The organism is Nocardia sp. NPDC047648 (assembly GCF_040642815.1).
Lineage (GTDB): Bacteria > Actinomycetota > Actinomycetes > Mycobacteriales > Mycobacteriaceae > Nocardia > Nocardia gamkensis.
This window is the reverse complement of record NZ_JBEYSX010000013.1, coordinates 56,468-168,119: the sequence shown is the minus strand read 5'-3', so window position 1 is coordinate 168,119 and position 111,652 is coordinate 56,468. Positions and strand designations below refer to the sequence as shown.

The 111,652-nt window shown below is 69.3% G+C and carries 109 protein-coding genes, 3 tRNA genes and 2 pseudogenes (2 of these 114 cut by a window edge); 55 read left to right on the top strand and 59 right to left on the bottom strand.

Translation table 11 applies throughout. From position 1 onward, the window contains the following. Both ABZ803_RS25775 and ABZ803_RS25770 read right to left on the bottom strand, forming a co-directional pair. Nucleotides 1-1,002, bottom strand: partial view of a hypothetical protein gene (locus ABZ803_RS25775; RefSeq protein WP_357043012.1) — the 5' portion only. The gene continues 312 nt to the left of window position 1, outside the view; the window shows 1,002 of its 1,314 coding nt (coding positions 1-1,002); it begins with the start codon at nt 1,000-1,002; the stop codon falls past the left edge of the window. Next, the gene (locus ABZ803_RS25770; protein WP_040865232.1) at nt 999-1,322 is read right to left on the bottom strand and encodes a hypothetical protein; all 324 of its coding nucleotides are present in this window, start codon (nt 1,320-1,322) and stop codon (nt 999-1,001) included. The genes ABZ803_RS25775 and ABZ803_RS25770 overlap by 4 nt, the downstream gene beginning before the upstream one ends. Before the next feature lie 378 nt (nt 1,323-1,700). Between ABZ803_RS25770 and ABZ803_RS25765 the strand changes: the two genes are divergently transcribed. From ABZ803_RS25765 to ABZ803_RS25750, 4 genes are all read left to right on the top strand, one after another. Beyond that, nucleotides 1,701-2,795: a substrate-binding domain-containing protein gene (locus ABZ803_RS25765; protein WP_357043009.1), complete on the top strand. Its 1,095-nt coding sequence runs from the start codon at nt 1,701-1,703 to the stop codon at nt 2,793-2,795. A gap of 71 nt (nt 2,796-2,866) precedes the next feature. Beyond that, nucleotides 2,867-3,640, top strand: a complete 774-nt coding sequence (locus tag ABZ803_RS25760) for an ATP-binding cassette domain-containing protein (protein WP_357043007.1) — start codon at nt 2,867-2,869, stop codon at nt 3,638-3,640. Continuing rightward, a complete protein-coding gene (locus tag ABZ803_RS25755; protein WP_357043006.1) occupies nt 3,637-4,875 on the top strand; it encodes an ABC transporter permease in 1,239 nt (412 codons plus the stop codon). The genes ABZ803_RS25760 and ABZ803_RS25755 overlap by 4 nt, the downstream gene beginning before the upstream one ends. Before the next feature lie 31 nt (nt 4,876-4,906). After that, entirely contained in the window at nt 4,907-6,115 is a 1,209-nt protein-coding gene (locus tag ABZ803_RS25750; protein WP_357043004.1) for an ROK family transcriptional regulator, read from the top strand. Nucleotides 6,116-6,130: 15 nt separating this feature from the next. Here ABZ803_RS25750 and ABZ803_RS25745 read toward each other — a convergent pair whose 3' ends face one another. Next, nucleotides 6,131-7,378 (bottom strand): hypothetical protein, encoded by a 1,248-nt coding sequence (locus ABZ803_RS25745; protein ID WP_357043002.1) that lies wholly within the window; start codon nt 7,376-7,378, stop codon nt 6,131-6,133. A 227-nt stretch (nt 7,379-7,605) separates the two neighbouring features. Between ABZ803_RS25745 and ABZ803_RS25740 the strand changes: the two genes are divergently transcribed. The 7 genes from ABZ803_RS25740 (at nt 7,606) to ABZ803_RS25710 (ending at nt 13,056) form a co-directional block, all read left to right on the top strand. Next, a complete protein-coding gene (locus ABZ803_RS25740; protein WP_357043000.1) occupies nt 7,606-8,292 on the top strand; it encodes a crotonase/enoyl-CoA hydratase family protein in 687 nt (228 codons plus the stop codon). Nucleotides 8,293-8,298: 6 nt separating this feature from the next. Continuing rightward, on the top strand, nt 8,299-8,880 hold the full coding sequence (locus ABZ803_RS25735) for a TetR/AcrR family transcriptional regulator (RefSeq protein ID WP_357042998.1): 582 nt from the start codon (nt 8,299-8,301) through the stop codon (nt 8,878-8,880). A 258-nt stretch (nt 8,881-9,138) separates the two neighbouring features. Then, entirely contained in the window at nt 9,139-10,491 is a 1,353-nt protein-coding gene (locus tag ABZ803_RS25730; protein ID WP_357042996.1) for a flavin monoamine oxidase family protein, read from the top strand. Nucleotides 10,492-10,549: 58 nt separating this feature from the next. Then, nucleotides 10,550-10,999: a universal stress protein gene (locus ABZ803_RS25725; RefSeq protein ID WP_357042994.1), complete on the top strand. Its 450-nt coding sequence runs from the start codon at nt 10,550-10,552 to the stop codon at nt 10,997-10,999. Between the two features lie 57 nt (nt 11,000-11,056). After that, complete coding sequence (locus tag ABZ803_RS25720) at nt 11,057-11,551, top strand: CrcB family protein (RefSeq protein ID WP_357042992.1); 495 nt, start codon at nt 11,057-11,059, stop codon at nt 11,549-11,551. Then, nucleotides 11,548-11,916: a fluoride efflux transporter CrcB gene (gene crcB, locus ABZ803_RS25715; protein ID WP_357042990.1), complete on the top strand. Its 369-nt coding sequence runs from the start codon at nt 11,548-11,550 to the stop codon at nt 11,914-11,916. Before ABZ803_RS25720 ends, crcB begins: the two co-directional genes overlap by 4 nt. A gap of 135 nt (nt 11,917-12,051) precedes the next feature. Next, on the top strand, nt 12,052-13,056 hold the full coding sequence (locus ABZ803_RS25710) for a cation diffusion facilitator family transporter (RefSeq protein WP_357042988.1): 1,005 nt from the start codon (nt 12,052-12,054) through the stop codon (nt 13,054-13,056). Between the two features lie 175 nt (nt 13,057-13,231). Here the strand turns inward: ABZ803_RS25710 and ABZ803_RS25705 are convergent, their stop codons facing one another. After that, nucleotides 13,232-14,650 (bottom strand): amidase, encoded by a 1,419-nt coding sequence (locus ABZ803_RS25705; protein ID WP_357042986.1) that lies wholly within the window; start codon nt 14,648-14,650, stop codon nt 13,232-13,234. A gap of 229 nt (nt 14,651-14,879) precedes the next feature. Between ABZ803_RS25705 and ABZ803_RS25700 the strand changes: the two are divergent. The 3 genes and pseudogenes from ABZ803_RS25700 to ABZ803_RS25690 form a co-directional block, all read left to right on the top strand. Next, nucleotides 14,880-15,989 (top strand): annotated as a pseudogene (locus ABZ803_RS25700) (FUSC family protein); the annotation flags it as partial. Between the two features lie 399 nt (nt 15,990-16,388). Further along, complete coding sequence (locus ABZ803_RS25695) at nt 16,389-16,841, top strand: SRPBCC family protein (RefSeq protein WP_357043124.1); 453 nt, start codon at nt 16,389-16,391, stop codon at nt 16,839-16,841. Further along, on the top strand, nt 16,838-17,527 hold the full coding sequence (locus ABZ803_RS25690) for an SDR family NAD(P)-dependent oxidoreductase (protein ID WP_357042984.1): 690 nt from the start codon (nt 16,838-16,840) through the stop codon (nt 17,525-17,527). Before ABZ803_RS25695 ends, ABZ803_RS25690 begins: the two co-directional genes overlap by 4 nt. Here the strand turns inward: ABZ803_RS25690 and ABZ803_RS25685 are convergent, their stop codons facing one another. Continuing rightward, complete coding sequence (locus ABZ803_RS25685) at nt 17,528-18,781, bottom strand: cytochrome P450 (RefSeq protein WP_357042982.1); 1,254 nt, start codon at nt 18,779-18,781, stop codon at nt 17,528-17,530. Nucleotides 18,782-18,886: 105 nt separating this feature from the next. On the opposite strand from ABZ803_RS25685, the gene ABZ803_RS25680 reads away from it, so the two are divergent. Further along, nucleotides 18,887-19,357 carry a helix-turn-helix domain-containing protein gene (locus ABZ803_RS25680; protein ID WP_062971618.1) on the top strand — a complete coding sequence of 157 codons (471 nt, stop codon included), beginning with the start codon at nt 18,887-18,889 and terminating at the stop codon, nt 19,355-19,357. Nucleotides 19,358-19,611: 254 nt separating this feature from the next. Here ABZ803_RS25680 and ABZ803_RS25675 read toward each other — a convergent pair whose 3' ends face one another. Then, nucleotides 19,612-20,784 carry an Ig-like domain-containing protein gene (locus tag ABZ803_RS25675; protein ID WP_357043122.1) on the bottom strand — a complete coding sequence of 391 codons (1,173 nt, stop codon included), beginning with the start codon at nt 20,782-20,784 and terminating at the stop codon, nt 19,612-19,614. Nucleotides 20,785-21,087: 303 nt separating this feature from the next. Here ABZ803_RS25675 and ABZ803_RS25670 point away from each other — a divergent pair, with 303 nt between their 5' ends. Genes ABZ803_RS25670 through ABZ803_RS25660 form a run of 3 tightly spaced genes read left to right on the top strand, consistent with a single transcriptional unit; the run spans nt 21,088 to nt 23,648 of the window. Continuing rightward, nucleotides 21,088-21,384, top strand: a complete 297-nt coding sequence (locus tag ABZ803_RS25670; RefSeq protein ID WP_063910361.1) for a DUF6285 domain-containing protein — start codon at nt 21,088-21,090, stop codon at nt 21,382-21,384. Next, nucleotides 21,381-22,379 carry a phosphotransferase family protein gene (locus tag ABZ803_RS25665; RefSeq protein WP_357042979.1) on the top strand — a complete coding sequence of 333 codons (999 nt, stop codon included), beginning with the start codon at nt 21,381-21,383 and terminating at the stop codon, nt 22,377-22,379. Before ABZ803_RS25670 ends, ABZ803_RS25665 begins: the two co-directional genes overlap by 4 nt. Nucleotides 22,380-22,385: 6 nt before the next feature. After that, entirely contained in the window at nt 22,386-23,648 is a 1,263-nt protein-coding gene (locus tag ABZ803_RS25660) for an acyl-CoA dehydrogenase family protein (RefSeq protein ID WP_357042977.1), read from the top strand. Between the two features lies 1 nt (nt 23,649). Here ABZ803_RS25660 and ABZ803_RS25655 read toward each other — a convergent pair whose 3' ends face one another. Beyond that, nucleotides 23,650-24,324, bottom strand: coding sequence for a class I SAM-dependent methyltransferase (locus ABZ803_RS25655; RefSeq protein ID WP_357042976.1), 675 nt, complete (start codon nt 24,322-24,324; stop codon nt 23,650-23,652). A gap of 118 nt (nt 24,325-24,442) precedes the next feature. On the opposite strand from ABZ803_RS25655, the gene ABZ803_RS25650 reads away from it, so the two are divergent. After that, a complete protein-coding gene (locus ABZ803_RS25650; protein ID WP_357042974.1) occupies nt 24,443-24,607 on the top strand; it encodes a hypothetical protein in 165 nt (54 codons plus the stop codon). Nucleotides 24,608-24,644: 37 nt separating this feature from the next. Here ABZ803_RS25650 and glpD read toward each other — a convergent pair whose 3' ends face one another. After that, nucleotides 24,645-26,324, bottom strand: coding sequence for a glycerol-3-phosphate dehydrogenase (gene glpD / locus ABZ803_RS25645; protein ID WP_357042972.1), 1,680 nt, complete (start codon nt 26,322-26,324; stop codon nt 24,645-24,647). A gap of 50 nt (nt 26,325-26,374) precedes the next feature. After that, nucleotides 26,375-27,907 carry a glycerol kinase GlpK gene (gene glpK, locus ABZ803_RS25640; protein WP_357042970.1) on the bottom strand — a complete coding sequence of 511 codons (1,533 nt, stop codon included), beginning with the start codon at nt 27,905-27,907 and terminating at the stop codon, nt 26,375-26,377. A 238-nt stretch (nt 27,908-28,145) separates the two neighbouring features. Between glpK (ABZ803_RS25640) and ABZ803_RS25635 the strand changes: the two genes are divergently transcribed. The 3 genes from ABZ803_RS25635 to ABZ803_RS25625 all read left to right on the top strand — a co-directional run bounded on the left by ABZ803_RS25635 (nt 28,146) and on the right by ABZ803_RS25625 (nt 31,375). Beyond that, the gene (locus tag ABZ803_RS25635) at nt 28,146-28,928 is read left to right on the top strand and encodes an IclR family transcriptional regulator (protein ID WP_062971602.1); all 783 of its coding nucleotides are present in this window, start codon (nt 28,146-28,148) and stop codon (nt 28,926-28,928) included. Nucleotides 28,929-28,953: 25 nt separating this feature from the next. Continuing rightward, the gene (gene glpK, locus ABZ803_RS25630) at nt 28,954-30,471 is read left to right on the top strand and encodes a glycerol kinase GlpK (protein ID WP_357042968.1); all 1,518 of its coding nucleotides are present in this window, start codon (nt 28,954-28,956) and stop codon (nt 30,469-30,471) included. 64 nt (nt 30,472-30,535) lie between these two features. Then, on the top strand, nt 30,536-31,375 hold the full coding sequence (locus tag ABZ803_RS25625) for a DUF72 domain-containing protein (protein WP_357042966.1): 840 nt from the start codon (nt 30,536-30,538) through the stop codon (nt 31,373-31,375). A gap of 49 nt (nt 31,376-31,424) precedes the next feature. Here ABZ803_RS25625 and ABZ803_RS25620 read toward each other — a convergent pair whose 3' ends face one another. From ABZ803_RS25620 to ABZ803_RS25605, 4 genes are all read right to left on the bottom strand, one after another. Beyond that, nucleotides 31,425-31,973 (bottom strand): YceI family protein, encoded by a 549-nt coding sequence (locus ABZ803_RS25620; protein ID WP_357042964.1) that lies wholly within the window; start codon nt 31,971-31,973, stop codon nt 31,425-31,427. Between the two features lie 68 nt (nt 31,974-32,041). Next, on the bottom strand, nt 32,042-32,647 hold the full coding sequence (locus ABZ803_RS25615; RefSeq protein WP_357042962.1) for an FMN reductase: 606 nt from the start codon (nt 32,645-32,647) through the stop codon (nt 32,042-32,044). Next, nucleotides 32,644-33,738 carry an LLM class flavin-dependent oxidoreductase gene (locus tag ABZ803_RS25610; RefSeq protein WP_357042960.1) on the bottom strand — a complete coding sequence of 365 codons (1,095 nt, stop codon included), beginning with the start codon at nt 33,736-33,738 and terminating at the stop codon, nt 32,644-32,646. The genes ABZ803_RS25615 and ABZ803_RS25610 overlap by 4 nt, the downstream gene beginning before the upstream one ends. A gap of 102 nt (nt 33,739-33,840) precedes the next feature. Continuing rightward, nucleotides 33,841-35,088, bottom strand: a complete 1,248-nt coding sequence (locus ABZ803_RS25605; RefSeq protein ID WP_357042958.1) for an alpha/beta hydrolase — start codon at nt 35,086-35,088, stop codon at nt 33,841-33,843. A gap of 360 nt (nt 35,089-35,448) precedes the next feature. Between ABZ803_RS25605 and ABZ803_RS25600 the strand changes: the two genes are divergently transcribed. Then, nucleotides 35,449-35,817, top strand: a complete 369-nt coding sequence (locus ABZ803_RS25600; protein ID WP_357042956.1) for an Rv3235 family protein — start codon at nt 35,449-35,451, stop codon at nt 35,815-35,817. Between the two features lie 307 nt (nt 35,818-36,124). On the opposite strand, the gene ABZ803_RS25595 is transcribed toward ABZ803_RS25600, so the two are convergent. Next, nucleotides 36,125-36,907: a class III extradiol ring-cleavage dioxygenase gene (locus ABZ803_RS25595; RefSeq protein WP_357042954.1), complete on the bottom strand. Its 783-nt coding sequence runs from the start codon at nt 36,905-36,907 to the stop codon at nt 36,125-36,127. A 94-nt stretch (nt 36,908-37,001) separates the two neighbouring features. On the opposite strand from ABZ803_RS25595, the gene ABZ803_RS25590 reads away from it, so the two are divergent. Further along, complete coding sequence (locus ABZ803_RS25590; RefSeq protein WP_357042952.1) at nt 37,002-37,451, top strand: MarR family transcriptional regulator; 450 nt, start codon at nt 37,002-37,004, stop codon at nt 37,449-37,451. Between the two features lies 1 nt (nt 37,452). Here ABZ803_RS25590 and ABZ803_RS25585 read toward each other — a convergent pair whose 3' ends face one another. Beyond that, on the bottom strand, nt 37,453-38,355 hold the full coding sequence (locus tag ABZ803_RS25585; RefSeq protein ID WP_357042950.1) for a cutinase family protein: 903 nt from the start codon (nt 38,353-38,355) through the stop codon (nt 37,453-37,455). Nucleotides 38,356-38,585: 230 nt separating this feature from the next. Beyond that, nucleotides 38,586-39,185, bottom strand: a complete 600-nt coding sequence (locus tag ABZ803_RS25580; protein WP_357042948.1) for a helix-turn-helix domain-containing protein — start codon at nt 39,183-39,185, stop codon at nt 38,586-38,588. A 107-nt stretch (nt 39,186-39,292) separates the two neighbouring features. Here ABZ803_RS25580 and ABZ803_RS25575 point away from each other — a divergent pair, with 107 nt between their 5' ends. Continuing rightward, nucleotides 39,293-40,312 (top strand): crotonase/enoyl-CoA hydratase family protein, encoded by a 1,020-nt coding sequence (locus tag ABZ803_RS25575; RefSeq protein ID WP_062971586.1) that lies wholly within the window; start codon nt 39,293-39,295, stop codon nt 40,310-40,312. 18 nt (nt 40,313-40,330) lie between these two features. On the opposite strand, the gene ABZ803_RS25570 is transcribed toward ABZ803_RS25575, so the two are convergent. Continuing rightward, nucleotides 40,331-42,901, bottom strand: a complete 2,571-nt coding sequence (locus ABZ803_RS25570; RefSeq protein ID WP_357042946.1) for an MFS transporter — start codon at nt 42,899-42,901, stop codon at nt 40,331-40,333. 9 nt (nt 42,902-42,910) lie between these two features. Further along, the gene (locus tag ABZ803_RS25565; protein ID WP_040865258.1) at nt 42,911-43,411 is read right to left on the bottom strand and encodes a MarR family winged helix-turn-helix transcriptional regulator; all 501 of its coding nucleotides are present in this window, start codon (nt 43,409-43,411) and stop codon (nt 42,911-42,913) included. A 137-nt stretch (nt 43,412-43,548) separates the two neighbouring features. On the opposite strand from ABZ803_RS25565, the gene ABZ803_RS25560 reads away from it, so the two are divergent. Next, nucleotides 43,549-44,358: an APH(3'') family aminoglycoside O-phosphotransferase gene (locus ABZ803_RS25560; protein WP_357042944.1), complete on the top strand. Its 810-nt coding sequence runs from the start codon at nt 43,549-43,551 to the stop codon at nt 44,356-44,358. Between the two features lie 6 nt (nt 44,359-44,364). Here ABZ803_RS25560 and ABZ803_RS25555 read toward each other — a convergent pair whose 3' ends face one another. After that, complete coding sequence (locus ABZ803_RS25555) at nt 44,365-44,688, bottom strand: YbjQ family protein (RefSeq protein ID WP_217999093.1); 324 nt, start codon at nt 44,686-44,688, stop codon at nt 44,365-44,367. Nucleotides 44,689-45,124: 436 nt separating this feature from the next. On the opposite strand from ABZ803_RS25555, the gene ABZ803_RS25550 reads away from it, so the two are divergent. Next, the gene (locus ABZ803_RS25550; RefSeq protein WP_357042942.1) at nt 45,125-45,697 is read left to right on the top strand and encodes a hypothetical protein; all 573 of its coding nucleotides are present in this window, start codon (nt 45,125-45,127) and stop codon (nt 45,695-45,697) included. 164 nt (nt 45,698-45,861) lie between these two features. Continuing rightward, on the top strand, nt 45,862-47,085 hold the full coding sequence (locus tag ABZ803_RS25545) for a lipase family protein (RefSeq protein WP_357042940.1): 1,224 nt from the start codon (nt 45,862-45,864) through the stop codon (nt 47,083-47,085). Nucleotides 47,086-47,101: 16 nt separating this feature from the next. Here the strand turns inward: ABZ803_RS25545 and ABZ803_RS25540 are convergent, their stop codons facing one another. Further along, nucleotides 47,102-48,157, bottom strand: a complete 1,056-nt coding sequence (locus tag ABZ803_RS25540) for a phosphotransferase family protein (protein ID WP_357042938.1) — start codon at nt 48,155-48,157, stop codon at nt 47,102-47,104. Next, nucleotides 48,154-49,362, bottom strand: coding sequence for an acyl-CoA dehydrogenase family protein (locus tag ABZ803_RS25535; protein ID WP_357042936.1), 1,209 nt, complete (start codon nt 49,360-49,362; stop codon nt 48,154-48,156). The genes ABZ803_RS25540 and ABZ803_RS25535 overlap by 4 nt, the downstream gene beginning before the upstream one ends. Nucleotides 49,363-49,453: 91 nt before the next feature. On the opposite strand from ABZ803_RS25535, the gene ABZ803_RS25530 reads away from it, so the two are divergent. The 4 genes from ABZ803_RS25530 to ABZ803_RS25515 all read left to right on the top strand — a co-directional run bounded on the left by ABZ803_RS25530 (nt 49,454) and on the right by ABZ803_RS25515 (nt 53,448). Next, on the top strand, nt 49,454-50,044 hold the full coding sequence (locus tag ABZ803_RS25530; RefSeq protein ID WP_357042934.1) for a TetR/AcrR family transcriptional regulator: 591 nt from the start codon (nt 49,454-49,456) through the stop codon (nt 50,042-50,044). Between the two features lie 421 nt (nt 50,045-50,465). Beyond that, complete coding sequence (locus ABZ803_RS25525; RefSeq protein ID WP_357042932.1) at nt 50,466-52,049, top strand: hypothetical protein; 1,584 nt, start codon at nt 50,466-50,468, stop codon at nt 52,047-52,049. 203 nt (nt 52,050-52,252) lie between these two features. Then, nucleotides 52,253-52,858 (top strand): ATP-dependent Clp protease proteolytic subunit, encoded by a 606-nt coding sequence (locus ABZ803_RS25520; RefSeq protein ID WP_040865262.1) that lies wholly within the window; start codon nt 52,253-52,255, stop codon nt 52,856-52,858. Next, nucleotides 52,855-53,448 carry an ATP-dependent Clp protease proteolytic subunit gene (locus tag ABZ803_RS25515; protein WP_040865263.1) on the top strand — a complete coding sequence of 198 codons (594 nt, stop codon included), beginning with the start codon at nt 52,855-52,857 and terminating at the stop codon, nt 53,446-53,448. The genes ABZ803_RS25520 and ABZ803_RS25515 overlap by 4 nt, the downstream gene beginning before the upstream one ends. Here ABZ803_RS25515 and ABZ803_RS25510 read toward each other — a convergent pair. Then, nucleotides 53,445-53,825: a helix-turn-helix transcriptional regulator gene (locus ABZ803_RS25510; RefSeq protein ID WP_357042930.1), complete on the bottom strand. Its 381-nt coding sequence runs from the start codon at nt 53,823-53,825 to the stop codon at nt 53,445-53,447. The two genes, ABZ803_RS25515 and ABZ803_RS25510, sit on opposite strands and share 4 nt — an antisense overlap. A 130-nt stretch (nt 53,826-53,955) precedes the next feature. Here ABZ803_RS25510 and ilvD point away from each other — a divergent pair, with 130 nt between their 5' ends. Further along, on the top strand, nt 53,956-55,662 hold the full coding sequence (gene ilvD, locus ABZ803_RS25505; RefSeq protein WP_357042928.1) for a dihydroxy-acid dehydratase: 1,707 nt from the start codon (nt 53,956-53,958) through the stop codon (nt 55,660-55,662). Between the two features lie 125 nt (nt 55,663-55,787). Here ilvD and ABZ803_RS25500 read toward each other — a convergent pair whose 3' ends face one another. The 4 genes from ABZ803_RS25500 to ABZ803_RS25485 form a co-directional block, all read right to left on the bottom strand. Continuing rightward, entirely contained in the window at nt 55,788-56,510 is a 723-nt protein-coding gene (locus tag ABZ803_RS25500; RefSeq protein WP_357042926.1) for an alpha/beta hydrolase, read from the bottom strand. Nucleotides 56,511-56,529: 19 nt separating this feature from the next. Further along, nucleotides 56,530-57,495, bottom strand: coding sequence for an alpha/beta hydrolase (locus ABZ803_RS25495; protein ID WP_357042924.1), 966 nt, complete (start codon nt 57,493-57,495; stop codon nt 56,530-56,532). Nucleotides 57,496-57,537: 42 nt separating this feature from the next. Beyond that, entirely contained in the window at nt 57,538-58,260 is a 723-nt protein-coding gene (locus tag ABZ803_RS25490; protein WP_357042922.1) for an alpha/beta hydrolase, read from the bottom strand. 102 nt (nt 58,261-58,362) lie between these two features. After that, nucleotides 58,363-59,370: a DJ-1/PfpI family protein gene (locus ABZ803_RS25485; RefSeq protein ID WP_357042920.1), complete on the bottom strand. Its 1,008-nt coding sequence runs from the start codon at nt 59,368-59,370 to the stop codon at nt 58,363-58,365. Nucleotides 59,371-59,447: 77 nt separating this feature from the next. Between ABZ803_RS25485 and ABZ803_RS25480 the strand changes: the two genes are divergently transcribed. Next, nucleotides 59,448-60,059 (top strand): TetR/AcrR family transcriptional regulator, encoded by a 612-nt coding sequence (locus ABZ803_RS25480; protein ID WP_357042918.1) that lies wholly within the window; start codon nt 59,448-59,450, stop codon nt 60,057-60,059. 194 nt (nt 60,060-60,253) lie between these two features. On the opposite strand, the gene ABZ803_RS25475 is transcribed toward ABZ803_RS25480, so the two are convergent. After that, the gene (locus ABZ803_RS25475) at nt 60,254-61,117 is read right to left on the bottom strand and encodes a helix-turn-helix transcriptional regulator (protein WP_357042916.1); all 864 of its coding nucleotides are present in this window, start codon (nt 61,115-61,117) and stop codon (nt 60,254-60,256) included. 141 nt (nt 61,118-61,258) lie between these two features. Here ABZ803_RS25475 and ABZ803_RS25470 point away from each other — a divergent pair, with 141 nt between their 5' ends. After that, a complete protein-coding gene (locus ABZ803_RS25470; protein ID WP_357042915.1) occupies nt 61,259-62,182 on the top strand; it encodes an SDR family NAD(P)-dependent oxidoreductase in 924 nt (307 codons plus the stop codon). Between the two features lie 103 nt (nt 62,183-62,285). Here the strand turns inward: ABZ803_RS25470 and ABZ803_RS25465 are convergent, their stop codons facing one another. From ABZ803_RS25465 to ABZ803_RS25450, 4 genes are all read right to left on the bottom strand, one after another. After that, nucleotides 62,286-62,708: a hypothetical protein gene (locus ABZ803_RS25465; protein ID WP_357042913.1), complete on the bottom strand. Its 423-nt coding sequence runs from the start codon at nt 62,706-62,708 to the stop codon at nt 62,286-62,288. A gap of 113 nt (nt 62,709-62,821) precedes the next feature. Then, complete coding sequence (locus ABZ803_RS25460; protein WP_357042911.1) at nt 62,822-63,778, bottom strand: serine/threonine-protein kinase; 957 nt, start codon at nt 63,776-63,778, stop codon at nt 62,822-62,824. A gap of 168 nt (nt 63,779-63,946) precedes the next feature. Continuing rightward, the gene (locus ABZ803_RS25455; protein ID WP_357042909.1) at nt 63,947-64,369 is read right to left on the bottom strand and encodes a hypothetical protein; all 423 of its coding nucleotides are present in this window, start codon (nt 64,367-64,369) and stop codon (nt 63,947-63,949) included. A 241-nt stretch (nt 64,370-64,610) separates the two neighbouring features. Then, nucleotides 64,611-65,537, bottom strand: coding sequence for a MerR family transcriptional regulator (locus ABZ803_RS25450; RefSeq protein WP_357042907.1), 927 nt, complete (start codon nt 65,535-65,537; stop codon nt 64,611-64,613). Between the two features lie 71 nt (nt 65,538-65,608). Between ABZ803_RS25450 and ABZ803_RS25445 the strand changes: the two genes are divergently transcribed. Both ABZ803_RS25445 and ABZ803_RS25440 read left to right on the top strand, forming a co-directional pair. Then, nucleotides 65,609-66,250 carry a maleylpyruvate isomerase family mycothiol-dependent enzyme gene (locus ABZ803_RS25445; protein WP_357042906.1) on the top strand — a complete coding sequence of 214 codons (642 nt, stop codon included), beginning with the start codon at nt 65,609-65,611 and terminating at the stop codon, nt 66,248-66,250. A 76-nt stretch (nt 66,251-66,326) separates the two neighbouring features. After that, nucleotides 66,327-66,506, top strand: coding sequence for a DUF6011 domain-containing protein (locus tag ABZ803_RS25440; RefSeq protein WP_357042904.1), 180 nt, complete (start codon nt 66,327-66,329; stop codon nt 66,504-66,506). A gap of 121 nt (nt 66,507-66,627) precedes the next feature. Here the strand turns inward: ABZ803_RS25440 and ABZ803_RS25435 are convergent, their stop codons facing one another. Further along, nucleotides 66,628-67,269 (bottom strand): class I SAM-dependent methyltransferase, encoded by a 642-nt coding sequence (locus ABZ803_RS25435; RefSeq protein ID WP_357042902.1) that lies wholly within the window; start codon nt 67,267-67,269, stop codon nt 66,628-66,630. A 345-nt stretch (nt 67,270-67,614) separates the two neighbouring features. Between ABZ803_RS25435 and ABZ803_RS25430 the strand changes: the two are divergent. Then, a pseudogene (locus tag ABZ803_RS25430) lies at nt 67,615-67,761 on the top strand (transcriptional regulator); the annotation flags it as partial. 296 nt (nt 67,762-68,057) lie between these two features. Here the strand turns inward: ABZ803_RS25430 and ABZ803_RS25425 are convergent. Beyond that, entirely contained in the window at nt 68,058-68,675 is a 618-nt protein-coding gene (locus ABZ803_RS25425) for a TetR family transcriptional regulator (protein ID WP_357042900.1), read from the bottom strand. Between the two features lie 61 nt (nt 68,676-68,736). On the opposite strand from ABZ803_RS25425, the gene ABZ803_RS25420 reads away from it, so the two are divergent. Together ABZ803_RS25420 and ABZ803_RS25415 are read left to right on the top strand one after the other, a co-directional pair. After that, on the top strand, nt 68,737-69,618 hold the full coding sequence (locus ABZ803_RS25420) for an SDR family NAD(P)-dependent oxidoreductase (protein WP_357042898.1): 882 nt from the start codon (nt 68,737-68,739) through the stop codon (nt 69,616-69,618). Between the two features lie 333 nt (nt 69,619-69,951). Beyond that, complete coding sequence (locus tag ABZ803_RS25415) at nt 69,952-70,725, top strand: transcriptional regulator (RefSeq protein WP_357042896.1); 774 nt, start codon at nt 69,952-69,954, stop codon at nt 70,723-70,725. Nucleotides 70,726-70,904: 179 nt separating this feature from the next. Here the strand turns inward: ABZ803_RS25415 and ABZ803_RS25410 are convergent, their stop codons facing one another. The 6 genes from ABZ803_RS25410 to ABZ803_RS25385 form a co-directional block, all read right to left on the bottom strand. After that, nucleotides 70,905-71,027 carry a hypothetical protein gene (locus ABZ803_RS25410; RefSeq protein WP_357042894.1) on the bottom strand — a complete coding sequence of 41 codons (123 nt, stop codon included), beginning with the start codon at nt 71,025-71,027 and terminating at the stop codon, nt 70,905-70,907. A 216-nt stretch (nt 71,028-71,243) separates the two neighbouring features. Then, on the bottom strand, nt 71,244-71,597 hold the full coding sequence (locus ABZ803_RS25405; RefSeq protein WP_357042892.1) for a hypothetical protein: 354 nt from the start codon (nt 71,595-71,597) through the stop codon (nt 71,244-71,246). Next, entirely contained in the window at nt 71,590-72,045 is a 456-nt protein-coding gene (locus tag ABZ803_RS25400) for a hypothetical protein (protein ID WP_357042890.1), read from the bottom strand. Before ABZ803_RS25400 ends, ABZ803_RS25405 begins: the two co-directional genes overlap by 8 nt. A gap of 751 nt (nt 72,046-72,796) precedes the next feature. Continuing rightward, a complete protein-coding gene (locus ABZ803_RS25395) occupies nt 72,797-74,008 on the bottom strand; it encodes an FAD-dependent monooxygenase (RefSeq protein ID WP_357042888.1) in 1,212 nt (403 codons plus the stop codon). 104 nt (nt 74,009-74,112) lie between these two features. Beyond that, nucleotides 74,113-74,451, bottom strand: coding sequence for a hypothetical protein (locus ABZ803_RS25390; protein WP_357042886.1), 339 nt, complete (start codon nt 74,449-74,451; stop codon nt 74,113-74,115). A 474-nt stretch (nt 74,452-74,925) separates the two neighbouring features. After that, nucleotides 74,926-75,777 (bottom strand): hypothetical protein, encoded by an 852-nt coding sequence (locus tag ABZ803_RS25385; RefSeq protein WP_357042884.1) that lies wholly within the window; start codon nt 75,775-75,777, stop codon nt 74,926-74,928. Between the two features lie 154 nt (nt 75,778-75,931). Between ABZ803_RS25385 and ABZ803_RS25380 the strand changes: the two genes are divergently transcribed. Genes ABZ803_RS25380 through ABZ803_RS25370 form a run of 3 tightly spaced genes read left to right on the top strand, consistent with a single transcriptional unit; the run spans nt 75,932 to nt 78,183 of the window. Then, nucleotides 75,932-76,873: an alpha/beta fold hydrolase gene (locus ABZ803_RS25380; RefSeq protein ID WP_357042882.1), complete on the top strand. Its 942-nt coding sequence runs from the start codon at nt 75,932-75,934 to the stop codon at nt 76,871-76,873. 32 nt (nt 76,874-76,905) lie between these two features. After that, nucleotides 76,906-77,361 carry a hypothetical protein gene (locus tag ABZ803_RS25375; protein ID WP_357042880.1) on the top strand — a complete coding sequence of 152 codons (456 nt, stop codon included), beginning with the start codon at nt 76,906-76,908 and terminating at the stop codon, nt 77,359-77,361. Nucleotides 77,362-77,370: 9 nt separating this feature from the next. Continuing rightward, nucleotides 77,371-78,183: a class I SAM-dependent methyltransferase gene (locus tag ABZ803_RS25370; protein ID WP_357042877.1), complete on the top strand. Its 813-nt coding sequence runs from the start codon at nt 77,371-77,373 to the stop codon at nt 78,181-78,183. A gap of 47 nt (nt 78,184-78,230) precedes the next feature. Here the strand turns inward: ABZ803_RS25370 and ABZ803_RS25365 are convergent, their stop codons facing one another. Beyond that, nucleotides 78,231-78,392 (bottom strand): tyrosine-protein phosphatase, encoded by a 162-nt coding sequence (locus ABZ803_RS25365; protein WP_357042874.1) that lies wholly within the window; start codon nt 78,390-78,392, stop codon nt 78,231-78,233. Nucleotides 78,393-78,483: 91 nt separating this feature from the next. On the opposite strand from ABZ803_RS25365, the gene ABZ803_RS25360 reads away from it, so the two are divergent. Then, a complete protein-coding gene (locus ABZ803_RS25360) occupies nt 78,484-78,870 on the top strand; it encodes a hypothetical protein (RefSeq protein ID WP_357042871.1) in 387 nt (128 codons plus the stop codon). A 101-nt stretch (nt 78,871-78,971) separates the two neighbouring features. On the opposite strand, the gene ABZ803_RS25355 is transcribed toward ABZ803_RS25360, so the two are convergent. Beyond that, complete coding sequence (locus tag ABZ803_RS25355) at nt 78,972-79,601, bottom strand: TetR/AcrR family transcriptional regulator (RefSeq protein WP_357042868.1); 630 nt, start codon at nt 79,599-79,601, stop codon at nt 78,972-78,974. 60 nt (nt 79,602-79,661) lie between these two features. Next, nucleotides 79,662-79,814 (bottom strand): hypothetical protein, encoded by a 153-nt coding sequence (locus tag ABZ803_RS25350; protein ID WP_357042865.1) that lies wholly within the window; start codon nt 79,812-79,814, stop codon nt 79,662-79,664. A 396-nt stretch (nt 79,815-80,210) separates the two neighbouring features. Between ABZ803_RS25350 and ABZ803_RS25345 the strand changes: the two genes are divergently transcribed. Further along, complete coding sequence (locus tag ABZ803_RS25345) at nt 80,211-80,999, top strand: hypothetical protein (RefSeq protein ID WP_357042862.1); 789 nt, start codon at nt 80,211-80,213, stop codon at nt 80,997-80,999. Between the two features lie 661 nt (nt 81,000-81,660). Here the strand turns inward: ABZ803_RS25345 and ABZ803_RS25340 are convergent. Next, nucleotides 81,661-81,742: transfer RNA gene (locus ABZ803_RS25340), tRNA-Leu, on the bottom strand. 386 nt (nt 81,743-82,128) lie between these two features. Between ABZ803_RS25340 and ABZ803_RS25335 the strand changes: the two genes are divergently transcribed. Next, nucleotides 82,129-91,446: a fatty acid synthase subunit beta domain-containing protein gene (locus ABZ803_RS25335; RefSeq protein WP_357042859.1), complete on the top strand. Its 9,318-nt coding sequence runs from the start codon at nt 82,129-82,131 to the stop codon at nt 91,444-91,446. A gap of 76 nt (nt 91,447-91,522) precedes the next feature. Next, nucleotides 91,523-91,960, top strand: coding sequence for a holo-ACP synthase (locus ABZ803_RS25330; RefSeq protein ID WP_040865364.1), 438 nt, complete (start codon nt 91,523-91,525; stop codon nt 91,958-91,960). Between the two features lie 36 nt (nt 91,961-91,996). Here ABZ803_RS25330 and ABZ803_RS25325 read toward each other — a convergent pair whose 3' ends face one another. Beyond that, entirely contained in the window at nt 91,997-92,617 is a 621-nt protein-coding gene (locus tag ABZ803_RS25325) for a TetR/AcrR family transcriptional regulator (protein ID WP_227954938.1), read from the bottom strand. Nucleotides 92,618-92,912: 295 nt separating this feature from the next. On the opposite strand from ABZ803_RS25325, the gene ABZ803_RS25320 reads away from it, so the two are divergent. Then, nucleotides 92,913-94,139 (top strand): hypothetical protein, encoded by a 1,227-nt coding sequence (locus tag ABZ803_RS25320; RefSeq protein ID WP_357042856.1) that lies wholly within the window; start codon nt 92,913-92,915, stop codon nt 94,137-94,139. A gap of 69 nt (nt 94,140-94,208) precedes the next feature. Here the strand turns inward: ABZ803_RS25320 and bcp are convergent, their stop codons facing one another. After that, the gene (gene bcp / locus ABZ803_RS25315; RefSeq protein ID WP_357042853.1) at nt 94,209-94,682 is read right to left on the bottom strand and encodes a thioredoxin-dependent thiol peroxidase; all 474 of its coding nucleotides are present in this window, start codon (nt 94,680-94,682) and stop codon (nt 94,209-94,211) included. 165 nt (nt 94,683-94,847) lie between these two features. Here bcp and ABZ803_RS25310 point away from each other — a divergent pair, with 165 nt between their 5' ends. Then, a complete protein-coding gene (locus tag ABZ803_RS25310; RefSeq protein WP_040865367.1) occupies nt 94,848-95,069 on the top strand; it encodes a DUF3618 domain-containing protein in 222 nt (73 codons plus the stop codon). Nucleotides 95,070-95,132: 63 nt separating this feature from the next. Here ABZ803_RS25310 and ABZ803_RS25305 read toward each other — a convergent pair whose 3' ends face one another. Both ABZ803_RS25305 and ABZ803_RS25300 read right to left on the bottom strand, forming a co-directional pair. After that, nucleotides 95,133-95,429 (bottom strand): excalibur calcium-binding domain-containing protein, encoded by a 297-nt coding sequence (locus ABZ803_RS25305; RefSeq protein ID WP_040865425.1) that lies wholly within the window; start codon nt 95,427-95,429, stop codon nt 95,133-95,135. Nucleotides 95,430-95,530: 101 nt separating this feature from the next. Then, nucleotides 95,531-96,520 (bottom strand): pirin family protein, encoded by a 990-nt coding sequence (locus ABZ803_RS25300; protein ID WP_357042848.1) that lies wholly within the window; start codon nt 96,518-96,520, stop codon nt 95,531-95,533. A gap of 58 nt (nt 96,521-96,578) precedes the next feature. On the opposite strand from ABZ803_RS25300, the gene ABZ803_RS25295 reads away from it, so the two are divergent. Continuing rightward, nucleotides 96,579-97,043 (top strand): MarR family winged helix-turn-helix transcriptional regulator, encoded by a 465-nt coding sequence (locus tag ABZ803_RS25295; protein WP_357042845.1) that lies wholly within the window; start codon nt 96,579-96,581, stop codon nt 97,041-97,043. Nucleotides 97,044-97,072: 29 nt separating this feature from the next. Here the strand turns inward: ABZ803_RS25295 and ABZ803_RS25290 are convergent, their stop codons facing one another. The 5 genes from ABZ803_RS25290 to ABZ803_RS25270 form a co-directional block, all read right to left on the bottom strand. Beyond that, nucleotides 97,073-97,594, bottom strand: coding sequence for a DUF1992 domain-containing protein (locus ABZ803_RS25290; protein ID WP_357042842.1), 522 nt, complete (start codon nt 97,592-97,594; stop codon nt 97,073-97,075). A gap of 93 nt (nt 97,595-97,687) precedes the next feature. Continuing rightward, complete coding sequence (locus ABZ803_RS25285) at nt 97,688-98,002, bottom strand: hypothetical protein (protein ID WP_357042839.1); 315 nt, start codon at nt 98,000-98,002, stop codon at nt 97,688-97,690. A 112-nt stretch (nt 98,003-98,114) separates the two neighbouring features. Further along, on the bottom strand, nt 98,115-98,750 hold the full coding sequence (locus ABZ803_RS25280) for a transglycosylase SLT domain-containing protein (protein ID WP_357042836.1): 636 nt from the start codon (nt 98,748-98,750) through the stop codon (nt 98,115-98,117). A gap of 589 nt (nt 98,751-99,339) precedes the next feature. Beyond that, a complete protein-coding gene (locus tag ABZ803_RS25275) occupies nt 99,340-99,471 on the bottom strand; it encodes a hypothetical protein (RefSeq protein ID WP_357042834.1) in 132 nt (43 codons plus the stop codon). Beyond that, nucleotides 99,464-99,536 (bottom strand) — tRNA-Lys (locus tag ABZ803_RS25270). The genes ABZ803_RS25275 and ABZ803_RS25270 overlap by 8 nt, the downstream gene beginning before the upstream one ends. Nucleotides 99,537-99,844: 308 nt before the next feature. On the opposite strand from ABZ803_RS25270, the gene ABZ803_RS25265 reads away from it, so the two are divergent. Continuing rightward, nucleotides 99,845-101,083 carry an Ig-like domain-containing protein gene (locus ABZ803_RS25265; RefSeq protein WP_357042831.1) on the top strand — a complete coding sequence of 413 codons (1,239 nt, stop codon included), beginning with the start codon at nt 99,845-99,847 and terminating at the stop codon, nt 101,081-101,083. A 70-nt stretch (nt 101,084-101,153) separates the two neighbouring features. Here the strand turns inward: ABZ803_RS25265 and ABZ803_RS25260 are convergent, their stop codons facing one another. From ABZ803_RS25260 to orn, 3 genes are all read right to left on the bottom strand, one after another. Continuing rightward, a complete protein-coding gene (locus tag ABZ803_RS25260) occupies nt 101,154-101,405 on the bottom strand; it encodes a hypothetical protein (protein ID WP_357042829.1) in 252 nt (83 codons plus the stop codon). A gap of 193 nt (nt 101,406-101,598) precedes the next feature. Next, nucleotides 101,599-101,674 (bottom strand) — tRNA-His (locus tag ABZ803_RS25255). Between the two features lie 55 nt (nt 101,675-101,729). Then, complete coding sequence (gene orn / locus ABZ803_RS25250; RefSeq protein WP_357042826.1) at nt 101,730-102,383, bottom strand: oligoribonuclease; 654 nt, start codon at nt 102,381-102,383, stop codon at nt 101,730-101,732. 187 nt (nt 102,384-102,570) lie between these two features. Here orn and ABZ803_RS25245 point away from each other — a divergent pair, with 187 nt between their 5' ends. Continuing rightward, nucleotides 102,571-104,277 (top strand): helicase HerA-like domain-containing protein, encoded by a 1,707-nt coding sequence (locus tag ABZ803_RS25245; protein ID WP_357042823.1) that lies wholly within the window; start codon nt 102,571-102,573, stop codon nt 104,275-104,277. Between the two features lie 6 nt (nt 104,278-104,283). On the opposite strand, the gene cmrA is transcribed toward ABZ803_RS25245, so the two are convergent. From cmrA to ABZ803_RS25230, 3 genes are all read right to left on the bottom strand, one after another. Then, the gene (gene cmrA, locus ABZ803_RS25240; RefSeq protein ID WP_040865377.1) at nt 104,284-105,087 is read right to left on the bottom strand and encodes a mycolate reductase; all 804 of its coding nucleotides are present in this window, start codon (nt 105,085-105,087) and stop codon (nt 104,284-104,286) included. A gap of 125 nt (nt 105,088-105,212) precedes the next feature. Continuing rightward, a complete protein-coding gene (locus ABZ803_RS25235; protein WP_357042820.1) occupies nt 105,213-107,243 on the bottom strand; it encodes an NADPH-dependent 2,4-dienoyl-CoA reductase in 2,031 nt (676 codons plus the stop codon). A 21-nt stretch (nt 107,244-107,264) separates the two neighbouring features. Then, on the bottom strand, nt 107,265-107,822 hold the full coding sequence (locus ABZ803_RS25230; RefSeq protein WP_062975688.1) for a PadR family transcriptional regulator: 558 nt from the start codon (nt 107,820-107,822) through the stop codon (nt 107,265-107,267). A 119-nt stretch (nt 107,823-107,941) separates the two neighbouring features. Between ABZ803_RS25230 and ABZ803_RS25225 the strand changes: the two genes are divergently transcribed. Continuing rightward, nucleotides 107,942-109,306 carry an MFS transporter gene (locus ABZ803_RS25225; protein WP_357042817.1) on the top strand — a complete coding sequence of 455 codons (1,365 nt, stop codon included), beginning with the start codon at nt 107,942-107,944 and terminating at the stop codon, nt 109,304-109,306. A 44-nt stretch (nt 109,307-109,350) separates the two neighbouring features. On the opposite strand, the gene ABZ803_RS25220 is transcribed toward ABZ803_RS25225, so the two are convergent. After that, complete coding sequence (locus ABZ803_RS25220) at nt 109,351-109,971, bottom strand: TetR family transcriptional regulator (RefSeq protein ID WP_357042814.1); 621 nt, start codon at nt 109,969-109,971, stop codon at nt 109,351-109,353. Between the two features lie 170 nt (nt 109,972-110,141). On the opposite strand from ABZ803_RS25220, the gene ABZ803_RS25215 reads away from it, so the two are divergent. Both ABZ803_RS25215 and ABZ803_RS25210 read left to right on the top strand, forming a co-directional pair. Beyond that, on the top strand, nt 110,142-111,260 hold the full coding sequence (locus ABZ803_RS25215) for an FAD-binding oxidoreductase (RefSeq protein WP_357042811.1): 1,119 nt from the start codon (nt 110,142-110,144) through the stop codon (nt 111,258-111,260). Between the two features lie 20 nt (nt 111,261-111,280). Beyond that, nucleotides 111,281-111,652, top strand: partial view of an acyl-CoA desaturase gene (locus ABZ803_RS25210; RefSeq protein WP_357042808.1) — the start only. The gene runs 777 nt beyond the window's last position; only the first 372 of its 1,149 coding nucleotides appear in the window; it begins with the start codon at nt 111,281-111,283; its stop codon lies beyond the right edge, outside the window.

Below are 111,652 nucleotides of genomic sequence, written 5' to 3'. Positions count from 1 at the left end.
CGACGGCTTGTGCTCCTGCGACCCGCCGAAGTCGAACAGCTTCGAGGAATTCTTCGAGTCGTCGCCATTCGTGCCGGAGGTACCGGAGTTGGTGGTCGAGCCCGGGTTGATCAGTTCCGGGATCGCCTTGTCCGCGGCGGCCGCGACGGTGTCGATGCCGTGGATGCCGACTTCGGCGATCTTGTCGATGATGTGCGTGCCGATGTCGACGCCCGCGTTGATGGCCGTGGTGCCGAGGTCCACCCCCGCGGAGATCAGCTGCTGCTGCAATTGGAGCTGCGCGGCCATGGCCGGATCCATGGGCGTCGTGGTGGCCGGCGTCGTGGCGCCTGGTACGACCTGCCCGGAGGTGCCGGGGTTGACGGCCTGGCCCTGGCCGTGGGAGACGCCGGACGGTGCGGTGACCGTGAGCGGTCCCATCTCGTCGAGTCTCCTGGTGTGGTCGTCCATTTCGGTGCGCGCGGCCGTCACGGTGGTGAGCGCGTCGCGCAGCGCCTTGGTGGCGCGCGCGATGACCGCGTCGGTTTCCGGCGCGGAGGTCGAGTTGTCCAGGATCTCCCGTGCGTCGCGCCGGAAGTCGGCGATGATCTGGTCGACCTGCCGCGCCGCCCGCCCCGAGGTGGCGTGCGCGTCGGCGAGGACGGACAGGTAGGCGGGTCCCCGATCGGAGATGTCCCCGATCTGGGTCTGCGTCGTGCGCATCGCGGGCACCGCGCTGTCGGCGGCGCGGGATGTCCAGGTGGACTCCAGCGCGTGCAGGCCTTCGCGGTGCGGGCCCTCGGTGTCCGCCACCTGGGTGGAGGCGGCCGAGAGCGCCCCGGTCGCGGCCGCGCTGGGCACTCCGACGCCGGTGCCGAGCGAGGAGCGCAGCGTCAGCAGCGGGCGGACCAGGGCGGCCACGATCGGCGGGTCGGCCCCCGGTTCGGTGCTCGACGGCCGGGTGGTCTCGGCGGCGGGCTGGGTGGTGTGCGTGCGTTTCCGCAGTCCCATAAGGCTTCTCATGCCAGCGCCTCTCCCGAACGGGTGATCGCGCCCGCCGTTTCGGCGTCGACCTCCTGCGCGTTCTCGCTGTAACCGCGCAGGACCCGGCCGTAGGCGCCGACCAGTTGTCCGGCGGTCGACAGCGCTTCCGCGTGTTCGGAGACGGCCGCCGAGAAGCGCGCCGCGAATTCCGCGCCCACGAGACCGAGATCGGCGGCCAGCCGGTCGGGATCCACCGCGCCGGAGGCGACCGTGGCCGCCGACGCCAATTGTTTCGACACCGCGTCCGCAATCGCGGTGTAGGCGGCCATCGCCGCCGGGTCGAGCTTGAGCGTGTCCACTGTTCCCCTCCCGGATCCCAGTCTGTCGCTACCGCGCCATGATTCAACGCCAAGGGTACTGTGCCGGAGCGCTGTCATGCGCCCGATCCTCGGTGGTCCGTTTCGCATAGTTGCCACCCTTCCGCGTGTCCGGCGCGCGGCGCGGCGCGAGCGCGATCCCGCCGCGGCCGCGGACTTGGTCCCTGGCATCGGCCGACGCCGCTGTTCACGCCCTTCGCCGCGCCGGCCGCATCGGCGTCCACCTGAGCAAACGCGCGCGTGTCGAGATTGTTATTCGGAACAACAAATTACCTGTTGTGCGCTCCGTCACAGTCCAATATGTTGCTGTGAACAACATTCGCTCCACTCCGACCGGCCGGGACCTCGTCCCGGCCGGTGATGAAAGGCCCACTCATGCGCAAGGGCATGTTCAGCGCTGCCGCGTTGTCGTTCGCGCTCCTGGCCGCCACGCTCACCGCGTGCGGCGACGATTCCGCGAGTTCCGGCGGCAAAACGCAGATCGGCGTGATCCTCCCGGACAGCAAGACATCCGCCCGTTGGGAGACGGCGGACCGCAAGTACTTACAGCAGGCGTTCGAGGCCGCGGGCGTCCAGGCCGATATCCAGAACGCCCAGGGCGACAAGAACGCCTTCCAGACCATCGCCGACCAGATGATCACCAACGGCGCCACGGTCCTGGTGATGACCAACCTGGACAGCGGCACCGGCAAAGCGGTGATCCAGAAGGCGAAGTCGCAGGGCGTCACCGTGATCGACTACGACCGGCTCACTCTCGGCGGCGGCGCCCAGTACTACGTCTCCTTCGACAACGTGAAGGTCGGCAGCCTGCTCGGCGAGGGCGTCGCGCAGTGCCTGACCGGTCGCGACGCGGTGCGTCCGGTGGTCGCGTATCTCAACGGCGGACCGACCGACAACAACGCCACGCTGTTGAAGACCGGCTACGACGGAGTGCTGAAGGCGCGGTTCGACGCGGGCCAGTACGTCAAGGGGCCCGATCAGGCCGTCCCGGAATGGGACAACACGAAGGCGGGCACCATCTTCGAACAGATGCTCACCGGTCGGCCGGACATCGGGGGAGTAGTCGCGGCCAACGACGGTTTGGCCAACGCCGCGATCGCGGTGCTGAAGAAACAGAAGCTGAACGGGCAGGTGCCGGTCAGCGGGCAGGACGCCACGGTCCAGGGCCTGCAGAACGTCCTGGCGGGCGACCAGTGCATGACCGTCTACAAGGCGATCCGGAAGGAGGCCGAGGCGACCGCGAAACTCGCAGTGGCCCTGGTGAAGGGGGAGCAGGGCAGCACCAACGGCGCGGTGCGCGACCCGGAGTCCAACGCCGACGTGCCGTCGGTGCTGCTGGAGCCCAAGCCGATCTACCCGCGCGACGTCAAGGACGTGGTTGCCGACGGCTACGTCACCAAGGCCGAGCTGTGCACCGGCGAGTTCGCGAAACTCTGCGCGGACAACGGGATCTGATATCGCATGCTCCTTCCGCGGTTCGATGAGGGGATCGCGGAAGGGGCTCCATCCTTCGGAGGAGCTACCCAATGTCCGAACTGCCGGTCATCGAATTACGCGGAGTAGAGAAAAGCTTCGGTCCCGTCCACGTCCTGCACGAAGTCGCCTTCAGCGCCTATCCCGGCGAGGTGACCGCTCTCGTCGGCGACAACGGCGCGGGCAAGTCCACCCTGGTCAAATGCATCGGCGGCACCCATCCGATCGACGAGGGCGAATTCCTCTTCGAGGGCACGCCGGTGCAGGTGCACAGCCCGCGCGACGCGGCGGCGCTCGGCATCGAGATCGTCTACCAGGATCTCGCGCTCTGCGACAACCTGGACATCGTCCAGAACATGTTTCTCGGCCGGGAACGCAGGCGCGGTCTCGTGCTCGACGAATACGCGATGGAGGAACTCGCCGGGAAGACGCTGGCGAGCCTGTCGGTGCGCACCGTCAAATCGGTGCGGCAACAGGTTGCCAGCCTGTCCGGCGGACAGCGCCAGACGGTGGCCATCGCGAAAGCCGTGCTGTGGAACAGCAAGGTGGTGATCCTCGACGAGCCGACGGCCGCGCTGGGCGTCGCGCAGACCCAGCAGGTGCTCGAGCTGGTGCGCAGGCTCGCCGACCAGGGGCTGGCGGTGGTGCTCATCTCGCACAACATGAACGACGTCTTCGCGGTGTCCGACCGGATCGCCGCGCTCTACCTGGGCCGGATGGCCGCCCAGGTACGGACCTCCGACGTGACGCACGCGCAGGTCGTCGAATTGATCACGGCGGGACGCAGCGGCGCGCTCGGCCTCGAGGCGAGCGGAGCGACCCGATGACCGCGGTGACCACCGAGCGGCGACCGGTGGCGGCGCCGGTGACCGACCTGATGAGCGGCTACGTCGGCCGGGTGCGCGGCGGCGACATGGGTGCGTTGCCCTCGGTGATCGCACTCGTCGTGCTCTCGGCCGTCTTCTGGGCGGCGCGCCCGGTGTTCATGTCCGAGGCCAACTTCGCCAATCTGTTCACGCAGGGTGCGGCGATCGCGGTGATCGCGATGGGGCTGATCTTCGTGCTGCTGCTCGGCGAGATCGATCTGTCGGCCGGGTTCACCAGCGGTGTATGCGCCGCCGTGCTCGCCGTGCTGCTCACCGACAAAGGATGGCCCTGGTACGCGGCGGTGCTGGTGTCGCTGCTCACCGGCGTGGTGATCGGGCTCGTGATCGGCACGGTCGTGGTGAAGATCGGAATCCCGTCGTTCGTGGTGACGCTGGCGGCGTTCCTCGCGTTGCAGGGCGTGGCGCTGAAGATCATGGACAACGGTCGCAACATCTCCATCCGCGACGAGACGATCGTCGCGATCGCGAACAAGAACGTGCCGCCGGCGATCGGCTGGGCGTTGTACGCGGTGCTGGTCGCCGGATTCGCGCTCGTGCAGTACCGGAAGTTGCGGGCGCGCAGGAAACTCGGGCTCACCGGCACGACGGCGCGGGCGGTCGTGGTGCGCGTCGTGCTGCTGGCGATCGTGGCGGGGGCGGCGGTGCTGGTGCTCAACGGCGAGCGCAGCCGCAACCCGGCGTTGCACTCGCTGGCGGGGATGCCCATCGTCGTGCCGCTGATCGTGGCGCTGTTGCTGCTGTGGACGTTCGTGCTGGACCGCACCGCGTTCGGCAGGCACATCTACGCCGTCGGCGGCAACGCCGAGGCCGCCAGGCGCGCGGGCATCGCCGTGGATCGCGTGAAGATCACCGCCTTCGTGCTGTGTTCGACCATGGCGGCGGTCGGCGGCCTCATCGCCGCGTCGCGCGCGAACTCCGTCGATCCGAACACCGGCGGCAGCGACGTGCTGCTCACGGCGGTCGGCGCGGCGGTGATCGGCGGCACCAGCCTGTTCGGCGGCCGCGGGCGGATGCTGGACGCCGTGCTCGGCGCCGCGGTGGTCGCGGTGATCAACAACGGCATGGGGCTGATGGGCTACAGCGCGGGCACGAAATTCGTTGTGACAGGATTCGTGCTGCTCTTGGCGGCCGGAGTGGACGCCCTGTCCCGTAGGCGTGCGCTCCTACAGCGATGAACCCCCCAGCCCCGTGACGAAAGCCCGGTGAATGCGAGCAGCACCTTCGCCCGAGGAGATCCGCACGCGCAATCTCGCCGCGTTGCTGCGGCATGTGCACCGTGACGGCGCGGTGTCGCGCGCCGCGCTCGCCGAGCGAATGGGGCTGAACCGCAGCACGATTCTCGCGCTCACCACCGATCTGGCGGCGGCAGGTCTGGTGAGCGAGGAATTGCCCGGGCAGACCGGACGGGCGGGCAGGCCGTCGCTGGTGGTGCGGCCGCGGGCCGACCGGGTCTACGTCGTCGCGCTGGACGTCGGCGCCGACCGCCTCGCCGCCGCGCGGGTCGGGCTGGGCGGTTCGGTGCTCGAGCGCACCGAGACCGCCCGTCCCGGCGGCGCGTTCGACCCGGACGAGGTGATCGCCGCGCTCGCGGCGATGGCCAGGGCGATGATCGCCACGGCCGCGCCCGACGCTCGGTGCGTCGGCGTCGGGGTCGCGTTCTGCGGCATGGTCCGCGAGGAGGACGGCGTGGTGCGGTACGGGCCGAACCTCGGCTGGGTGGACGTCGCGTTCGGCGCCGCCCTGACCAGGGAACTCGATCTCGGCCTGCGCGTCGCGGTCGGCAACAACGCCAACCTCGGCGCGCTGGCCGAACGCGAACGCGGTGTCTGCGTCGGCCTGGCGAACTCGATCTACCTGCACGGCGATGTCGGCATCGGTGGCGGGATCATCGTCAACGGCGAATTGCTCGGTGGGGACGGCGGTTACGGCGGGGAAGTCGGCCACATGATCGTGAATCCGGGCGGGCGGCCCTGCGCGTGCGGATCCCGGGGCTGTCTGGAGGCCGAAGCGGGCGAACTCGGGTTGATCGCGGCGGCGGGACGCAGCGATCCGCCCGGGCAAGCGGCGGTGGACGCCATCGTCGAGGCCGCCGCCCGCGGCGACACGGCGGCGCGGGACGCGCTGCGCCAGGTCGGTGAATGGCTCGGCTACGGCGTCGCCAATCTGGTGAACGTCTTCAATCCGTCGGTGGTGGTGTTCGGCGGCGTGCTGCGGGAGATCTATCTGGCCTCGGCGGCACAGGTGCGCAGCCGATTGGCGGTGAACGGCCTGCAAGCCGTCCGCGAACGGGTCCGGTTGCGCACCAGCGCGCTCGGCGGCGACGCGACCCTGATCGGTGCCGCGGAACTGGCCTTCACCGACGTGCTCACCGATCCGTTGCAGACGCCTGCCCGACCGTCCGCCGCGCGCGCCTGAGGATTTAGGCCGGATTCACGCGGCCCCTGCCGCGCTGAACTCCGACAGGTGGCCGGCGAGCAGTCGTACGCGCACCCGCTGTTCCTCGGTCGTTTCCTCGGGGTGGTGGATCTCGATGCTCAGGCGGTCGTCGAAGGTGCTGATGATGATGGTGCCGCTCGGCTGCTGGAGCCGGTGCCCGGTCTTGTCCGGCTTGCCGAGCATGATCGAGCGGAAGTCGGTGATCCGCAGCTCGTCCGGCACCCGTGGTCTGCGCACACGTCCCCAATTGGTGGCCAGCACGATTCCCGGCGCGCGCGGCGGAGGGCCCGCGGTGATCTCGGGGATGTGCAGCGGGGTCTGCTGCACCATGCCCTTGTCGAGTCCGGCGCGCAGCGTATCGCTGATGTCGCGGGCCAGATCGACAAGCGTCGCGCCGGGACGCCGCGCCGGGACGAAGTTCGCGAAGCCGAGCACGTTGGTGCCTTCGGTCATCCCGATCGGTGGCGTCACCCGGCTGCGCAGGTCGACCGAGTAGGTGTAGGCCAGGTCGGTCAGCGGCAGCCCGCGCAACTCGGCCTCGGTGAGCAGGATCGCGGCGGAGGCGAGGCCGTTGATCGTGGTGTGCTCCCGGTGCCCGAGCTCGACCAGCGCCGCGGTCTGCTTCCGGGTCAGCCTGCAGCGTGCGGTGCGGGGGACGAGGTAGCCGGGATCCTCCGGGCCCGAGCGACTCCGGGCGACCTCCACGGGGCGGTGCGGCACGGCCGTGGCGTCGATCTTCCGCACGCCGCGCTCGTGCAGCAGGTCTTCCACCGAACGCGGGAAGCCGTGTGGCGGCAGGTCGGCCTGCCCGCGCCGGACGAGGTCGGTGTAGCAGGACCACAGCTCGGCGAACACGGCCAGCGAATGATAGGCATCCGCGACGCTGTGGTGGGTCACCAAGGTGACCCCCGCGCCTGCGCCGTCGCGCACGACGCCCAGCGCGGCGACCGCGGTGCGCTGGTCGAGCCGGGCGCCGGTGAGCAACCGCTCGGGATCGCCTTCGGCGACCGTCAGCTCCGGTGCGGCTCCCGCTGATTCGAGCAGAAGGTGCCCGCCGCGCCCGTCCGGCTCCAGCCGGGCGCCGAGGATCGGGCGGGAGCGAACCACGGCTTCGAACGCCGCCGACAGCGCGGCGAGATCCAACCGCCCCGCGACCCGAAGCGAATAGCCGACGAGCACTTCGCTGTTGGCGAAGATCGCCTCGCTCGGCGCCAGCGGACGGATGACGGTTGCTGCGGTCATGTCGCTTCCTTCACCTGAGCCTGTCCCGAGGCTAGTCCGAAGCCCGGACGCGCCAGGCTTTTTCGGCAGCATCATGTGTTTCCTGTATCGGCGGATCCGTGGCCGCCGTTTCGTCTCGTTGCCGTAACGACACCTGGTCCGAAACCCGCCCTCCGGCCCGGAGCCCAGGGTTAGCTGCGCCAGCTCCTAGAGTGATACTCTAGAGTTCTGCTCTAGAGGAGGCTGTCATGACCGAACTCGTCACCTACCGGCTCGACGACGGGGTCGCCACGATCACGCTCGACGACGGCAAGGCGAATGTCATGTCCGAGAACATGATCGGCGCCATCGCCGCCGCCCTGGACCGGGCCGAGGCCGACCGGGCGGTCGTCCTGTTGACCGGGCGCCCCCGGATGTTCTCGGCCGGCTACGACCTGGCGACGTTCTCCCGTTCCGCCGACGACATCCGCCGTACCCTGCGAGCCGGGGGCAATCTGGTCCATCGGCTGCTCGGTTTCCCGTATCCCGTCGTGGCGGCCTGTCCGGGGCACGCGATCGCGCAGGGAGCGTTCACGCTGCTGGCCACGGACGTGCGATTCGGTGTCACGGGGGATTTCAAACTGGGCCTCAACGAGGTCGTCATCGGGCTGACCATCCCGCACTACGGCGTGGAAGCGGCGCGGCACCGGCTCACCGCGCCCGGATTCGACCGGGCGGCGAACACCGGAATCCTGGTCGGGCCCGAGGAAGCCAGGGAAATGGGCTTTCTCGACGTGCTCGCCGCCGACGCGGACGACCTGCGCACACGCGCGACAGCCGAAGCGCACCGATTGACCGGAATCGACTTCGCGGCGCACGCCGGGACGAAACTGCGGGTGCGCGCGCAGGTGCTCGCCGCGGTCCGTTCCGGCGTCGACGCCGAGTTCGGCGCGTAGCGGGCCGTGCGCACCCGGGAGCGGATCCTGGCCGAGGCGACCGAACAGCTCCTGGCCAAGGGGTATTCGTCGTTCACGATGGCCGGCGTGCGCGATCGGCTGGGCTTGTCCAGCGGCAGCATGTTCCACGCGTTCGGGTCGAAAGCCGAATTGGCCGCCGCGGTCTACGTCTCCGGGATGCTCGACTATCAGCGGACCGTGCTGGAGGACCTCGACGCGCCGGATATCGGTGCCGAGCAGGCGATCCGCGCGATGCTCGCGGCCCATCTCGGCTGGGTGCAGGATCATCGTGATCTCGCCCGCTTCCTGTTCGCCACCTTGCCGGACGAGGTGGCGCGCGCCGCCGAGCCCGAACTGGCCCAGCACAACCGGGCCTTCTTCGGCGCGCTGCGCCGCAGGTATCGAGAGTTGCTCGGAACCGAGGACGTGGGCGGCGACGGCTATCCGGTGGCCCACGCGATCTGCGTCGGACCGGCGCAGGAGTATTGCAGGCAGTGGGTGCGCGGGCGCGTATCGCCGCCGCCGCGCTCGCTGACCGCGACCTTCCAGGATGCCGCCGTCGCCGCCCTCGCCACGCTGAGGGGTTAGCCGCTCCTGCTCACCACGAGGCCGGGACTTGACGAACGATGGAGTACCGGGACGCGGGTCCGCGCCGAGCGTGGCGCGGTACCGCCCGCCGATGCACGAACCGGCCGGTACACCGTCGACTGCTGTTCACCGCCATGCGGCCCGGGTCGCACGGCACCGATGGCCGTCGGCTCGCGCGCGGATCTCCGCGCCGGTTGCGGATCGGCCACGGGTGATCGACAGTGGTTGCGAGTTACGGTGCGGCGACGGGAGGCCACCATGGACCGTGCGGACGTGGTAGTCGTCGGGGCGGGATATGCCGGGCTGTGTGCGGCGCGGACGTTGCGAGCGGCCGGTCGGGATGTCGTCGTCCTGGAGGCGAGTGATCGTGCGGGCGGTCGCACGCTGACCGCGCGGGTCGGCGACGGATGGGCCGTCGATCTGGGCGGACAGTGGATCTCGGGCGCGCACACGCGATTCGCCGCGCTGGCCGAGGAGTACGGCGCCGCGACCTACGCGCCGCCCGAAGGGGTCGACCTGCTGGTGGAGGGAGTGGTCCGGCGGCCGTTCGCAGGCGCTCGCCCGCCGCTTCCGACGTTCGTCCTGCTCGTGCTCGCCCAGGCCATGTGGCGGATGGAACGGATGGCCGCCCGCATCGACCTCGCCCGCCCGTGGACCACACCGGGCGCGGACCGGCTGGACGCGATGACCGCGGCGACCTGGTTGCGCCGGAACGTGCCGGAGCGGCGCGCGCGGAACCTGGCGGAGGTGATGATCGGCGAGGAACTGTGCGTCGACGTGGGCAGCATCTCGATGCTCGGTCTGCTCACCACGATTCGCTCGGCGGGCGGCGTCGAGGCGGGGATCACCGCCGAGACGGTGACCCGCCTGTTCGTCGACGGCGCCGATGGGCCCGCGCTGGCCATCGCCGCCGAACTGGGCGACGCGGTGCGGCTCGGCGCGGCGGTCACGAGTATCCGTCAGGGCGTGGACGGTGTGCGGGTGAGCGCCGACTCCGGTGACGTCGACGCCGGCCACGTGATCGTGGCGGTGCCGCCCACCCTGGCCGGACGCATCGCCTACGACCCGCCGCTGCCCGCCGCGCGGGACCAACTGACCCAGCGCATGCCGATGGGCTCGGTCCTGAAATCGTTCGCGGTCTACGAGCGGCCGTTCTGGCGCGACGACTCGTTCACCGGCCAGTCGCTGAACCTGCACGATCCGGTGCCGGTCACCTTCGACGCGACCCGCCCCGGCGGTCCGGGCGTGCTCGGCGCGCTGGTGCCGGGCCGGGCCGCGCAACGGCTGGCCGCCCTTCCCCCCGGCGAGCGACGCGCCATGATCATCGGTTCGCTCGTGCGCGCTTTCGGGCACGTCGCCCGCGAGCCGATCGAGTGGCACGAAAAGGTCTGGGCCGACGATCCATTCGCCCGCGGCGGCTACAACTCCTTCTTCCCGCCGGGCGTCCTGACCACCCTCGGCTCGGCGCTGCGCCACCCGGTCGGCGCGATCCACTGGGCCGGAAGTGAAACAGCCACGGAATGGTCGGGCTACATCGAGGGGGCGATCCGCTCGGGCGAGCGCGCGGCCGCCGAAGTGCTTGCGGCCGATCGGGCCGTCGCCACAGCCTGATTGCCGCAAGGTTGCCAGAAGGCTGGCTCCGGCCTGGGGGAGGGATCACAATGGAGAGGTGTTCCAGCGGATCGTGGTGGGTTACGACGACTCGCCCGGCGCCAGGGCCGCCTTGACGATGGCGCTCGACTTGGCGTCGGTGCACCGGGCCGCCCTCACGATCGTCGCGGTCGAAGAGTATCTGCCGCACTACGGCCCGGTGGTCGGTGAGATCGAGGACGAACGCTCGATCGGGGAACAGACCTGCCGCCGATGGCTCGCCACCGCCGCCGAGACCGCCGAACAGCGCGGCATCGCGGTACGGGCCGAACTCCGCGCGGGTCAGGCGGCGCGGGAACTGGCAACGGCCGCCGCCGATCACGATGCCGACCTGCTGGTGCTGGGGCGCAGCGGGCACTCGGGCATCTGGGGGCGTTTCATGGGCAGCACCGCGGAGAAGGCCGCACGGCACGCCGGGTGTTCGGTTCTCGTCGCGCACGACGGCGTCGAGAAGGCCGGGCAGCGGTGAGTGCGGCGTCGTTGCCCGCGGTGGCGCCGCCGCGGAGGCTTCGGGTAAGAGTTCTGCGTGACCGATGAGCTGACCGAGGAACCGGCGGGCATCGCCGATCGCGCGCGAGGCCCCGCGCGACGGCGGGATTTCTGGCGAACCCACGGCTCGGCCTCGGTGGTCGTCGCCCTCGGTGGGGCGCTCGGGGCGCTCGCGCGCTACGGTCTCGCCCAGGGGTTGCCGGGCCGCCCCGGGCACTTCCCGCTGGCCACCTTCGTCACCAATGTCGCAGGCTGCTTCGCGATCGGCGTGCTCATGGTCGCGGTGACCGAGATCTGGACTGTCCACCGGTTGCTGCGTCCCTTCCTCGGGGTGGGCGTGCTGGGCGGGTTCACGACCTTCTCGACGTACGCCAACGAGGTCCGCGGTCTGTTGCGACCGGGCACGATCGTCGTCGCGGCCGGTTATCTGGCGGGCACCCTGATCTGCGCCCTCCTGGCCACTCTCATCGCCATGTGGCTCACCAGGGCCGGATACGAGCGCCTGCGGCACGGGTGGAGGAGGGCGTCATGACCGTGCTTCTGGTTCTCGTAGGGGGCGCGATCGGCGCGCCGTTGCGATATCTCATCGACCGTGCGGTGCAGGATCGCCGCGACAGCCTGTTCCCCTGGGGCACGTTCTCGGTCAATCTGATCGGCTGTCTCGTGCTCGGCGCGCTCAGCGGAGCGGGGACGGCGCTCGCCTCGCCGCTGTTCGTCCTGCTCGGCACCGGATTCTGCGGAGCGCTGACCACCTACAGCACGTTCGCTTACGAAACCGTGCGGCTGGCCGAGCGCGGCGCCTATTTCTTCGCGGCGATGAACGTGGTGGTCAGTGTCTGCGCAGGGCTGATCGCGACGGTGTCGACCTATGCGGCAGTGCACGCCCTGGTCGGCTGACCCGCGCCGACGAGGGCGTGTGCGACGTGATCCAGCTCACTCCGCCGCACTGTCGCGCGCCGCTCGGGGTCGGCTAAGCTGACGTGACAGATGCAGATATGCGCATACATTTGGTGCTGGAAGGGGTCTGGGTCGATGGGACACGAACATGGTCACGCGCACGGGCACGGCCTGTCGGGTGCGGCCGATCGCAGGTGGCTGACCATCGCGCTGGCCCTCATCGTCGGTTTCATGTCGGTCGAGGTCGTGATCGGCGTGCTGGCCAACTCGCTGGCGCTGCTGTCGGACGCGGCGCACATGCTCACCGACGCCGCGTCCATTGTCCTCGCGCTCATCGCGATCCGGCTCGCGGCCCGCCCGGCGAACGGCAAGTACACCTACGGGTACAAGCGCGCCGAGATCCTCTCGGCGCAGGCCAACGGAGTCACGTTGCTCGTGCTGGCGGGCTGGCTCACCTACGAGGCCGTGCGCCGTCTGCTGGAGCCGCCCGAGGTGACCGGCGGCCTGGTGCTGGCGACCGCGCTGGCCGGTGTGGTGGTCAACATCGCGGCCACCTGGGCGATCAGCAAGGCCAACCGCTCCAGCCTCAACGTGGAGGGCGCCTTCCAGCATGTGCTCAACGACCTCTACGGGTTCATCGCCACCGCCGTGGCCGGCCTGGTCGTGCTGACCACCGGTTTCGCCAGGGCGGACGCGATCGCCACGCTGATCGTCGTCGCGCTGATGGTCAAGGCGGGGCTCGGGCTGGTGCGCGAATCCGGCCGGATCTTCTTGGAGGCGGCGCCCGCGGGCGTCGATCCGGACGCGCTCGGGCGCGGACTGGTGGACATCGAGGGCGTCGACGAGGTGCACGACCTGCACGTCTGGCAGATCACCTCCGGCGATATCGCCCTGTCGGCGCATGTGCTGGTGCGCGCGGGTGCGGACTGCCACGGACTGCGTCAGCGGATCGAGCATCTGCTCGACCACGACTACGGCATCACCCACACCACGTTGCAGGTCGATCACACCCACGCCGTCACCTCCTCGGCGGGCGCGGAGGCGCAGCGCCTGCTGCCGGTGCTCGATGACCACTGCGACGACGCCCACGGCCCGGTGCACCGCGACCGCCCGTCATCCGCGGCGAACGCCGCGCCCTGACCTACCGGGCACCACGCGCACGAAGGCTCACCGCGAGCAGACCGCGGGAAGGGCTGAACGACGACGGCGTCACCTCCGCCACCCGCGGGCTCCATTCGCGCAGCAGTCGCGCCCCGTGGCTACGTTCGGCGCCCCACGGCATCGGCGGCACCGTGTAGTGCGGTGTTGGCAACGGTCAGTGATCCAGGCGGGGGAACGGCCGCTCGGCCTCCACCAGATAGGCCAGCTCCAGCAGGGTGCGTTCGTTGCCTCGGGTGGCGGCGAACTGCACACCGACGGGCAGCCCCGCGTCGGTCAGGCCCGCGGGGACGGTGACGGCCGGCGTCCCGGTGATGTTGTTGATCGGAGTGAAGCAGACGTAGGCGCGCAAGCGGTCGATGAGTTCGTCGAACGGCACGGTCGGGCTGAGGTAGCCCAGTTCCGGCGTGGTGTGGCCGAGCGTGGGAAGCAGCACCGCGTCGTAGGGTCCGAGTGCCTGTTCGTAGGTGGCCGCCGCCGCGCGTAGTCGGTAGAGCGTGAGCGGAGCGTGCAAGGCCCGGCGGAGGAAGAGGGCGCGCAGGCCGACGGTGAGGTCGTCCACGCGGCGCGCGTCGAATCGGCGGTCGAGGAACCGTCCCGTCGTGGTGATCGCGGCCGCGAGCAGGCCCCAGTAGTGCAGGAAGGCGCGTTCGATCGTCGCGTCGAACGGCAGCGGGACCGGCTCGACCGAGTGGCCGCCCGCCTCGAGGACACGCGCCACATTTTCGACTGCCTCCCGGGTCGGACCGGCGGCCAGCGGCCCTGCGAGGTTGTCGAGCACGACCGCTATCCGCATGCGCCGGGTCGGAGGGCCGTCGACGCGGCCGATCGGTGGCAGCGCCGGATTGCGCCAGTACTGTTCGGCCGCCGCGGTGTACGCCGCCGTGTCGCGCACCGTCCTGGTCAGCACTCCTTCACTGACGATGTCGACCGGCAACGTGCGCGCCAGCCCGGACACCACATGCCGCCCCCGCGTCGGCTTCAAGCCGACCAGTCCGGCGCACGCCGCGGGAATCCGGATCGATCCGCCACCGTCGTTGCCGTGCGCGATCGGGACGACACCCGCCGCCACCAGCGCGGCGGCGCCGCCCGACGAGCCGCCCACCGAATAGCCGGTGTGCCACGGGTTTCGGGTGGGCGCGAGGTGCGGCGTCTCACTGCTGGCGTTGAAGCCGAACTCGGGCATGGCGCTCTTGCCGAGAACGGTGAGGCCGGTGCTGATGAACTGCCGGGTGTAACCGCTGTGCGCACCGGCGGGGCGCGCGCGGAACGCGGCCGTGCCCTGATTCGTCGGCATCCCGGCCACGTCGGTGTTGTCCTTCACGAAACTGGGCACGCCATACAAGGCGCCGGTCGGCTCGGCGGGCAGCAGCGGGTGCGCGTAGCTCGAGTAGGCGACGGCCGCCAGCTCCTCGACCTGCCCGGCGCGCGCCGCAGCGGCGGCGGCGAGTTCACCCGGCGAGAGTTCGCCGTCGCGCACCAGGGCGGCCAGGGCGACGGCGTCGTGGTCACCGAGCGCGTCGTCACCGAAGGCGTGGACGCGCGTGGGTAGTGGAATATGAGCGTCGGCGGTCATCCCCCGAATCTAATGTGTTCGGCAGGCAGCTCGTCCAGAGCGGAAAGGACAGCAGGTGGCGGCGACATATCCGGATCCGGTGCCGCCGAAGGGCCGGGTCGGCTCGCTGTTGTTCGCCCTGCCGCCCGCGGGCAGGCGGTGGAGCGTGGCGGTGCGTGCCGCGCTGGCGTTCGCCGTCCCCGCCGCGATCGTCACCGGTTTGGGACACGCGGACGCGGCCGTGTTCGTCATGTTCGGCGCCTTCGCGGTGCTCTACGGCGAAGGGCGGCCGTACCGGGTGCGCGGCAGGGTCGTGCTGATGGCCGGATCGGCGCTGCTCGCCGCCTGTGGCGCGGGCGCGCTGATCGGCGGCGTGCTGGACGCGGGGTTCGGTTCGTCGCTGCTCATGGTGCTCGTGGTGTCGGCGATCGCGGTCGTGGCGGTGTTCGTCATCGACGCGCTGCGGCTCGGTCCGCCGGGTGCGCTGTTCTTCGCGCTCGTCTGCGCGGGCGCGATGAAAGCCGTCGAGGCCGGGGCCGCTGTGGTGACGCTGTTGCTCTGTACGGCCTGCGGTGTGGTCGCGTCGATCGTCGTCTCGATGGCCGGGGCGCTGCGCGATCGCCGCAAACCCGAACGGATCGCGGTCGACGCGGCGGTCCGGGCGGTCGACGCCTACGTCGCGGCCCGGGAGGCGGGGACGCCCGCCATCGACCTGCGCCACCGGGCGGGCGCGGCGATGGCCGACGCGTGGGCGGCGGTGTACGACGCGGGCGTGCCCTCGGACCCCGGAGAAGCCGAACTGCTGGCCACCCTGCAGGGTGCGCGGCGCGGCCTCGCCGGGCACGTTCCCGACGACGACACCGACGATCTGCTGGTCGATCCGCTGGTCTCGTTCGCCCGTCCGGGCGTCGGCTTCCGGCTGCGGCGCTCCCTGTCGTTCTCCTCGCACGCGGCGATCAGCGCGATGCGCGTCGCCGCGGGCTGTGTGGGCGCGGGTGCGCTGAGCGCGCTGCTCGGTCTGGACCGGCCGCACTGGGCGGTGCTCAGCGCCCTCATCGTCCTGCAAACCGGGCCCGATCGCGTGCGCGGGCAAGTGCGGGCCATGCACCGGTTCGTCGGAACGATCGCGGGCCTCGGGCTGTTCGCGCTCATCTACCAGCTCGGGCCCACCGGGTACGCGCTGATCGCACTGGTCGCCGCGTTGCAGTTCTGCATCGAGCTCTTCGTGCCGCGGAATTACGCGCTGGCCGTCGTCTTCATCACGCCGGTCGCGCTGATCGCGGGCGGGGTCGCCACCACGGGCGGCCCGATCGGGCCGGTGATCCGCGATCGGCTGTGGGAGACGATGATCGGCGTCGCCGTCGCCGTGCTGGCGCTGCACGGCGTCGCGCCGCACGGGCACCGGCGCACCTTCCACCGGATGGAACACCGGGTGCGCGCCGCCGCCCGCGCCCTGCTCGACCACCTGCGCCGCAAGCCGATGGACGCCGAAGCGTGGGTGCTGGTCCAGCATCTGCAATTCGAACTGGTCGGCGTGGTCCGCAGCGGCATCGACTCGGCGACCGACGACCCCGAGTGGACCAGCGAGTACTGGCCGGAGCACGCGGCTCTCGCGCACTTCGGCCACGATCTGCTCGCCGCTTGCTGGGTGCTGCAACCTGGACAGCGGCTGTCCGACGTGGACGGCTGGGCGGCCCGCCTGACGGCGGCCCGGTTCGCCCCGGAGGCGACGGCAGGACCGCCTGCTAGCGTTCGGCGCATGCATGACAGCGTGACCGTCCGGATGGCCGCCCCCGCCGACAAGGTCTGGGAACTGGTCAGTGACATCGAGAACACCGGGCGGTTCAGTCCGGAGACGTTCGCCGCGGAGTGGCTCGGCGGCGCCACCGGGCCCGCGGTCGGCGTGAAGTTCCGCGGTCACGTCAACCGCAACGGCTGGGGGCTGAAGTACGCGACCGTGTGCCGCATCGTCGCCTGCGAGCCCGGTCGCGAGTTCGCGTTCACCGTGCTCGGACCGAAGGGCATGCCGGTCAACACGTGGCGCTACGTCTTCGAACCGGTGGACGGCGGCACCGATGTCACCGAGTCGTTCCAACTGCACAGCAACCCTGTGCTGCGGCTGTACTGGTTGCTCGCCGGGTGGACGCGCGGCAAGACCAATGTCGAGGGCATGCGCGAGACGCTGAACCGGATCAAGGCCGTCGTCGAATGACCCCGTCCGACAGCCGCCCGGCCCCGGAAACCTCGACTGCTCCGGTGCTGCTCGTGCTCGGCGCCGGTCCCGGTGTCGGGCTGTCGGTCGCAGGCCTGTTCGCCGCCGACGGCTTCACCACCGTACTGGCCTGCCGGTTACCCGAGGAGGCCGAACCGCTGGTGGCGCGGTTGCGCGAGCAGGGGTTCCACGCGGAAGGCGCCGGGGTGGATCTGCGCGACCCCGCCGACGTGGGCCGGGTCGTCGCCGAGGTGGGCGAACGTTACGGCCGCATCGACGTGTTGCACTTCAATCCCAGCATCTTCCGGGAGGCCGATCCGTTGCAGCTCTCGGTCGCCGCATTGATCGAGGACTTCACCGTGGGTGCCGCGGCTCTACTGCCCGCGGTCCAGGCAGCGCGCCCGTTCCTGGCCGATGGCGCCCGCGTACTGGTCACCGGCAGTGCGGCCGCGGACAAGCCGTGGCACCGGGCCGCCTCGCTCGGCGTCCAGAAGGCGGCGGTGCGCAACCTGGTCACCAGCTTGGACGCCACCCTCGCGCCCGTCGGCGTACGGGCCGTCGCGGTGCAGGTCAACGGAGTGCTCGGCGAGGGAGCGTTCACGCGGGACCGGGTCGCCGCGGCGTTGCACGCGGCGGCCACCCGCCCCGTCGAGGGGTGGACGCCGCACGTCTCCTACGACGGCTGACTACCTCGGCCGGATCGCCGCGAACTCGATGGGCAGGTGCGCGGGACCGCGCAGATTCACGTGTTCCCGGTACGGCGGCGGGTCCACCGGCAGCGAGGGGCCTTCGACTCGTTGCGCGAACCGGGTCAACGCCACTCGAGCCTCCAAGCGAGCCAGGGGAGCGCCGAGGCAGAAATGCGCCCCGAGGCCGAAGGCCAGGTGGCGGTTCTCGCGCGCCGGATCGAATCGGTCGGGGTCGCCGAACACCGCCGGGTCGCGGTGCGCGGCGGCGATCAGCAGCACCACCAGATCGCCGCGCTGGATGTCCATGCCGCCGATGCCGAGTTCGTCGGCGGCGACGCGCGGGATCAGCTGGACCGGCGGGTCGAAGCGCAGCGTCTCCTCGACGACGCCCGCCGCCCGTTCCGGATCCGCGCGGAGGGCGGCGAGCTCCTCCGGCCTGCGCAGCAGGGCGAGGATCGCGTTGGCGATCAGGTTGACGGTGGTCTCGTGCCCGGCGACCAGCAGCAGCGCGCAGGTCGAGATCAGTTCCGCGTGGGTGAGCACGTCCCCGGCGTCTTCGGCGGCGATGAGTTCGGACAGCAGATCCGGGCCCGGGGTGCGCCTGCGGCGGTCGATGAGTTCTTCGAAGTAGGCGTGCAATTCGGTTCCGGCGCGCCGGATCTCGGCGGGGTCGGCGCGGAATCGGGCCGCCGCGCGGGTGGTCGGGTCGAGCGTGCGGGACAGCAGCGCCGACCAGGCGCTCAACCGCGCCTCGTCCGCCAGCGGGACGCCGAGCAGTTCGCAGATGACGGTCACCGGAAGCGGATAGGCCAGGTGGTCTACGGCATCGAATCGTCCCGCACGAGCGCGCTGGTCGAGCAAGTCGTCGACGATCTCGGTGATCCGGGGCTCGAGCTGCCGCACGACGCGCGGGGTGAACGCCTTGGACACCAGGCGGCGCAGGCGAGTGTGATCGGGCGGGTCGAGGAACAGGAACGACGGTTTCGCCTGTGCCGCACCGTCTTCGCGGGTCCCGTCGTAGATCGGCATCGAGCCGAGCTGCAACCGGGCCAGTGACCGGTCGACGCTCGCGCGCGGATCGCGCAATACCGCGGCGCAGTCGGCGTAGCGGGTCAGCACGACCACCGGCGCCGTACCGATCCGGAACGCGCCGCCGTCGCGTAGCCGCGCGAACAGCGGGTACGGATCCGGCCGCACCGCGGGGTCGAGCAGGCGCACGTAATCGTCGGTCGGGTGGTTCGTGGTCGTCATCGACACTCCCAGCTGTCCGGCCCGGAACGGGCACCGGTGTTGTCGGTATTATTCCGATACCGCCAGTAGGAAAGCAATACCGCGACGGGATGCGAAAATAGCGCCATGACACTGCGGCGCCCGGTCGACGATTCGGTCACCCGCGTCGTCGAACTGCTCGGCGACCGGTGGACCATCCTGCTCATCGCCGAGGCGTTCTTCGGGGTGCATCGTTTCAGCGATTTCGCCCGCAATATCGGCATCACCAACCGCAACCTGCTCACCAGCCGCCTGCGCATGCTGATCGACGCGGGTATCTTCACGCGCACCGACCACGGCGGCGGGCGCGTCGACTACCACCTCACCGCCGCGGGCCGCGAGTTGTATCCGATCGTCACAGCGATGATGGTCTGGGGTGATCACCACTTGGTCGGGCCGGAGGGCAGGCCGGTCGTCCTGGAACATCGCACCTGCGGGGAAGAGACCTCACCCATGCTGGTCTGCGACCACTGCCGCGAGCCGATCGACCCCCGCGAGGTCGAACCGAAGGCGGGTCCCGGCTTCCACCAGCCACCGGGTGCCGAACAAGCCGGTTGAGAAAATCGTGTGTTGCTGCCGAGCGGCGCTCAGTGCAGCTGGTTGACGAATGCCTCGGCGAGATAGAGCGGTAGGAGTAGGTAGTACAGCAGCATCGCCATCGAGCCGGCTCCGATCGTCAACGCGGGGTCCCGCGCGGTGCCGTCGCGGGTGTGCCGCGCAGGGATTGGAGACCGATTGGTCTCGCGAGTGCAGGAATGTAGTGCAGCTTCCCAATATCGGCAAGGGCGGCCAGCGTGTCGGCCGGACGGACCCTATCGAAGCGCGCTGCCCTGGACCCACTGATCCCACGGCAGTCCCCAGTCGCCGTTCTGCCAGACCTCCAGCGGGGCGCCTCCGGTGTTGCGGATCTCGACGACGTCACCGGGGACGGCGAAATCGAAGAACCACCGGGCGTTCTCGCCGCTGAGATTGAGGCAGCCGTGCGAGACGTCGGTGTTGCCCTGAGCCCAGATGGTGGAGTCGAGCTGGTGCAGGTAGATGCCGTCGGTGCTGATCCGGGTCGCCCAGCCGATGGACTCCTTGTAGCCGAGGCGGGAGTTGATCGGCAGGCCGTAGGTGGAGGAGTCCATGATCACCGGATTGGCCTTGTCCATCACCGTGTAGATCCCGGGTTGGGTCCAGAACGTGAGCGTCTTGCCGGCGATGACCTCGCTGCCGCCCATGCCCATCGAGGTCGGCATGGTGCGGATCAGCTTGCCGTTCTCGAAGACCTGGATCTGCTTGGTGTTGTCGTCGGCGATCGAGACGTGCGACGCGCCGATGGTGAACGTGGTCTTGGTGTCCTCCTGGCCGTAGAGCCCGCGGCCGAGTTCCTGGCCGTAGATGTTCGCCGCCACACCGACCTTGGTGCCCGGGGTGTAGTACTCCCGCGGACGCCAGTGCGCGTTGCGATCGTCCAGCCAGTACCAGGATCCCTCCACCGGCGGGTCGGTGGTGACCGACAAGTGCTTCTCGGCGACGGCGCGGTCGGGGACGTCCTCGTCGAAGTGGGCCACCACCACGGTGCCCACCCCGAACGTGCCCCCGTCGGACAGCGGTGTGCCGCCCGTGGTGGTCAGCGACACCTTCGTCTGATTGTTCGGGGTCAGCGTGGAGAAGGTCGCGGTGGTCGGCCCGGTCCTGCCGGTGACGGTGAGCCCTTCCGCGGTCACCGTGTAGGTGCGGCCGTAGCCGAGCGGCTCGGTGGGCTTCCAGGCCGTCTTGTCCGGCGTCATGATCCCCTGGACGGCGTTGCCCCGCTCGTTGGTCATGGTGACCGAGGTCAGCTGCCCCTCGGAGGCGCTGACCTGGATCGGTGCGAGCGGATCGACGTTGCGGGCCCCCGACGCGGGCGTGATGGTGAGGGGCGAGGGCGCGGGGCCTGCCGCTCCCGGCGTACCGCCCGGCTCGGACGACGACGAGCACGCCGCCACGATCAACGCCATGATCAGGGCGATCCCCGCGACGACTCCGGATCGGACGCGACTGGTCGCCAATGCATTTCTCCTGTTTCAACCCAGCGCAAACGAATGGCGCACCCGCGCCCACTGCCCCTTCGCATTTTACCGACCGCTCCATGCGCAACCCCACGCGAAGGAGGACCCACGGCAGATTCCCAGCCGGCGCACAGGAAGGGACTCGGCGGCGGATCGTCGCGGGTGCGCGGCCAGGGGTGACGGCCGAAAGTGCCGATCGGGGCGGTACCGGTGCGTGCCATGCTGGGGGCCGGAACCGACCGAGGGGAACGCATGCAGAATCGCCCATCGGCAGCGGAGCTGCTGGAATCGATCGCCGAATTGCTCGAGCAGACGCTGCTGCCCGCCCTGCCCGCGGGGTTGCAGCACAAGGCGCGGGTGGGCGCCAATCTCGCCAGGATCGTGCGCAGGGAGATCGAATCGGGCCCCGCCGCGGCCGAGCACGAGCGCGAGCTGCTCGACGCGGTGGCCGAGGGGGATGACGAGCGACTCCGGGAAGCGCTGGTTTCGATCGTGCGGGCCGATCTGGCGATCGCCAAACCCGGGTACGACGCCTGGGCGGGCGAGTGAGCGCCGACCTGGCACGCGGTCTGGCCCGGTTCCTCGAGTCGGGGAGCGGCCGCGCGGTGACGGTGTCGAACGTCGAATACCTCTCCGCGGGCGCCCGTCGCCGCAACGTCGCCTTCGAAACCGACCTGGAGGGCGAGGCGCGACGCCTGGTCGCGACCATCGTGCCGAGCGCGATCGAGCTGGTTCCGGTCGACGTGGAGGCCGCCGTCCGCGAACTGGCACGGACGCACGGTGTGCCGGTGCCTCCCGTGGTCGCGATCTGTACCGACAGCGCCTATGTCGGCGGGCCGTTCGTGGTCTCCGAACGGGTGGACGGGGAAACCGTGCCCCGCAGGGTATTACGGCTGACGGAGGCGGCGGGGCTCGGCGAACGAGTGGCCGAACAGCTTGGTGCGGCCATGGGCCGTCTGCATGCCATCGACCCGGCGACCGCGCCCGCTCGCCTGCCCGAAGCGGCCGCCGATCCGGAACGTCAGCTGACCGAGGCGGGCGAGCACGTGCGCGCACTCCTACCGGACCGGCCGGTGTTCGCCCTCGCGCTGCGCTGGCTGGAACGCCACTGCCCGCCTGCGCCGCCCCGTACCGCGCTGCTGCACACCGACATGCGCAACGGCAACATCGTCGTCGGGCCCGACGGCCTGCGAGCCGTGCTGGACTGGGAAGGCGCGCAGCGCCACGGCGATCCGATGCGCGACGTGGCCTGGCCCGCGCTGCGCATGTGGCGCTTCCGCGCGGACGACCGGGAATTCGGCGGGCTGGCGGGCCGCGCCGCGTTCGTGCGCGGCTACCGGCGCGCGGGCGGCGGTTTCGACGAGGACCGGTTCCGCTGGTGGAAGGTGATGTGCACGCTCGCCTGGGGCATCGGGCTGGCCGGGCAGGCCGCGGCACACTCGGACGGCAGCGTGCGAGACATCGTGATGGCGGCCAGCGGGCGCCGCGTGTCGGAAATCGAATGGGACCTGCTGATGCAGATCCGACCCACTGCGAAAGGCTGATGCCCGATGGATTTCGAGCTACCCGCGGAACTGGTCGAATACCTGGCCGAACTCGACGCGTTCATCGAGCGCGAGATCACGCCGCTCGAGCAGACCGACGACAACATCCGCTTCTTCGACCACCGCCGCGAGGACGCCCGCACCGACTGGGAGCGCGGCGGCCTGCCGAACGCGCGATGGGAGGACCTGCTGGCCGAGGTACGCAGGCGCGCCGACGCCGCCGGGCACCTGCGATACGCGTTCCCCGCGCAGTACGGCGGCCGGGACGGCACCAACCTGGGCATGGCCGTGATCCGCGAGCACCTGGCCCGGCGCGGCCTCGGCCTGCACTGCGATCTGCAGAACGAGCACGCCATCGTCGCCAACAACGTCGGCCTGCTGCTCATGCTCGAACACGGCACACCCGCGCAGCGGGCGCAGTGGGTGGACGGCTTGGCCTCGGGGACGAAGTTCTTCGCCTTCGGTATCACCGAGCCCGAGCACGGCTCCGACGCCACCCACATGGAGACCGCGGCGGTCCGCGACGGCGACGACTGGGTGATCACCGGGCAGAAGACCTGGAACACCGGCGTGCACATCGCCGACGCCGACCTGATCTTCGCGCGCACCTCCGGCGGCCCCGGCGACGCGGCGGGCATCACCGCGTTCCTGGTGCCCACCGACGCCCCGGGCTTCGTCGTCGAGGAATACCTCTGGACTTTCAACATGCCCACCGACCACGCGCGTGTCTCCCTGAACGGCGTCCGGGTCCCCGACAGCGCCGTCTTCGGCGGCGAGGGGCGCGGCCTGGCGGTGGTGCAGCACTTCTTCAACGAGAACCGGATCCGCCAGGCCGCGTCCAGTCTGGGTGCGGCGCAGTACTGCATCGACGAGTCGGTGGCCTACGCCAAACAGCGCAAGCCCTTCGGCAAGCCGCTGGCCGCCAACCAGGCGATCCAGTTCCCCTTGGTGGAGCTGCACACCCAGTGCGAGATGTTGCGCGCCCTCATCCACAAGACCGCCTGGTCGATGGACACCTACGGCACGTTCGCCGTCTCCGAGCAGGTCTCGATGTGCAACTACTGGGCCAACCGGTTGTGCTGCGAGGCCGCCGACCGCGCCATGCAGGTACACGGCGGCCTCGGCTACTCCCGGCACAAGCCGTTCGAGCACATCTACCGCCACCACCGGCGCTACCGGATCACCGAGGGCGCCGAGGAGATCCAGATGCGGCGGGTGGCGGGCTACCTGTTCGGCTTCATGGGAAGCAAAGCGCCGAAGGGCGTGTGACTCAGAGGCGGCGGATCCGGGCCAGCCACGCGGCGAGGTCGACGTGGCCGGACGCGGAGACCTCCAGGTTCGCCGCGTCCTGGGCCACCGGGTCGGTCACCCGCCCCCGGTAGCGCGCCTGCCGCACGTCTTCCACCGTCCAGCCGTCGCGGAACGACTCCCGGATCAAGGTGTCGCTGATCCGCGGGCCGAACCCCGGCTCGACATCGGAGAGCGCGAGGACATGGACGGTGCCGCCCGGCTTGCAGATCGCGTGCAGCCTGCGGACATAGGCGGCGCGCGCCTCGTCCTCGGTCCCGAAGACGTGGAACAGGGCGCTGTCGACGATGGTGTCGAACGCGGGCGCGAAGCCGGGCGGCTCACCGGCGAACTCCGGCCGGTCGCCGAGCGCGAGGGCGTCGGCCACCTCGAAGACGGCCGACGGCACACCCTGCTCGGCGGCGTTGGCGCGCGCGTACGCCACCGCGCTCGGCGACATGTCGATTCCGCGCACGTCGTACCCGAGCCTGGTCAGCAGGATCGTGTGCTCGCCGGCGCCGCAGCCCGGGTCGAGCACGCGGCCGGTGATGCCGCCGTCCCGTTCGAGCGCGACGATGGCCGGTTGCGGCTCGCCGATCACCCAGGGGGCGGTGTCGTTGTCATAGACGGTGTTCCAGAAATCAGCTGGACGAGTCATGCTCACCATGCTCCATCCTCAACCGTGCTCGAGGTCAACCCGCCACTCCCGCCGAGCCTGCTTTCCCGCGCGGCCGAGGTGCGTGCGTCAGGGCCGTACCGCTGGGTACGCGCGGGTTATGAGCACACCGAATATCGATCCAACCACGGCGGAGTCGATGCAGCAGGACGCGGATTTCGCCGACGAGCACACCAAGCCGACGCACGCCGACGAGCACCCGGCCGGCGCCGAACTCGAGACCGACGAGTCGACGCCGAGCGGGCACAGCGGCATGGATCAGTGAACTCGGCACGGTTCCGTGTGAGAACCGTGCCAGGGGCTCAGGCCACGGCGATCAATCGGGCCGCGTTGGCGGATTCATCGTCGACCGCCTGGTTGGCGGCCAATTCGGCGTGCACCCGATCGCGGTAGCGGGTGATCTCCCGCTCGGTGGTCGCGGCGTCCCAGCCGAGGTGCGCGCCGATCAGCCGCGCCACCCCGGGAGCGGCGGCCAGGCCTCGGTCGGCCGTTTCGATGGACACCCGGGTGCGGCGGGTGAGCACGTCGTCCAAGTGCAGTGCGCCCTCGTGCGTCACCGCGTACACCACCTCCGCGCCCGAGTATTCGGGTGCTCCGGTGAGCGGCTCACCCAGCTCGGGTTCGCGGGCGATCAGGTCGAACAGGTCGGTGATCGTCGAGCCGTACCGGCCGAGCAACCGCTGCACCGTCGCTCGCGGCAGGCCCGTGCGCTGCGCCAGGCCGTCGAGGTCGCCGGCGAGTTCCTGGTAGCCCACCGCGCCGAGGATCGGCAGGTGCTCGGTCACCGACGGCGCAACCGCGCGGCCGAGTCCCGCCACCGCCGCGTCCACGACGTCGGCGGCCATCACCCGGTAGGTGGTGTACTTGCCACCCGCGATGACGAACAGGCCTGGGGCCGGTTCGGCGACCGCGTGCTCCCGCGACAGCGTCGCGGTGTCGGACGACGCGCCGGACAGCAGCGGGCGCAGACCCGCGTAGGTGCCGACGATGTCGTCGCGGGTGAGCGGCTCCCGCAACACCCGGTTGACCTGATCGAGCAGGTAGCGCACGTCGGCGTCGCTGGCGGCCGGGTGGTCCTTGTCCAGCGACCAGTCCGTGTCGGTGGTGCCGATGATCCAGTGCCCGTGCCACGGGATGACGAACAGCACGCTCTTCTCGGTGCGCATGATCAGGCCGGTGTCCAAGTGCAGGCGATGGCGCGGCACCAGGATGTGCACGCCCTTGGACATCCGGACGTGGAAGGGGAACTCGACGCCGGTCATCCGGTTCATCTCGTCGGTCCACACTCCGGTGGCGCTGATCACCCGGCGCGCCCGGACCGCGTGCACCCGTCCGGTCTCCAGGTCGGTGACCTCCGCGCCGACGACGCGCTCGCCGTCGCGCAGCAGCGCTGTCACCTTGGTGCGGGTGAGCACGGTCGCGCCGTGCCCGGCCGCCGTGCGCGCGATCATCATCGTGTGCCGGGCGTCGTCGACCTGCGCGTCGAAGTACCGGATGGCCCCGGTCAGCGCGTCCTCGCGCAGGGCGGGCGCGAGTTCCAGCGCGCGCGTGCGCGACAGGTGCCGGTGCATCGGCAGGGCGCGGGCGCCGCCGATGGTGTCGTACAGGGCGACGCCCGCGCCGATGTAGGCGCGCTCCCACACGCGATGCCGCAACGGCAGCAGGAACGACACCGGCCGTACCAGGTGCGGTGCCAGCCGGTGCAGCAGCAGGCCGCGTTCCTTGAGCGCCTCCCGCACCAGCCAGAAGTCCAGCTGTTCCAGGTAGCGCAGTCCGCCGTGGATGAGCTTGCTGGAGCGGCTCGAGGTGCCCGCGGCGAAGTCCCTTGCCTCCACCAGGGTCACGGTCAGGCCGCGGGAGGCGGCGTCGAGTGCGGCGCCCGCGCCGACCACGCCGCCGCCGATGACGAGCACGTCGATCTCGGTGTCACCGAGCGAGTTCACCGCGCGGTCGCGGTATCGGGCGTCCAATCGTGCGGACACAGCGCTGTCTCCTTGTTTCGGGGATATTCGGGTACGACGGGGTCGCCGGCTCAGTCCTCGTCGTCGATCCAGTCGAGGGTGCGGGCTACCGCCTTCTTCCAGCGCGCGTAGCCGCGCTCACGCTGCGGTGGCGACCAGGCCGGGTGCCAGCGCTTCGCTTCGTTCCAGTTCTGGGTGAGTTCGTCGGTGTCGCTCCAGAAGCCGACCGCCAGCCCGGCCGCGTAGGCGGCGCCCAGGGCGGTGGTCTCGGCGACCACCGGGCGCGACACCGGCACGCCGAGGAAGTCGGCCTGCAACTGCATGCACAGCTCGTTGGCGGTGACGCCGCCGTCCACCCGCAGCACGTCCAGCCGGACGCCGGAGTCGGCCTGCATCGCCTCGACCACGTCGCGGGTCTGGTAGCAGATCGATTCCAGCGTCGCCCGCGCGAGATGGGCGTTGGTGCTGTAGCGGGACAGGCCGACGATCGCGCCGCGCGCATCCGACCGCCAGTAGGGCGCGAACAATCCGGAGAACGCGGGCACGAAGTACACCCCGCCGTTGTCCTCGGCCTGCCGGGCCAGCGACTCGCTCTGCGCCGCACCGGAGATGATGCCCAGCTGGTCGCGTAGCCACTGCACCGCCGAGCCCGTCACCGCGATCGAGCCTTCCAGCGCATACACCGGCTTCTCCGAGCCGAATCGGTAGGCCACGGTGGTGAGCAGTCCGTGTTGCGATCGCACGATCTCGGTTCCGGTGTTGAGCAACAGGAAGTTGCCGGTGCCGTAGGTGTTCTTCGCCTCGCCGGGACGGAAGCAGACCTGTCCGACGGTGGCGGCCTGCTGGTCGCCGAGCACACCGGCGAGCGGGACCGCGCCGCCGAACGGCCCGTCGGGCCGGGTGCGGCCGAACAGGTCCGGATTCGCCGACGGCGCGATCCTGGGCAGCATCGCGCGCGGCACCCCGAACAAGTCCAGCAGTTCATCGTCCCAGTCCAATGTCTCCAGGTCCATCAGCATGGTGCGACTGGCGTTGGTCGGGTCGGTGACGTGCACGCCGCCGTCCACCCCGCCGGTGAGCTGCCACAGCAGCCAGCTGTCGGTGGTGCCGAACAGCGCGTCGCCGCGTTCGGCGTCCCGGGCCACCCCGGGGACGTTGTCGAGGATCCAGCGCAGTTTGCCGCCCGAGAAATAGGTCGCGGGCGGCAGGCCCGCCTTGCGCCGGATGGTGTCGCCGTGCCCGGCCCGCTCCAATTCGGCGGCGATGCGATCGGTGCGGGTGTCCTGCCAGACGATCGCGTTGCAGTACGGCCGCCCCGTCTTGCGGTTCCACACCACCGTGGTCTCCCGCTGGTTGGTGACGCCGACCGCGGCGAGGTCGCTCGCGACGAGATCGGCCTTGGTCAGCGTGGTCTGCACGACCGCGCGGGTGCGCTCCCAGATCTCGGTCGGATTGTGCTCCACCCACCCGGGGCGCGGCAGGATCTGCTCGTGCTCGAGTTGGTGACGGGCAACCTCGTTGCCCCCGTGGTCGAACACCATGAAGCGGGTGCTCGTGGTGCCCTGGTCGATGGCGCCGACGTACCGGCTACCGCCCCGAGTCATCGCTGAGCCTCCGTTCGCCGCGCAGGCCGCGGGCGCGACCGTGCTCGAAACGGAAACTACGGCGGAATGCCGGACCCGGACAGCGCCGCCATTCGACAATGTCGAACGCTCGGGCCGGTCGCGGAGAACGCCATGGCTGCCGAGTCGGGCGAGGCGAAGGTATGGCGCAGCTCATACCGGGTGCGCCGGGTGTCGCACACGATTGTCGAATCACGACACGGGGGATAGGTTTCCGGACATGCCGGGTCCGATCCAGTCGATCGAGCGGGCGGCGGCCGTGCTGCGACTGCTGGCCCGCGGCTCCGGTCGTCTCGGCGTCGGCGACATCGCGGGCGCGCTCGACCTGCCCAAGCCGACCGCGCACGGCATCCTGCGCACGCTCCAGGGCGTCGGCTTCGTCGACCAGGACCCGGCGAGCGGCAAGTACCAGCTCGGCGCGGCGTTGCCGCACCTGGGCGGCGGCTACCTCGACGCGAACGAGTTGCGCTCCCGCGCTATCAACTGGGCCGACGCGCTGGCGGCGCGCACGGGCGAGGCGGTGCGGATCGGCGCGCCGCTGGACGGCGCTGTGGTCGTGGTCCATCACGTGTTCCGGCCGGACAACACCGAACAGGCGCTCGAACTCGGCGAACTCCTGCCGCCGCATGCCACCGCGCTGGGCAAGGTGCTGCTCGCCTATGACGCCGACCTGGCCGCGACGGTGCGCCGGGCCGAGCCGGCCGCGCTCACGCACCGCACCCTCGTCGACCGCGCCGCGCTCACCAGGGAACTGGCCGGCGTGCGGCGAGCCGGATGGGCGGGCGACATCGAGGAGTTCCGGACCGGCGAGGCGGGTATCGCGGCGCCGATCCGGGCGCCGGGTGGGCTCGTGGTCGGCGCCATCGGCATCACCGGCGCGGTGGACCGGCTCTGTGACGCCAAGTCGCGGCACCGGCCCGCGCTCGTCGGCCGGGTGCTGGACGCCGCACGGGCGGTGTCGCGCGATCTCGGTGCGGGCGACCGACCGCCGTCGCGCCGGTGACCAGCGGATTTCCTCCAGGAGCAGCATGAAGCAGCGTTACGTGCTCGCCATCGATCAGGGCACCACCTCCACGCGGTGCATCCTGTTCGACCAGCGTGCCCGGCTCGTCGGTGTCGCCCAGCGCCCGCACCGGCAGCACTACCCGCGGCCGGGATGGGCCGAGCAGGACGCCGTGGAGATCTGGCGCAACGTCGAGCGGATCGTGCCGCAGGCCCTGCGCGATTCCGGAGTGGCCGCCGATCAGATCGTCGCGCTGGGCATAGCCAACCAGCGCGAGACCACCGTGGTGTGGGACCGCCGCACCGGCACGCCGGTCGGTCGCGCCATCGTCTGGCAGGACGTGCGGACCGAAGAACTGGTCCGGGAACTGGAGGGCAAGCCGGGCGCCGACCGGATCCGCGAACTGTGCGGTCTGCCACCGGCGAGCTATTTCGCCGCGCCGCGACTGCGCTGGATGCTGGACACGATGCCCGGTCTGCGCGAGCGCGCCGAGCGGGGCGAGGTGCTGTTCGGCACCATGGAGACCTGGCTGATCTGGAATCTCACCGGCGGTCCGGACGGCGGCCTGCACCGCACCGACGTCACCAACGCAGGCCGTACCCTCCTGATGAACATCGGCACCCTCGCCTGGGACGACGAACTGCTGGAGTTCTTCGGCATCCCGGCGGGGATGCTGCCGCGCATCCAGCCGTCGACCGCGTCCTACGGCACTACGCGCCGGGTGGTGCCCGGCATCCCGATCGCCGCCGCGCTCGGTGACCAGCACGCCGCGTTGTTCGGCCAGACCTGTTTCGCGCGTGGGGAAACCAAGTGCACCTACGGAACGGGCGGATTCCTCATGATGAACACCGGGCGTGAGCTGGTGCGTTCCGGGCACGGCCTGCTCACCACGATCGGCTACCAGATCGGCCCGGAGCCGGTCTACGCGCTGGAAGGTCCGATCGCGGTCACCGGTTCGCTCGTGCAGTGGGTGCGCGACAACATCGGGCTCGTCACGAGTGCGCCGGAGATCGAAACCCTCGCGCGCACCGTCGAAGACAACGGCGGCTGCTACGTCGTGCCCGCGTTCTCCGGGCTCTACGCACCGCATTGGCGCAGCGACGCCCGCGGTCTCATCGCCGGACTGACCTCTTACATCACCAAGGGCCACATCGCCCGCGCCGTGCTGGAGGCCACCGCGTGGCAGACCCGCGACGTGGTGGAGGCGATGAACGCCGATTCGGGCCTGCGCGCCGAGGCGCTGCGCGTGGACGGCGGCATGACCTCCAACAACCTGCTCATGCAGATCGTGGCCGACGTCCTCGACGTTCCGGTGTCGCGTCCGTTCGTCGCCGAGACGGTCTCGCTCGGCGCCGCGTACGCCGCGGGCCTGGCCGTCGGTTACTGGCCGGACCTGGAAGGACTGCGGAACAACCGGCGCCTTGCCGCGCAATGGGTTCCATCGATGGACCCCGAGCTGCGAGCGGAGGAGTACGACAACTGGAAGCGCGCCGTGGAGCTGACCTTCGGCTGGGTCCGGTCGGCGAAGCGGGCGCGGCGGTGAGTCCCGGTCGCGGTCGCGTGCCGCCGGGACGAGCGTGTCGGGATGGTGGGTTAGCGTCGGAAGCATGCGGCTTCACGTGGGATGTGCGATGTGGACGCACGCGGCTTGGCAGGAAAGGCAGCTCGCGCCGGGGGAGCGGCTGCGCTGGTACGCCACGTGGTGCAATGCGGTCGAAGGCAATACGACCTTCTACGCGACGCCGTCGCGGCGAACGGTGGAATCGTGGGCGAGCCAATGCGATCCCGTGTTCCGGTTCGTCCTCAAGCTGCCCAAGCCGATCACCCATGAACGCAGGCTGACCGGCGTCGAGGAGGATCTGCGCTCGTTCCTCGCCGCGATGGAGCCGCTCGGGGAACGCATTCACGCCCTGTGGGTGCAGCTGCCCGGCTCGTTCGGCCCCACCGATCTCGGTGCGCTGGCCGGATTCCTGCGGCAATTGCCGCGCACATACCGGGCCGCCGTCGAGGTCCGGCATCCCGCGTTCTTCGCCGACGAGCAGGCGGCGCGCAGGCTGGAATACGTCTTGTCCAGGGTGGGCGCCGAATGGGTTCCGTTCGACACCACCGTGCTCTTCGACGGTCCGCCCACCAGTGCGGCGGAACAGGAGGCGGCGTCGAAGAAGCCGCGGGTGCGGCGCAGGATGCGCGCCCTGACCGAGTACCCGATCGTGCGCTACCACGGTCGCGACGATGTCGAGCGCACCGTCGGCGGCTGGCAGCCGTGGGTCGGCACGGTCGCCGAGTGGCTGCGCGAAGGCCGGTCGCCGACGGTGTTCGTGCACACCCCCGACAATGCGGGCTCGCTGGAGCTGGCCCGCCGCTTCCACGACGAGGTCCGCGCCCGGCTGCCGCAGCTCGACCCGTTGCCGCAGCCGTCGCCTGCCGAGCCGATGACCCTCTTCTGACGAAAAGAACGGTCCCGCGGGCAACTCCCGCGGGACCGTCCGGATCAACTCAGGACTGCAAACCGACCTCGATCTCGAGGGTGAGCGTGATCTTGTCGCCGATCACCGCGCCGCCGTCGGGCAGGGGCATGTCGATGGTGATGCCGAAGTCGCGGCGGTTGATCACGGTCTTGGCCTCGAAGCCCGCGACCGGCCCGTGGCCCATGCCGGGGTTGACGCCGAGGAACTCCACGTCCAGCGTGACCGGCTTGGTGACGCCGCGGATGGTGAACTCGCCGTCCACGATGAAGTCCTCGCCGTTCACCCGGAAACCGGTGGATTCGAAGGTGGCCACCGGAAACTCCTCGGCCTGGAAGAAGTCCGCGGTGCGCAGGTGCGCGTCGCGCTGTTCGTTGTCGGTGGTGACCGAGTCGACCCGGATCTCGGCCGTGGCCGAGGCGCTGCCGTCCTCGCCGATGACCAGCTTGCCGGAGAAGTCGGTGAAGCGGCCGCGTACCTTGCTGACCATCAGGTGGCGTACCGAGAAGCCCAGGGTGGAGTGGGCCGGGTCGATGGCCCAGGTGCCCGCGGTGAGAGCGTTGGTGGTTCCGGTCGACATGGTGTTCTCCTTGATGATTGAGAATTGAACTAGTTGGGTGTGGGTCGGGCTCGGTCGGTGGGAATGGGTCAGTGGGTGCCGAGTAGCTGCGCGAACGGTACCGGGTCGTCGTACGGATCGGCGGCCCGCTCGCGCGGTGTGCCGGTCAGCAGCGCGGCGAATTCCGCTGCGGCACGGTCGATCCGGGTGCTCAATCCGCCCGCCGCCGCGGACGCCCAGTCCTCCGAGGCCGCGTAGACAGCGGTGGGCGCGACCGCCGCGCGCAGGTAGCTGAACATCGGCCGCAGGGCGTGCTCCAGCGCCAGCGAATGGCGCGCCGAGCCGCCGGTCGCCCCGAGCAGCACCGGCATCCCGGCCAGCGCGTCCGGTTCCAGGACGTCGAAGAACGTCTTGAACAGGCCGCTGTAGGACGCGTTGAAGATCGGCGTGACGGCGATCAAGCCGTCGGCGCCGGTCACCGTGTCGATCGTCGCGCGCAGCCCGCCGGGCGCGAACCCGGTCAGCAGGTTGTCGGCCAGCTCGCGGGCGTGCTCGCGTACTTCGACCACGTCGAATGCCACGTCCGCGCCCGAGGCGGTCAGCGCCGCGCCGGTGGCGGCGGCGAGCCGATCGGCGAGCAGCCGGGTCGAGGACGGCTGCGACAGGCCCGCGGCGACGACGGCGATGCGGGTCATCGGGTCGCCTCCAGTGCGGTGTCGCGGGCGGCGACCAGGCTCGCGTGCGTGGGCGCGTCGGGCACGTGCGCCGGGCGCAGAGCCGCGAATTCCTTGCGCAGCACCGGAACCACTTCCTCGCCGAGCAGGTCCAGTTGCTCCAGGACGGTTTTCAGCGGAAGGCCCGCGTGATCCATCAAGAACAGCTGGCGCTGGTAGTCGCCGAACGCCGCGCGGAAGGTGAGCGTCTTGTCGATGACCTCCTGCGGGCTACCCACCGTGAGCGGGGTCTGCTCGGTGAACTCCTCCAGCGACGGGCCGTGCCCGTACACCGGCGCGTTGTCGAAGTAGGGCCGGAACTCGCGCACCGCGTCCTGGGAGTTCTTGCGCATGAACACCTGTCCGCCCAGGCCGACGATCGCCTGGTCGGCGGAGCCGTGGCCGTAGTGCTCGTAGCGCTGCCGGTACAGCGCGATCAGCCGCTGGAAGTGCTCTTTCGGCCAGAAGATGTTGTTGGCGAAGAATCCGTCGCCGTAGTAGGCCGCCTGCTCGGCGATCTCGGGGCTACGGATCGAGCCGTGCCAGACGAACGGCGGTACGTCGTCCAGCGGGCGCGGCGTCGAGGTGAACGATTGCAGCGGCGTGCGGAACTTGCCCTCCCAGTCGACCACGTCTTCGCGCCAGAGCCGGTGCAGCAGGTGATAGTTCTCGATCGCCAGCGGGATGCCGTCGCGGATGTCCTTGCCGAACCAGGGGTAGACCGGCCCGGTGTTGCCGCGTCCGAGCATCAGGTCCACCCGCCCCTCGGCGAGGTGTTGCAGCATGGCGAAGTCCTCGGCGATCTTCACCGGGTCGTTCGTGGTGATCAGCGTCGTGGCGGTGGAGAGCTGGAGCCGCTCGGTCCGCGCCGCGATGTAGCCGAGCATGGTGGTCGGCGACGACGGCACGAACGGCCGGTTGTGGTGCTCGCCGGTGGCGAACACGTCCAGCCCGACCTCTTCGGCCTTGCGCGCGATCGTCACCATGGCCGTTATGCGCTCGTGCTCACTGGGCGTCCGGCCGGTCGTGGGGTCGGTCGTCACATCACCGACCGTGAAAATTCCGAACTGCACGACGCCTCCTTCGTTCTCAGTCTGTCTCAATTTGGTGGATATGGCAACCAAAGGAACGGAGTCGGGTACGCGGGTATTCCCGCTCCGGCGATGTGGCGTCGGTTACGCCAGGTATTCCGTCAGCCAGGTGCGGGTGAGTTCGCGGATGACCAGCGCGCCGGTGTCGAGTTCGGTGGTGCCGAACGCGTGATCGAGGAAGGGGAGTTCGACGTAGCGGTGCGGCACGCGCGCGGTCTCCAGGGCCGCGGCGTAGGCGGCGGTGTGCTCGGCGAGCACCAGGTGATCGTTGGCGCCCTGGATCAGCAGGGTGGGCGGGGAGTCGCCGGTGACCTGCGCGGCGGCGCCGGTCGCGGTATAGCGGTCGGGGTATTGCTCGGGCGTTCCGCCGAGGTACTGCCGGGCCGCGTCGACGCCGAGCGCGGTCTCGGTGCCCGACGCGGCGAGGTCGACCGCCGGGTACAGCGCCACCGCCGCGCGCACCTTCGGCAGTTCGTCGGCGCTGCCGCAGCTGGGCCGCAGGACACCCGCGTTGATCTTGTTCGCGACGTTGACGGCCAGATTGCCGCCTGCCGATTCGCCGAACGTGGCGACCCGCCGCATGTCCCAGTCGTACCGCCGCGCGTTCGCGGCGGCCCAGCTCAGCGCGCAGGCGACGTCGGCGTCCGCGGTGTTCCAGCGGTGGTTGCCCTCGTCGGAGAGGCGGTAGTCCACATCGAGGACGGCGTATCCGTTCTCGGCCAGCCAGGTCGTGTAGGCGTCGGTGCCACGGCTGCCCGTGACGAAGGCGCCGCCGTGAATGCTCACCACCAGCGGCGCCGGTCGCGGCCCCGGAGCGGGGAGGTACAGGTCCGCCTGGATCGGCTGTCCGTCGACGGTCGCATAGGTGACGGTCTCGTCGGGCGCGCCGCCCACGGTGCTGAACGGCACGGCCGGGGCGAACGGGATCCAGACGCCCGCCGCGTCACGCGCCACGAACACCAGCGTCGCGCTGGTCACGACGGACAGCGCCAAGCCGACGGCGGCCACGCCGGTCACCGTGCCCGCGAGTCGCCGTCCGCGCTCGCCCCCGCGAAACACCGTCAGCGCGAGCGCGGTCGCGACCACCGCCAACACCATGTTCCACGAGCCGAGCGCGTCGCGGACGGCGCCGAGCAAGAGCACGGCCGACTGCGCGACCGCGTTGCCGAGCAACGGCATCACCCAGGAAACCGGCAGGATCGCGATCAGTTGCGCGAGCGCGAGATACGCGGCGAGCGCTCCGGCGAGCGTGAGCAGGCCGATGCGGACCAGGCGACGCGGGGACGCGGACTTTCCGGGCGTGGTCACGTCCGCTCCTCGCTCGTCGGTCATCAAGGTCTCCGGTTCCGGGTCGGGGTTCGCCGGCTCCAACATAGGTCGGTCTTCGTGGCCGCCGGTTTCCGGTGGTGGCGTGCCGGGACGGATTCGGGTAGCCGACTACGCGCGACTTCCGGTGGCCGGTCCGCAGAATCTGTCCCCACAGGGTTTCGACCACCGGTTCTCGAAGGGATGTGCATGGCTGGTTATCAGGATTGGTTGGCGCCTGCTCCGAATCCGGAGCCGCCCTTGGACAGTCGCCGTCGCGCCGAGGCGGAGCGGATGGCATGCGATCCGGCACCCGCTCGGGCGCTACCGTGCCGGCCGCGGCCGCACGCGAGCTCCAGTCGGTCCAGTGCCGGGATACGCAGCGCGGTGCGGCGAAGCCATGCCTCCACCGCGCCGGGCGAGGACGAGTCACGTTCGGCGGCACGCCGATTCGCCGAGTCGGCGGTGCGAGTCGTCCTCGAGGTGCTCGACCGCAGGAGAACCGTGCCGCAACTGGCCGTCGTCGCCGACGCCACGGTCGTCGCCGCGGTGCGTACGTTGATCGGCGCCGGTCTCGTGCCCGGCCGCGACCTGGGCGTCGCGGTGCCGATGCGGGTGAACGTGGTCCTGGTGGACGCCAAGACCGCCGAGGTCTTCGCCACCTACGGCCGGGGCAGGCGTCATTTCGCCTTGGCGGCGCGCATCGCGCGGACCCGCTCGGCGGGCTGGCGGCTGACGGCGCTGCGCATCCGATGACGCGCTCGGCGGTTCAGGACTCGCGACCTCGGTCGCCGTGCCGCCGCCGCGCGGACCGTCGGCACCGGCGCTATCCAGCCGATGCCCTCCGGCGGCAGGTCCTGGGCAGGCGAGGTGCTGACGGGCGTCCGCGACTCCGGAGGCTCCGCCGAGGTCCGTCGCGAACGCCCGAACGCGGCGGTCGAGTGTCGCCGCCGTCGGCCTCCAGATCGGGTGTGGGTCGGGCTATGCGGGCACGACGTCCCGGCTGGGCCGGATCGCGATCACCTCGGGTCTCGGCGGAGGCCGGATGGAGCGGCACCGGCGCTCAGCCGAGCTGAATGGATCGGCGTGCCATGCCGAACCAGTAACCGTCGATGACGGTGCGCAGCGTGCCCAAATCCTCCTCGCCCGCGCCGAGTGCGACGAACAGCGGCGCGAAGTGGTCGGCGCGTGGATGGGCCAGGCGAGCCGCGGGCGCGGTGTGCTCGAAGTCGAGCAGTGCGTCCAGGTCGCGGGTGGCCAGCGTCTCGCGGCCCCACGCGTCGAATTCGGCCGTGAAGGAGGGCACGTGCTCGTCGTCGGCGGTCAGCGCGCGCAAATTGTGCGTGAAGAATCCGCTGCCGACGATCAGGACGCCTTCGTCGCGCAGCGGCGCCAACTTCCGGCCGACGCGCAAGAGGACCTGGGGGGCCAGCGTCGGCATGGACAGCTGCAACACCGGGATGTCGGCGTCCGGATACATCTCCTTCAACGGCACGTAGGCGCCGTGATCGAGCCCGCGATCCGGCACGTCCGCGACGGCGGCGCCCGGTCCGCGCAACAGATTTCGCACCTTGCCGGCCAGTTCGGGCGCGCCCGGCGCGGCATAACGCACCTGGTAGTACCGCTCCGGAAAGCCCCAGAAGTCGTAGACCAGCGGCACCGTCCGGGTGGCGCCCAGCGCGATCGGCGCGGCCTCCCAGTGCGCGGAGACGATCAGGACGGCGCGGGGCCGGGGCAACGCGCGCGACCACGCCGCCAGTTCGGCGGGCCACCTCTCGTGGTCGGCCAGCGGCGGAGCGCCATGCGAGAGATACAGCACCGGCATTCTTTCGTCGGCCACGGTCATAGTGCTCCTCCCGGCTCGGTCGCCCAGGTAGTTCAAATTCGAACTCAACTGTAGCTTGTTGTTCAAATTTGAACAATAGGGTTAGGGTGGAGCCGTGCAGACCACGTGGCTGAACGTCCGCGAGATGGCGGTGTGGCAGAACTTCCTGGCGGCCGGCGCGCTGGTGGGTCGCGAGGTGGAACGGCAGCTCAAGCGGGAAGGGCTGTCGCATACCCAGTACGAGGTGCTCGTGCGGCTCGCCGACGCGCCGGAGGGCCGCCTGCGGATGACCGAACTCGCCGAGGCGCTCTACACCTCCAAAAGCGGTCTGACCTATCAGGTGACGCAGTTGGAGAAAGCCGGGTTGCTGGTGCGCGAGGCCTGTCCGACCGACGTGCGCGGGGTTATCGCTGTACTCACCGCCGCGGGCCGGGAAAGGCTGGCGCAGGTCGCGCCGGGCCATGTCGCGACCGTCCGCCGCGTCCTCGTCGACGTGCTCACCGACGCGCAACAGGGCGCTGTCGCGGACAGTCTGGGCGAGGTCGCGCGGCGGCTCGCTCCCTGACTCAGGCCAGCGACGCCAGCCAGTCGTGCATCCACGACAGCGCGGTCGCTCCGCCTCCGACGGGGTAGCTGCCGTAGGCGGTGTGCGCTTCGGAGCGGTAGAACTCGTCCAGCAGCCGAGCCCGTTCCTGGTTGGCCGACTCCGAGAGCTGGCTCTGCAAAAGGGGGATTCCGCCGTTGGACATCAGGTCGCCGACGATGGCGCCCATTTCCATCTGGTAGCGCCACAGGTAGGCCGGGTCGGGGTGCGAGGTCTGGGCCAGGAAGCCCGCGAAGCGGGTCACGAAATCGTCCGACGCCGTGGTGCAGTACAGATCGCCGATCGCGCAGATGGTGCGGGTCTGCGGGGTGAGGAGACCGAACCCGCCGATGCGCGGACCGCCCGCGCCCGCGCCGCCGACCGGTGGACCGACGAGCGCGTCGGCGGGGGAGCGGCGGGGATCGGAGATGAGCCCCACCGCGGCGATCCGATGCGGCGGCACGACGCCGAGTCCGGTGCCGATCTCGGCGGCGAGATCACCGGCGGCGTCCGCGCCCTGGCTGTAGCCGAGCAGCGCGATCCTGGTCGCGCCGCACTCCCGGCCCATCGCCGCGATCATGCCGCGCGCGTTGTCGACGGCCTCGCGTTTGGAGGCGCCGTATACCTCGCTCTCCCAAGGGAAGGCGGTCGCCGCGTAACTCACGTAGTCCACCCACGCCGAGGACGGCAGGCCGCGGGTGACTCCGGCCAGCATCCCCGGCCCGGGGCGCTCGCCGTCCGCGGTGGTCTCCCATGTTCCCGGGATCGCCACCACGTACAGACTCGGGCAATCCGGTGCGGCGACGGCGGGCCCGCTGCCCGGTCCCACACACGACAGCGCCATCACCGCGAAACCGATGGCCGCCGAGATCAACTTCGATCGCATGGCGTTTGCTCCTGGTAGTACAGGCGCCGCAGGCGCTCCCCGGCAGGAATCGGCCTCCGTGGGCGCCGCGGGCGCCGTGCGGTGGTCGGACCCGGCCCCGTCGAAGGCTGCATTGAGACTCGGTGGTCTCAAAGTGCAGCCAGGATAGCGACAGTGTGGGAGAGTGCACAATCGGAGTCTGAAGTGACGCGTATCACAGTCGATTCGGAACCGTCGGCGCTCGCCGATTGCTAGTGCCCCTGTGCGAGAAGAACTGTCATGGCCTCCGCCCATCGATCGATGGTTGCCGCGGCGGCGCGCTCGGAAGTGCGCAGCGGCCGGGACATCGCGGTGCCGCGCAGGATCGCGATGGTGAGCTCGCGGACGGCCGGGTAGCGCGGATGGGCGACCAGGTCCGGACCGAACAGTGCGTCCACCACGCGCCGCAAGTCGCGCCCGGCTTTTCGTTCGGCCGCGCGCAACGCCTCGGCAAGCGCCGGATCGGTCCGCGCGGCCGCCCACACCTCGAATTCGGCTTGCGCCGCCGGCCGTGCCATCGACTCGTACAGGGCGGTCAAGGCGCGGCGTAGCGGATCGGTCCCCGCGCCGAGCCCGGCCGCGACCTCTCGCACCGCCGCCTCGTTGCGTGCGACCAGGTGTCCGACCAGTGCGCCGATCAACGCGCCGAGGGTCGGGAAGTGATGCAGCAGCGCCCCGCGGCTCACGTTCGCGGCCCGCTGCACGGACAACGTGGACAGCGCCCGGTAGCCCTGCTCGGCAAGCAGGTCGGCGGCGGCGTCGAGGATGCGCACACGGGTCGCCCGCTTCTGTTCCTCGCGTCGTCCGGCCATACCAGCTCCTCCCGTCGCCGCGACATTTTCACAGTCAATGTTGACTGTCAAATGGTGGGTGCGCCAGACTGCGGAGACCGGTTCGCACCAGCGTCGAAGGGAAAGCGATGACCGACAGTGACAGCCAGGCCGACAGCGGGGCGGGCGCGTGGTATCGCAATTGGACCGAGACACCGGACACCCCGTGGGCCGGACGCCCCGACCCGGACGACGCCCGCGAGTACCGGACGCTGACCTACGAGCGGGACGGCCGCGTCGCCCGCATCACCTTCGACCGGCCGGAGAAAGGCAACGCGATCACGCCCGATACGCCGCACGATCTGGCGCACGCGGTCGAACGCGCGGATCTGGACCCGCGGGTGCACGTGATCCTGGTGTCCGGGCGCGGCAAGGGATTCTGCGGCGGCTATGACCTGAGCATGTTCGCCGAGCAGAGTTTCGCGGTGGCGGGCGGGCCCGATGAGGTGGCGGGAACGGTCGTCGATCCGGTGGTGCAGGGCCGCAATCACGATCCGGCGCGGACCTGGGATCCGATGATCGACTACGCGATGATGAGCCGGTTCAACCGCGGTTTCGCCAGCCTGATGCAGGCGAACAAGCCGACCGTGGCGAAGCTGCACGGCTTCGCCGTCGCGGGCGGCAGCGACATCGCGCTGTTCGCCGACCAGATCATCTGCGCCGACGACACGAAGATCGGCTACCCGCCGACCCGGGTCTGGGGTGTCCCGGCGGCGGGCATGTGGGCGCATCGCCTCGGTGACCAGCGCGCCAAGCGCCTGCTGTTCACCGGCGACTGCCTCACCGGGAAGCAGGCGGTGGAATGGGGCCTGGCCATCGAATCCTGGCCCGCCGCCGAACTCGACGCGCGCACCGAGGAATTCGTCGCCCGGATCGCGCGCATGCCGGTCAACCAGCTGATGATGGCCAAGCTGGCGCTCAACTCGGCGCTGTACGCACAGGGGGTGGCCAATTCCGGCATGATCAGCACCGTCTTCGACGGCATCTCCCGGCACACCAGCGAGGGATACGCCTTCCAGACGCGGGCCGCCACAACCGGTTTCCGCGAGGCGGTCCGGGAACGCGACGAGCCGTTCGGCGATCACAAACGGCATCGGGCGCAGGAGTGAACCCCCGCTGACGGATCGTCAGCGGGCGGGCGGGACGTTTCCGGTCGCGTCTTCCTCGATGCTGCTGTAGCCGAGCCGCACATCGTGCGCGACTTCGCCGCCGCTCACCGTGACCTGGCTGGCCACCGGCGGATAGCCGCGCGCGACGATCGTGTAGTCGCCTTCGGCGAGATCCGTGACGACATAGCGCCCGTTCTCGTCGGTGCGCGTCGTCGCGGTCGGCACGCCGGCGGCGTCGAGCACGCTGATCTGCACGTCCGGGACCGCCCGGCCGCCGTCCGCCCACGCCGACCCGGCCAGCACCGCCATCGGCGTGAGTTCGATGTCGTGGTGTAGCAGCCCGCTGTCCGGCACGGTCAGCGCGGTCGCGCTGGGTCGCATGTGTTCGGCGACCGCGACCAGGGTGTACGTGCCCGGCACCACGCCGTGGCACAGGTAAGCGCCGTCGGCCGCCGCGGTGGCCGAGCCGACCACCTCGCCGTCGAGGTCGGTCAGCGTGATGGTCGCGCCGGGCAGCGGCTCGCCTTGCCTGCCGGACCGGACCACACCGGACAGCTCGCCGGAGCCGAGCAGGGTGATGTCGAGTTGCTGCGGACGGTCGCCGACGGTGACGTTCACCGCGGCGGGCTGATGCCCGGCGGCCGAGACGATCAGCACGTAACCGCCCGCGTCGGGCGCGCCGAGGAGGTAGCTGCCGTCGGCGCCGCCGCCCGTGCGCGCTGCCTGCCGCCCGTGCTGATCGATCAGCGTGAGCGCTGCCGCGGGCACCGGACGGCCGTCCTCGCGATGGACATAGCCGCTGAGCGAACGGCCTTCGTGCTCCGCGCCGTCGAAGCTGGCCCGAGGTTCGCGCCGGTGTGCGCCGTTGCTCGCGGGATCGCCCGCGCCGTAGCCGCCCCCGGCCGCGGCGAGCACCGGTTCCGGCTCCGACAGCGCCTGCGCGGTGCCTTCCCAGACCTGATCCGCGTCCCAGTGCGACTCGGCGGCTTCCGGCTCCTCGACCGGCGTCTGCGCGACGGGCGCCGGAGCGTCCTGCAGCGGAATCTCTTTCATGAACATCAGCACCACGCAGGCCAGCAGCGCGACCCCGGCCGCCGTGTAGAACACGCCGTGCATGGAGTCGGTGAAGCCGGTGAGGATCGGCACCTTCAGCGCGTCGGGCAGCGCCGCGATGCCGCTGGTGTTGGACTGCATGCCGCTGAGCTGGTCGGCGCCGAACCCGGGCGGCAGCGCGCCGCCGAACGCGTCGATGATCCGGTTCGGCAGCAGGTTGAACAGGATGGTCAGGAACACCGCTACGCCGAGCGTGCCGCCCATCTGCCGGAAGAACGTGGCCGAGGCGGTGGAAACACCCATGTCCTTACGCGGTCCGGCGTTCTGCGCCGCGATGATCAGCGTCTGCATGCAACAGCCGAGCCCGAGCCCGATCACCGCGCCGATCGCCAGCGGCTGCCACAGCGGGCTGTCGTAGTGCACCTGCGCGTACAGGGCCGCGCCGACCGCGACGATGAATGTGCCCGTCACCGGCAGGATCTTGTAGCGTCCCGTCTGCTTGGTGATCCGCCCCGCCGCCTGCGATCCGACGGTGATGCCGAGCACCAGCGGCAACATGAGCAGGCCCGCCTTCGTCGGCGAGTAGCCGCGCACGACCTGGAAGTACTGCGGAACCATGGTGATCGCGCCGAACATCGCCACACCGACGATGAATCCCCCGGCGATGGTGACGCTGAAGGTCGAGTTCCGGAACAGCCGCAAGGGGATCAGCGCCGAGTCCTTCATCAGGAACTCCACCAGGACGAACAGCGCCAGCCCCGCCGCCCCGATGCCGTAGCAGAGCAGCGACTTCTCCGACGACCATCCCCAGTGGCGTCCCTGTTCGGCGACGATCAGCAGCGGCACCACGCCGATCGTCAGCGTCAGCGCGCCGAACCAGTCGATCCGGTGGTGCTGGCGCTGGTGCGGCACGTTGAGCACCTTGGCCACCACCAGCAGGGCGAGCAGGCCGACCGGGACGTTCACCAGGAACACCCACCGCCAGCCGTCGATGCCGCCGAGTTCTTCGTAGTCGGAGAAGAAGCCGCCGAGCACCGGGCCGAGCACCGTCGCGGTGCCGAAGACCATCATGAAATAGCCCTGATAGCGCACCCGTTCCCGCACCGGGACGATATCGCCGATGATGGTGAACGCCAGCGACATCAGTCCGCCCGCGCCCAGGCCCTGGAACGCGCGGAACGCGGCGAGCTGGTACATCGAGTCGGCGAAGGTGCACGCCACCGAGCCGATGACGAACAGTCCGATCGCCGTGAGATAGAACGGTTTACGGCCGTAGATGTCGGCCAGTTTGCCGTATAGCGGCGTGGTGATCGTCGCGGTGATCAGGTAGGCGGTGGTCGCCCACGCCTGCTCGTCGAAACCGTGCAGGTCGTTGGCGATCTTGACGATCGCGACGCTGACGATGTTCTGGTCGAGCGCGGCCAGGAACATGCCGAGTAACAGCCCGGACAGGATGGTCAGGATCTGCCGGTGCGACAGTGACGTGTCCGCGCCTGCGTCCGGGTTCCGCGGAGCCCGGATGGTGGAATTCGTCATGAATGAGCCCTATTTCGGATCGGCGTGGTGTCGGGGAGTTGTGGTCTCTATTCCTGCGGTGAGCCGGTCGAGCAGTGCGGTCAAGGTGTCCCGGTCGGTCGCGGGCCAGTCGGCCAGGATGTCGGCCAGCCACCGGTTGCGCAGCGCGCGGTTCTCCTCGAAGACGCGAACGCCCTCCGCGGTGGCCGCCAGCACGCACGCGCGGCCGTCGACCGGGTCGGCCCGGCGCTCCACCAGGCCGTGCGCCACGAGTGATCTGCTCTGTCTGCTGATGGTCGATGCCTCGGTGTGCAGCAATTCGGCGAGCCTGCCCGCGCGCTGTGGTCCCTCGTGCACCAGGCAGAAGAGCACGGAGTAGGCGAGTCGTTCCAGGCCGTCCGGACCGGGCCGAGCGGGCAGCCACTTCGCCCGGTTGACCGCGCGCATGAACCGGACCAGTCGCTGACCGAGTTCGTCGGCGGCCGCGAGTTCGGCCGCCGTGACCCGGCGCTCGCGAGCGGTTGCGGACATGACACCACCTCGATGTTCCCCACCAGCAGATTTGATTAGCAACCACAACTAGTTGCTTTGAGCAACTATACATCCCCTGGGTTGCCAGAGGTCTGCGCGGTGGGCCACCAGCGAGTCGCGTTGCTACCGTCGATGGCGTGTCCGAGCCGCTTGTTCGCTTCCGCGCAGCCCTGCCGTCCGATTGCCGATGGGAGCCGGTCGGCGGCGGGGAGTCCGGCGCCCGGGTTTTCCGGTCCGCCGACGGGTCCCGCTACGCCAAGTGCGTCGCTCCCGGCGAGGTCGCCGACCTCGCGCTGGAGCGGGACAAGATCATCTGGCTCGACGGCCACGATATACCCGGCCCTCGGGTACTGGACTGGCGGCCCGATGGCGACGGCGCCTGCTTGGTCACCAGCGCCGTGCCCGGTGTGCCCGCGAACGTCGTCTCCGCGCAAGATCTCGCCCTCGCATGGGATTCCATCGCGGACACGGTGCGGCGCCTGCACGATCTACCCACCGCGGAGTGCCCGTTCGACCGTGGCCTGGCGCGGATGTTCGCGATCGCCCAGGACGTGGTGGTCCGGGGTGCGGTGCACACCGAGTTCCTTCCCGAGGAGCAGCAGGACACTCCGCCCACGGTCCTGCTCACCAGGCTGGCCACCCGGTTGGAGCCCAGGATGACGCAGGAGTCCGCCGAAGCGGTGGTCTGCCACGGCGATCTGTGCCTGCCGAACATCATCCTCGATCCGGAAACGCACACCGTCGCCGGATTCGTCGACCTCGGCCGCCTCGGCATCGCCGATCCGTACGCCGATATCGCTCTGCTACTGGCCGATGCTCGGGAGTCATGGCAGGACGAGCGGCGCGCCGGAAACGCCGACCGCGCCTTCGCCGATCGCTACGGCATCGATCTGGATGCCGAGCGGCAGCGGTTCTTCCTCCATCTGGATCCGCTCACCTGGGGGTAGTCCGAGTCATGTCGCGGGCTGAAGCAGCACCGCGGTGCCGTAGGCCGCCACCTCGCTCATGGTGCCCGCGATCTCGTTGCAGTCGAAGCGCATGGCGATGACCGCGTTCGCACCGAACGACATCGCGTGCTGGCACATCCGCATGATCGCCTCGTGCCGGGACTGGTAGAGCAGCTGGGTGTACTCGGGGATCTCCCCGCCGCCCAGCGAACGGAAACCGGCGCTGAAATTCGACCCGAAGCTCCGGCTGCGCACGGTGAGTCCGGCGACCTCGCCGAACACTCGGACGATCTCCTGGCCGGGCACGTCGTTCATGGTGGAGACCAGGATCGGGAACTGCGGTCCGGGTGGCGGGGGCGGGGGATACGGCTGGGGTGGCTGCTGGTGCGCGGGATACTGCGGGTACGGCTGCGGCGGCTGGTTCATGCGCGGGATGCTACGGGCGGCGGCGATTCCGTTGCGGCCGAGGTATGCCCGCCGATCCGGAACCACACCGACCGCCCGGTCCTGATCAGCCGGTATCTCGCGTTCCGGGGACCGCCGCGCCGCGATTCGGGCTTTTCTGTTGAGCATTCGACCGACAGAATCCGAAAAGATATGCAATGTTGTTATTGCGCAACGGCATTGAGAGGGAACCCACGGTGGCCGAGTAGGCACCGGTAAAAGGGGGTGCGGCGAGATCATGTCGTCGAACACGTCCGAGCCCGGCGGCCGACGCGCCCGCCGAGGCCAGGTCCGGACCGGACGCGTGCCCACGTGGCCGGGAATGATCGCCGGACAGGAGCCGCCGCCCCGCGGCGACCGGCATCGGGCGTCCCGCGCTCGGCGCGGCCCACGCCGCGCTTGGCTGGTCGGCGGCGTCGGGCTGGCCGCATCGCTCGCCGCCGCCGCGCTGGTCCTGGTGTACACGGACGCGGCCTCCGCGCCACGGCAATCGGCCACGGTGGCGGACCCGGTGCTCGGCGGTGGCCCAGGCTGCGAGCCGACCCGGGGCGGACAGTTGGTGCGCGGCAACGGCACCGGCTCGACCGCGTCGGGGCCGGAGGTGATCCTGGCGTTTCAGCACGCCTACTACGTGACTCGCTCGGGAGCGGTCGCGCGATCGCTGACGGTGCCGGACGCCGCGGTGCCGCCGGTCGCCGTGATCGACGCGGGCATCGCCTCCGTGCCCACGGGAACGCAGCACTGCGTCATGATCACCCCCATGCTCGACGGACGCTACGACGTGGTCATCACCGAGTTGCGCCCCGACTCCGCCAATCGCACCTATCGCCAATTCGTCACCGTGGCCACCACCGACGGCAAGGCGACCATCATCAAGATCGCCGCGCCGAACTGAATTCGGCCGATCTTCCGTTGTGCCGTTCGCGCAGGTGGGCTTTCGCTACGATGCCACTGCCGGGGCGGTCGATCGGCGAAACGCATGGCATCCGCGGTCGATTCCAGGGGAGGTCGTCGATGGTGTTCGCCCGGTGGTGTGTGCTTGCCGGTACGGCTTTTTCGATGCTGCTGGCGCTGCCGGCCGCACCGTCGGCGGCGGACCCGGAACTTCCGGTGGTGGTGGCGCCGCCCGAGCAGGACCCTTTCTATCGGCCTCCGGCCGAGCTGGTCACGTCGAAGCGGCCCGGCGAGATCCTCGCCGCGCGGCCGGTCACCATCGCCAATCAGCTCGACGGGGCGCTGGACGCCGAGGCCTGGCAGATCTCCTACCGGTCCGGCAACAGCGCCGATCAGCCCATCGCCGCCGTCGCGACCTTGCTGAAACCCGCCGCGGGGAACGGCAAATTGGTGTCCCTGCACGCCGCCGAGGATTCCACCGGACTGTTCTGCGCGCCGTCCTACACGGTGCGCCGGTCGGCGCAGGCCGGTCTGCTGGACGGGCAGATCGACCCGTTGCGCAGCGCTCCGGCGTTGCTGGCGCAGGGATGGACGGTCGTGGTGCCGGACCATCAAGGCCCGAATTCGGCGTTCGCCCACGGCCCGCTGGCCGCGCGGATCGCCTTGGACGGCATCCGCGCCGCGGAGGGTTTCGGTCCGCTGCACCTGCCGGGAGCGGCCACCGAGGTGGCGATGTGGGGATACTCCGGAGGGTCGATCCCCACGCTGCACGGCGCGGAACTGCGCAGCGCCTACGCGCCGGAGGTGAATCTCGTCGGCGTCGTCTCCGGCGGTACCGATGTCGATCTCGAAGTTCTGTCCCGCGAGGCGAACAAGGGGCCCGGCGCCGGTCTGGTCGCGGCCGCCATCATCGGTCTCGCGCGCGAGGAACCGGAACTGGACGCCTACCTGTGGGCGAACGCCACACCGCGCGGACGGCAGCTACTGACCGCGAAGGACCGCGGTTGCGTGCTGTACCAAGCCGCGCTGGAACCATTCCTCGACATCGACAGCCTGGTGCGAGGCGGCATACTGCACACACCGGTGCTGCGCGCAGTCTTCGATCGGACCAGGATGGGCAAGTCGGTCCCCGACACACCGGTCTTCCTCTACCACGCGACCGCCGACTGGCTCGTCCCCATCGGCCCCGCCGACGCGCTCGCCTCCATCTACTGCCGCGATCCCGCCGCCCGAGTCACCTACATCCGCGACCATGCGAGCGAACACCTCACCCTCAACACACTCGCCGAGAATCGCGTGATCGCTTGGCTGCGCGACCGGTTCGCGGGAGTGCCGGTGCGGGACAACTGCACCGTCACCGATATGGGCTCCATCGCGCTCGGGCGATGAAGGCCGCCGTACCGCCCTACTCGAGCCCGGCGACCTTCCGGCAGCGCCAGTCCAGGTAGTTGATCAGCGTCCAGAAGTCCTTGAACGCCGGGTTCGTGGTCTGGCCGTGGTGATAGCGGTAGTAGATCTGCTGGGCGATGACGGCCAGGCGGAACAGTCCGAAGACCTCGTAGAACGGCCAGTTCTCGGCCGAGCGGCCGGTGCGCGCGCAATAGTGCTCGACGATCTGCGCGCGGGTCAGCATGCCCGGCAGGTGACTCGGCTGGCGGCGGGAAGCGCGCATGACCTCGTCGTCGTCCGCCTGCACCCAGTAGGCCAGCGCCCCGCCGAGATCCATCAGTGGGTCGCCCAGGGTCGCCATCTCCCAGTCCAGCACGCCGACGATCGCGCCGGAGCCCGCAGGGTCCAGCACCAGATTGTCGAGCCGGAAGTCGTTGTGGATGACGGTGGTGGCGACGTCCGCGGGCTGGTTGGCGTCGAGCCAGGCCATCACCGCGGCGAAATCGCTGACATTGTCGGTGCGGGCGTCCACGAAACGACGCGACCAGCCCGCGACCTGGCGGGCGACATAACCGGCGCCTTTGCCGATTCCGGTGAGACCGGCCGCGACCGGGTCCACTTCGTGCAGCTCGATGAGGCAGTCGAAAGCCGTAGTGGACAACCGTCGCGCCTGGTCCGCTGACAGGCTGGTGCCTGCGGGGAGATCGCCGCGCAGGATGGTGCCCGCCACGCGCTCCATCACGTAGAACTCGCTGCCGATCACTTCCGGATCGGCGCAGCGAGCCACCATCCGTGGTACGTAGCGGTAGTGCGGGCGCAACCGCTGCTGCACCAGGAATTCGCGGCCCATATCGTGCGCCGAAGCCGCCTTGGTGCCGCCGGGCGGGCGGCGCAGGATCAAGTCGCGATCCGGGTACCGCAGCAGATACGTCAGATTGGACGCGCCTCCGGAGAATTGGCGCACCTCGGGCGGCTCGCTCAGACCGGGCACCTGCTCGGCGAGCCAGGCGTGCATCGCGGCGACGTCGAAGGCGTCCTCCGCGCGGACGGCGGCGGCGTCCGCGGCGTTCACCGGTCGGTTCCGTATTTGCGCAGCTCCTGCCGGGCGATCACGCCGAGGTGCACCTCGTCGGGACCATCGGCGAAGCGCAGCGAACGAATGCCCGCGAAGGCGCGCGCCAGCGGGAAATCGTCGGAAAGTCCTGCGCCGCCGTGCAACTGCATCGCCATATCCAGCACCTCTTGGGTCATCCGCGGCACGACCGCCTTGATCTGGGAGACCTCGCTGCGCGCGCCTGCCAGTCCCTTGGTGTCCAGCAGCCAGGCGGTGTGCAGGACGAGCAACCGCGCCTGGTCGATCGCGACGCGCGCGTTGGCGATCCGCTCCCGGTTCCCGCCGAGGTTGGCCAGCGGCTTTCCGAACGCCGTGCGCGACAGGGCGCGACGGCAGGCCAGTTCGAGCGCGCGCTCGGCCAGGCCGATGGCGCGCATGCAGTGGTGGATGCGGCCGGGGCCGAGGCGGCCCTGGGCGATCTCGAAACCGCGCCCCGGCCCGGCGATCACGGCGTCCAGCGGAAGGCGCACGTCGGTGAAGGTGACCTCGCCGTGCCCGAAGGGCTCGTCCAGGTAGCCGAAGGTGCTGAGCATCCGTTCGACCCGCACGCCGGGCGTGTCCAGCGGGACCAGCACCATGGAGTGCCGCTGATACGGGTGCGCCTCCGGGTCGGTCAGGCCCATGAAGATGACGAACGCGCAGTTCGGATGGCCGATGCCGGTGCTCCACCACTTGCGGCCGTTGAGCACGATCTCCTCGCCGTCCACCACGGCGGTCGCGGCCATGTTGGTCGCGTCCGAGGAGGCGACCTCGGGTTCGGTCATGCAGAACGCCGAGCGGATCGTGCCGTCCAGCAGCGGCCGCAACCACTGCTCCCGCTGCTCGGCGCTGCCGTAGTGCAGCAGGACCTCGGCATTACCGGTATCGGGCGCGTTGCAGTTGAACACCTCCGACGCCCAGCCGGAGGCCCCCATCACCTCGGCCATCGGCGCGTACTCGACGTTGCTCAGACCCGCCCCGAGGTCCGGATCGGGAAGGAAGAGGTTCCACAGACCCGCCGCCCGCGCCTTCTGCTTCAGCTCTTCGACCACCGGCGGCACCGCCCAGGGCGATTCTCGCAGGGCGGCCGCGTGCTCTTCGTCGCGCGGCTCGATCTCGTCGCGCACGAACTGCCGCACCTGGTCGGTGAGGCGGACGGCTCGGTCGGAATGCGTGAAATCCATACCCATCCTCGTGGCTCGCTGAGCATTGCTCAACTTCCGGTCGAGTCCATTGGTAGCATATTGTTGAGCATTGCTCAATAGAGGAGGGCCGATGACCGAGGTTGCCGTGCAGGCGAGCGGCCGCCGCTCGGCGGACGACCGGCGCAGACAACTGATCGGCATCGGTCTGGGCATGCTGATCGATCGCCCCTGGCACCAGATCACCATCGACGCGGTCGCGCAGCAGGCGGGCATCTCACGCGGGCTGCTCTTCCACTATTTCCCGACCAAGCAGGACTACTACGCGCAGCTCGTGCACGCCGCCTCGCAACGATTCCTGCGCGGTACCGGCCCCGACCCGGACGCCGCCGACCCGCTCGCGTCGATGATCGCCAATTTCGTCGGCTACATGCGCAGGCGCAGTGGACCGCTGGTGGGACTGCTTCGCGCCGCCGGGCAGGATCCGGTGCTCGAGTCGATCATGGAGCGGATGCACGACGAGCTGACCGAGCGGGTGTTCGCCGCGCTCGGCAGGCCCGCGCGCTCGACCGCCGAGCGCCTGGTGGTGCGATCGTGGTGGGCCATGGCCGAGGACCTCACGGTGCAGTGGTTGTCGCGCGACGACGTGGACCAGGACCGGCTGGACCGGCTGCTGTACGACACGTTGACCCGGGTGCTCGACTCGGTGGACGCCGAAAGCTGAGTGGTTCGCCCGCCCCGGGAATTGCCCTGCGAAACTCATCCGCGATTCGGGTGGCGTGCACCGAAATATTCATGGCCCGGGGGCCGGTGCGGAGAGTGGCCGGCCCGGTGCCGCCGAGGGGCGAATCTCGGCAGCACCGGCGTATCCGAACGCGCTGCGGGAGCGCACGCGCCGCCGCGAAGGGAAAGCGCGCCACTCCAGCATAGAGCGATCAATGGTCTGGTGCGCGGTGGCGAAGAAGTGCCTGCGACCCGCCGGAAATCACCTCGTGCCGCGTGTGTCGGCCGCGGCACGCCGAATAGTTGGGTGAGATGGCAAATGAACAGTTTCGCCAGTAGCGGTGGATCGACTATGAATGAGACGTGCCGTTGCCATACGTGATCACTTGTCTGCCATCGATTCTCCCGTGCGGGGAGCGCTGATGGTCATCGAACATCCCATCGAGGACGAGGTCACACAGCTGGCGAGGCGGGTCGAGAAGGCCCGTGGACGGCTCGCCTACCAGTTCGATCCGGCGCTGACCGAGGCGCTGTCGGAGGACGAACTGTATGCCGAACGTGAGCTCGCCGAACGGATTCGCACCCAGGAGCGCGGACAGCGCTGGAAAGAGGCGCAGGCTGCCGCCGCGGCCTCCGACCGCGCCAGGCAGACCACCGAAGCGATCGAGAAGGCCGACATGCGAGACCTCCTGCTCGCCCGCAAGGCGATTGCCGCGCAACGACGCGAATCCAGCCCGCACGCGAAGCTGGCCTCGCTCTACCGGCATCGGTCCTGGTCGCTGCGCGCGCTGGCCGGTGTCGTCGCGGCGGGCATGCTGTGGTCGGCGGTCAACGTCCAGCACAACATCGCTCCCGGTGGCGCGACCGATCCGCTGTACTGGTTCAGCTACCTGCTCGAAGGCATGATCAGCGTCTGCTTGATCATCATCATGATCGGCACCAACAAGGTCGCCGAATGGGGCGTGGTGGACAACCGCCGCCAGGTCGCGACCGCCGAAATGGCCCTGCTGGCCTTGACCGTCAGCCTCAACACCTACCCCTACCTGCGCGCGGGCGCCTGGTACGACGCGGCCGTGCACGCCATCGCGCCGGTGATGATCGGTGTCGCGCTGCTCATCCACGACGCGGCCAGCGCCCGCTACGGCCTCGCCATCGCCAGGGCCACCGAGCAGGTCCGCGACCTGCCCGACCCGGCCGAGCAGATCCGGCTCACGCTGCCCCGATACCGGATGCCGGTGGCTCCGGAAGCTCCGGGCATCCCGCACGAGCACGTGATCCCCGAACCGCAGCCCGTCGTGGTGGCGCCTCCGGTGGAGGTCGTCGAGCCGGAGGCGGTGGAGGCCGTCGAAACCAACGGCGCGCGGGTGGAATTCGAAGAGCAGCCCGAGGTCGGGGTGCAGGTCGAGAAGAAGCGGCCGCCGGTCGAGACGCCGCGCAAGCCGGTGCTGCCCGAATCCATCGAAGACCTCGACGCGATGGAAGTCTTCCAGACGCGTCCCACGAAGCCGGTGAAGGTCGAGGCCACCGACGTCACGATCGCCGCCAACGGCCACGCGCCCGCCAACGGCAAGAAGCTCGTCGTGAGCGAGCCTGTCGCGCCCGCACCGGTTCCGGCGGCCGAGTCCGAGGACCGGCCGGCCGCGCGGGTGCCCGTCGAGGAGTCCACCGCGGCGAAGGTGGTCGTCCGGCAGCCGTCTGCGGCCAAGCCGAACACCACGGTCTCCGAGGCGGAGGTCCCGACGGCCGAACTCCCGGCGGTCACCCGACGTCCGCAGGCCGAGGTGAAGAGCGACGGTCCGGCGCCCGAGCCCAAGAACGGCAAGGACACTCCCAAGCCCGACGCCGCGCAGCCGCCGACGGCCCGGACCCCGGATATCTACGACACCGGTTCATTCCGCGTCGCCGACATCCTGGAGCAGGAACTCGCCGAGTTGCAGGCCGAACGCCGTCGCGCTCGCGCAGCGAGCAGGCAGCGTTCCGCCTCGACAGCGGGCCGCGAGTCCTAGCGAGACCCGTCTTCGACGATGCCCGCCCGCGCCCTACGCGCGGGCGGGCATCGGCGTCTTCTGGGCACCGCTCGGGATCGGGTCGCCGCTGCCGTCAGAAGGCCGCGCACGGCGTCGGCGGACCGTGGCTCGACTGCTGAGAGCGGATCTGCCGAGGGCAGCGAGGGAGCGGTTCGACGCCGCGTGTGCGGCACCGTGGAGCCATGGCTCACGATGACAAGACCCCGATGTTCAGCTGGCGGGCGCGCGAACAACTGCTCAGCCGCCGCATAGTCGTGCTAGACGGCGCGCTCGACGACGACAACGGGACGCTGCTGATGACCCAGTTGCTCACACTCGCCGCCGAGGACCCGGACGCAGGCATCTCGCTGTGGATCCATTCGCCGGGCGGATCGGTTCCCTCGATGCTCGCCATCCGCGACGTGATGCGGCTGGTGCCGTGTGAGGTCTCCACGCTTGCGCTCGGATTGGCTTGCAGCGCGGGACAGTTCCTGCTGTCGTCGGGGAGCAAGGGCAGGCGTTTCGCCCTGCCGCACGCGCGGGTGCTGATGCACCAGGGATCGGCGGGCATCGGCGGCACCGCCGTCGACGTCGAGGTCCAGGCCGACGATCTGCGCTACACCGTCGACACGGTGCTCGGCATCATCGCCGAGGACACCGGCCAGCCGTTCGACCGGATCTACGAGGATTCACTGCACGACCGCTGGTTCACCGCCACGCAAGCCAAGGAATACGGCTTCATCGACCACATCGTCGACTCGTTCGGGCAGATCGTCCCGCAACGCCAGCGAATCGGGATCTCGGCATGAGTACGTACACCATTCCCAATGTGATCGCGCAGCATCCACGCGGCGGCGAGCGGATCACCGACATCTACTCCCACCTGCTCGCCGAGCGCATCGTCTACCTCGGTACGCCCATCGACTCGGGCGTGGCCAACGCGCTCATCGCGCAGCTTCTGCACCTGGAATCGGAGAGCCCCGAGCAGGAGATCAATCTCTACATCAACTGCGAGGGCGGGGATCTGCCCTCCATGCTCGCGGTGTACGACACCATGCAGCACATCCAGTCACCTGTGCAGACCACCTGCGTCGGTCAGGCGATCGCGGTCGGTGCGGTGTTGCTGGCGGGCGGCGAGCCCGGCCGCCGCGCGATGCTCCCGCACGCCAGGGCGGTCCTGCATCAACCCGCCGCGCGGGGGCAGGGAACGATCCCCGATCTGATCCTGCAGGCCGACGAGCTGGTGCGCATGCGGGCGGAGATCGAGTCGATCCTGTCGCGCCACACCGGGCAGACGGTGGAGCGGCTCCGGCGCGACACCGACCGCGACCGGGTCTTCACCGCCTCGGCCGCGGTCGAATACGGCCTCGTCGATCAGGTCCTTGGGCGGCGGGACTAGGCCGCCAGGGCCATGAGCGTGGGCCCGGCGCCGGAACGCGGCGCCGACCGCTGCAAGAAGGCGAACCGGCGCCGGGCGCGGAGTTCGTCCGCCACCTGGCCGGTGAGCTCACCCAGCGTGGTGCCGAGAGATCCGGCCAGGGCGGCGATCATCTCGCTGGACGGCTCCTTGCGGCCCCGCTCCACCTCGGACAGGTACTGCGGGGAAATGCCTGCCCGCCGGGCGGTTTCGGTCAGTGTCTCGCTGCGGTCCTGCCGCAGGGTGCGCAACTGTTCGCCGAGCACCTCGCGCCACAGGGGTTCCGGCGGCGTCGGCGGGACCTGCGGCCGGTCGTCGCGTCCACCGGGAATCGAGTGAAGTCTCGGGTGCTCGCTCATGAGCCGAGCGTACGGTCCCGGAGCGTGGGTCTGCCCGGCATTACGCTCTGGGCGGACGGCTGCGGCGATATGGGCGGATTCGGCGTGGTCGCCGCCGTAATCCGAGCGGAGGCGAGCATGATGGGAAACCATGCCCGAGAATTCGAAGGTCTCCGATCTCAAGCCGCGCAGCCGCGACGTCACCGACGGCCTGGAGAAGACCGCCGCCCGAGGAATGTTGCGCGCGGTCGGCATGGGCGACGAGGACTGGGAGAAGCCGCAGATCGGTGTGGCCTCCTCGTGGAACGAGATCACTCCCTGCAATCTGTCCCTGGACCGGCTCGCCCGAGGCTGTAAGGACGGCGTCTTCTCCGGTGGCGGCTTTCCCATGCAGTTCGGCACCATCTCGGTCTCCGACGGCATCTCCATGGGTCATGAGGGAATGCATTTCTCCTTGGTTTCGCGGGAGGTGATCGCCGACAGCGTCGAGACGGTGATGCAGGCCGAGCGGCTCGACGGTTCGGTGCTGCTGGCCGGTTGCGACAAATCGCTGCCCGGGATGCTGATGGCCGCGGCCCGGCTGAACCTGTCGAGCGTGTTCCTGTACGCGGGGTCGATTCTGCCCGGCATCGCCAAGCTCTCCGACGGCAGCGAGCGCGAGGTGACGATCATCGACGCGTTCGAAGCGGTCGGCGCCTGCGCCCGCGGGCTGATGAGCCGCGAGGACGTGGCCGCCATCGAACGGGCGATCTGTCCCGGCGAGGGCGCCTGCGGTGGCATGTACACCGCCAACACCATGGCCAGCGCGGCCGAAGCGCTGGGCATGTCGCTGCCCGGCAGCGCGGCGCCGCCCGCGACCGATCGTCGTCGCGACGGTTACGCCCGGCGCAGCGGCGAGGCCGTGGTCGAGTTGATCCGGCAGGGCATCACTCCCTCCGACATCCTCACCAAACCCGCCTTCGAGAACGCGATCGCGGTCGTCATGGCGTTCGGCGGCTCCACCAACGCGGTGCTGCACCTGCTGGCCATCGCGCACGAGGCGAACGTCGATCTGTCGCTGGACGATTTCGCGCGCGTCGGCCGCCGCGTGCCGCACCTCGCCGACGTCAAACCCTTCGGTAAGCACGTGATGACCGATGTGGACCGGATCGGCGGCGTGCCGGTCATGATGAAGGCTTTGCTCGATGCCGGTTTGCTGCACGGCGACTGCCTGACCGTGACCGGAAAGACGGTGGCGGAGAACCTGGCCGACATCACTCCGCCGGATCCCGACGGCAAGGTGATCCGGGCGATGGCGTCGCCGATCCATCCGACCGGTGGCATCACCATCCTGTCCGGTTCGCTCGCGCCGGATGGCGCCGTCGTCAAGTCGGCGGGCTTCGACTCCGACGTATTCACCGGCACGGCCCGGGTTTTCGACCGGGAACGAGCGGCGATGGACGCGCTCGAGGACGGCACGATCGCGGCGGGTGACGTGGTCGTCATCCGGTACGAGGGCCCGAAAGGCGGTCCCGGGATGCGTGAGATGCTGGCCATCACCGCGGCGATCAAAGGCGCGGGACTGGGCAAGGACGTCCTGCTGCTCACCGATGGACGCTTCTCCGGCGGCACCACCGGCCTGTGTGTCGGGCACGTCGCACCGGAAGCCGTGGACGGCGGCCCGATCGCCTTCGTGCGCCACGGCGACCAGATCCGCCTCGACGTCGCCGCGGGCACCCTCGACCTGCTGGTCGACGCCGAAGAACTCGCCCGCCGTCGCGAAGGCTGGAAACCCCTGCCGCCCCGCTACACCCGCGGTGTCCTGGCCAAATACACGAAGCTGGTGGGCTCGGCCTCGATCGGGGCCGTCTGCGACTGACGGTCCGCCCGAACGACCGTCCGGCCGATCGCCGTCGTCTTTCGCGACTGATACCCGGGCCTACGACGGCCTCAGCAGCCCCGCGCGGAATGAAATCGCTGCCGCGCGGGGCTCCCGAGGTGGTACTACTCGCTCGCCGCTGCTCGCGCGATCAGCTCGGCCACCACGTCCGGCGCGGACACCGAGACAGCGTGGGAGGCCGAGACCTCCACGGCTTCGGCTCCCGCGCGTTGCGCCATGAATCGCTGCGCTTCCACCGGAATGTTCTTGTCCTCGCCGGTGATCAGCGCGAACGACCGGATGCCCCGCCAGGCGGTGGCGGTCGCGGGCTGTTGCAAGGCGTCCAAGGCCACCGGCCGCTGGGTCGCGGCCATCAGTTCGGCGGTGGCGGCGGGCACGTCGGCGGCGAACTGGCGGTGGAATTCCTCTTGCCGGATGTAGAGCTCGGTACCGGTGCCCCCGTCGGGAAGCGGGTAGGAGGCGGGCCGGGTGGTCGGGCCGAGCGTCGATCCGGGGAACTTGTCCGTCAACTGCAGTGCGCTCTCGCCCTCGTCGGGGATGAATGCGGCGATGTAGACGAGCGCTTCGACATTCGACTTCCCAGCGGCAGCGACCGTGATGACGCTCCCGCCGTAGGAATGGCCGACCAGAACGCACGGCCCTTCCACGGAGTCCAGAACCGAGGCCACGTAGGCGGCGTCGCTGTCGAGGCCGCGCAGCGGGTTGGCGGCCGCGATCACGGTATGCCCTTGTGCGCGCAGCCGTTCGACAACCCCGTTCCAGCTGGAGGAGTCGGCGAACGCACCGTGGACCAGCACGATGGTCGGCGCGGAAGTATCGGTGCTCACGAGTGTGGTCCCTTCGAGGTCAGGCGGGGTGCAGGGCGGACCGCAGCGTCGCGACGGCCTGCGCGACCGCGGCCTTGGCGGCATGGGTGTCGTGCAGCGAGTTGACCATCACGAAGTCGTGGACGATGCCGCCGTAGCGCACCTGCGTGACCGGCACGCCCGCGGCGCGCAACTTGCCCGCGAAGGCTTCGCCTTCGTCGCGCAGCACGTCGGCTTCGGCGGTGATCACCAGCGCGGGCGGCAGCCCGGCCAGCTGTTCGGTGGTCGCCCGCAGCGGCGAGGCGGTGATCTGCGCGCGCTCGTCCGCGCTGGTGGTGTACTGATCCCAGAACCACTTCATGCCCTCGCGCGTGAGGAAGTACCCCTCGGCGAACTGCTGGTAGGAGCCGGTGTCGAAGTTGGCGTCGGTCACCGGGTAGAACAGCACCTGCTGCACGAAGGAGACGTCGCCGCGCTCCTTGGCCATCAGGGTCAGCGCGATCGCCATGTTGCCGCCGACCGAGTCACCCGCGATCGCGATCCGGGACGAGTCGAGGCCCTTCTCCGCGCCGTTGGCGGTGACCCACTGGGCAACCCGGTAGGACTGCTCGTTGGCCACCGGGTAGCGCACATCCGGCGACCGATCGTATTCGGGGAACACCACGGCGGCGCCCGCGCCTACGGCCAGATCGCGCACCAGGCGGTCATGGGTGTGCGCGTCGCCGAACACCCATCCCGCGCCGTGGGTGTAGACGATCACCGGCAGCGTCTCGGTGACGCCCTGCGGCTTGACGATCCGGACGCGCACAGAGCCGGTCGGCCCGCCATCGACGGTGATCCACTCCTCGTCGATCTCGGGCTTGAAGATCGGCGCGTCCTGCACGGAGTCCACCGCTTTGCGGCCCTCCTCGGGCGCGAGCTGGTAGAGGAACGGCGGCTGCGAGGTCGCGTCGACGAACTCCTGCGCCGCCGGTTCGAGCGAGATGCCCAGCGGGTTTCCTGACATGATCGTGCCTCTCTCGTAAAAGGTGGTGGGAACTGTTGTGGCTCAGGCCGAGCGGGCGATCGCGTCGGTGATGACGGCGACGACCTCGTCGGGGTGGGTCTGCATCACCAGGTGTGGTCCGTCGATCTCGACCACGGCGCGGAATCCGGCGCGCTTGTAGCCGAATCGCTCGACGTCGGGATTGATCGTGTGGTCGGCGCTGGACACGATGCCCCACGCCGGTTTCGTCTTCCACGCGGCCGCCGAGGCGGGCTCGCCGAACGCGATCGCCGACAACGGCCGTTGCGAGACCGCGAGGACCGCGGCCTTCGCCGGATCGAGGCCGCCGGCGAAGATCGCGGGGAAGGCGGCGATGTCGACCGAGACGTCCGTGCCGGGCTCGGCGCCCTCGATCGGGTACGGCGCGTAGACGAGGTGGGCCGCCAGGTCGGAATCCGGGAATCCGCCCTGCAACTGCCCGAGGCTCTCGCCTTCCTCCAGGGCATAACCGGACACGTAGACCAAGCCCACGACGTTGTCGGCGACGCCTGCCACGGTGATGACCGCCCCGCCATAGGAATGCCCGGCCAGCAGCACAGGCCCGTCGATCTGCTCTACGAACGACTTGATGTAGGCCGCGTCGGCCGACAGGCTGCGATTGAACACCGGGGGAACCAGGACGCGATGGCCTCGGTCGAGCAGCCGTTCGGTGACGGGGGCCCAGCTCGCGGCGTCGGCGAAGGCGCCGTGCACCAGGACGATGGTCGGACTTGCCGGGGCAGACATCGTGTTCCTTTCTCCAGCGCTCGCAAGTGGCGCTGCGGCCGACTCAGTCTGGGCCGCACGCCCCGTTTCGCGCCCCTCCCCACGGGCCACAAAAGCCTCCGATCAGGACACGGCCTGCTCCAGCACCAGATCCGTGCGGGCGGTCGACCGGAAGCGCTGCTGGTACTTGCGCGGGGAGATGCCCAGACGGGTCACGAACGCGCGGCGCAACGCCTCGCTGGTGCCGTAGCCCGCGGCCATGGCGGCCTCCGTCACGCTGTATCCGGCGTGCAGCATGTCCCGGGCCGTCCCGAAACGGATGAACGCGACGTACTCCGCGGGCGAGCGTTCGAGTTCCGCGCGGAACAGCCGGGTCAGATGCCGGACGCTGACGCGCGCGTGGGCGGCCAGCGTCTGGACGGTGTGCGGATAGGCCGGGTCGGCGCAGATGAGGTCCACGACTCCGCGAACCAGCGGGCTGCGCGGCGCCGGTCCGCTCAGCGACGCGGAGAACTGGGATTGACCGCCCGCGCGCTGCATGTGCACCACCAGCGACTGGGCCACGTGCCGGGTGACGTCGGCGCCGTGGTCCTCTTCGACCAGCGCCAGCGCCAGATCGACGCCCGCGGCGACCCCCGCCGAGCTGTACAGATTGCCGTCCCGCACGAAGATCGCGTCCGGATCCACCTCGATCGACGGGTAGCGCCGCGCCAGTTCGGTCGCGAACTTCCAGTGGGTGGTCGCCCGCCTGCCGTCGAACAGGCCCAGATCGGCCAGCAGGAACGCGCCGCTACAGATGGACGCCAGCCGCCGCGTGTTGCAGGAGAGATGCCGCGCGGCGGCCAGCACCTCGGGAGTCACGAATTTGCCGGGTGGCAGCTCGCTTCCCGGGATCACCACCGTGTCGAAGCGGCCCGAGTCCTCGGCCGCGCAGCTCACCTCGACCCGCGCGCCGATCGAGGTCTGCGCGTCCTTGCCATCGGCCGAGACCAGGACTACCTCGTACCCCGCCACCGTCTGGTTCGCCTCGACGAAGACCTCCGCGGGCCCGACGAAGTCGAGCATCTTCACGCCGTCGAACACCAGGATGCCCACACGTTTGCTGGGCGGAGCGGCGAAGTTGTAGGACATGTCAACATTATTATGGAGGTACGGCTCCAGAACAAGTGATGTGCCGGACCTCGCACGCCGATTGGTACGGTGAGCCCATGGGACGGCCGCGCCAGTTCGACGAATCGAACCTGCTCGACGCCGCGACCGAGCTGTTCTGGTCGAAGGGTTTCGACAGCACATCGGTGGAGGACGTCTCGCTGGCCACCGGCGTCGGGAACGGAAGCATCTACGCCGCCTACGGCAGCAAGCAGGGTCTGTTCCTGGCCGCGTTCGAACGTTATTGCCAGCGCCGCACGCGGCTGGTCCGTGAGGCCATCGGTTCGGCGCGCGGTTCGGCCCGCTCCGCGGTGCGCGGGCTGTACCAGGCGATCATCGAAGACTGCGCCGCGCAGCCGGATCGGCGCGGTTGCCTGATGATCAACAGCATCGCCCAGCTCGCCGGCCGGATCCCCGAAGTCGCCACCATCGGCAGCAGGACCACCACGGAGATGGAACAGGGCGTCGCCGACCGGCTGCGACCCGCGATGCGCGCGGCCGGAGACGACGACGAAGCCACGCTCTCAGCTGTCAGCGCCAATGTCGTGGTGGTCGCCCAGGGGCTGATCCAATTGAGCCGCTTGGGATTTCCCGCGCAGCGGCTGCACGAGATCGCCGATGTGTCGAGTGCGGCCCTGCCATCGGCCTGGGCCGATCAGCTCGTGCACTGACCCGGTGCGAGGACATCGGCCGCCATCTGTCTCCGCCCGAGTGCCGGTGAGCGCCCTGCGCGCGTCGGCTTGTTCCGACCCGCCGAAGCGCGGGACGCCGCCGCAATCGATCCTCCGGCCGTCGTCAGGCGTGTATCGACCTGCCGCGCAGCGAGCGCCGTACGACGTCAGCGCGTCGTCCGGCCCGCCCCGGTTCAGGGAAGCGTGCCCGCCGCCCGGCCGTTCGTGACGCGGAGCAGGTCGAGCTTCCCCGCGTCGTCGCTCCCTGCCGCGGCCGTGTACGTGACCATGCGGAGGTCCGCGCCCGGAACGACGAGGACGTCGCAGTCGAGGGAGATGTCGCCGATCTCGGGGTGCCGGATCGTCTTCCGGTCGCTCGTGTGCTGGGACGCGGTCGCCGTCGTCCAGAGCTGGGCGAAGGCCTCGGACGTGGTCCGCAGATCGTGGACGAGGCGGTCGAGCCGGGCGTCGGCCGGGTAGCGGGACGCCGCGTCCTTCAGATCGGCGACGATCGAGGCCGCGAACGCGCCTTCCGCGCGGTCGGACCGGAAGGGCCGGACCGAGGTGCGCGCCGCGCCCGCGCCGAAAACGGCCCGCGCCAGGTTGCGCTCACCGGCCGGGACCATCGAGGGGTCACCGTGCAGGGCGCTCCACATGCCGTTCCACCACACGAGCGTCCAGTCGGCGGCGAAGACCCCGATCGGGACGTCGCCGAGACGCGCGGTGAGCCGTTGGATGCCAGGGGGCACGTGCGTGCCGATCGTCCCGTCCTGGGGCGGCAGGAGCCCGGCTCCGCGATACAGCTCGTCGCGCTCGGCCCGGGAGAGCTGCAAGGCTCGCGCCAGGGCGCCGACCACCTGCGCCGAAGGGTTACGCGCCCGTCCTTGCTCCAAGCGCAGGATGTAGTCCACCGAGAGCCCGGCCAGCTGAGCGAGCTCCTCCCGGCGCAGTCCCGGAGCGCGGCGGCCGCGCGTCACGGCGAAGCCGGCGTCGGCGGGCGACAGGCGATCCCGCCAGGTGTGCAGGAGTTCGCCGAAATCGGAGCGAGCGGAAGTCACGCCTTCATTCTGGCCCCCGCGGGCGGGACCAGCCTGGGTACTGCCAGTCCAGGTGACGGGCGTGGCACTGGTTGCCAGGGGCCGCGGCGGTGACCATGGAGACGCCCGACCGGGCCGTCGGAAAACAATGCGGGAGGTTCCATGCCGTCGACCATCGTGATGACCGGGGCGAGTCGCGGGATCGGCCGTGTCGCCGCGGAGCGCATTCTCCGGGAGGCGCCGCAGGCGCATCTCGTCGTCGCCGCCCGCGGGGCCACCGGCGCACGACTGGCCGCCGAACTCGGCGGGACCGGGAGCCGGGTGTCGCACGTCGCCGTCGACCTCGGCGTGCCGGACAGTGTGCGTTCGGCCGCGGTCGAGATCCGCGGCAGGCTCGAACGGGGCGAGCTGCCGCCGCTGCACGGTTTCGTGGGCAACGCGGGGATCCAATACACGAACGCGCTCACGGAGGGGCCCGGCGGATTCGAGTCCACCTTCGCTGTCAACGTGCTCGCCAACCATCTGTTCGTCCGCCTGTTGGAGGACCGCTTCGAGACCCCGGCCCGGATCGTGATCACGGTGAGCGACACCCATTTCGGCGACTTCGCGCACAACTTGGGGATGGTGCCGGGCCCGGTCTGGCGGTCGCCCGATGTCCTCGCCCGCCCCGGCGCGTTTCCCGAGCCGGGCGGCACCGCCGCCGGACGCACCGCGTACTCGACGAGCAAACTCGCCGCCATCTACCTCGTGCACGAGTACGCGCGCCGCCTGCGGACCGGGATCGATGCCGTGGGCTTCAACCCGGGGTTCGTCCCCGGCACCGACCTCGCCCGCAACGCGGGGCCGGCGTCCAGGTTCGCGATGCGCCGTATCCTGCCACTGCTGACCCGCACGCGGTTCGCGACCAGCCCCGCCGCCGCCGGGCGCTGTCTCGCGGACGTCGTCCTCGGCGCCACCGCCGCGCCGACCGGCGCCTATGTCGACCGCGACCGGGTGGCCCGCTCGTCGGAGGAGTCGTACGACCCGCGGCGCGAAGCCGAACTCTGGGAAGCTCTGGAGCGTTTCATCGCGCCCTACGCCGCGTGAGCCGAGAACCCCTCCGACTCGAAACTCCTAGCCGGTGGAACCGCCGACCCGACAGCGAAGCACCCGGTCCCGGTGCGGGGTGACCCGCCGATCGCGGCTCAGCTCACAGGTAGGGGAAGCAATCGATGTCGCGGTGCGTGAAGCAGGGCTGCTCGACCGGTCGCAGCCAGCGGGCCGGGACGCGCAGCGGTTCGACCTCGGGCAGGCGCACGGGCCGGTCCTCGCCGTCGAACAAGGTCCCGCGGACCCGGAACACCCCGTCCGGCAATCCGAGGGCATCGGCTTGCTCGGGAGTCAGCAGCACGGCGATGCGCGAGTTCGCGGTGATCCGCAGGCCCTCGACGGTGATCGGATCGCTGGTGTGATCGATCCCGGTGACGGTGAGCCGGAACCGGCCGCCGCGCAGCCACGACCACGCCCAAGTGAGCGAGCCCGGCTGGTCGCAATCGGGGTATCGACTGCGCGGCAGGCGCTGCGGGACCAGCACCATATAGGTGCACCCGACCTCGATATCGCGGGTCCGCATACTTTCAGCGTGACCGCCGCACCGCCTGCTCGCAAGGAAACCGGCAAAACCACCGCACCACGTGCGGGCGAGGGTTCGGGGCGAGCGGATGGTTGAGAACGGCACTACCGTCCTCAGCGGATGAGGCGATCGCCGAACGCTTTGCCACCGATCCGTCCGACCGTGAGATTCCTCAGCTGCGATCGAGTGAACGTCACTTTCAAGCGGTTCAGTATGGGGGCGAGGGGCCGGGGATCGATGTCGCGGAGTGCCTCGGTGAGCAGGCGGATGGGTTCGCCGCACGAGTCGTAGCGGTCACCGGGGTCCTTGGCGAGCGACCGGTGCAAGATCGCGTCGACTTCGGGCGGGATCCAGCGGTGGCGCGCGGAGAGCGTGGGAGGCGGCTCGTGCAACTGGGCCTCGGCGGTGGCCATGAGGTTCGCGCGAGCGAACGGTGTGTGACCGGTGAGCAGTTCGATGGCCGAACAGGCCAGTGCGTACTGGTCCGTCGCCGGGGAAACGGTCTCCGCTCGCAGTAGCTCCGGCGCGGCGTATGGCACCGAGACGACGACGAAACCATTGGAGGACAAAGGCGGTTCGGGCCGGTGCAGCCACCGGGCCGAATCGAAGTCCGAGATCTTGACCGTGGCGGGCTCGTCCGTGCCGACCAGCACGTTCGCCGGCTTCACATCGAGATGGACCACCCCGTTGGCGTGGGCGAAGTCGAGTCCGGCCGCGACATGCCTCAGTACGTGGAGCACCTGCCGGAGATCGGGGTGCCGATGCGGCACCAACGTCGAACCCGTCGCACCTGCCACGTACTCGTGCGCCGACCACAGCCTGCCGTCGGTTTCACCGTGCGTATACATGCGCACGATGTCGGGGTGCCGCAGCGCCGACAAGATGTCGAACTCGTGCACGAATCGAGCGCGCGCCTCGGGCGATCGGCTGTCCTCGGGTCCCAGGATCTTCAACGACACCGGCCGCGACCATTCCGGATCCTCGGCCAGGTACACCGCGCTGCTGCCCCCGTGACCGAGCGGGCCCCGCACGATGAATCCCGCGAACTGGTCACCTGGTTCTAGCAGCACCGCCTCACCATAGTTCGCCGCACGGGCTCGCAGGCCGGGGTTTGCCCACGTGTGCCCAACGGCACTGCACCACGGCGGCAGGTTTTCTGCCGGAGCCGTGGGCCTGCTTCCCCGCCGACCTGAAGGTTGTGGTGCGAACACCTCAGGCCGGCAGGCAACAGATGGGCGTCAGACGGCAGTGATCGTCAGGGTGTAGCCGGCCGGCCCGCCATCGGCGGAGGAGACGACGACCTGGTAGTCGTTGCCGTCGGCGACGAGATCGGCATGCGGGACCTCGTTGGCGACCTGCGGCCCGATCAGCGGGGCCACCGAGACGCGGGCATTGCCGGTGACGTCGAAGCTCAGGCGCTGCCCCGGCGCCGTGGCGATGGAGTAGCTGTCGGCCTTGCCCTGGGCGACGTTGCCACTGGCATCGATGTGGTTCTGGCCAGGGGCGATCTGCAGGCGCTGCACGACACCGGGGACCGAAGGAATGCCGGGCGCGGCTTGGGCGGTCGCGGCCCCTCCGGCCGCGGTGAAGCCGACGACGGCGAGCACCGCGGGCACGGCACCCACCAATGAACGAAACAGTCGAGATGCGGTCATGGCCATCATCTTTCCTCAGGACGTGTGCGAGATCTCATGCGGCTGCGATTAATCGGCAACTGGGCGGCCGGACCTGCGCAGACGGAGGACAACGACATCGTCCGGCAGGCTCCCGGGCGTGGTCCGGTCGCCATCGCTGCTTGCCGCGCTGGGCTCGCCAGGTCAGCGAAGTTCCACCCGGACGAACGCGTCGGCAGGCTGCGTCGAGGCGAGACACGGACGTCGAGGTGCTCCCGGCGCCGCGCGGTCAGCCGGGTGCGTCGACGGATCGGGTGAGTGCGAGGTAGAGCCAATGATGCGCGGCGCCGACGGTGGGGGTGTGGGTGATCCGGTCGGTGAGGTGCCAGTAACGGTGGATGCGGTGATCGGTGTCGGTTGCGCCACTGAGCAGTTCGTGGCGGAACTGTGGTGTGTCGCGGGTGCCGCGGGCGGCGGCGTGGGCGTCGACGAACTGGTCGAGCTCGGGGCCGGGCCGAGGTGGCTGGTGGGCGAGCAGTCGGTGACCGGCGGCCTGGCATGCCTGAGCGACCCCGGCAAGGAGCTCACGCCGGTGGCGGATGACGGTCCGGTCCGATCGCCAGAACTGGCGTGACATAGCGACGTGGAGCGCGGGATCGGCGGTGAGAGAGACCAGTTCGGCATAGGCGGCGATGTCGTGGGCCGGGGGGTCGTCCGGTAGGCCGGGCACATTCATCGCGACGAATTCGTCGAGCAGGCCCGGTGGGATGGGAGCGAGTACGCGTCGCCAGAACGTCACGATCGCGTCGTGTGTGCGGTGGCGGTCCTGGATCGCGGCCAGCGCTTCCAAACGAGCGGCCCGTTGGGTCGACGCGGCGTCTTCGACGGCCCGCAACGAGGCACGCCGCCACGTCGAGGCGGCCAGTTCGATGTCCAGCGCACGACGTTCGGCGGAGACCGCGTCGGCGAGGGAGACGGTGCCCGCGAGGACGTCCGCTATCGCGCTCAGAGAGACGCCGAGCGCGCGCAGCCTGCGCACCAGCAGCAGACGATCGACCGCGGTGCCGGAATCGAAGATCCGGTGCCCGCCGGTGGTGCGGTGTGAATCCAAGATCCCGTGATCGCAATAGAAGCGGATCGTCCGGACCGGCACGGCGGTCAGCCGCGACAACTCCCCGATGCTCACCGAGCCGGTATGTCGTGTGTCGTCGGTCACGATCGCTGGAACCTCCACCCGGGTGGAGTTCCTACCGTACTGGAACACCCCCGCTGAGAAGGAGCACGCTGATGACCGAGAGCGCGACGATGACCACCGACCAGATGTGGCGAGCGGTCGTCGCTGAACGGTCGAGTTTGATCGAACTGCTGGAGACTCTGCCGGAGTCCGACTGGAACCGCGCTTCCCTGTGCGAGGGCTGGCGGGTCCGTGACGTCGTCGCCCACATCGTGCTCTCCGCGAACCCCGGCCTCGGCTGGATTCTGGTCAACGTGCTTCGCGCCCGTGGCAACTTCGACCGCGCCATCCGGGAGACCGCGATCCGTCTCGCCGACCGCACCACGCCGCCCCAGTTGCTCGCCGCGCTGCGCGAGGGAATCACTCTGCGCTCGACGCCGATCGGCACCACCCCCGCCGATCGACTGATGGACCTGCTGGTACACGGCCAGGACATCGCGGTGCCCCTCGGCATCACCCGGCAGATGCCCGTCGATGCCGCGCGATCGGCTCTCGAAAGAATCTGGGCCACGAACGGATTCCGATCCCGCGAGCTGTCCCGGTATCACCTCGTCGCCACCGACACCTCTTGGGCCGTCGGCTCGGGACCTCTCGTCGAAGGCCCGGCCGCCGCACTGCTCCTGCTGGTCACCGGTCGCCGCGCCGGGCAGGAACACCTCGCGGGCGAGGGCGTCCCGCGACTGAACACCCGGTAGCCGCCGAGAATTCGGAGTTCGTGTCGGTGCCTCGTGCCAAACTGACGACGTAGTCACCTGGCCAGAGGAGAACGAAGTGGCCACCATTGATGACCGCCCCACGGTGCGACTGGTCGCCCATTGCCGTCGCTGTCACGGTTGGCTCCTGTCGCCGCAATCGGTCGCCCAGGGAATCGGACCGACCTGCGCCGCCCGGGAGCGAGCCGAGGCTGCGCGGAATTCGGCAGAACTGACATTGTTCGAGGTCGCGGCGTGAGTGCGAGCCGGTCGCCGGTCGGCGGGCTCGGCTGATCGGTCCACGGGTCAAGTGCGCATGGCGGCGGCCGCGATCGCAACCGCTGCACCGGTCGCCGTCTCGCGCCGGTGTTCCAGACGGGTCATCCGCCTCGGCGCATCAGCAGATGGCCTCTGCGGAACCGCTCGTTCTCGCACGGTTCACGCAGCATCCGGCCGATTTCGATGAATCCGGCGGCGCGAGCCAGACTCGCGAGGTCGTCGATCGGCCACCGGTAGGCTGCCGTCACTTTGTGGTCGAACACCGTCACCGGCTCGTTCTCCGATTCGAAGAACGCGAGCAATAGGTGTCCACCAGCGGCGAGCACCCGATGGAACTCGGCGAAGTACGAGGGGACGACCTGCGGCGGGGCGTGGATGACCGAGTACCAGGACACGATGCCGCGCAGCTCGCCGTCGCCCAGGTCCAAGGCGTCCATGGAACCGACCTCGAACCGCAACTGCGGGTAGGTCTCGCGGGCGAGCTCGATCATCACCGGTGACAGATCGACGCCGAAGACGTCCAGTCCCAGGTCTCGCAGGTGCGCGGTCACAGGTCCGGGGCCGCACCCGAGTTCGGCGACGAGTCCGGGATCAGCGCTCCGCGTGACTTCGGCGAACGCGGCGAGCACCGCGCGATCCAGTGCGATGGCCTCGAGATCGTCGCGGGGGAGTTCGGCATAGCGGACGGCGACGGCATCGTAGGCATCTGCCGTCGCACGAAGGTGCGAGGAGGGTTCGATCACAAGCAAGCACCCTAGGGCCTCCGAACTCCACGGCTGCGATCAGGACATCAACTCCTCTGTCTCGCAACGTAATCCGAGTACTGCCGCGCACCAGGCCGGATATCCGCAACCTCGGCTCCGCCCTGCACCGGCGAAGTCGCTCCCGGCCTGCGGGCCACTTCGAATCCGTTGTCTCGCCCCGGTCCGGAACCCCGACCCGCGATATGAATGCTCTTTTCTTCTCGGTGTTGTTTCCGTGTTTCCAACCCTGACCGCCGCGACGAGGGCTACCCAGTGCCAGCCGGAGCCTGGGCACCACGTGACCAGGTTCGCGCCAGCGGGTGCGGGGATACTGGCCACGTGCCACTGGACAGACGGGCAGAACTCGGCGAATTCCTGCGATCCCGGCGGGCGCGCTTGCGGCCCGAGGAACTCGGCCTGCCGGACTACGGCGGTCGGCGCCGCGTTCCCGGGCCGCGCAGGGAAGAACTCGCGCAGCTGGCCGGGGTGACACGTCGGTTACGCACTCCTCAAATGCCCGCGTACGGGGAGGGAGACGACAGTGTCACCTATCCCTACAGCAGCCCCGTGATTCGGCGCGGCGAATGCACGAATCCTGCTGAAGTACTAGCTCGCCGACTGACGGAAACAACGAAAACTCTACTGGCAGGCCATGTTCCGCTCTATCTGGAACACGGCAACATTCCAACGAAGCCGTAGCCGCGCAAATTCACACGTAGGTCGTGTTGCGAAGTAGGTGGTCGTGGGGATCGGTGTGGGCTGTCACTGGGGCCGCGATTCGTTCGACGTCACCGATCCGTGCGAGCAGCCTGTGTCTCGACGCAGGCGACGGCGGCGTCGAGCGCCGCCTCCAGCGGCGCGGGTTCGCGCTGGGCCCGGGAGACGAGCATGCCGCCCTCGTAGGCGGTGACGACGACGAGCGCTAGGCGGTCGATATCGGTGTCCTCGCGCAGTTCTCCCGCATCGCGCATGGCGGTGAGGCCCTCGGCCACGGCGGCGGTGAGGCGGCGTAATCCGGCGGCCACCAGTTCGAGGAGTTCCGGATCGGTGTCGGGGATGTCCTCGGCGAACGAGGCCAGCGGACACCCTGTGCGGCAGCCGGTCGCGCGCGCCGCGGCGACCACCGCGTCCCGCCACGCGCGCAGATCCTGCAGCGAGCGCATATCGAGCAGCCACTTGTTGGCGGCCACGACCTCCGTGCTGGATTGAATGACCGCCGCCAGCAGGTCCCGTTTGTTGTCGAAGTAGTGATAGAGCTGCGAGGCGCTGACGCCCGCCTCGTGCTGGATCGCCTCCATCGTAGTGCCGCGCGCACCGTTCGCGAGCATCAGGCGCGCGGCGGCGTCGACGATCCTGGCGCGGCTACGCAGTCCTTTGGCGGTCAGGGTGTCGGTGGACGCAGGCATTGGGATCTCCGAACTCGATTTTGGTATTGCCATTCCATTCTGCGCTCCGAGAATGAGAGCAATGGACACAACGAATCCATTGGCGGTCCCGTCGGCTTCGACCGCGCTGGTGACCGGAGCGACGAGCGGTATCGGATTCTCTGTCGGTCGCGCGCTGGCGCGGCTCGGCTGGACCGTACTGGTGCACGGGCGCAGCGCGGAGCGTGCGCGGGATGCGGCCGCGCGCATGGGCGACGTGCCCGGCGGTCTCATTCCCGTCGATGCCGACCTCGAGACGCGGTCGGGGGTGCGGCGACTGGTCGATCAAGTGCACCGCGCCGCACCGGACGGTCTCGGCGTCCTGGTCAACAACGCGGGCGCCGCGTTCGATCGGCACGGCCTCACCGCGGACGGCGTCGAACGGACGGTGGCCGTCAACCACCTTGCGGCCGCCGGACTTACCCACAGCTTGGAATCGCTCCTGAAACCGATGGGTGAACAGCGGCATTCATCGCCGCGGGTGATCATGATGACCTCGTATCTGGAAGCGCGGGCCCGTCCGATCGAGGACTGGACATTGCCGGGGGAGTGGACGCAGATGCGCGCGTACGCGTCGAGCAAACTCGCCAACCTCGCCTACACCTACGCGCTGGCCGAACGGTGGCACGACCGTATCGAGGTATACGCGGTGGACCCCGGGGCCGTGCGCACCGGATTCCAGCGCAGCGCGGGCGGTCCGCTGCACCTGATCGGCCTCCTCGGCGCTCCGTTGATGACCTCACCGGAGCGGCCGGCGCGCACGGTGGTCGCGACGGCCACCGGACCCGCCCACCCGAGCGGCAGCTACATCCGTGCGGTCCGCGGCGTGGACACCGGACGCACGAAGCTGTCCTCGGCCCACTCCCGCGATCGTGCCTACCAACGCGACGTCTACGACGCCACCCAGCGCTTCCTGGGCGGCTGACGGTACTCCACAAAAGACCGGCCAGGCTACCGCGAGTTTCTCCGGATACTCAGGCCCGGGGACGTGCTCGTGATCTGGGAGCAGAGCCGCATCACCCCGCGAGGAGGAGAAGAAGGGGTGAAGCACATCTGGCTCGCGTAACCCAGCTCTTCCCCGCTGACAGCCCTGTGCGAGCCCTGCCAACCAAGAAGTCCGCCGAGCAGTGGATCGGAGAGAACTCCTCGTGGCTGTTGTTCTCGGAGAGCGACGGCGACGGACACTTCATTGCCCGAACCCGGGGCCGACCCCGTTGCCGTCTACAGCATCGAAAGAATCCCGTTCGGAAGTGAGGAGGTGACACCACGATGCGAAGGCTTCCAGCGCGACGGCTGGGAAATACTCGCGCAGTGCGTGCCGCAGGCGTTGAACATGGCGGGTGTGCCGTGTCCGCGCCGTGCTCGAGACCCTGGGAACATCGGCGACAAATGTTCGGGTTGGCGCAGGGGTCATGTTGGTCCGGTCGAGCGGCAACACCTCTACCGGCTCGCGCGACCTTGGTCGGAAGGAGACCGCGCGGATGCGCCGCAGCGGGTCCGGCCGGGGTTGCGGCGGCTGCTGGACTCGGCCGCCGACGTGCCCGCGTACATCGTCGGCCGCAACACCGATGTCCTGGCCTGGAACCGCCTGGCCGCCGCGCTGATCACGGACTTCGGCGCACTACCGCCCGCCCAGCGGAACCTGGCCCGCCTGGTCTTCCTGGACGAGGGCATGCGCAGCCTCTACGCCGACTGGCCGGAGAAGACCCGCGACGTGGCCGCCTACCTCCGGCTCGACGCCGGGCGTCACCCGGAAGACCCGGAAACGGCGGCGCTGCTCGACGAACTCTCGGCTGCCAGCCCCGAGTTCCGGCAAGCGTGGGCCGAGCACCAGCTGAAGGACAAGACCCACGGCCGGTACGTCTACCGGCACCCAGTGGTCGGCGAACTGGACCTCGGCTTCGAAACCCTGCGTCTCCCGGACGATCCGGACCAAGCGCTGATGGCCCACACGGTCGAAGAGGGCTCGCCCTCGCAAACCGCCTTACGGCTACTCGCGAGCTGGGCCGAGGAAACGCGGCCGGTGACCTGAGAGCACTCACCGCCGCCGCGGAAACCGGCTGCCCGCCGATGGCACAATCCCGCTCGCTTCCTCCACCATGGCTCCAGCTTCGATCACAGTGCTGGACAGCGATCTACACCCGGCCTCGGACTCGAACGGATCCGGATGTGTCAAGGAGACGCTGGTGATGATCCGACCGCTGTAAGCGGTTATGTCTCGTTCATCAGCAGCTCGTATGACCTGCATCGGTCGCTCAGGCTGTACAGATCGGTCTTGACCAAGAGCTCGTCGGCGCCGGTGGCATCGACCAGCGCCTGTAGCTGCGGCAGCACAGTCGAAGTGCCCCCGACGAATACGCCGGTCAGCTCATCGTCTGTCTTCCGATTCTTCGCATACCCGTGTGCCTCAGCTGTTCGAGGACTGGGTAGCTGGGTAACGCCGCGCACCACGCTCAGGTGCGTGCGACGAAATCGACGACCGATCTGGTCGGATCGGCCCTGGTGTGGGAAAGAAACGTTCGTTCGTGACCCACACCAGGGGTGATTGCGTTAGTTGAGCTGTTGCGGTACTGCCGTGAACCCCGTCTCGCCGACGGTGATGACGCAGTGCACGTCATGCCGGTCGAGCTCGTGCAGCGCTTCCAGCAAATGGGTGGACATCAGCGATTGCCACTGTTGCCATTTCTGGTCTTCGGGATAGAGCGAGGATTTGCTCACCTCGACGTAGTAGGCGCGCAGTTCATCGTCCGTGACCGCGAACTCGATGGGCAGATCCAGTCGTTCACCGCCACGGCCGGTGATCTGCAAGCCCTGATCCGACGACGAGATCTCCACCTGCCACTCGCGGCCTGCCGCGATCACCGATTGCGTCAGTTCGGCTGTGGTGGGGTGCGAGCTAGGCACGACATTTACCTCCAGGGAACGCAGTGACGATGACGCCGTTATCGACGATGACTGTGGGTTCGACGGTTTTCGCGATCTGCCCGTTGACGTGGTTGACCAAGTATATCTGCCCTGAGTAACAGGTTCTAGCGCCCTGCGGGACAACGAGGTCGGGAGTATCCAACGATTTACTGATCGCCAGATCAGCGATGTCGCGCCAGTTGCGGTTTTCTATCGCTGCAAGCCCTTGCCACTCCTCGCCGTGCTTGGTTTGGATGTGTCGGAATCCATAGTCGGTGTTCCCGCAGTTCAACCGCGCTTTGCTGTACTTCGCGACAACTTTGTCTTCGGGAGTGCTGATACCGCACGCTCCCCACACTTGCTGTGCGGAAGCTGTTGGCGCGGAACTGATGACGGCGGGAATCGTCGCTGCGATCAAGGCAATGATGGTGAGTTTCGTGTGGTTCATGATCTCCCCCTTGGGTGTTGCGATCCATGCACATCAGCAACTGTTGAGTTGCCGTCTGGGATAGGCTTTCTTATTCATCCACTTGGACGTGGCCGTTCTAGACGCCGTTCCATTGTGTGATCTACATCACATGTCATCGGCCGTGGTGTCGTCAGAAGAGGGTGTCGCGGGCCCGCAACGGTCGTAGCCGGTGGGTCCAAACTGGGCTGGTTCGGCGTCGATATCGACCTCGATCGCACCGAAGGGGTCAGCGTTGTCCGAGTGGGCCGGTGAGATATGTCAGGCTATTGATTTGCGCGATGTGACCGGCCCTCGTTCAACTGCGCCTCAAGTGATGTGATCTCATCCAGATCGATCTTCAGCGGCTCGACCATCGGGAATTTATCCATTGCCAGCACCGAATCCGCTACAGCAGGCGCGAACACATCACTCCGGAGGCGGCGGGGTTGCGATCGTGACGGTTGCCCCGCGCTCGGCCGCAGCGCGGCGCGCGGCGGCAACTACGGAATCGGCCCGAGCACCACCCGTGTCCAACTCGCCGGTGCCGGGGCTCACCGGAGCCGCTGGATCCGGCAGGTAGCGCCGCCGCCGCAGTGCCGAGGTCCTCGACTTGCTGGGCGAGGAATGGATCCCCAGGCCAGAATCCCAACCGCCCAGCGATCATCGGCTCACTCTTTGCGGGTGAACTCTGTCGGGCTCCTCCGGCCGGGACGTGATGGCTCGGATCCTGCGTCTTGCCGCTCGGCGGTGATTACCGGCGCGCCTGATACATCGCGAGTTCTCCCCGTCGGGCAGCCCGCCACCACCGCTGCCCGGAGTCGATACCCCGCCGGATCTTGCGCACAGCGGGTATCTGGGTGAGCAGGTGTCGCTGGTAGCGCCACGGCATTTGGGGCCCGTGTCGAGCCGCCATCGCATAGGCGAACTGCACGGCGCTGCGGTCGAGATACCTGTCGGCGTGTTCGAACCAGATCATGCTGGTACGGGCGGCGGCCTGGATCGGGCGCAGCGCAGCGCGCCGCTGCGCATCGTAGTTCTCCAGCGCGTCGGCGACCTCGGCATGTTCGTACAGGCTCTGTGCGAGCACGACGGCATCGACGATTGCCAACCGGGTGCCCGAGCCGATGGTGAAATGCGTTGTGTGCGCTGCATCGCCGAGCAGCACCACATTGTCGTGATACCAGGCATTGTTGGTTATCTCGGGAAAGCGGCTCCACCTGGCGAACTCGCCTCGCGTCTTGCTGATCAACGAGTGACCGTCGAGAATGCGCGCGAATATGTTCTCCAGAACACGCAAGTTCTCCGAGTTGTCCAGGGAATCGAATCCTAGTCCGTGCCAAGTCTGTGGTTGGCACTCGACGATGCAAGTGCTGATTTTTTCGGCAACCGACGGATAGGCATGGAACCAGATCCAACCGGCCGAGGTGTGCTCGAAGGCGAAGGTGAAGCGGCTGAAGACCTTGTCCGTACCGAGCCAGATATATCGATTCTCGCCGAGCGTGACGGACGTGCCGAAACGAGGATCGCCCAGCTGCCGTACCCTGCTGTTCGCGCCGTCGGCGGCGACGATGAGATCGGTGTCGGCCAAGCCGGACAGATCGTGGACCTCTTGCCCGTGCTGGACATCGACGCCCAAGTCGCTCGCCCGCCGGGAAAGTACGTCGAGCAATGCAGCGCGCCCCATGCTGAACCCGTAGCCCCCGAAATGCGCGGTCTGGTCGTCGCGCACATGGATTGCCTGTTCTCGCCATAGAACCGAGCCGGCACGCACCGCCTGGGCGCTGTCGGGGTCGTTGCGATACAGAATGTCGAGCAGGTCGTCCCAGTACACGACGCCCCAGCCATAGGTGGACCCGAGGGGATCGCGGTCGATCACCGTGATGTCATGCGCCGGGTCGCGCCGCTTCATCGAGATGGCGAAGTACAACCCGGCCGGCCCGCCACCGACACACACAATCTTCATCTCGTCACCGGTTCCAGCCCGATCGGTCGAACCTGGCCGCGCATATCGCTACTCGATGCGACCGAGCCCGGCACGCTGTGCGTGTCCGGGCTCGGTCACCGGCGCTAGAAGCTGCCCCAGCCACCCCAGCCGGGTGGGTTGAACCAATTCCACCAGCCTGGGCCGTTACCCCAGCCGCCGCCGTTACCCCAGCCGCCGTTACCCCAGCCGCCGCCGTTACCCCAACCCCAACCGCCGTTACCCCAGCCGCCGCCTTTGCCCCAGCCGCCGCCGTTACCCCAGCCGGGGCTGTCGACGAGTTGGGTTGCGGAGGTAGGCGTCGTTGCGTGCGCGCTGGGCGCTTGCGCCGCGGCTGCGACGACCGGAATCGCGGCGACAGCGGCTATACCGCTGGCGGCGGCCAACCGGGCGAACTTCGTGTGTGAATTCTTTCTCTCGAACATGATAGGGCTCCAGATACAGTCCCGACCTAGTTGAATCCTACGCTGTTTCGCCGCACTCCAGAAGTTGCGCGTTGACAAATAGGTGCAGAAACAGGGAGGTGGTCGGCCGGTGCCCTATACGGATCAATTTGCGGAGCAATTGCGGAGTTGAAACAACGCCACCGGGTGGCTCAGCTGCTGGGATCGAGACGCCCCACGACCTCGGCTACGACCGGAATCAGCGCCTGCTCCGTCCCGCTCGCCCCTGATCGGACAACCGCTGCCCGGCCGTCCCCAGGCCGAGCAGTGGTCTCCGGTATCGGCCTGGCGGTCCGGCCATCGGCTCCGGGCGTGGGCCGAAGATCCCCCCGCCCGCAGCCGCCTCCGACTCGGTCGCGTACTCGCATTCGCCGGCCATGATGGGTGCCACCGGGAGCGGTCGGCGTCCAGTTGCCGCCCCCATCTTGTATCTCCGGCGATGCCTGGCTCGGGAGATCAGCTACAGGAAAGCAGCGATTCGAAGGCGCTGTGCAGGTCGGACTCATCGAAGACCTGGAGCGCATCGTCCGATGCGGTGTGACGCCAGATGACGTAATGAGCAGCCAGATAGCGAAGATCTCCCCACGGCTCCTGCGCGTGGACTCGCGCCAGCACTCGTCCGCAGCGCAGGCATTCGAGCCACGGAACGACGAGCAGGCCCGTCAGGGCAGCGTTCGCAAGGCCGATCCGGGCTGGTGGGACCGGCGTCGTCCGATCGTCCGGGAGCAGCCGGATGGACGCTTCATCATCGGAATCTCTTACGCACGCGATGATTTCGTCGTGGCGGGCCAGCCGCTCGCCCCATTGCTCGGCAAGTACTTCGATTTCGGCGCGTGTTCGGTCGCTGATGGGCACCTGCTGTTCGAGTAGCCGTTGGGTCAGCATCCACAACCCTGCTTCCTGGTGGCCGGACTCGCGGCAGGCGCGGAAGCTTTCGGCGTCCTCGGCCGAGGGCAGCAACGCGGCCAATCGTTCCCAGAGGTCGGCTTCGTATGCCGCGTATCGGCTATCGCTACCCACTGGCGCGACCCTACTGCACAGATCCGTGCACGTGCCGGCTCGAATACTTCGCGGGCATCCACGTCCGACGGCAGTTCCCCGCGGTCGACGGCCCTGCGGATGACGTGCGCGGTTCGCTCGAAGCGGTCGACCCAGAAGCGTCGGCACCTCGGGATCGGCCGACAGGGCGGTGGTCGTGCCCAGCAGCCGCGCGATGCCGGGGCGCGAGATCAGGTGGGAGATCGCCAGATAACGGAGGCGGACGGGCGGGTCCTCGTCTTCGGCGGCGCCGCGAGCGGCCGGGGGCACGGGATGGAGCGTCGGGCCAGCAGCGGCCCAGCTGCTGTCGCGGTTGCTTCACTACCTCGCGCTAGGGAGCACCGGAAAACGCGCACTTGACATTGCTAGTAATTTCAGTCGAGACTGAACTGACTAGCTTGAGTTCGTATGGAAGGTGGTCGCGATGACTCCGCGTCCCGTGCAGGCGAGGTTCAACAGTCTCGGCACCTCGTGTGCCGGTGACCTGTATTTGCCGGAGGCGGACGCCCCGGTTCCCGGTCTGGTGCTCGGGCACAGCGGGGTGATGGTCAAGGAGGCGCTGGCCGTGTTCGCGCCGCACTTCGTGCGCGCCGGGTTCGCCGTGCTCGCGATCGACTACCGCACCGTCGGTGCCAGCGAGGGCGAACCTCGGGGCCAGGACTATCCGCAGCGGCAGGTGGAAGACTTCCGCAGCGCGATCTCCTACCTCCAGAGCCGACCGGAGGTGGACCCGGCACGGATCGGGTTGTGGGGTGTCAGCGTCGGCGGCTCGGTCGCGGTGCAGGCCGCGGTGCTCGATCGCCGCGTGAAGTGTGTCGTGGTGCAGAGTCCCAGCGTGTGGAACGGGTGGCGGTACCTGGAGAGGTTGGCCGGCCGCGCCGGTGTGCAGGCGCTGCGCGACCGGCTGGACGAGGACTGGCAGCGCCGCTACGAGGGCGCAGCCAGTGCCAGGGTCCCGCACCTGAGTCTGGACGGGGAGACCGTGCGGGACACGCCGGACCTGGCTGCGGAGATGTTCCCCAGCTACCGCAACGAGAAAACACTCGACTCCACCGAGCACCTGCTCACCTTCGCGCCGGAAAACCTCATCCACCGGCTGGCGCCCACCCCGCTGTTGATGGTCGCCAACGGCGGGTGGGACCCGTACCACATGCTCGAGGAGGCACAGAGCGCGTTCGCCAGGGCCGGCGAGCCGAAACGGCTGGAGGTGCTGCCCTATGACGTCCTCGGCCTCTACACCGGTCCCGGCCTCGACGAGGCGATGGCGCTGGCCGTGGACTGGTTCGACCGCTACCTGCGTAAGACCCGGCTCGCCACCGTCACCCCGACCCCTACCCGCGAGTCGGTTGCCGCCATGACACAGTGACGGCTCCGAGAAGTCGGCTGAGGAGGAGCGCTGTGTCCAGTCAGGACAACCGGGATGAGGTGCTGCGGTGGATCGAGCGGGTGGCCACGTTCTGCGTGGAGGAATGGGCGCTCGCACCGATCACCGGACGCATCCTCGGCCTGCTGATGATCTGCGACCCGCCCGAGTGCTCCGCCGGCCAGATCGCCGAGACGATCCAGGCCAGCCGCGCTTCGCTGACCTCCAACATGCGTTTCCTCGCCGCCATCGGGCTGGTTCGCAAGGTTCGCGTGCCGGGTGACCGCACCACCTACTACCGCATCGAGGACGACGCCTGGCACAAGGTGATCCAGCGCAAGCTCGACAGCCTCGGCGCCTTCGGCGACATCGCCGATGAAGGCATGAAACTCGCCGGTGGCAGAGGGCCGCACACCGAACGTATCCGCGCCGCCCAGCAGTCCCTGACCTGGCTACGCGACATCGCCGCCCGCAATCCTCCGACAACGTAAGGACTTCTCGTGCAACGCCTGCGACTGGACCTGGACCCGCTCCGGGAAACCTTGCTGCTCACCCTCTACGCGAGGGTTCTGGACGCCGAGCTTCCCCACCCGATCCTCGGCGACATCCACTCCGCCGGCATCGCCGACGCGATCGACTACGACTTCGCCAAGCTCGGGCTGAAGCCCAGTCTCGTCTGCGGCACCGCCCTACGCGCCAAGAAACTCGACGAGGCGGTCCGGACGTTCGTCGCCGGCCACCCTGACGCCGTCGTGCTCGACCTCGGCTGCGGCCTCGACACCCGAGTCCTCCGCTGCGACCCGCCCGCCGGCGTCGACTGGTACGACGTCGACTTCCCCGACATCGTCGACCTGCGGCCCCAGTTCCTCCCGGACCGGTCCCTGCGCATCGGCGCCGATCTGACCACACCGGGCTGGCTCGACCCGCTGCCTCGCGACCGGCCGGCCATGATCGTCGCCGAGGGCCTGCTGCCGTTCCTGCCCGGCGACACCTTCCAGCGGATGACCCAGGAGTTGACCGCGCACTTCGACACCGGCGAACTCGCCATCAACGGCTACACCCGCTTCGCCGCCTGGTCGATGAAGTACCACCCGACGATCAAGGCCATCGGCATCACCGCCGCGCAGGGCTTCGACGACCCGCACCACCCCGAGACCTGGAACGCCGGCCTGACCTTGGTCGAGGAGCAACTACTCACCCGCGCCCCGGAAGTCGCCGACTTTCCCCAGCCACTGCGCGCGGCCACCCGGCTCATGAGCCACAGCACCGCGCTGTCCCGGCAAGGCACCCGCATCCTCCGCTACCGGTTCTGATCAACCTCCATCAGCAGCACACCGCGCGATCTCCTGATCCGGCGCGGTCAGCCTGTACGCAGTCGTGCCAATTCCACCGTGGTGAGCCCGTTGGTCAGCAACCATTCGGCCGCGCCGCCGTAGTTCGCGGACAGTTTCGCGAGGAAACGCCGCATCACCTCGGCCTCGACGCGGAGAATGCCGGGTCCACTCGAATCGACCCCGGTCACGCGCGGTGGCTTTGCTCGCCGCGGTCCGCCCGAAATTCGGCGAGTTCTCGAAGCACGGTCCGCGGTAGCCGGGAGCATCGCCGGAGCGGGGGTGATAAATGCCGATCCGGGCTGGTGGGACCGGCGTCGTCCGATCGTCCGGGAGCAGCCGGATGGATGCTTCATTATCGGAATCTCTTACGCACGCGATGATTTCGTCGTGGCGGGCCAGCCGCTCGCCCCATTGCTCGGCAAGTACTTCGATTTCGGCGCGTGTTCGGTCGCTGATGGGCACCTGCTGCTCGAGCAGCCGTTGGGTCAGCATCCACAACCCTGCTTCCTGGTGGCCGGACTCGCGGCAGGCGCGGAAGCTTTCGGCGTCCGCGGCCGAGGGCAGCAACGCGGCCAATCGTTCCCAGAGGTCGGCTTCGTATGCCGCGTAACGGCTATCGCTACCCACTGGCGCGACCCTACTGCACAGATCCGTGCACGTGCCTAGAGAAAGAGGGAGGCGGTGAGCTGTGGAGGGTGGCATGTGAACGGATGTGGATAAGTGGGGATGGGCTTCGGGTTGAGCGCGGTCGCCCCAGGCGCGGACCGTCAGTGGGACACCCCGTGCAGGATGAGCGTGTGCTCGATGCAGCGCGCGATGAATTCGTCGTCGAGCGGACCATCGACCACCAGGAGGCGAAAATATATCGGGGCGGAGAGGGTTTCGAGTACTTCGCGGGCATCCACGTCCGACGGCAGATCCCCTCGGTCGACAGCCCTGCCGATGACGTGTGCGGTTCGCTCGAAGCGGTCGATCCAGAAGCGTCGGCGCGCCTCGGCGACCTCGGGATCGGCCGACAGGGCGATGGTCGTGCCCAGCAGCCGCGCGATGCCGGGGCGCGAGATCAGGTGGGAGATCTGTTCGGCGAGTTGCCGGAGATCGCCGCGCAACGTCCCGGTATCGGGGGCGGGGTTGCCCGCCGCCGCCAATTCGGTGACGGTCTCGGCGATCAGGGCCGTGCGCGTGCCCCAGCGCCGATAGATCGTCGTTTCCGCGACGCCCGCCCTGGCCGCGACATCGCCGATGGTCAGCCCCTCGATCCCATGTTCGGCTACCTGCTCCAGCGTGGCGGTCAGTACCGCGTCGCGCACGCGCGCCGACCGTCCCCCGGTCCGCTTGCGCGGGGCCGGGGGCGGTGACAGTTCCTCGATGCTCGCGTCGCGTCCGCGCTGATCCATGCCCCTGTTCTACTCGATACGCGAGCCGGTGACGGGCGGACCGGGCCACGATCAGTTCGGTCAGCGTAGGTACGCGGTGATCCAGTTGGCGAACTCGCAGGTTAGATGCCACTCGTGTTCGGCGATGTACAGGCCCGGAACGGCCGCCGGGAAGGCCACCGCAAGACGGCTGCGGAAGCCCTCGCCGGGCTCGTCGTGGAACTGGTGCCGCACGCCCCTGGATGACGATGCCGTCGGCGAGTGCGGCGGTTCCGATGACGGCGAGCGGATAGGGAGGTCGCGAGTTCGGCGGCGACTAGTGCCCGCAGTCCGTCCGAGCCGATCAGGGTGCGCGCCCTCGACAGGGCGACGGCGCGGCGGCGATGTCGTCAACGGCGACGGCGAACCGATCGATCAGGGAGTCGAGTCCCCCGTAGCGGGTGACTCGGATCACCCTGTCCACAACGCTGGGCTGTTAACGCCAGAAATACTTGCGTTTGTGCGAGTGTGGGATTACGTTGACGCTGATCTGCCCGGCGTTAGCCGACCGCGCTTCCCGAGCGGGCCGACGTTGGTTCACCCCGCCGACGGAAGTGGTCGGGACGGAAAACGGAGAGGAAGGCGAAGCTCATGCGCGAGCCCATCGCGATTCGGACGTACATTGGCGGCGAACAAATCTCGCGGGAACAAGTACGAGCATGGGAAGCCCGCCGGGCCGAGGTGGTGCTGACCAAGCTCGCCCGCCGTCTGGGATCGCGAGCCTTCGCCGAACTCGCGCCGGGAAAGCGGTTGGACGGACTGCTCGGCGCTCCGCTCGACGCGCAACGATCCGCGTTGACCTCGATGAAGACTCGCTTGGGGCACGCGGGCGTGTACGCCGCGCTGAGGCGTGACCTCGAGATCGCCGAGCGGATGACGCGCACCGGGGTCGCGCTCAGCCGGGGCAGCACCGAGCACGCCGTCACCCGCTTGGAGATTCCCGGCTACAGCGCCGAACGATTCGCCGCCTGGTTCTCCGGCCTCACCGCCACCAACGCCGAGACCGATATGGTCGACGCCTGCCCCGACCACTACCTCTTGCGCGGTCTTCCCGACGGCCGCCAGGAAGTCGTCGAAACCACCGGCGGGTCACCCCTGGCCACTCGATTTCTCGTCGACTACGGCAGCACCGAAGCGCTGACCATCCCTGCCGACCCCCGCTACCCCCACCAGATCGCGGGCCAAGCCGTGCTCGACGACGGCCTCGTGATCGGCGGCGTACGACACCAATTCCTCAACCGCCGCGCAACGATGGAAGCCCTGCTGACCGTGCAGTTCCCGGCGAGTCTGCCCACTCGGTTCATCCACCAGCACCGATGGCACCTTGCCGTGGAATTCGGCAACTGGATCGTCGCCGCCGCATCCACAGCCGCCACGTAGTGAGCTGAATTCGGCTACACGTTGACGCCGATGACGCTGCGGGCACGCCGAAAATGAACGCGCACCGTTGACCGTCCGTTCGGGTGCCACGAAAGACGCGAACACTGCTTCCCTCGGGTGCGGGTGCCGTCGGGTTCGAGCGGCGGGAGAACTCAGCGGTGTAGGCGCCTCGCTATCCGAGTTCGCTGACCCGTGCTCGGGCCGTCGACGTCGATGCCGAGCAGTACCCACCTGTGGCGATGACGGTGTGACCGTCCGGTGACCTTCGCGCCGGCAGCACTCCGGCATCGAGCCGGGTCAGTTCCAGGCGAGAGCCCGGCCGCCAGTCGAGGCCGGTGGCGGTGTGCTTGTCGAGGACGCGGCCTCCGTCGCCGACGGTGCAGAGACCATAGACGACATCACCGTCGGGGTACGAACCACGCGGTTCGTGACCTGCGGTCCGTAAATGAGTTCCTGCAACGGCGACTGCGGCGGGATGACCGGCGCGATCACCGCCGACCACCCCCGCTAGCAAACTTTTCGCAGGCGGCAGATGTGTCGCAATCTGGCAGAGGTGCCAGGAATCGGTGCAGGTTAGAGCGTGTTTCCACTGGTGGCCACCGCGTGCGCGAGTGCACTCCAGCATGCGGCTCCGGAAAGTGTCACGACTGACGTGATTCTGTGCGCGAGAGGGGACTTGAACCCCTACGTCCGTGGACACCAGAACCTAAATCTGGCGCGTCTGCCAATTTCGCCACTCGCGCTTGATGGTACGACCGTCCAAACTCTACCGGGCGTTTCGCCCATTACGAAGCATTGGGAGGGTGTGGCGTACTCGTCAGTAACCTTACCTGGGATTATAACGATTTGGACAACCTCAACATGAGGGGCGCTCATGTTTCGTACGCGTTGGTAACCCGACGGACCAGCGGGTTCAAACATGAGGCGGAGTCATGTTCACCACTATTCTGGTACGTACGTGCACGAATACTCCTAAGTAGCGGCCACATGCGAGGGCAAACGTGAGGATTTCCTCATGATTTTGTGCCATTCTCGCCCGTATCAGGCCGATCACCCGCGATCACTCGTGAACCGGTAGGGACCGGCGTGTCGCCGAGGCATGTCGCATGGAGAAGGAAGTCGAAGCGTCTTGACGATCAACGAGAGCACCAAGACCGAGTCCGGACAGAGCACGAAGGCGGTAGCCGCCGCCGGGAAGGCCGCGTCGGGCGGGGCGCGGTCGCCGCTGTTGGATCGTCTGCTCGACGGCGTGCCGTACGCGCTCGCCTTCGGGGGGCAGGGTGCGCAGTGGTTGAGCGAGCTGGAGGAGATCGGGCGCGACAGCGCGCTGGAGCCGGAGCTGACCGCACTGGTCAACGAGGCGGCCACGCTGCTCGAGCCGGTGGCCGCGCAGTTGCTGGTGGTGCGTCCGGTCGGCTTCGACCCGATCGGCTGGATGCTCGAGAACGAGCTGGCCGACACCGACGAGGGGGAGACCTCCGCGGCTCCGTCCGAGCATGTGCTGCGTTCGGCCGCCGTCTCGATGCCCGGCGTGATGCTGACCCAGGTGGCGGCCGTGCGCGCGCTGCGATTGCAAGGTCTCGATCCGGCGGCGCACGCGCCGGTCGCGATCGTCGGGCACTCGCAGGGCCTGCTCGCCGCCGCGGCGGTCGAAGCCGGTGGCGCCCGTGATGCCGAGCTGCTCGCGGTAGCCCAGATGATCGGCGCCGCGGCGGGTTTGGTGGCGCGGCGGCGCGGGCTGATGCCGGTGGGCGAGCGCTCGCCGATGGTCGCGGTGTCGAATGTCGATCCCGAGCAGTTGCGCGCCGTGGTGGCCGAGGTGTGCGAGGGAGCCGATCCCGCCGCGTCCGTGGTGGTCTCGATCCGCAACGGACGTCGGCGCGCGGTGCTCTCCGGTCCCCCCGCGCAGCTGGAGCGGGTGCGCCAGCGGTGCGCGCAGATGCACGACGAGCAGGCACGTGAGCGCGACGCCAAGGTGCGCGGCGGCTCGGTGTTCGCTCCGGTCTTCGAGGACGTGGCCGTCGACGTGGCGTTCCACCACCCGGCGCTGTCCGACACTGTCGAACTGGTGAGCAGCTGGGCCACCCAATGCGGTCTGGACGCCGAACTGGCGGGCCGGTTGGCGCGGCAGATCCTGGTCGATCCGATCGACTGGGTGGAGGTCGTCGAAGGCGTGATCGCCGCGGGCGCGGAATGGATTCTGGACCTGGGCCCGGGCGATCTGCTGTCCCGCGTCACCTCGGGCACGTTGAAGGGCACCGGCCTCGGCATGGTCGCGGCCGCCACCCGCGCCGGACAGCGCAGCCTGCTCACCCCGGGGGCGGCGCCGGAGCCCGCCACCCCGTGGTCGGCGTTCGCGCCGCGCCCGGTGCGGCTGCCCAATGGGCGCATCGTGGTCGAGACCGCCTTCACCAAGCTGACCGGACGTTCGCCGATCCTGCTGGCGGGCATGACCCCGACCACGGTCGACGCGAAGATCGTCGCGGCCGCGGCGAACGCGGGCCACTGGGCGGAGCTGGCCGGCGGTGGGCAGGTGACCGAGCAGATCTTCGCCGACCGGGTGACCGAGCTGAAGAAGCTGCTGCACCCCGGTCGCTCGGTGCAGTTCAATTCCCTGTTCCTCGATCCCTACCTGTGGAAGCTCCAGCTGGGCGGCAAGCGACTGGTGCAGCGGGCCCGCTCGGCAGGCGCCCCGTTCGACGGCGTCATCGTGACCGCGGGCATTCCCGAGTTGGAGGAAGCCGTCGCGCTGATCCAGGAGCTCACCGAGGTCGGCATCTCGCACGTCGCGTTCAAGCCGGGCACCGTCGCCCAGATCCGGGCCGTGCTGCGGATCGCCGACGAGGTTCCGGACTACCCGGTGATCATGCACATCGAGGGTGGTAAGGCCGGTGGCCACCACTCCTGGGAAGACCTGGACGACCTGCTGCTGGACACCTACGCCGAACTGCGCAACCGCGCGAACGTGGTGGTGTGCGTCGGTGGTGGCATCGGAACCCCCGAGCGCGCGACGGAGTACCTCACCGGCCAGTGGGCGGTCCGGCACGGCTATCCCGTGATGCCGCTGGACGGCGTGCTGGTCGGCACGGCGGCGATGGCCACGCTGGAGGCCACCACCGCGCCGGAGGTCAAGCAACTGCTGGTGGACACCCCCGGCACCCCCGACTGGGTCGGCGCGGGCACCGCGTCCGGCGGAATGGCCTCGGGCCGTAGCCAATTGGGCGCCGACATCCACGAGATCGACAACGCTGCCTCACGCACCGGCCGCCTGCTGGACGAGGTCGCGGGCGACGCCGACGCGGTCGCCGCGCGCCGCGCGGAGATCATCGCGGCGCTGAACGCCACCGCCAAGCCGTACTTCGGCGATCTGACCACCATGACCTACCAGGACTGGCTGGAGCGCTACGTCGAGCTCGCGGTCGGGCTGGACCGCCGCAAGGACTTCGACTGCGGCAGCGACCTGGGCGACGCGATCGCGGAGGCCACCAGCTCGGTGTGGCTGGACATCACCTGGCGCGAACGGTTCGCGGAGATGATGCGCCGCACCGAGGCCCGGCTGCATCCGGCCGACCGCGGCGAGATCGCGACGCTGTTCGCCGCCGACGAGGATTTCGAAGACCCGGTCGCGGCGCTGTGCACCCTGAAGGACGCCTACCCCGCGACGGCGCAGACCCTGCTGCACCCGGCCGACATCCCGTTCTTCATCGCGTTGTGCAAGACGCCGGGCAAGCCGGTGAACTTCGTGCCGGTCGTCGACGCCGACGTGCGCCGCTGGTGGCGCTCGGATTCGCTGTGGCAGGCGCACGATCCGCGCTACTCGGCCGATCAGGTGTGCGTCATTCCCGGCACCGTCGCGGTCGCGGGCATCACCCGGGTCGACGAGCCGGTCGGCGAGCTGCTCGACCGCTTCGAACAGGACACCGCGTACTCGCTGGTGCGTGCGGGCGTGACGCCCGCCGCGGTGGACGCGCGCCGCACAGCGGGCGTCACCAGCGGCCCGATCGACGCCGTGCTGGCCGCCCCGGACGTCCAGTGGGCCGGGCGTACCACGATCAGCCCGGTACACCGGCTCGGCGACCTGTCCGAATGGGTCGTCGACGGTAATGGTGCGGTGCATCCGCCCAGCGGCGCGACACTCGCCGAGACCACCGGCCCCGAGCCGGAGAACAGCTACCTGGAGCTGACCGTCCCGCTGCTGGCGGGCAACGCGGTGCGCATCCGGATCACGGTGCCGACCTCGGTCTACAACGGCGGCGCCCCGGTGGTCACCGAGGCCGACGCGCACGAGGCCATGGCCGCGCTGCTCGCGGTCGCCGCGGGCCAGGATCTTCCGGAGGTCAAGGGCAAGGTCGCGCACGTGAACCTGGCCTGGATACCGGATCTGATCGCCGACCACGCCGGCGTCACCGGTTCCGGCCTGCCCGCCACGCTGAGCACGCTCGGCCGTACCGTGCCGGACGTGCTGGTCGGCGCCTGCTGGCCAGCCGTGTTCGCGGTGCTCGGCGCGACCCGAACCGCGAAGGGCGAGAGCGTCATCGAGGGCATGCTGGACCTGGTCCACTTGGACCACCAGGTGCACCTCGCCGGTGAGCTGCCCGCCGAGACCAGTGTGCTGGCGGTGCGCGCGGAGGCGGGGGAGACCCTGGACACCGACCTCGGCCGCGTCGTCGAAGTGCACGTGCGGATCACCGCCATGCTGGACAAGCCCGAGACCGGGATGTCGATGCCGGTGCTGGCCACCCTCACCGAGCGTTTCGCGATCCGCGGGCGCAACGGCGCGGGCGAACTGACCGATCCGCCGCGCGCGGCGGGCACGGTGTCCGACGCGGCCACCGACACGCCGCGCAGGCGTCGTCGCGACGTCACGATCGTGGCGCCGCGCACCATGCACGCCTTCGCCGCCGTCTCCGGTGACCACAACCCGATCCACACCAGCGATTCCGCCGCGAAGCTCGCCGGGCTCGGCAGCCCGATCGTGCACGGCATGTGGCTGTCGGCCGCCGCGCAGCACGTCGTGTCGGCGGTCGATCCCGCCGCTTCGACTCCGGCGCGGAGGCTGACCGCGTGGACCACCCGGTTCCTGGGCATGGTCCGCCCCGGCGCGCAGATCGATGTGCGCGTCGAGCGCGTCGCGGTCGACGCGGGCAGCGAGATCGTCGAGGTCTCCTGCCGGACCGAAGGCGAACTGGTGATGACCGCGACCGGTCGCACCGCGGCGCCGAAGACCGTATACGCCTTCCCCGGTCAGGGCATCCAGCGCAAGGGGATGGGGCTCGACGCCCGCTCCCGGTCGAAGGCGGCCAAGGAGATCTGGGAGCGCGCGGACAAGCACACCCGTGCCGCGCTCGGCTTCTCGATCCTGGCCGTGGTGCGCGACAACCCGACCTACCTCAAGGCGCGCGGCGTCGAGCACCGGCATCCCGACGGCGTGCTGCACCTGACCCAGTTCACCCAGGTCGCCATGGCGGTTCTCGGTGTCGCCCAGGTGGCGGAACTGCGTGAGGCCGGCGCGTTCGTCGAGGATGCGCTGCTCGCGGGTCACTCCGTGGGCGAGTACAACGCGCTCGCCGCCGTCGCCGGGGTGCTCCCCTTGGAGGCGGTGCTCGAGGTGGTGTTCCAGCGCGGTTCCGCGATGCACGAGCTGGTGCCGCGCGACGCGCAGGGCCGCAGCGATTACCGGATGGCCGCGATCCGTCCCTCGCAGATCGGGCTGCCCGACGCGGAGGTCGTCGGCTTCGTCCGGGAAGTCGGCGAGCGGGTCGGGGAGTTCCTCGAGGTGGTCAACCTGAACCTGCGCGGGTCGCAGTACGCGATCGCGGGCACGGTGGCCGGACTGGAGGCGCTGGAGGAGGAGATCGACCGCCGCCGTGCCGAATTCGGCGGCAAGCGGGCGTTCATCCTGGTCCCCGGCATCGACGTGCCGTTCCACTCGACGGTGCTGCGCAAGGGAGTTCCGGAATTCCGGCAGAAGCTCGAGCAGCTGCTTCCGGTGGACCTGCGCCCGGAGGTCCTGGTCGGCCGCTACATTCCGAACCTGGTACCCAGGTTGTTCTCGCTGGAGCGGGCGTTCGTCCAAGAGATCGCCGACCTGGTGCCGTCCGAGCCGCTCACCGCCGTGCTGGCCGACTTCGACAGCTGGGCGGCCCGGCCGACCGAGCTGTGCCGCGTGGTGCTGGTCGAGTTGCTGGCCTGGCAGTTCGCCAGCCCGGTGCGCTGGATCGAGACGCAGGACCTGCTGTTCACCGATCCCGCGCAGGGCGGTCTCGGCGTCGAGCGGTTCGTCGAGGTCGGTCTCGGCGCCACGCCGACGGTGGCGAACCTGGCCAGCCAGACTCTGAAGCTGCCCGCGTTCGGCGACGCCACGGTCGAGGTGCTCAACATCGAGCGCGAGGCCGCGATCGTCTACGCGACCGACACCGACCCCGCGCCGGTCGACGAGCCCGTCGAGGAGCCTGCGGCCACCGCGGCTCCGGCAGCGGCCGTCGCCGCCGCTCCCGTGGCAGCGCCCGCCCCGAGCTCGGGCGGTCCGCGTCCGGACGACATCGCGTTCACCGCCGCCGACGCCACCCGCGTGCTGATCGCGCTGTGGACCAAGCTGCGGCTGGACCAGATCGGCCCCGTGGACACCATCGAGGGCCTGTGCGACGGTGTCTCCTCCCGGCGCAACCAGCTGCTGGTCGACCTCGGCTCCGAGCTCTCGCTCGGCGCGATCGACGGCGCCGCCGACGCCGACATGGGCGCGCTGTCGGCGACGGTGGAGCGGCTCGCCCGTACCTACCGTCCCTTCGGCACGGTGCTCACCGACGCCATCGGCGATCATCTGCGCAAGGTGTTCGGCCCGTCCGGCAAGCGCCCGGCCGCCATCGCGGATCGGGTCACGAAGGTCTGGGAACTCGGTGACGGGTGGGCCAGCCACGTGACCGCCGAGGTGTCGCTGGGCACCAGGGAAGGCACCAGCGTGCGCGGCGGTGATCTGGGCGGGCTGGTCTCCGGCGCGCTGGGCGACGCCGCCTCGGTCGACGCGGCCATCGACGCCGCCGTGCAGGCCGTCGCGGCCCGCCGCGGTGTCGCGGTGTCGCTGCCATCGGCGGGCGGCGGTGGCGGCGCGACCGTCGACGCCGCGGCGCTCGGCGAGTTCACCGAGCAGATCACCGGGCGCGACGGCGTGCTGGCCACGGCCGCGCGCGTGGTGCTCGAACAGCTCGGACTGTCCGAGCGGGTCTCCGCTCCGGAAGCGTCCGATGACTCCCTGGTCGACCTGGTGTCGGCCGAACTCGGTGCGGACTGGCCGCGCCTGGTCGCGCCCGCGTTCGACGCCCGCAAGGCGGTGCTGCTGGACGACCGGTGGGCAACGGCGCGTGAGGATCTGGCCCGGCTGTGGCTGGCCGACGACTCGGGCAGCGCGAACGGACCGGTCACCGGGTTCATCGGCGCGGGCGAAGCCGTCGCGGCGCAGGCGAACTGGTGGCGGCAGCGGGCGATGCACGAGGCGCGTTCGGTGCTCGCGGGTGTGTACGAGCGCATCGCAGAGGCGGCGCTGAGCACCGAAGAGCCCGGACTGTGGTCCTCGGACATCGCGGTGATCACCGGTGCCAGCAAGGGATCCATCGCCGCGGCGGTGACCGGCAGGCTGCTCAGCGGTGGCGCCACGGTGGTGGTGACCACCTCGTCGCTGAACGACGAACGCCTCGGCTTCTACCGGAAGCTGTACCGGGACAACGCCCGCCACGGCGCGGCCCTGTGGGTGCTGCCCGCGAACATGGCGTCCTACCAGGACGTCGACGCTCTGATCGACTGGATCGGCACCGAGCAGGTCGACAGCGCGGGCGGCGCGAAGATCAAGATCAAGGACGCGATGACGCCCACCCTGCTGCTGCCGTTCGCGGCGCCGCGGGTGGCCGGTGATCTCGCCGACGCGGGCGCGCGCGCCGAAATGGAGATGCGCGTGCTGCTCTGGTCGGTCGAACGACTGATCGGCGGGCTGTCCAAGCTGGGCGCCGACTACGACGTGGACGCGAAACTGCATGTGGTGCTGCCGGGTTCGCCCAACCGCGGCATGTTCGGCGGCGACGGCGCCTACGGCGAGTCGAAGGCGGCGCTGGACGCGGTGGTCGCCAAGTGGCGGGCCGAGAAGTCGTGGTCGGCCCGGGTCACCCTGGTGCACGCGCTGATCGGCTGGGTGCGCGGCACCGGCCTGATGGGCCACAACGACCCGATGGTCGAGGCGGTCGAGAAGGCAGGCGTGCAGACCTGGTCCACCACCGAAATGGCCGACGAACTGCTCAAGTGGTGCACCTCCCGGGCCCGTCAGGTGACCGCGACCGGCCCGCAGCAGATCGACCTGACCGGCGGACTCGCCCGGGCCAAGCTGGACCTGCCCGCGCTGGCCAAGCAGGCCGCGGAGCAGGCGGAAGCGGAGACCGACGCCGACGCGGGCCGCACCATCGCCGCGCTGCCCGCGCCGCCGACCGTGACCTCCGCGCTGCCGGTGCCGGAGTGGAGCGAGGTGGCCGCGGACCTGGCCGACATGGTGGTCATCGTCGGTGCGGGCGAACTCGGTCCGTACGGTTCGGCGCGCACTCGCTTCGAGATGGAGGTCTCCGACGAGCTGTCGGCGGCGGGCGTGCTGGAGCTGGCCTGGACCACCGGCATGGTCATCTGGGAGAACGACCCGAAGCCGGGCTGGTACGACGCCGAGTCCGGCGACTACGTGCCCGAGCACGAGCTGGCCGAGCGCTACCACGACGCCGTCGTCGCCCGCTGCGGTGTGCGCCGCTACGAGGACGACGGCGCCATGACCGACAACTCGGCGCCGCTGATGACCTCGGTCTTCCTCGACCAGGACCTGTCGTTCACGGTGGGCGGCGAGGCCGAGGCCCGCGCCTTCTACGCCGCCGATCCGGAGCACACGGTGATCACACCGGTCGCCGACTCGGGTGACTGGACCGTGACGCGCAAGGCGGGCACCGAGATCCGGGTGCCGCGCCGGGCCAAGCTCTCGCGCACCGTCGGCGGCCAGATCCCGACCGGCTGGGACCCCACCATCTGGGGTATCTCGCCCGATATGGCCGCGTCGGTGGACCGGGTGGCGCTGTGGAACATCGTCTGCACGGTGGACGCGTTCATCGGCTCCGGGTTCAGTCCCGCCGAGCTGATGAGCTGGGTGCATCCCTCGCTGGTCGCCAACACCCAGGGCACCGGCATGGGCGGCATGTCCTCGATGCGCTCGCTCTACATCGACAACCTGCTCGGTGAGTCGCGCCCGAACGACATCCTGCAGGAGGCGCTGCCGAATGTGGCGCTGGCGCACGTGGTGCAGTCCTACGTCGGCAGCTACGGCGCGATGGTGCACCCGGTGGCGGCCTGCGCCACCGCGGCGGTGTCGGTCGAGGAGGGCGTCGACAAGATCCGGCTCGGCAAGGCCGATCTGGTCGTTGCGGGCGGTTACGACGACCTCGGCATCGAGGGCATCGTCGGCTTCGGTGACATGTCGGCCACCGCGGATTCGGCGGCCATGAGCGCCAAGGGCATCAGCGACCGGTACTTCTCCCGCGCCAACGACCGCCGCCGCGGCGGGTTCATCGAATCGCAGGGCGGCGGAACGGTCCTGCTGGCGCGCGGCAGCGTCGCGCTGGAGATGGGTCTGCCGGTGCTCGGCGTGGTGGCGTACGCGCAGTCCTTCGCGGACGGTGTGCACACCTCGATCCCGGCCCCCGGTCTGGGCGCGCTGGGCGCCGGTCGTGGCGGGGCGGAGTCCAGGCTGGCGACCGAGCTCCGCAAGCTCGGCGTGACGCCGGACGAGATCGCGGTGGTGTCCAAGCACGACACCTCGACGGCTGCCAACGACCCGAACGAGTCGGAGCTGCACGAGCGTCTCGCGACGGCCATCGGACGCTCGGACGGCGCTCCGCTGTTCGTCGTCTCGCAGAAGACCCTCACCGGGCACGCGAAGGGCGGCGCGGCCGCCTTCCAGCTCATCGGCCTGTGCCAGGTGCTGGAGCAGGGTGTCATCCCGCCGAACCGCAGCCTGGACTGCGTCGACGAGAAGATGCTTGCCTACCCGCACCTGGTGTGGCTGCGCGAGCCGCTGCGGCTCGGCGATCGCCTTCCGCTCAAGGCCGGTCTGGTCACCTCCCTCGGCTTCGGCCACGTGAACGGCCTGCTCGCGGTCGTGCACCCGGAGGCGTTCATCCAGGCCATCGAGCCGGGACGGCGCGAGGAGTACCAGCGCAGGGCGCAGGAGCGTCAGCTGGCGGGCAGGCAGCGGTTCGTGGAGGCGATGTGTGGCGGCGCGCCGCTGTACGAGCGTCCCGCGGATCGCAGGCTCGGCGGCGACGGCACCCCCGCCAAGCGGGCTCGTCAGCTGGAAGCCGACGTGCTGCTCTCGCCGGAGGCGCGTCTGGCGCAGGACGGCTCCTACCGCGCGAAGGGCATCGGATGCGCGTAACCGGAAGCGCGGCGGGGCAACTCGCCGCGCCGGGTCCGCGCGCGGGCTCGCCGAGTACGTCGTAGGCTGCCCGCCTATGACGATCCTCGGTATCGGCTTGGACTTGGTGACCATCTCCGAGTTCTCCGAACAGCTCGAACGCGCCGGAACGACCATGCTCAGGGAGAGTTTCACCGCGGGAGAGCGGCGCTACTGCCAGAGCAAAGGAACCGACCCGGCGCGCAGCTACGCGGCGCGGTGGGCGGCGAAAGAGGCGGTGCTCAAAGCCTGGGCATCGTCCCGGTTCGCCCGCCGCCCGCAGATCGGGGACAACCCGTATCCGCTGATCGAGGTGGTCAACGACGCGTGGGGCAGGCCGAGCATCAAACTGCACGGCCTGGCCGCGGAATTCCTGCCCAGGGTGCGGGTGCATCTGTCGCTGACCCACGACGGCGACACCGCCGCCGCGATGGTGGTGCTCGAGGACCCGGGTGAGCTGGCCGACCTCATCGAAGGCCGCGACAGCGCCGGATGAGCCGCACGGTGGTCCCGGTTCCCGCCGGGACCACCGTCATCGCTCGCTGCCGGTGCGCGACTCCTTCTCCGCGACGAGCAGGTAGGCGACCATCAGCCGCTTGAGTTCGGCGACCGCTTCCGCGCTGCTCTGCTCGTCCTGCACCGAGAAATTGAGCATCGAATACACCACGTGCACCAGTACTTCGGCCATCATGGTGCGCCGCACCCGCGGGGTGCGCGGGGTGAGCGGCCGCAGCATCTGCGACACGACCTCGGCGAACTGCTTCTCGTGGATCGCGCCCGTGGCCCGGGTGGACGGCGTGGACTGCATGGCCAGCCACACTTCCCGGCGGGACGGGTCGGTCATCCAGAGGTTGGCCAGGTGGTCGACGAACTGGTTCATGTGCCGCAGCCAGTCCAGTGACGGGATCTCGCCGTGGAAGTCGGCCAGTTCCTGGGAAACCGCAACCAGGTCTTGGCGATTCAGCTCACAGACGATGACGTACTTGTTGGCGAAGAACTGATACAGCGTGCCGATCGGCACCTCGGCCCTGGCTGCCACCTCTTCGCAGGTGAACGATTCGAACCCGACCTCGACGAGCAGCTCCCTGGACGCCTGGAGCAAGGCGTCGAACTTTCGTTTGCTGCGTTCCTGCGTCGGCCGGCGTCGCGGCATGAGCTCCTGTGGGTCGTCCTGCAACTCCAACGCAGGGTCCACACGGTGCTTCGACCTGGCCTCCGCGCGTACGTCCACGCATCCAGGCTAACGGTAGCGGCAAGTGGGCGATACGCGCATCCGCCGTTCGGATCCAGGCGGCTCGAGTTCCGCTACCCATCCGTAACCGATGTGGTGCCGAACACATACCGAGCGCGCGTGCATCGCGACGTGTGTTCCGAGCAGGGGAATCCATGGGGCTCATGGCTTTCGGCAAGCGTGAGCTCGGTCAATGCACAGAGGGAAGGCGTGATCAGTGGTAGCTGAATCTGTGGTTACTCTCGGCGTTTCCACCGAACGCGGCGCCGTGCACGCGGTAGCGCTCGCCGACGGCAAGAAGCTCGCCGACCGGGTGCTGCTGCGGCGCGTGGTGCGAGCGGACGGTGACGGCAAGGCCGACGTGGCCGCGGCGGTCGAGGCCGCGCTGAGCGCCCTGGCCGCGGGGCTGGGCTCGGAGTGGACGATCGGGGGCGTCGCGGTCGCCTACCGGGACGCCGCCGAGCGGCGCGCCATCGTGACCCGTTTGGCGGCCGGTCCGTGGCACAGCGCCTCGATGGTCTCGGTGAAATCGGCCCACTTGAGCGTGGCGAGCATGATGACGTGGCTCGAGGCCCACGACAACCTGCTGATCTGCGAGGTGGTGCCCGGGTACCAGGCGTTCACCCTGGTCGACCGCGGCCGCCGCCGGGTGCTCGCCGCGGTGGGGCAGGCGGGCCGGGCGACGCCGCGGTCGCTCGGCATGGGCGTCGCGGCGGCGTGGGAGCAGCTGGACGCGGCCGACGCGCGGCCGGACGCGGTGGCGCTGATCGGCTCGGCGGGCGCCGGGTCGGTGGTGCTGGCGGCGGTCGAGAAATTCGGGGCTCCGGTGATCCCGTGCACGATAGGGGCTTTCGCGTCCGCCGCGGGCGCGGCGTTGAGCGTTCGATTGGAGCACGACACCTGCGCCGACTCGGTGAGCGAGCCGCACCGGGCGCGCGGCGGAGTCGCGGTGTTCGCCGCGGCCGGGGTACTGGCCAGCGGAATGGTCGTCGGCGGGAGTTACCTGCTGAACGACTCCTCGCGGCCTGCGCCGACCGTCGTGTCGGACGCCCGGATCGAAGGCGCAGGCGCGTCGCATCCGGCAGACCAGGTCCGGCCTGTTGATACCGAGGCGCGCGAGTCGTCCGACGGACCGCTCGGCTCCGGCGCCGATGCCGGCGCGACCGGAGTGCAGTTTCCGGAGCCTCGCTGGGCTGCCGCACCGCGTCCGCTGCCGCTGGTCGACGCCGACGCCACGAACGGACCGGAGACGAACGCCTCGGCGCCGCTGGTGCCGGGTACCGGGGTTCCGGCCGACCGGGTGGTGGGCGCGCCCGACGGTGCGCTGTTGTTCCCCGGCGAGGCCCCACCGCCCGCCGTATTCACTCCGGAAGCCGCGGACTGGTGGGACGAGCATCTGCGTTTGATGGCGCAGTGGGCCGCCCAGCAGGTGTTGCAGGCCTAGATCCGCCCGAACCGCGGCCCGATCTCGGCCCGGCGCCCCTGCGGCGCCGGGCTTTTCGCTGCCCGCGGGCTACACCGACAGATCGCGGCGCAACTTGGCGACGTGGCCGGTGGCGCGCACGTTGTACTGCGCGACGGCGATCTTGCCCTCTTCGTCCACCAGGAAGGTCGAGCGGATGACGCCGACGACCGTCTTGCCGTACATGGTCTTCTCGCCGTAGGCGCCCCAGGCGGTGAGCACGGCGCGGTCGGGATCCGACAGCAGTGGGAAGGTCAACTGCTCCGCATCGCGGAATTTGGCCAGCTTGGCCGGCTTGTCCGGGGAGATACCCACCACGTCGATGCCCGCGCCGTCCAGGTCGGCCAGGTTGTCGCGGAAGTCGCAGGCTTGCTTGGTGCAGCCGGGCGTGCTCGCGGCGGGGTAGAAGTACACGATCACCTTGCGACCGCGGTAGTCCGACAGTGAGACGTTCTTGCCGTCGGCGTCGGGAAGCGTGAACTCGGGGGCGGCGTCGCCCGGGGAGAGTCGTTGGTTGGTGGTCACCTCCAGCACGGTATCCGAAGGTCCGGACAGGTGATCCGCGCGCGGCCGGATAGTGCGGCGTGGCGGCGGATACACTCGTCCGCGAGCCCCGGGTGCCGCACGAAAGGCCGAGCATGCGGCGTGATCGTGCACCGGGTACGGCAATCGACAACAGGAGGGTGGAACGTGGCAAGGGATACCGAGCGGATCGAGCAGGAGATCGAGGCCGCCCGCACTCGGCTGGCGAGCACGCTCGACGAACTCGCGGTACGCGCGGACCCGCATCGCATCGCGGACGACACCAAGCAGATCGTGGTCGGGAAGCTGAACGAGCCGAAGGTGAAATACAGCCTGATCGGCGCCGCCGCTCTGGTCGTCGGGCTGGTGCTGCTCAAAATCTTCCGCTGAGCTGGAAAAACGACGACACCCGGTGTGGCATGGCCCACCGGGTGTCGTCGTTTCGCGGTCGGTTCAGACCGTCGGGCAGGCGAAGCCGTCGCCGTCGGGATCCAGGTGCGGGCCGTAGCCCGGTTCGCCACGGAACAGCGGCGCACGGCCCGCGTTGCGGGCGTCGTCGCAGTTGGCGAAGGCGCCACCGGCCGAACCGGTCTGCGACAGACCGGCCGAGCCGGTCGCGGCGGAGCCGGTGTCGACGGCCGAGGAACCCGTTCCGGCGGATCCGGACGGAGGGGCGGCTAGGGCGGCGGGAGCCGCGAGAAAGGTCAGTCCCGCGACGGCCGCGCTGACGGAGAGCCGGCGAACGTTCATGTATTCCTCTATGTGGTTGCTGCGGTGGATGCGGCGTCCGACCGGACGCCGCATCCACTGTTGTGACGGGCCGCTCTCTTGTCAACCTCGGGGGGACGGAACTAGGGCATTAGGGGATCCTGCCCACCGGCACCGCTGATGTGCTGTGCGGGGATGTTTCCCATGCGCCCGGCCTGGTAGTCCTCCATCGCTTCGATGATCTCCGCGCGGGTGTTCATCACGAACGGCCCGTACTGCACCACCGGTTCCCGGATCGGCCGTCCGCCCAGCAGCAGCACTTCGAACGCTCCGGTCCGATTGTCTTGGCGCGCATCGGCTGTCACGCTGATCGCGTCTCCGCGGCCGAACACCGCCAGCTGTCCTTCGCTCAGCGGCCTGCGTTCCGCGCCGACCGCGCCGCTGCCGGAGAGCACGTACGCCATCGCCGTAAAATCCTGCGGCCAAGGCGTTTCCAAAACTCCGCCGGGAGTGATCGACGCGTGAGCGTAGGCGATCGGAGTGTAGGTCGAACCGGGACCGCTGAACCCGCCGACCTCCCCGGCGATGAGCCGGACCAGCGCGCCGCCGTCGTGCGAACTCACCAGCGTCAGTTCGCGAGCGCGCAGGTCTTGATAACGCGGCGCGGCGAACTTGAGCGCGCGCGGCAGGTTCACCCAGAGTTGGATGCCGTGGAACCACCCGCCCGAGGCGACCATCTCCTCCGGCGGCACCTCGTCGTGCAGGATGCCGGAGCCCGCGGTCATCCACTGGGTGTCACCCTCGCCGATGACGCCGCCGCCGCCCTGTGAATCGTGGTGCACCATGGTGCCGTCGAGCATGTAGGTGACCGTCTCGAAGCCGCGGTGCGGATGCCACGGCGCGCCCTTCGCCTCGTGCGGTTCGTAGGCGACCGGGCCCATCTGGTCGAGCAGGATGAACGGATCGGCGGCGCGCAGATCCATGCTGGGGAACGGCCTGCGCACCTCGAACCCCGCGCCTTCGCGCTGTTTGTGCGCGGTGACCACGCTCCGGACCGGCCGTTCGCGCAGGGTCGCGTCGAGACGGGGGAGGCGTGGCAGGACCATGATGTCGGGCACGGTGACGGCGGGCATGGGGACCTCCTCGGGAGTTGGTGTCCATGTCAACCAACCGTGACTACACTTCATTCCCATGGTCCGGTGGTTGAGTGACGACGAGCAGGCGACTTGGCAGGCATATGTGCGGCTGCGCCAGCGTTTGGACGGGGCGATTTCGGCCGGCCTGGCCGAGGACGGTCTGTCCCTGGCGGACTACGAGTTGATGGTGGCGTTGTCGGCTGCCCCCAACGGTTGTCTGCGCGCCAAGGAACTGGCCGCCGAGGTGTGCTGGGAGAAGAGCCGGTTGTCCAAGCATCTGGCCAGGATGGACGCGCGCGGTCTGGTCGAGCGGCGGCCCGCCGAAGAGGATGCCCGCGGAATCATCGTCCAGCTCACGCCGGAAGGGCGCGTCGCGTTGGAGCGGGCCGCGCCGAACCACGTCGATCTGGTCCGTCGCGTCTTCATCGAGCCGATGACGGCGGATGAGGCGCGGGTGCTGCGCGGGCTGGCGGACAAAGTGGTCGCCGAGGTGGAGCAGGTGACCGAACTCGGCGCATGAGCGGCGCGGTTCGTGCTCCTGCGGTGACGCTATCCGGCTTCGGTGTCACGCCGTCGCCATCGACGCCACCACGGGGCCCGCACGGTGTCCTCGCCTGCCCCCGCTCGGGAAGGGGCCGCCGTCGCGCGGCTCGGCCGCTCGCGCCTCGGCCGGGCGGACTCGCGCCACTGCCGGACGATGTCGTCCGCGTTCACCGGAGCGATCGGCACGAACGGTCCTTCCGGCATCCGCAGCCAGTCCACGATGCGTCTGTTGAGTTCGCTCACCGCGGCCCGCACCTGCCGTTCGCTGGTCGCATCGCGCACGTCTTCGGGCAGGTGCTCGATATCGCGCCGCAACAGCAGCGACGGTGGCAACAGCGCCTCACTGCCGACTCCTTCGCGACGTAGATAGCCGCGTAGCCACCAATCTTCGTCGTAAGCGGTACCCGCCCCGGGAATCGGCTTGCCGGTGCCGGGGAGGTTGTCGAATTCGCCGCGCTCGGCCGCCTCGCGGATCTGCTTGTCGACCCACGATTCGAACGTCTGCTTCGCCGGTTTGCGCTCGGTCATCGCGACGGCGGTGTCGACGGAACCATGACACCACTCTACGGAAGTCGGTAGTAGAGGTGGAAAATCCTGTGCTGGAACGTTTTTCGGAGATGATCAGGACCACGGCGTGATCGGCGGCTTCACCCAGAGCAGCTTCTCGTCGGTGTGCTCCCGTCGAGCCGCGGGATGCTCCGGATGGCGGACGGCCCAGTCGTCCTTCTCGGTCAGCAACCGCGCCACCGTAGTCCAGGTCTCGTCGGTGCTCGGCGGATTCGTCGCGGCGGCCCTGGCCAGTTTGCGCCGGACGGACGCCGTCATCGCGAGCACCTCGGAGCCGGTGATGCCACGGTGCCAGAGGTAGCTCGCCAGCCGTCGCGCTTTCTCGGCGCGGCTCTTGGCCGCCACGTCGTTGTGTGCGTAGTCGGTCACGGGCACGTCCACGGGTCGCAGGTGGCATCGACCCTAGCCGACCGGGCGTACCGGCCGGAATGCGCCGCGGCCTCCCCATCGTCGGATGGGGAGGCCGCGGCGCGAGGCGGACTCAGTACGCGCTGTCGACGTTGTCCATCGAGCCGTAGCGGTGCGCGGCGTAGTTGCAGGCGGCGACGATGTTGGCGACCGGATCCCAGATGTCGAAGGGCGTGCCCGCGACGTGGTACGTGGCGAACGTGGGGTCGATCACCTGCAGCAGACCCTTGGACGGGATGCCCATGGCGGCATTGGAGTCCCACAGGTTGATGGCCTGGGGGTTGCCGGTGGACTCACGCATGATGTTGCGGTGAATGCCCTCGTAGCTGCCCGGGATGCCGTTGGCCTGCATGATGTCGAGCGCCTGATGGATCCAGCCGTCCAGGTTGTCCGCGTAGACCGGCGCGGCCGGGGCGGGCATCGGGGCCGGAATCGGCTCGGGAGCGGGCGCAGGCGCCGGAGCAGGAGCGGGAGCGGGCATCGGCGCGGGGATCGCCTCGGCGACCGGGGCGGCGACCACGGCGGGCGCGGCGGCGGCGGCCTCGGGCTGCTGCTCGGCCACCATGGCGATGCGAGACGGGACGCTGTCATCGGCCACGGACGCCGCGGAGCAGGCGGCCACGGCGACGACACCCGCGGCGGCGACGGCCACGGTGACGGTTTCGCGGAGCGAGGGGCGACGAAGGGTGGAAAGGCGTCTGTCAGGCATTCGAATCGGTTCCTTTATCGGGGACTTACTCGATCCGGGCCGCAATTGGGCAGCACGGATCCTGCGGCGTACGCTCGGGGCGTTCGCCGAAAACGGCCATGTGCTTTTGTGTGGTTTTGTTGTGGGGGACGATGATGTCCCCGGAACGCGACGCGGTTCGTGTGTGCGGCGCCGGATCGCCCTCGATGGGCTCGGCCGCGGTGTCGCGCGGGACTTCGCATCTCGATGCGAAGAGACGGGGCGGAAGTGTGGATCGCGGGTCCGTTGCCGGATTCCGCTCCGCCGATCACGTGGCGGGCAGTTGCCTGCCGGTGATCGTTACCGAATCGGTGTCTACAACTCCTCGGGCTGACCAAACTTCAGGTCGCTTCGTGACCTGATTGCAGAATGGTCACGCTTGGTTAACAGAGGGTGAACGAAACCTGAATGATAGGCGTTGGCGATCTTGGAAAGCCCAGGACGCGGTAGCCGAATCGTTATCCAAGCTGGGAGTTTGCCGTTAAACCTCTTGTGCTGTACATCACAGAAATTTTCGGCTGTATGACTGGATTTCGGAGGCTCAGCGGGCGTATCGCTGTCCGAATTGAGACTACTGGTGCAACTGGGAAGAGGCCCAGGTCACGGTGATGTCACGGGTTTCGCGGCGAAATTCGGAGACGAGAAAACCGTGCCCTTGCCAGCCGATGACTGACAAGGGCACGGTTTGCGTGATGTGCGCCATCAGGGACTCGAACCCCGAACCCGCTGATTAAGAGTCAGCTGCTCTGCCAATTGAGCTAATGGCGCGTGCTCCGTGTTCCGGTGCGGGACAAACCTTAACAGGCCGGGGCCGCAGAAGTGAAATCGTGGCCTGACCGGCCGCGATGCGATGCGCTCGTGGGCCGGTAACGCCGGGGATCGGCGGGTTGATCTACAGGTGGTAACGCTGCAGTGACGGACGAGGTGTTCACATTGGCCTGGACGTTACGCACTGGCAGAATGTCCGATTGTGGTTTCGATCGCCCGCGTCCACGGCGGGGTGACGCAGCGCAGCGGTCGGTATCCGAAGCCATCGGTGTGTCCTGGAGCACCGAGACTTTGAAACGGGGTTGGAAATGAGTGTTGGTCGAGGTCGGCAGAAGCGCAAGCCGGCCGCGCGGTGGTCCCTACGCACTGTCGCGGGGCCGGTGATCGTCGTCGCGGTCGCCGCCTTGGCGCTGACGGGATGTTCGGCATCCGACGCCACGGATGCGGCGCAGGCGGTCATCGACCGCAACCCCATCACCGAATTGATCAAGCCCAAGCTGCTGTCGCCGGTGAAGGACGGCGAGGTGGGGGTCTCGCCGGGCGTCCCGATGACGTTCAAGGTGGAGGACGGCAAGTTCACCGGGGTGACCTTGGTCAGCCCGCAGGGCAAGTCGATCGAGGGCAAGCTCGCCGCCGACGGCCGGTCGTGGGAGACCACCGAGGTGCTCGGATACGGCAAGACCTACCGGTTGAAGGCCGACGCGATCGGCTTGGGCGGGGCGAATACCGCGACGCTGAGCTTCACCACGAGTTCGCCCGGTAATCAGACCAAGCCCTACCTGGTCCCCGGCGAGGGCGAGGTGGTGGGTATCGGACAGCCGGTGGCCGTCCAGTTCGACGAGAACATTCCGGACCGGAAGGCGGCGCAGTCCGCCATCAAGATCACCACCGAGCCGCCGGTGGAGGGCGCGTTCTACTGGGTGAACAATCGCGAGGTGCGGTGGCGGCCGGAGCACTTCTGGGCGCCGGGGACGAAAGTCACCATCGACGTGAACGTCTATGGGCGTGATCTCGGTAACGGCTTGTACGGCCAGGACAACATCCACTCGTTCTTCACCATCGGCGACGCGGTGGTCTTCACCGCCGACGACGACACCAAGCAGGTGGTCGTCGAGCAGAACGGCCAGGTGATCCGCACCATGCCGACCTCGATGGGCAAGGACAGCACGCCCACCGACAACGGCATCTACATCGTCGCCGACCGGCACGAGAAGATCATCATGGACTCCTCGACCTACGGCGTGTCGGTCAGCTCGCCGGACGGGTACAAGACGCCGGTGGACTTCGCGACACGACTGTCCTACAGCGGCATCTTCTTCCACTCGGCGCCGTGGTCGGTGGGTGCGCAGGGATACAGCAACACCAGTCACGGCTGCCTGAACCTCAGCCCGGCGAACGCGCAATGGGTCTTCCAGAACGCCAAGCGTGGCGATATCACGATCGTGAAGAACACCGTGGGCGGCACCCTGTCCGGCGTGGACGGCCTGGGTGACTGGAACATCCCGTGGCCGGTCTGGAAGGCGGGCAACGCGGACGACAATCGCTGAGCCGAAGCAGGACGCCGAACGGGCCACCGGAACGTAATCCGGTGGCCCGTTCGGCATTCCGGGGCTGTGTTCACGGCAGCATGTTGCAGCCCAACTGGGCGTCGCCCAGGATCGCGATCGCGCTGCCGGTCGCCGCGCACAGCAGTTTGCCGCCCGCCGAACCGCTGCCCGCGGAGCCGGTGGTGGCAAGGCCGCCCGCCGATCCGCTCGACGCCGAGCCGGAGGCGGGCAGCGGCGGAAGCCCGATGCCCGCGGCCGCGGTTCCGCTGGATCCGGTGAGGAGTGTGGTGCCGACGAAGGCTGCGATAACCGCGGAACGCATCACGAGGTGTGTCTTTCTGATCGAACCGGGAGGCGCCCCAGCGACACCCTCCCACGTGGATCGCAGTCTACGGAGACGTGCCGGATTCTGGACGATATTCGTTTCACATTGCGGCGAGCGTGCGCCGGGGAACGGAATGAGACGCAAAAGAAAAACCCGGACGGCTCCGATTTCTCGGGGCCGTCCGGGCTCCTGGGGTGAGCGACGGGACTCGAACCCGCGACAGCCAGGATCACAACCTGGTGCTCTACCAACTGAACTACGCTCACCATCGCCGGTCAACAACCGGCGGGCTAGATATTAGCGTGTCAACCCGCCCACTCCCTAATCGGCGTCAGGCGAGCCGTTGACCTGGGCTGATTCGGCCCGCTCCGGAGCGAGTTCGGAGACCTCGGCGGCGATGGCGGCGATTTCGGTGGTGGAAGGGCCGGGCGGCGCGACGAACGCGGTCCGCCGGTAGTACTCCAGTTCCCGGATCGACTCCTGGATGTCGGCCAGCGCACGGTGGCTCAGTCCCTTTTCCGGCTGGCCGAAGTAGATGCGCGGATACCAGCGGCGGCACAGCTCCTTGATCGAACTCACATCCACCATCCGGTAGTGCAGGTGGGCGTCGAGCAGGGGCATGTCCCTGGCGATGAAACCGCGGTCGGTGGCGATCGAGTTACCGGCCAGCGGCACGGTCCGCGGGGTGGGGATGTACTGGCGGATGTAGTCGAGCACCCGCTGCTCGGCCTCTTCCAGGGGGACGGTGGAGCGGCGGACCTCTTCGGTCAGGCCGGAGCGCGCGTGCATGTCGGCGACCACCGCGGGCATCGCGGCCAGCGCGTCGTCGTCGGCGTGGATGACGATGTCCACGCCCTCGCCGAGGATGTTGAGATCGCTGTCGGTCACGAGCGCGGCCACCTCGATCAGCTTGTCGCTGTCCAAGCGCAGGCCGGTCATCTCGCAATCCATCCACACCATGTATTTGTCGGACACCCGTGCAACATTAGCCGGGCCGAGGTCCCGAGCAGGCGGTACGGCACGGCAACCGCTCAGACGCCGATGCGGCCATGAACCTGACCGGCGGGGATACAGTTTCTTCCAGATCGGCACCCGGCGTTTTCGGTGCGACAGCAAACACTGCGTGAAGCAGTCCGAGTCGAGCCAGGACGGAGGACGTGCGATGACCACCCCTCAGGAGAAGGCGGCCGCGGCGCGCAAGGCGGCCGACGAGGCGGCGCGGGTCGCGGCCGAGGCGGCCGCTGCCGCGGAGGCCGCCGAACGCGAGCTGGCCGAACAGACGGTCGCCGCCGAGGCGGGAGCGGGTTCGTCCGTGGCGCGAGACGAGCCGTCCGGCGCGCGGACAGACGCCTCCGCCGCACAAGAGATCGCCGCGGGTTACGCGTTCGAAGGCCTCGCGCTGGAACTGGGCACCGTCGTGGTCGACGGAACGGTGGATCCCGCCGCCCACGTCCGTATTCCGATGCCGATGGTGAACCGGCACGGGTTGGTCGCCGGGGCCACCGGTACGGGAAAGACGAAAACCTTGCAGGGCATCGCGGAGCAGCTGTCGAGCGCCGGTGTTCCGGTGGTGCTGGCCGACATCAAAGGCGACTTGTCGGGTCTGGCCGAGCCGGGGCGATCGAGCGACAGGCTCGCCACACGCATCGCGGAGACCGCCGCCGCGGACTGGGCGCCGACCGGCTTCCCGACCGAGTTCGTCTCATTGGGTACCACCGGAGCCGGGCTGCCGATCCGCGCGACGATCAGTTCCTTCGGCCCGGTGCTGCTGAGCAAGGTGCTCGAGCTGAACGATACGCAGGAGTCCACCCTCGGCTTGATCTTCCACTGGGCGGACCGCAACGGCCTCGCACTGCTGGATCTGAAGGACCTGCGCGCGGTGATCACGCATCTGACCAGCCCCGAGGGCAAGGAGGACCTGAAGGGTATCGGCGGTGTCTCCGCGGCCACCGCCGGGGTGATCCTGCGCGCCCTGGTGAATCTGGAGGCCGACGGCGGCGACACGTTCTTCGGCGAACCCGAACTCGACCCGGCCGACCTGGTGCGGGTCGTGGACGGAAAAGGGGTGATCACGCTCTTCGAGCTCGGTGCGCAGGCGGCACGGCCGGTGATGTTCTCCACCTTCCTGATGTGGGTGCTCGCCGACCTGTTCCAGACGCTGCCCGAGGTCGGCGACGTGGACAAGCCCGCACTGGTCTTCATCTTCGACGAGGCGCATCTGCTGTTCTCCGACGCCTCGAAGGCGTTCCTGGAGCAGGTCGAGCAGACGGTCAAGCTGATCCGGTCCAAGGGGGTTGGCGTGTTCTTCTGCACCCAGCTGCCCACCGACATCCCGAACCAGGTGCTCTCCCAGCTCGGCGCGCGCATCCAGCACGCCCTGCGCGCATTCACCCCGGACGACCAGAAGGCGTTGGCGAAGACCGTCCGCACCTACCCCAGAACCGGCGTCTACGACTTGGAGCAGGCGCTGACCTCCCTCGGCACCGGCGAGGCGATCGTGACCGTGCTCTCCGAGCAGGGCGCGCCGACGCCGGTGGCCTGGACCAGGCTGCGGCCGCCCCGGTCGCTGATGGACACCATCGGTGCGGACGCGATCAAATCGCGGGCGCTGTCCAGCCCGCTGGCCTCGAAGTACGCCCAGACCATCGACCGCGAGTCGGCCTACGAACTGCTCGCCGCGAAGGTGGCCGCGGCGGCGCCGGAGGCGGAACCCGCTCCCGTGCCCGGCCGTGCCGCGACCCGCGAGGAGGAGGAGTCCGCCGCCGAGCGGATCATGAAAAACCCCGCGGTGCGCAGCTTCCTGCGTTCGGCCGCGAGCGCGGCAGGCCGCCAGATCACCCGCAGCCTGTTCGGCACCAGGCGCCGCTGAGCGAGGTCAGCCGCCGAGCTTCTTGTAGAACGCGCCCGCGATGGGAGCGGTGACCGCGCGCGGGCCGTACTGGCCCGCCACGCTCATGCCCTTGCTGATCAGGCCCGGGACCACGCGCATCTTGTTGCGGGCGAGCGCGTCGATGGACACCTTCGCGGTGTACTCCGAGGAGACCCACATGAAGTCGGGCACCATCCGGTCGACGATGGAGGCGTCGGCGGGGTCCGGGAGTTCGGTGCGCACCGGGCCGGGCGCCAGCAGCGTGACATGCACGCCGGAGCCCTTCAGCTCACCGCGCAGCGATTCGGAGAAGGTGTTGGCGAACGCCTTGCTCGCGGCATAGGTGGTGTTGTTCGGGATCGGCATGTTGCCCGCGGCCGAGCCGCTGATCAGGATGCCGCCACCGCCCCGGGCCAGCATGCCGGGCAGCACGGCAAGGGTGAGATCGTGCACGGCGACGGCGTTGAGTTCCATCTGGGCGCGCTCGTAGGCCGGGTCGAGTTCGGCGACCGCGCCGAAGGTCGCGATGCCCGCGTTGTTGCACAGGATGGCGATGTCGCGGGCGGCCAGTTCCTCCACCAGCACGCCGCGCTGGTCGCGGTCGGCCAGGTCGACGGCGCGCACCTCGGCGGTGATGCCGTGGGCCAGGGTCAGCCGCTGCGCGAGCTCGGTGAGCAGCTCCTCGCGGCGGGCGACCAGGATCAGCGAGTAGCCGCGCGCGGCGAGATCGGCGGCGAGCGCGGTGCCGATGCCGGAGGAGGCGCCGGTGACGACCGCGCGGTTCTCGGAGGTGGGGGAGGGCAGGCTCACCCCGTGCAGCCTAGGCGATGCCGCGCGAGGGGACGCCGACGGAGGCTGCCGCGCGATCCCGGGCGAGGCGGTATTCCACGCCGGGGCAACGGCGACCGGGCATCCGGCCCGGCCGCCGTGCCCGGTCAGAGCCGTGCGGCCAGCCGGGTGCCCTGGTCGATGGCTCGTTTGGCGTCCAGTTCGGCGGCCAGTTCCGCGCCGCCGATGAGATGCAGGCTGACGCCGGCGGCGCGCAGCGGGGCCTCCAGCTCACGCACGGACTCCTGGCCCGCGCAGACGACGACATTGTCGACCGGGATCAGCTGTGGCCGTTGCCGTTTCTCCCCGAAGCTGATGTGCAGGCCGTTGTCGTCGATGCGTTCGTAGTTGACGCCGCCGATCTGTTCGACGCCCTTGGCCTTCAGCGCGGCGCGGTGCACCCATCCGGTGGTCTTGCCGAGGTCTTTGCCGAACGCGGACGTCTTCCGTTGCAGCAGAACGACTTCGCGTGCCGCGGGAGCCGGTCGCGGCGCGGTGAGCTGTCCGCGGACCTGCTCGTCCTCGGAGGTGACGCCCCACTCTTCCTTCCACTCGTCCAGCTTGAGCGTGGGATGACCCTCGACGGTGAGGAATTCGCTGACGTCGTAGCCGATGCCGCCCGCGCCGATCACGGCGACGCGCTTGCCGACCGGCTTCTCCTCCCGGACCAGTTCGGCGTAGGACAGCACCATGGGGTGGTCGATTCCGGGGATGTCGGGGATCCGCGGCCGCACACCGGTGGCGAGGACCACCTCGTCGTAGCCTCCGGCGATGAGTTCGTCGGCGCCCACCCGCTTGTTCAGGTGCACGGTGACGCCGGTGAGTTCGAGCATCCGGTGGTAGTAGCGGATCGACTCGCTGAATTCCTCTTTGCCGGGGATGCGGCGGGCGATGTCGAACTGGCCGCCGATCTTGTCGTCGGCTTCGAACAACTCGACGTGATGGCCGCGTTCGGCGAGGTTCACCGCCGCAGAAAGCCCGGCCGGTCCCGCGCCGACCACGGCGACGCGCTTGCCGCGGCGGGTCGGCAGCAGCTTCAGTTCGGTCTCGTGGCCCGCGCGCGGGTTGAGCAGACACGACACGGTCTTGCGCTGGAAGGCGTGGTCCAGGCAGGCCTGGTTGCACGCGATGCAGGTGTTGATCTCGTCGACGCGATCCTGCGCGGCCTTGTTCGCCCACTCCGGATCGGTGAGGAACGGGCGGGCCAGCGAAACGAGCTGCGCGTCACCCCGGGTCAGGATCTCCTCGGCCACTTCGGGCATGTTGATCCGGTTGGACGCGCACACCGGGATGCCCACCCGCGCGGTGATCTTCGCGGTGAATTCCACGAAGGCGGCGCGCGGCACCGAGGTCACGATGGTGGGCACCCGCGCCTCGTGCCAGCCGATGTCGGTGTTGAGGATGTTCGCCCCGGCGGCTTCGAGTTCCTGGGCCAGCGCGACGATCTCGTCGAAGGTCTGCCCCTTCTCCACCAGCTCGGCCATGGACAACCGGAACACGATGACGAAGTCCGGGCCGACCGCGGCGCGGGTGCGGCGCACGATCTCCACCGCGATCCGCCGCCGGTTCTCCGGTGAGCCGCCCCACGCGTCGGTGCGCTTGTTGGTGCGCGGTGCGAGGAACTGGTTGATGAAATAGCCTTCACCACCCATGATCTCGCAGCCGTCGTAGCCGGCGAACTGGGCCAGCTTCGCGCAGCGGGCGTAGTCGTCGATGGTCCGCTCGATGCCTTTGGCCGAGAGCGCGCGCGGGCGGAACGGATTGATCGGCGCCTTGATCGATGATGCCGACACACTGCCCGGCATGTAGGAGTAGCGACCCGCGTGCAGGATCTGAATGGCGATCTTGCCGCCTTCGGCGTGCACCGCTTTGGTGATCGTCCGATGCCGGTATGCCTCGGTCTTGTTGGTCAGCTTGGCGCCGAAGGGCAGTAGCCAGCCCGCGCGGTTGGGCGCGTAGCCGCCGGTGATGATCAGGCCCGCGCCGCCGCGTGCGCGCTCGGCGAAGTAGGCGGCCAGCCTGTGGGTGTCCCAGGCGCGATCCTCCAGCCCGGTGTGCATCGACCCCATCACCACTCGGTTGCGCAGGGTGGTGAAGCCGAGATCGAGCGGCTCGAACAAATGGGGGAAGGAACTCATCGGTGCGGTCGCCTTTCTCCGTCAATCCGCGTGCGGGGCTGTCGCGCGCGGGTGCAGTGCGTGCAGTACTTCGTCGCACCATTCGACGAACCCCGACTCCACGCGGATGCCCGCGCGCAGGACGAGGTACTGGTGCAGGGCCGTCCCGCCGAGCCGGTCGGGGGCGGGGAAGTCACGTTTCTCGATCTGCCGGTACAGCTCGAGTCGTTGGGCGTGCTGGTCGCGATGGCGGGCCACTTCGGCGCGCAACGCGGTGATGTCTCCGTGGGCGGCGGCGCGGATCTTCACCGCGAGTTCGTTGCGCGGGGTACCGGAGTCGCTCGGTTCGGCGATCCAGCGCGCGAGTTCGGCGCGGCCCGCCTCGCTCACCGAGTACACCTTCTTGTCCGGCCTGCCCTCCTGGACCACCGACTCGCCGTCGATCCAGCCGGACTCCTCCATGCGTTTGAGGACGCGATAGATCTGCTGGTGGGTCGCGCTCCAGAAGTACCCGATGGACTTGTCGAAGCGCCGCGCCAACTCGTATCCCGAGCCGGCGCGCTCGGTCAGCGATACCAGCAACGCGTGCTCCAGTGCCATGCGGTGAGAATAGCCGTGACATTCGGTACTATGCAACTAAGTGCATAGCGGACTTCGGGTTCGCGGGCCGGAACTCGCTTCCACCGGACTCGAAGGGCCGCGCGCATTAAGCTGCGCGCATGACCGAGGTGAACGCCCGGGCGACAGTCGGGCAGGCCGCCGGGCGCGGGCAGGTGGTGGCGTGGGGGCTGTGGGACTGGGGGTCTTCGGCATTCAACGCCGTGATCCTCACCTTCGTGTTCTCCGTGTATCTCACCGACAAGGTCGGCGACGACCTACCCGGCGGTGTCTCCGCCAGCGCGTGGCTGGGGTGGGCGCTGGGTATTGCGGGCCTGGTCGTGGCGTTGACCGCGCCGGTCAGCGGACAGCGCTTCGACGCGTCCGCGAAACGCAAACGCTCCCTCGGTGCGCTGACCGCGCTGACCATCGCGGCGATGACACTGATGTTCTTCGTGCACGACGACTATCGCGACTTGTGGCTCGGTCTGGCTCTGCTGGCATTCGCGTCGGCCTGTTTCGAATTGGCCAACGTGCCGTACAACGCGATGCTGCGCCAGGTGTCCACGCCCGCGACGGTCGGCCGGGTCTCCGGATTCGGCTGGGCGATGGGCTATTTCGGCGGCATCTTCCTGCTGCTCATCTGCTACTTCGGCTTCATCTCCGGCGAGGGCGACAACCGCGGGCTGCTCGGCATGCCCACCGACGACGGACTCAACATCCGCCTGGTCGCCGTGCTGGCCGCCGTCTGGTTCGCCGCCTTCGCGCTGCCGGTTCTGTTCGCGGTCCCCGAACTGCCACGCACCGATGCCGATCCCGGTGCGGCGAGCGCCGGATTCCTCGGCTCTTACCGGGTGCTGTGGCGCGACCTGCGCGAGCTGTGGCGTACCGACCGGCGCACGGTCGGCTTTCTGGTGGCCAGCGCCGTGTTCCGGGACGGTCTCGCCGGAGTGTTCACCTTCGGAGCGGTGCTCGCCGTGCGGGTCTACGGCATCGCCGACTCGGATGTGCTGCTGTTCGGCATAGCCGCCAATGTCGTCGCGGCGCTGGGCGCGATCGTCGCGGGGCGGTTCGACGACCGGGTCGGGCCGAAGATCGTCATCGTGGTGTCCCTGGCCGCCATGCTGGTGTGCGGACTGGCCTTGGCCGTGGTGTCGGGGCCGCTGATGTTCTGGATCTTCGGCTTGCTGCTGACCGTTTTCGTCGGACCTGCGCAGGCTGCGGCGCGCTCGTTCCTGACCCGCCTCGCACCGCCCGGACGCGAAGGCCAGCTGTTCGGCTTGTACACGACCACCGGGCGCGCGGTCTCCTTCCTCGCGCCGAGCCTGTTCGGCTTGTTCGTCTGGCTGTTCGACGCCGACCGCGCGGGTATCGCGGGCCTGCTGGTCGTGCTGGCGGCAGGGCTCGCCGTGCTGCTGCCGGTGCGGGCGCCGGATCCGGTCGTAGCGCAGCGCGACGACGCCGAGGAGTCGCGGCTCGCCGAGTGAGCGTGGCGGGCGAGTGAGAAGCGCGCCGGCTGTCCGTCGCCGGATCAGCGCCGCTTCGGAGGACGCCAGCCGCCCATGCCGAGCGCGATCAACCGCATCTGCTGGACGGTGCGGTCGATGATGGTCTGCTCGTCGCGCGGTGCGGCCGACACGTAGGCGGCGATCCCGTCGGTCACCGTGGTGACCATGAGGTCGGCGGCGATTTCCAGATCGCGTGGCGTCCAGGAGTCGAGGGCGCGGATCCGGGAGAGGTCGGCGACCAGTTCGCGCACGATCAGCTGGATCTCCCGGGCGATGGCCGTGCGCAGCGCCGCGGACCCGCCGTGGCGCTCCCTGGTCAGGAAGCCGAACAGCTCACGTTTCGGCCCTACCTGCGTGAACACGAAACGCACCGTGTCCGACAGGCTCGCGTCCGCGTTGCGGCGGACTTCACGCAGCGCCAGCCGCAGCGCGGTGACGCCGTCGTCGACCAGGGTGGCGCCGAGGTCCTCCAGCGACGCGAAGTGCCGATAGAACGCCGTGGGCACGATGCCCGCCGAACGGGCGATCTCCCGCAGGCTGAGTGCGGCGAATCCGCGCTCGGCAGCCAGCGCGAGGGTGCCGTCCAGGAGTGCCTGCCTGGTCCGCTCCTTGCGTTCGCCTCGGGTAGCTGCCTGCTCATTCATCCCGGTGAGCATACATCCGTTCACCATTCGACCTATCCCTAGATGTAGTTCGAGTCACATGTTTCGCCGGTTGACACCTAGCCCCCATCATCCGTCACACTAGTTGAGTGTACAGACGTGCACTGAAAGTCGGTCGCACGTCGTCAGCCCGACAAGGCACGGAGTAACTAATGGTGGATCTCATCAACCTGGTGCAGACCCTGACCTCGCCACACCCGCTGGATCGGTATCTGGAACTGGTCCGCCCCACCCTCACGGTGCGGGACATGCGGGCCGAAATCACTCACGTGCGCCGCTCGGCGCCGGGTTCGGTCACGCTCACGCTGCGTCCGACCCGGCAGTGGAAGGGCCATGTCGCCGGACAGTACGTCCAGATCGGCGTGGTCATCGACGGTGTGCGGCACACGCGGTGCTATTCGCCGGTGAACCCGGAAGGCGGTCGGGATCGCACCATCCAGCTGACCGTCAAGGCGCATCCGGACGGCTTGGTCTCGCAGTACCTCTACCGCCACGCCACCCCCGGCATGGTGGTGGACCTGACCCCCGCCGACGGGGTGTTCCGGCTGCCCGAACCGCGACCGCGGCGCGTATTGCTGATCAGCGGCGGCAGCGGCATCACGCCGGTGCTGTCCATGCTGCGCACCCTCGCCGCGGAGGACCATCCGGGCGAGGTGGTGTTCCTGCACTACGCGAAGTCACCCGCGGTGCTGCCGCACCGAGCCGAACTGGACGCGATCGCGCAGCGGCACCCGAACTTCCGCATCGAGCTGCGGTATCCGCATCGCGCGCCGGACCTGGCGCGGGTCGACCCCGCCGCACCGTGGGTGGACCTGCACCAACCGCAGAACAGCGGATACTTCGACTACGACGAACTCGAGCGCGTGGCGCCGTGGTTCGCCGACGCGCAGACCTATGTCTGCGGCCCGCGGTCGCTGATGGACGCGGTGCGCACGATCTATCAGGCCGAGCAGCTGGAAGACCGGCTGCACACCGAGGAGTTCACCCTCTCGTTCGCCCCGGCCGACGCCGCGGACGCGCAGGGCACCGTGAGCTTCTCGGCCAGCGGCGTGAGCACGCAGAACAACGGCGCCCCGCTGCTCGAACAGGCCGAATCCGCCGGGCTCAGCCCCGAGTACGGCTGCCGCATGGGGATCTGTTTCTCCTGCACCGCGGTGCGCCGCTCCGGCTGCACGCGCAATCTGCGCACCGGCGAGACCGACAGCGACCCCGACCAGCCGATCCAGCTGTGCATCAGCGCGCCGGTCGGCGACGTCGAGGTCGACATCTAATCGAAGAAGGGGAACCGATCATGACCATCCTGACCGAAACCGACAACGGACCGTTGGTCCTGAGCCCGGACCAGATCGAGGAACTCGGCCGCGAACTCGACGAGTTGCGCGCCGCGATCGTCGCCGACCTCGGCGAGCGCGACCGGGAATACCTGTACTCGATCATCAAGGCGCAGCGCGGCTTCGAGATCGCCGGGCGCGGCCTGATGTATCTCGGCTTCCTCCCGCCGGTCTGGCTGGCCGCGGTGGCCGCGCTGAGCGTGTCGAAGATCCTGGACAACATGGAGATCGGCCACAACGTGATGCACGGCCAGTACGACTGGATGCGCGAGCCCGGCCTGAATTCCCGTGTGTTCGAGTGGGACACGGTCTGCCCGGCCGATCAGTGGAAG

Bases quoted from the DNA above. Each gene is read 5' to 3' on its own strand.
- ABZ803_RS25530 (WP_357042934.1), top strand. From the start codon at position 49,454: ATGACCGAGGTTGCCGTGCAGGCGAGCGGCCGCCGCTCGGCGGACGAC.
- ABZ803_RS25300 (WP_357042848.1), bottom strand. From the start codon at position 96,520: ATGCCCGCCGTCACCGTGCCCGACATCATGGTCCTGCCACGCCTCCCC.
- ABZ803_RS25685 (WP_357042982.1), bottom strand. From the start codon at position 18,781: ATGACGACCACGAACCACCCGACCGACGATTACGTGCGCCTGCTCGAC.
- ABZ803_RS25615 (WP_357042962.1), bottom strand. From the start codon at position 32,647: ATGACCCGCATCGCCGTCGTCGCCGCGGGCCTGTCGCAGCCGTCCTCG.
- ABZ803_RS25485 (WP_357042920.1), bottom strand. From the start codon at position 59,370: ATGTCCTACAACTTCGCCGCTCCGCCCAGCAAACGTGTGGGCATCCTG.
- ABZ803_RS25565 (WP_040865258.1), bottom strand. From the start codon at position 43,411: ATGTCCGCAACCGCTCGCGAGCGCCGGGTCACGGCGGCCGAACTCGCG.
- ABZ803_RS25400 (WP_357042890.1), bottom strand. From the start codon at position 72,045: ATGAACCACACGAAACTCACCATCATTGCCTTGATCGCAGCGACGATT.
- ABZ803_RS25520 (WP_040865262.1), top strand. From the start codon at position 52,253: ATGGCTCACGATGACAAGACCCCGATGTTCAGCTGGCGGGCGCGCGAA.
- ABZ803_RS25745 (WP_357043002.1), bottom strand. From the start codon at position 7,378: ATGACCGCAGCAACCGTCATCCGTCCGCTGGCGCCGAGCGAGGCGATC.
- ABZ803_RS25305 (WP_040865425.1), bottom strand. From the start codon at position 95,429: ATGAACGTTCGCCGGCTCTCCGTCAGCGCGGCCGTCGCGGGACTGACC.
- ABZ803_RS25470 (WP_357042915.1), top strand. From the start codon at position 61,259: ATGCCGTCGACCATCGTGATGACCGGGGCGAGTCGCGGGATCGGCCGT.
- ABZ803_RS25395 (WP_357042888.1), bottom strand. From the start codon at position 74,008: ATGAAGATTGTGTGTGTCGGTGGCGGGCCGGCCGGGTTGTACTTCGCC.
- ABZ803_RS25465 (WP_357042913.1), bottom strand. From the start codon at position 62,708: ATGCGGACCCGCGATATCGAGGTCGGGTGCACCTATATGGTGCTGGTC.
- ABZ803_RS25550 (WP_357042942.1), top strand. From the start codon at position 45,125: ATGATCGCCGGACAGGAGCCGCCGCCCCGCGGCGACCGGCATCGGGCG.
- ABZ803_RS25490 (WP_357042922.1), bottom strand. From the start codon at position 58,260: ATGTCTGCCCCGGCAAGTCCGACCATCGTCCTGGTGCACGGCGCCTTC.
- ABZ803_RS25690 (WP_357042984.1), top strand. From the start codon at position 16,838: ATGACCCCGTCCGACAGCCGCCCGGCCCCGGAAACCTCGACTGCTCCG.
- ABZ803_RS25230 (WP_062975688.1), bottom strand. From the start codon at position 107,822: ATGGCACTGGAGCACGCGTTGCTGGTATCGCTGACCGAGCGCGCCGGC.
- ABZ803_RS25730 (WP_357042996.1), top strand. From the start codon at position 9,139: ATGGACCGTGCGGACGTGGTAGTCGTCGGGGCGGGATATGCCGGGCTG.
- ABZ803_RS25280 (WP_357042836.1), bottom strand. From the start codon at position 98,750: ATGCCTGACAGACGCCTTTCCACCCTTCGTCGCCCCTCGCTCCGCGAA.
- ABZ803_RS25670 (WP_063910361.1), top strand. From the start codon at position 21,088: ATGCAGAATCGCCCATCGGCAGCGGAGCTGCTGGAATCGATCGCCGAA.
- ABZ803_RS25545 (WP_357042940.1), top strand. From the start codon at position 45,862: ATGCTGCTGGCGCTGCCGGCCGCACCGTCGGCGGCGGACCCGGAACTT.
- crcB (WP_357042990.1), top strand. From the start codon at position 11,548: ATGACCGTGCTTCTGGTTCTCGTAGGGGGCGCGATCGGCGCGCCGTTG.
- ABZ803_RS25660 (WP_357042977.1), top strand. From the start codon at position 22,386: ATGGATTTCGAGCTACCCGCGGAACTGGTCGAATACCTGGCCGAACTC.
- ABZ803_RS25215 (WP_357042811.1), top strand. From the start codon at position 110,142: ATGGTGGATCTCATCAACCTGGTGCAGACCCTGACCTCGCCACACCCG.
- glpK (WP_357042970.1), bottom strand. From the start codon at position 27,907: ATGACTCGGGGCGGTAGCCGGTACGTCGGCGCCATCGACCAGGGCACC.
- ABZ803_RS25245 (WP_357042823.1), top strand. From the start codon at position 102,571: ATGACCACCCCTCAGGAGAAGGCGGCCGCGGCGCGCAAGGCGGCCGAC.
- ABZ803_RS25620 (WP_357042964.1), bottom strand. From the start codon at position 31,973: ATGTCGACCGGAACCACCAACGCTCTCACCGCGGGCACCTGGGCCATC.
- ABZ803_RS25705 (WP_357042986.1), bottom strand. From the start codon at position 14,650: ATGACCGCCGACGCTCATATTCCACTACCCACGCGCGTCCACGCCTTC.
- ABZ803_RS25635 (WP_062971602.1), top strand. From the start codon at position 28,146: ATGCCGGGTCCGATCCAGTCGATCGAGCGGGCGGCGGCCGTGCTGCGA.
- ABZ803_RS25290 (WP_357042842.1), bottom strand. From the start codon at position 97,594: ATGACCGAGCGCAAACCGGCGAAGCAGACGTTCGAATCGTGGGTCGAC.
- ABZ803_RS25605 (WP_357042958.1), bottom strand. From the start codon at position 35,088: ATGACCGACGAGCGAGGAGCGGACGTGACCACGCCCGGAAAGTCCGCG.
- ABZ803_RS25295 (WP_357042845.1), top strand. From the start codon at position 96,579: ATGGTCCGGTGGTTGAGTGACGACGAGCAGGCGACTTGGCAGGCATAT.
- ABZ803_RS25425 (WP_357042900.1), bottom strand. From the start codon at position 68,675: ATGCCTGCGTCCACCGACACCCTGACCGCCAAAGGACTGCGTAGCCGC.
- ABZ803_RS25650 (WP_357042974.1), top strand. From the start codon at position 24,443: ATGAGCACACCGAATATCGATCCAACCACGGCGGAGTCGATGCAGCAG.
- ABZ803_RS25580 (WP_357042948.1), bottom strand. From the start codon at position 39,185: ATGGCCGGACGACGCGAGGAACAGAAGCGGGCGACCCGTGTGCGCATC.
- ABZ803_RS25380 (WP_357042882.1), top strand. From the start codon at position 75,932: ATGACTCCGCGTCCCGTGCAGGCGAGGTTCAACAGTCTCGGCACCTCG.
- ABZ803_RS25455 (WP_357042909.1), bottom strand. From the start codon at position 64,369: ATGGCCATGACCGCATCTCGACTGTTTCGTTCATTGGTGGGTGCCGTG.
- glpK (WP_357042968.1), top strand. From the start codon at position 28,954: ATGAAGCAGCGTTACGTGCTCGCCATCGATCAGGGCACCACCTCCACG.
- ABZ803_RS25680 (WP_062971618.1), top strand. From the start codon at position 18,887: ATGACACTGCGGCGCCCGGTCGACGATTCGGTCACCCGCGTCGTCGAA.
- ABZ803_RS25355 (WP_357042868.1), bottom strand. From the start codon at position 79,601: ATGGATCAGCGCGGACGCGACGCGAGCATCGAGGAACTGTCACCGCCC.
- ABZ803_RS25480 (WP_357042918.1), top strand. From the start codon at position 59,448: ATGGGACGGCCGCGCCAGTTCGACGAATCGAACCTGCTCGACGCCGCG.
- ABZ803_RS25445 (WP_357042906.1), top strand. From the start codon at position 65,609: ATGACCGAGAGCGCGACGATGACCACCGACCAGATGTGGCGAGCGGTC.
- ABZ803_RS25420 (WP_357042898.1), top strand. From the start codon at position 68,737: ATGGACACAACGAATCCATTGGCGGTCCCGTCGGCTTCGACCGCGCTG.
- ABZ803_RS25515 (WP_040865263.1), top strand. From the start codon at position 52,855: ATGAGTACGTACACCATTCCCAATGTGATCGCGCAGCATCCACGCGGC.
- ABZ803_RS25710 (WP_357042988.1), top strand. From the start codon at position 12,052: ATGGGACACGAACATGGTCACGCGCACGGGCACGGCCTGTCGGGTGCG.
- ABZ803_RS25765 (WP_357043009.1), top strand. From the start codon at position 1,701: ATGAAAGGCCCACTCATGCGCAAGGGCATGTTCAGCGCTGCCGCGTTG.
- ilvD (WP_357042928.1), top strand. From the start codon at position 53,956: ATGCCCGAGAATTCGAAGGTCTCCGATCTCAAGCCGCGCAGCCGCGAC.
- ABZ803_RS25275 (WP_357042834.1), bottom strand. From the start codon at position 99,471: ATGGCGCACATCACGCAAACCGTGCCCTTGTCAGTCATCGGCTGGCAA.
- ABZ803_RS25495 (WP_357042924.1), bottom strand. From the start codon at position 57,495: ATGTCAGGAAACCCGCTGGGCATCTCGCTCGAACCGGCGGCGCAGGAG.
- ABZ803_RS25260 (WP_357042829.1), bottom strand. From the start codon at position 101,405: ATGCGTTCCGCGGTTATCGCAGCCTTCGTCGGCACCACACTCCTCACC.
- ABZ803_RS25265 (WP_357042831.1), top strand. From the start codon at position 99,845: ATGAGTGTTGGTCGAGGTCGGCAGAAGCGCAAGCCGGCCGCGCGGTGG.
- ABZ803_RS25325 (WP_227954938.1), bottom strand. From the start codon at position 92,617: ATGCCGCGACGCCGGCCGACGCAGGAACGCAGCAAACGAAAGTTCGAC.
- ABZ803_RS25595 (WP_357042954.1), bottom strand. From the start codon at position 36,907: ATGACCGTGGCCGACGAAAGAATGCCGGTGCTGTATCTCTCGCATGGC.
- ABZ803_RS25740 (WP_357043000.1), top strand. From the start codon at position 7,606: ATGACCGAACTCGTCACCTACCGGCTCGACGACGGGGTCGCCACGATC.
- ABZ803_RS25585 (WP_357042950.1), bottom strand. From the start codon at position 38,355: ATGCGATCGAAGTTGATCTCGGCGGCCATCGGTTTCGCGGTGATGGCG.
- ABZ803_RS25525 (WP_357042932.1), top strand. From the start codon at position 50,466: ATGGTCATCGAACATCCCATCGAGGACGAGGTCACACAGCTGGCGAGG.
- ABZ803_RS25750 (WP_357043004.1), top strand. From the start codon at position 4,907: ATGCGAGCAGCACCTTCGCCCGAGGAGATCCGCACGCGCAATCTCGCC.
- ABZ803_RS25345 (WP_357042862.1), top strand. From the start codon at position 80,211: ATGCGCGAGCCCATCGCGATTCGGACGTACATTGGCGGCGAACAAATC.
- ABZ803_RS25535 (WP_357042936.1), bottom strand. From the start codon at position 49,362: ATGGATTTCACGCATTCCGACCGAGCCGTCCGCCTCACCGACCAGGTG.
- ABZ803_RS25755 (WP_357043006.1), top strand. From the start codon at position 3,637: ATGACCGCGGTGACCACCGAGCGGCGACCGGTGGCGGCGCCGGTGACC.
- ABZ803_RS25510 (WP_357042930.1), bottom strand. From the start codon at position 53,825: ATGAGCGAGCACCCGAGACTTCACTCGATTCCCGGTGGACGCGACGAC.
- ABZ803_RS25235 (WP_357042820.1), bottom strand. From the start codon at position 107,243: ATGAGTTCCTTCCCCCATTTGTTCGAGCCGCTCGATCTCGGCTTCACC.
- ABZ803_RS25225 (WP_357042817.1), top strand. From the start codon at position 107,942: ATGACCGAGGTGAACGCCCGGGCGACAGTCGGGCAGGCCGCCGGGCGC.
- ABZ803_RS25675 (WP_357043122.1), bottom strand. From the start codon at position 20,784: ATGGCGTTGATCGTGGCGGCGTGCTCGTCGTCGTCCGAGCCGGGCGGT.
- ABZ803_RS25220 (WP_357042814.1), bottom strand. From the start codon at position 109,971: ATGAATGAGCAGGCAGCTACCCGAGGCGAACGCAAGGAGCGGACCAGG.
- ABZ803_RS25760 (WP_357043007.1), top strand. From the start codon at position 2,867: ATGTCCGAACTGCCGGTCATCGAATTACGCGGAGTAGAGAAAAGCTTC.
- ABZ803_RS25655 (WP_357042976.1), bottom strand. From the start codon at position 24,324: ATGACTCGTCCAGCTGATTTCTGGAACACCGTCTATGACAACGACACC.
- ABZ803_RS25575 (WP_062971586.1), top strand. From the start codon at position 39,293: ATGACCGACAGTGACAGCCAGGCCGACAGCGGGGCGGGCGCGTGGTAT.
- ABZ803_RS25570 (WP_357042946.1), bottom strand. From the start codon at position 42,901: ATGACGAATTCCACCATCCGGGCTCCGCGGAACCCGGACGCAGGCGCG.
- ABZ803_RS25695 (WP_357043124.1), top strand. From the start codon at position 16,389: ATGCATGACAGCGTGACCGTCCGGATGGCCGCCCCCGCCGACAAGGTC.
- ABZ803_RS25330 (WP_040865364.1), top strand. From the start codon at position 91,523: ATGACGATCCTCGGTATCGGCTTGGACTTGGTGACCATCTCCGAGTTC.
- ABZ803_RS25625 (WP_357042966.1), top strand. From the start codon at position 30,536: ATGCGGCTTCACGTGGGATGTGCGATGTGGACGCACGCGGCTTGGCAG.
- ABZ803_RS25390 (WP_357042886.1), bottom strand. From the start codon at position 74,451: ATGTTCGAGAGAAAGAATTCACACACGAAGTTCGCCCGGTTGGCCGCC.